The sequence below is a fragment of the Pseudomonas sp. ERMR1:02 genome (genome assembly GCF_002277815.1).
In the GTDB taxonomy this organism is placed as follows: domain Bacteria; phylum Pseudomonadota; class Gammaproteobacteria; order Pseudomonadales; family Pseudomonadaceae; genus Aquipseudomonas.
Window position 1 is genome coordinate 57,672 of record NZ_NKJI01000006.1, and the last position, 115,343, is coordinate 173,014.

A 115,343-nucleotide genomic window follows, 5' to 3' on the forward strand; every position below is an offset into this window, starting at 1 on the left:
GCAGCACGACGATCTGATTGAACACGCCGAACATCTTGCCTTCGTGCAGCATCACGCCGATTTCCGTGGCGCGGGCGACAGCGCCGTATTGCTCGTAGCGCACGTCGGCAAGGACCTTGCCGCTGTACTGATCGACATGCAGGGTGGCGTCGTTGCGCGGGTCATCGGCGAATACCGAAATGGTGAACACGCCAGTCGCGTCTTTCGGCAGGGTGATGCTGTAACCGGGTTCGACCTTGTTCTGCGTGGCGATGTTTTGTACATCTTGCAGGCCGATGGTCGGCGCGGCCGGGCCGGCTTGCGCACCACCGTGGGCCATGTGTTCGGCATGGTCGCCAGACATCGGCATCGGGGTGTTTTCCATCGCCCACGGCACGGTCTGGCGCGTGGCGCTGTTGAGGCTGCGCGCTTCAATGTCGGACTTCGGTACGTTGTCCCACATCGCTGCCGGAAAGACGTTCCACACGGCCGCGTATTGCTGGCCCCAGAAACCGGTCCAGGTCATGCCGCTGAGCAGCATGACCAGCAGCAGCGAGGCGCCCCAGAACCCGGTGACGGCATGTAAGTCGCGCCACAGTACCCGGCCGCGACTGCTCAAGCGTGGCCACAGAATGCCGGCAGCCTGGCCGCGCGGCCACCACAGGAACACCCCGGAAACCACCAGCACCACGCCCCAGCCGGCGGCCAGTTCTACCAGTCGGTCACCGACGGTGCCGATCATCAGTTCGCCGTGAATCGCACGTGCGATGGCTTGCAGGTTTTTCTTGGCGTCTTGCTCCCCGAGGATATCGCCGTGGTACGGGTCGACGAATACGTTCAACTCTTTGCCGCTGTCGAGCACAACAAACTCGGCGCTGCGTTCAGCGTTGACCGGTGGCAGGTACTGTTTGATGGTTCCTTGTGGATACGCGTCTTTCACGCGCTTGAGCAGGTCATCGGCGGGGATGCTGTGATGCCCGGCCGGGACGTTGAGCAGGCTGTTGTACATCAGCGAGTCGAGTTGCGGTTTGAACAGGTAAATGGTGCCGGTCAGGGCCAGCATCACCATGAATGGCGCTACGAACAATCCGGCATAGAAATGCCAGCGCCAGGCCAGGTTGTAGAAATTCACTTTGGGCTGATTCATCACGTGTGCTCCGCGTGCTTCGGATCTTTTAGTTATGGTGTGCGGGACTACACGATGATGGGCGGGGCGCGGGTGCGGGCACCGGGGAAAGTAGTTTGCCGGGCATGGCCCAGACGCGGGAACGGGGTAGTGAAGTTGCTGGCGTGCGGGGTGTCGAACCCGGTGAATGACACACCACCGGTGAGCGCAGGGCAATTGAACAACAGGCTGCAATAGCCGCATTTTTCCCAGATTGCATGATGTGCGGCTTGCGGCGGGCATTGTTCGGCGTCGGATTGCGCGCCATGCTCTGCATGGTCCATCGCCGGCATATCCATGGGCATGTCCATCGACATGTTCATCGACATGTTCATGGCCGCGCGCGAGTCCATCGGCATCGACTGAGAAATCAGTGGACCGATAAAGATCATCAACATGGCGAACAGGCTGATCCAGCTGCCGCGTGTCAGGTTCGATGGCTGACGACGCGATCCGGATGCCCTGGTGCCGAGCGGGCGCATGGGTGTTTTCAGCTCGGCCGCTTACTGGGCGTGCCCGTGCTTTTGCCCGTCTTCAGGCGCCTGCTTCTGCACCGCCACTTCGACCGTCACGTCACCGGACTTCTCGAAGTGCAGGGTCATCGGGAAGCGCTTGCCGTCGCTCAGCAGGCTACGGTCTTTCAGATTCAAGAGCATCACGTGGTAAGCCATCGGTGCAAACGTGACTTCGCCACCCGCGGGGATTTCCACGCTCGGTACGTGCTGCATTTTCATCATGTCGTTTTGCATTACGTGCTCGTGCAGTTGCGCTTCGCCTGAAATTGGCGACTCGACGCTGAGCAGTCGGTCGGCAGTTTTACCTTCGTTGTGAATCACGAAATAGGCAGCAACGTTCGGTGCATTGGGGGCAACTCTTGCGACCAGGGATGAGCGATTTCCAGCTCCCCGACCTTGTACTCGTGAGCATTGGCAAAGCAGGCAGGCAGCAGCAACGCAGCCACAACGATGAGTTTGTTCAGCATGATGGTTCTCCAGAACGATTCAAAACGCAGGTCAATTGCGAGAAGGAATCACACCAGAGGGGAAGCGCGGGGTTGAGGCTCGGCCATTGCTGGCGCGGTGTCGGCGTGTTGAGAGAGGTGGGAGGCAGGCTTCGATTGGCTTCGAACTGCGCGAAATACAGCTGTGGCACATGCCCGGGCAACGCCACCAGCGGTGCGGAGCCGGAACAGCACCAGCAATGCTGCATGTTGGAATGATCGTCGCTCTGCGAGGTTTTTTTCTCGATGCTACCCAGGGATATCGCGACCATTTTGGTGCCGCTGGACGAACAGAAACTGCCCCACAACAACTGTTCCGCAGGCGACTTCGACTGCGCCATCGCCCCGCTCATCGGCATGGCGAGCATGTTGAACAGCACTGCGAAGCAGGCTATCCAGGCAATTGCGAGCCGTTGTCGGGACATGAGACAGATCCATTGGGTGGGCGATCAGGCGCGGCTATTTAGCCTGATCAATGCCGATAAGTAAAAAAGCGGCGTGCGGTGTGGTGTCGCAGCGCCTGAGTTAATAGACGCAACATCCGGTGAGCCATTTCTGGCTCGCCGTTGTAAAAGAGTGTAGCGACTTCGATTCGTAATGCCTGGGCAAATGTTGGATCAGTTTGGATTCGTGCGCAGATGGTGTGTTTGACGTCTCTGAGCGCGAGACGAATGAAACGTCCGTCCCCCAAATCCTCCTCCTCACTGGCCTTGAGATAATTCCACATGTCGGAAGGTGTCAGTAGGTACTCAGCGATATCGAAACGAGTGAATTTTTCAGTCATTCGGTACTCCTGGCTCTACATTCGTGGGGCAAGTAAAAATAGAGACAAGGTTTGGCCGCGACTAGTCAGCTATTTTGGATGATGCTATGTGCAAGATCCGATAGTTACGTAGGACATTGCGCTTTTTTGTAGCAGCTGCCGAAGCCTGCGTCCGGCATGTAGGAGCGAGCTTGCTCGCGATGGTCGTTAACGATAACGCGGGGCTGCAGGGTAAACGCGGCGCTTTTGAGTACATCGCGAGCAAGCTCGCTCCTACATGCCGGACGCAGGCTTCGCCAGCTGCTACAGGTTATGTATCGGTCTCTGCTGACAGCGCTGCCAACAGGTCTGTCGCCGATTCAAACTCCCGCTCAACCCCCGGCAAAATCGGCCGCTTCAAAACCAGCACCGGCACCCCACGCTCGCGTGCCACTTCCAGCTTCGGTTCAGTCGCGGTGCTGCCGCTGTTCTTGCTGATTAGCACGTCGATCTGCCGACGCTCGAACAACTCGCGTTCATCGTCGATCAGGAACGGCCCACGCGCACCGATCACTTCGCAGCGCTCGTTGCCCGGATACACATCCAGTGCGCGCAAGGTCCAGAACTGGTCCGCAGGGATTTCGTCCAGGTGCTGCAAGGGCTCGCGGCCCAGTGTGAACAGCGGTCGCCGAAAGGGTTTCAGGGCTTCGATCAGCTCTGCCCAGTCGCTGACTTCGCGCCAGTCGTCCCCGGTCTGTGGCTGCCACGCCGGGCGTCGCAGCGCCCAGCAGGGAATCCCGCTCAATTGCGCGGCACCCGCAGCGTTCTGGCTGATTTTTGCCGCATAGGGATGGGTGGCATCCAGCAGCAGGTCAATCTGTTCATCGCGGATGAATTGCGCCAGGCCTTCGGCCCCGCCATAGCCGCCGACGCGAACCTGGCAGATCAGATCCGTTGGCACCCGACCGATGCCGGCCAGGCTGTAGATGTGTTCTGGACCAAGGGTTCGGGCGATGGCCAGAGCCTCGGTCACGCCACCCAGTAGCAAGATTCGCTTCATGGAAAAGCTCCGGCATGGCCAACAATCCCGCCCTGGCGGTCGATGGCAAATACTTCGACCTGAACCTGTGCCGGCACCACGCTGCGGGCAAAGTCCAGGGCGTGACGGCACACCGCGTCACCGAGGGCCACGCCAGCGGCGCTGGCCATGGCAAGAGCTTGCTGACTGGTGTTGGCTTCGCGGATGCCTTGTTGCAATAACGCATCGGCGCCCACCGCTGCGGCCCAGTCCGCGAGTTGCGGCAGGTCGATGCTCGAATGCCGACTGTGCAAGTCCATGTGCCCGGCCGCCAGTTTGCTGATCTTGCCGAAGCCGCCACAAATGCTGAGTTTATCCACCGGCACCTTGCGCAAATGTTTGAGCACCGCGCCGACGAAGTCACCCATTTCGATCAGGGCGATTTCCGGCAGGTTGTAGACCCGGCGCATGGTGTCTTCGCTGGCATTGCCGGTGCACGCGGCGATGTGCAGGTAACCGTTGGTTTTCGCCACGTCGATGCCTTGGTGGATCGAGGCAATATACGCCGCGCAGGAAAACGGCCGAACAATGCCGCTGGTGCCGAGGATCGACAGACCGCCGAGAATCCCCAAGCGCGGATTCATGGTTTTCAACGCCAGCGCCTCGCCGTTTTCGACGTTCACCGTTACTTCAAAACCGCCGCGATAGCCCAATTCGCCAGCGAGCCGGGTCAGGTGATCGGTGATCATTTTGCGCGGCACCGGGTTGATCGCCGGCTCACCGACACCCAGAACCAGGCCGGGGCGGGTGACTGTGCCGACACCGAGTCCGGCATTGAAACCAATGCCTGGCTCGGCGCGCAGTCGCACCTGGGAATAAAGCAGGGCACCGTGGGTGACGTCGGGATCGTCTCCGGCATCCTTGATCGTGCCGGCCTCGGCGCTGTCGTCCGTCAGCCGGCAGAACTCCAGGCGCATTTGTACCTGTTTGCCCTTGGGCAAGACGATTTCCACCGCGTCGGCCGTGTGGCCCGTGAGCAGCAGGCGAGCTGCCGCGAGGCTGGTCGCTGTGGCGCAACTGCCCGTGGTCAAGCCACTGCGTAGCGGCGCGGGTTGTTCGGCAGTTTCGTCACGCATCGAGAGGTTTCGTCATATCCAGAACGGTAATCGGCAATGCCTGGCGCCAAGTGTCGAAATCGCCCAGCGGTTGCGCCTGGGCGATATGAATGCGCGTCAGCTCCCCGCCGTGCTGTTCACGCCACGCCATCAGGGTCATTTCACTCTGCAGTGTGACCGCGTTGGCGATCAGTCGACCACCCGGTTTGAGGGCGTCCCAGCAGCTTTCCAGCACACCTTCGCGAGTGACGCCGCCACCGATGAAAATGGCGTCTGGACGTTCGAGCCCATCGAGGGCTTGTGGTGCACGGCCGCGAATCAGTTGCAGGCCGGGCACGCCGAGGGCATCGCGATTGTGTTCGATCAACTGCTGACGTCCGTCATCGGCCTCGATTGCCAGCGCCCGGCAACTCGGGTGGGCGCGCATCCATTCAATGCCGATCGAACCGCTGCCGGCGCCGACATCCCACAACAGTTCGCCGGGTACCGGTGCCAGGCGCGCGAGGGTGATCGCGCGCACGTCGCGCTTGGTCAGTTGGCCGTCATGTTTGAACGCCGAATCCGGCAGCCCGGCGAGGCGCGACAGGCGTGGCGTATTCGGTTCGGCGATGCATTCGATGGCGATCAGGTTCAAGTCGGCGATGGCGTAATCGGTCCAGTCGCTGGCGAGGCCGTCGATACGCCGCTCGGCTTCACCGCCCAGATGTTCCAACACGGTGAGGCGGCTTGGTCCGAATCCACGTTCACGCAACAGCGTGGCGATGGCGGCGGGGCTGCGACCGTCATTGCTCAACACCAGCAAGCGTACGCCGCTGAACAACTGGGCGCTGAGTGCCGCAACGGGGCGGGCAACCACCGACAGTGTGACCACATCCTGCAATGGCCAACCCATTCGGGCGGCGGCGAGCGAGCAAGAAGAAGGGGCGGGCAGAATCAGCATTTCATCACACGGCAATTGTCGGGCGAGACTGGCACCCACCCCGAAAAACATCGGATCACCGCTGGCCAGGACGCAGACAGGCTCGCCACGCCTGGCCAAAACTGGCTCAAGGGTAAAAGGACTGGGCCACAGTTGCCGGTCGCCACGGATGCAGACAGGCAACAAATCCAGCTGCCGTTGAGCGCCAATGATCCGTGTAGCGTTCAGCAAAGCGTGTCGGGCATTTTTGCCAAGCCCCTTGAAGCCTTCTTCTCCAATGCCTACCACTGTCAGCCAGGGGGTCATGCTGTTCCTCTTCTATCAATCCAGGCCATCACCGCTCCGATCTGTATCGGTCTGGCGGAAGCGCATCATAGCGCGCCGACAGTGATAGCAGCCCTTCAACGCGGCAGGGAATTTACCCTGTTCGTTCTTTACGCAGATTGAATCTCGTCATTCCGATCTCGAGCCTCTTTTTCTCGAGGAGCGCTCTTTTGTTTCGAGTGTGCGTTTATCCAGCTTGAGATAAGCCCGTTGCTGGATGATTTTGAGGTCTGATCTTCCGCGTCCAGGAACAGAAAATTGCTTTTTCTTGTCTGTGTCACCAACTCAAGATTGAAGACTGCTATTTCGAGAAAACCCTTTGAGTCGTACCGGGCAGGTATTACTTGGAAACGCTCTCCCAAAAGACTTTCTTCATCCAGCGAATGGAGCGCCGGTTTGTCAGGTTGAAGCACATCGAGCGTGTCAATCATGGCGTTCCCTTGTCGGGAGTCCCGCATGCGTTGGGCGCTTTGGATCAAAAACTCCGCAACGCTTTTCGAAATGTTGTAACGGGTGCGGGTAGTAACGGCATCTTCAAATACAGACCACCCCAGAAAATTCAGGGTGTTTACATATTCATGTAGCCACTTTGCCGAGTCGACGAAACGGCTGCAGATCATATCGGCGGACTTTGTGGCTAGCTGTGTGCAATGGGTAAGGTCGTCGTAATCCTGCGGAGAAATGTCGCCTATGCATGAAACAAGATTGTGGCCGGTCAAGATTCCATTCAACGTCTGTCTGTCCATATGTTGCTCCCTGGATATAGCTGTCTGGTGAGATGGGTTGTTTGATTACCTATAAAAAGTACAGCGGGCGGTGGGTGGTTTAAATAAGAGCGGTTTGGGGAATTGATTCTTGTTGTTAGTGTTTGTCGCGAAGTTGGCCTCAAGACACAGCGTCAGGATCCAGCGCTTTTCGTCGTCAACCCACCTGGACTTTTCATCCCGCCAGACAAAGCAGGCATAATGCTGCCCTTCATCTCCTGCCGGTCATCCTGTGAACTCTCGTCAGAAATCCAACCCTTTACGTCCATCGGCCTGTCCCGGGTTGTTGCGTATCGTCCAGGCGTTGGACGGCGGTATCTGTCGGATCAAACTCAATGGTGGTTCGATCCGCGCACAGCAGGCGGTAGCTGTGGCTGACGCAGCCGAGCGGTATGCCGGTGGGGTGATCGAGGCGACCAACCGCGCCAACCTGCAGATCCGCGGGATTGGCTGCGAACAGGCAACTTTGATCAACGGTCTGCTTGCTGCGGGGCTGGGGCCGAGTAATGCGGCAGGCGATGATGTGCGCAATCTGATGCTCAGCCCTGCCGCCGGCATCGATCGGCAAATGCTGTTCGACACCCGGCCGTTGGCTGAACAGATCCTTGCCACGGTGCAACGAAACGAACGTTTCCACGACCTCAGCGCCAAATTTGCCGTGCAGCTCGATGGCGGTGAAGCCTTGGCGATGCTTGAACATCCCCACGACCTGTGGCTCTCGGCCTTTGAGCGAGACGGCGAGCGGCGGTTGGCGTTTGGTCTGGCCGGGTGCCCCACGGACGCGGCCGCAGGCTCCGTCGCACTCGACGATGGCCTTGGCCTGGTGGTCGCGGTTCTTGATTTATTCCTTGAGCTGGCGCGTCCCGAGCAAACGCGGATGCGTCATTTGTTGGCTGAGCACTCAATCGAAGACTTTCTTCATCGCTTGGCCGAGCGTGCCGCCATCCAGGTCGCGACCGATTGGCGACGTAGCCCGGATTCGAGTGTTCTGCATATTGGCGCTCATCCCCAGGCCGAAGCAGGTCTTGTATACGTGGGTGCGGTGCCGCCGCTGGGACGGCTGAATCCAGCAATGCTGCGTGGCGCTGCACAGCTGGCGGACGAGTTCGGCGACGGGAGCCTGCGGTTCACACCTTGGCAAAGTCTGCTGCTGCCCAATATCCGCAACGAACACGGCGCTGAAGTCATTCGGCGTCTGGAACTGCTGGGATTGCTGTGCAGCACCGATCAGCCGTTGACCCGGATGATCGCCTGCACCGGTTCAAACGGCTGTGGCAAAAGCCTGGCCGAGACCAAGGGCGATGCCCGGCAATTGGCCGCACTGCTGCAACGTCACGGGCATGCGCTGAGTGTGCACCTGAGCGGTTGTCCGCGCTCCTGTGCCGCCGCGCATACCGCGCCGGCCACGTTGCTGGCCGTCGCACCCGGCCACTACGATCTATATTTTCGCGATGCAGCGCAGTCCGGTTTGGGCGCTCTGCACGCAAGTAATCTTACTATTGAAGCGGTCGCAGCCTTGCTCGACGCCCGCTCACGGAGCCCCCTCGATGCTTGATTACATCCGCGACGGTCAGGAGATCTATCGCAATTCCTTCGCGATCATTCGCGCCGAGGCCAACCTCGCGCGAATCCCGGCCGATCTGGAAAAACTCGCGGTGCGGGTGATTCATGCCTGCGGCATGGTCGACGCCATCGACGGTTTGCAGTTTTCCGAAGGCGCGGGCAAGGCCGGGCGCGATGCGCTGGCGGCCGGTGCGCCGATTTTGTGTGACGCGCGGATGGTCTCCGAAGGCGTGACCCGCGCACGGTTGCCGGCGAACAATCCGGTCATCTGCACTCTGCGCGATGAAAGCGTGCCGGAGCTTGCCCGCGAGCTGGGCAACACCCGCTCCGCCGCCGCACTGGAACTGTGGCGCCCACATCTGGAGGGCAGCGTAGTAGTGATCGGTAACGCGCCTACAGCGCTGTTCTATTTGCTGGAAATGCTCGACGCTGGCGCGCCGAAACCGGCGCTGATCCTCGGCTTCCCGGTGGGCTTCGTCGGCGCCGCCGAATCCAAGGCGATGCTCGCGGCGGACAGTCGTGGTGTGCCTTTCGTAATCATGCAAGGTCGCCTGGGCGGTAGCGCCATGGCAGCCGCCGCTGTCAATGCCCTCGCCACGGAGATCGAATGATGCAGCAACCTGGACGTTTGATCGGCCTTGGCGTCGGCCCCGGTGATCCGGAACTGATTACGGTCAAAGCGTTGCGCCTGTTGCGTGAATCGCCGGTGGTGGCGTACTTCGTCGCCAAGGGTAAAAAGGGCAATGCCTTCGGCATCATCGAGGCGCATTTGCAGGACGCACAGACCTTGCTGCCGCTGGTTTATCCGGTGACCACCGAAGCACTGCCGGCGCCGCTGTCCTATGAGCAAGTGATCAGTGATTTCTACGATGCCGCGGGTAAACAACTGGCCGTGCATCTGGACGCGGGTCGCGACGTGGCTGTGATCTGCGAAGGTGATCCGTTCTTCTACGGTTCCTATATGTATCTGCATGACCGGCTCGCAGAGCGCTATCAGGCCGAAGTCGTGCCGGGCGTGTGTTCGATGCTCGGTGGCGCTTCAGTACTCGGTGCGCCGCTGGTGTATCGCAACCAGAGCCTGTCGGTGCTTTCCGGTGTGTTGCCGCACGACGAGCTCAAGCGTCGCCTGGCCGATGCCGATGCTGCAGTGATCATGAAGCTGGGACGCAATTTTCCCAAGGTCCGCCAGGTGCTGGAGGAGCTCGGGTTGGCAGACCGGGCGCTTTATGTCGAGCGCGCGACCATGGCCAACCAGAAATCGTGCCGCTGGATCAGGTTGAGCCGATGTCCTCGCCGTATTTCTCGCTGATTATCGTTCCCGGTGAAAGGTGGCAAGGCTGATGACCCGTCCAGTTCCGGCAATTGTCATTCTCGGCAATGGCAGTCTCGCCACCGCACGCAATATTCAAAAGCTCTATCCCGGAGCGCTGATCCATGGGCTGGCCGAGCGGGTCGACGGCGCGGACTGTGTCTATCACGAGTTCGGTGCGACCCTGCGTGAGTTTTATCAGCAGGACACGCCGATCATTGCTCTGTGCGCCGCCGGGATCGTGATCCGGACCCTGGCGCCGCTGCTGCTGGAAAAGGTGCCGAGCCACCAGTGTTGGCCGTGGCTGAAGACGGCAGTGCGGTCGTGCCGTTGCTTGGGGGCTGAGCGGTGTGAACGTGATGGCGCGAGAGATTGCTGCGGGCTTGAACGTGGCGCCGGCCATTACCACCAGCGGTGAGCTGCGTTTTGGCACTTGCCTGCTCAATCCGCCCAGTGGCTATACCCTCGGTGATCTGGAGTTGGGCAAGCGGTTTGTCTCCGACTTGCTGGCCGGTGAAACGCTTCGCATCGAAGGCTCTGCACCGTGGCTGGCCCAGGCGCAGTTGCCTGAGGATGCTCAAGCGCGACTGGCGGTGCGTGTCAGCCATGTCGAACGTTTGCCTGCGGCCAACGAATTGCTGATCTATCCACGTAATGTGTTGGTGGCGGTCAGTGCCGGCGTCGCAGATTTGCCGAACGGTGTTCGCGAAGCTTTGCATCAGGCCGCAATCGCTTTGCAATCGGTGGCTTGTCTGTTGGCGGCTGATACCGATATGGCCAGCCCGGCGCTGCGCGAAGCCGCGCGTGAGTTGGGTGTGCCATTGCGATTTGCCAAGGCTGACGTGGGCATGGGTGAGTTGGCCCGCAACGCTATCGGGCAACCTGTCTCCATTCTTGGCGACAACTTCATTGCTATTGCAGTCGCCGAACAGCCACTGGACCCGTTGCATATCGGTCGACCCCGCGGACGCCTCGCAGTGGTGGGTCTGGGACCGGGTGCGGCCGAACTGATGGTACCAGCGGTGAAAGCCGAACTGGCTCGCGCCAATGATGTGCTGGGTTATGAAACCTACGTGCGCATGGCCGGACCGTTCCGCGACGATCAGGTGCTGCATTGCACCGACAATCGCGAAGAAATGCAGCGTGCACGCCATGCCTTCGAACTGGCGGCCCAAGGGCGGTCGGTGGTGGTGGTGTCGTCTGGCGATCCGGGCGTGTTTGCCATGGCTGCTGCCGTGCTCGAAGCGCTTCATGAGTCCACCGATGTTGCGTGGCACAGCGTTGATCTGGAAATCCTGCCGGGCGTCTCCGCTTCGCTGGCGACGGCTGCCCAGGCCGGTGCGCCGTTGGGTCATGACTTCTGCGTGCTATCGCTGTCGGACAACCTCAAGCCCTGGTCGATCATCGAGAAACGTCTGGATCTGGCGGCTCAAGCCGATCTGGCCCTGGCGTTCTACAATCCGATCTCGCGTTCACGTCCATGGCAACTTGGACAGGCGCTGGACATCGTTGCCCGTCATCGCGAGCCTCAGACACCGGTCGTGCTGGGAAGAGATATCGGTCGTCCAGGTCAAACTTTACGAGTGACTACGCTCGGTCAACTGAGTGTCGATCAAGTGGACATGCGGACAATGGTAATTATTGGGTCTTCGACGACACGTGTGATTCCTTGCCTGGATGGTCGTACATGGGTTTACACGCCCCGTAGCTATGGCGACAAACTCGCTCCCATATGATAGTTGGTTTTGTGTCTATTATCTAAATCGTGAAGCCAGGTCGCCAAAGTTGTTTGGTGATCTGGTAAGCGCGTGCTGATCTGAATTTATTTTGTGTTGCTCCGTGGTTAATGCGCATGCGCTGATCAGTAGTGGTCGGTTTTATACATATAATGTATTTGGTTGTGGTTGTTGGTGAAAGTAAGTTGAGTTAGGTTCGTGGTGTTCCGGGATGGAACGCTTGTTAGTCAATAAAGGAATATTCTGTATGGCTATTTTTGAAAGTTCGGTAAGTGTTTCTGAAAGTGTAGTTTTTGTTAAAGCGTGTGTGGAGAAACGCAAACGTGGGGTGGCTGCCAGGCCGCGCGCGCGGTCGCTGGTATCCACGGTGACATCCAATCCCACAAAGGAGCTGGATGCACTGGTACTGGGCAATAGTCTGATTGGTTACGGTGACAAGATAAGCATCGAAAACATGGCGATCATTGAAAACCTGATTACCATGTCGAAGTTGGAGGCCAATTACGAAGTGCCTGGCAATAAAGATCCCAAGGCTTGGTACCATGTATTTACCGAGTGCATGGAAGCACTTGGGTGTTTCGTGGCTGATAATGGTTATTCTAAGTACAGTGCTACTACGCTTAAGGTACAGATGGATAATGTCATGGTAGATATTATTCAGGCGGCAATCGAGGCGGCAAAAGCCGCGATTCCTGGCGCTACAGTACTCAGTGCGGTAACAAACTCTACACTGGATGCTTTGAAAAAAGAGCCTGAGGCGATCAACTTGCTGAATATTGAATCGAAAAATGCAGAAGGCGTGCGGTTGTCAACTATTCCCTGTGAACAGATGGCGAATGGAATTATTCTGATTGCGATAGCCGCAGTGGATCATCAGGGAGAGAGTAATGATGGCGGGCTACTGTTCGTTGACTGGAAAACTTCTTCACTCGACGTGTTCCATGGGAAGTCGTTCATTACTTTCAATCCTGCCCGTTACGCGGAAATAAAGTCGACTGTCGAAGAATATCTGGGCCCTCATCGTAAGGAAGTTCTGCTCAAACGCTTCAGTCGGCGCAAGTGACGGGGTAAGGTCAGAAATTTGTTATCTCTGACCTTCCATCGCAATGAGAAAGTCCCGATGACAGCAACAACGGCTAAGGAACCAGGTAGCCCTTGACCCCTGTAAAAATAATCTGTGCAGCCAGCGCACACACGAACAACCCCATCAACCGGCTGACAATCTGCAGCCCCTGATCGCCGAGAATACGCTCGATGCGGTTGGACAGATACAGCACCACGCCAACCGTGAAGCTGGCCAGGGCAATGCTGACGATGGCCATGAGCTTGTCATCCCAATGCGGCTGGCTCACGCCCATCACCAACAAGGCACCGATGGTGCCAGGGCCGACCGTCAACGGGATGGTCAGCGGGACGATGGTCACATCCTGCTGCACGTTGTCGGTCTGCACCGCCGACTTGCCCTGGGCCATGCCCAGTGCCGAGATGAACAGCACGCTGCCGGCACCAATACGGAACGCGTCCACGGTGATGCCGAAGACGCTGAAAATCACCCGGCCGAACAAGTACAGCAAAACACTGGAGACCAGCGTGGCGATCGCCACTTTCCAGGCCAGCCGACGTTGTTCCTTGCGCGAGTAGCCGCGGGTCAGACTGATGAAGCAGGACAACACGAAGAACGGGCTGTAGAGCACCAGCATCTTCAGGTAAACACTGAACAACACGTGGAGCATGGTGCAGGCTCACTGGCGAGGGAAGTCGAGGGGGAGTCTATCAGGCGTCGCGCAGTCTGTCGGCTCAGGACGTTGGTGTCGCCGTGCGGCTCTGCAGATCGCGCTGGGCAACCCAGTGTTCGATCAGTTCGCGCAGCTGCGAGAGCTCGACCGGTTTGGCCATGTGCCCGTCCATGCCGGCCTGACGCGCGCGTTCCTTATGCTCGGCGAGGATGTGTGCGGTAAGCGCGACCACGGGGGTACGGGTCCGCTGGTTGCCCACTTCCCAGGCGCGCAATTGCTGGGTGGCCGAGAAGCCGTCCAGGATCGGCATTTCACAGTCCATCAACACCAGGTCGTAACGCTGGGCCTTCATTGCCTGCAAGGCTTCTTCACCATTGCTGGCGGTGTCAGGTTGCAGATTGAGCTTGCCCAGCATGCCGCGGATAACCTTGGTCGAGATGCTGTTGTCTTCGGCCACCAGAATACGAAAATCGCTGGGCACCTTGATTGGCAGTGTCGGGCCGGAGGGTAGTTGTTGCATAACTGCGAGGCCCTTGTTGCGTTGGTTCAGCTCTTCGGCGAGGGTCGTTTTTAGGGTGTAACCGGCCACCGGTTTGGCGAGGATGCGTTTGATCCCCGAGTTGCGCGCGATGATTTTGCTCGGTGCATTGCTGATGCCCGTGAGCATGATCAGCAGGATGTCGTGGTTCAGGCTTGGGTCTTCCTTGATCTTGGCGGCCAGTTGCATCCCGGTCATGCCGGGCATGTTCTGGTCCACCAGGACCACATCGAAGTAGTCGCGCAAGTGTGCCTTGGTGCGCAGTAGCGCCAGTGCTTCCTTGCCGGATGCAACAGCGCTGACGTTCAGGCCCCAGGCGCTGCATTGTTGCACCAGCACCTTGCGACAGGTGTCGTTGTCATCCACCACCAATACCCGTGCACCTTGCAGCGGGCCATCGAGGTCGGAGGTCGGGTGTTCGAGCCGGTCAGGGTCCAGCGGCAACGTCAGCCATAGAGTGCTGCCCTGGTTGCTCCCGCTCTTGATGCCGAACTCGCCTTGCATCAAGCGAATCAGTTGACGGGCGATGACAAGCCCCAGATTGCCGCCCAGGCGGTTGGCCGAGAGAAAGTGCTTGCTGTGGAGCTCGGCGTGCATCAGCGCATCGCGCTCTTCGGCGTCCATGGGTTCACCGCTGTCCTGCACGGCGATGCGCAGGCGCGGTTTGGCACTGCGCTCGTCGAGCGCGACGACGATCAGGATCTCGCCTTCGTCGGTTTTCTTCAAAGCGTTTTCAAGCAGACTCAAGAGGGTCTGGCGCAGGCGTGTCGGATCACCACTTATGACTCGCGGAACTTGCGGCTGGATGAAACTGATCAGCTCGACGTTCTGTTGTTCGGCCTTGGCGCGGAAGATGTTCAGGCAGTCTTCGATCAACGCGTTGAGATCGAACTGCACATCATCGAGTTCGATCTGTCCGGATTCGAGCTTGGATATATCGAGGATTTCGTTGATCAGCGTCAGCAACTCGTTGCCGGCACTATGGATAGTCTGCACATAGTCGCGCTGCTTGACCGAGAGTGGCGTACCCAGCAACAGCTCGGTCATGCCCAGCACACCATTCATCGGGGTGCGGATCTCGTGGCTGATTTTCGCGAGGAATTCAGCCTTGGCGTTGATCTCCGCGTTGCTGGCCGCCAGGTCGCGGCTGATGCTGAAGCGATCTTCAGTGATGCGGCGCCCGCGCTCGCTCAGGGCGATGCTCATCAGCAGGCCGCTGATACAAATGAACGCCAGAAGGGTGGTGATCAGGCCATGAGGCTCGATCAGGGTCAGCCCGAGCAGCGCAGGCAGGATGATCAACGTACCAAGGTTGAACACCACCATGGCCGCCACGAACAGCCGTGCAGGGCGATAGCCTTTCTGCCAGTGATAGGCGCTGGCGAATAACATGGTCAGGCCCGCAAGGGCGACCAGGCCGTAAGTGATAATGTTCAGCGGTAGAGTGTTGACGAAAAGCAGTAACAGACCGCAGATCGTGATGAATAGAATTTCGGCCAGTATCAGCTTGTTCAGCGGGTGCGGGCCGAGGGGGGCGAAGAAACGATAGGCGAACATAAGGCCGCAGGGGGCTGTCAGTAACAAGGCGAGGTATGCCCCCGGCGCTTGCACGGCTTGCCAGTCCGGCAGCCAGGACCCCGCCAAATTCAGCAACAGCACAAGGCTGAGCCCCAACAAACCTTCGCAAGCCGCCAGCCAGGCACTGCTGCGCGAGCGGGTGTACGCATAGCGGATAAGGTTGTGCAGGATCAGCATGCCGATACAGCCCAACAACAGGCCATAGATCAGCGACTGGTTCTGACTGGCCGCGGCCATGACTGCCGATTGCAGGCTGATATAGGGCCGCAGCTGATGTTCGGAGACCAGTCGCAGGTATACATCAAGGGGCTTGTCGATTTGCGGCAACGGCAGCATGAAATCGCTGCTGGGCAGTGGCCGGTCAGCCAGGGACTGTTTGTTACCGGTACTCGACTGCTCTATCAGCTTGTCGCCGTCCAGCACATACATATTGAGTTGCAGCAGATCGGGTGCGAACACCCTCAGCAGCTGTTCATGCTTGCCGGGTGCGAGGCGAAAGCGTAGCCAGAGTGCGCCGTCGGGCTCGGCTGCCGTTACGCGTTCGAGATCGATAGGACTGAATTGGTTGGTGTAGCGGGAGGAACGGATGTCGCTCAGTTGCAGGTCGCCCTGTTCGTCGAGCAATACCGCTAAGCCACTGCCTTGCCCGGCCTGAGCCGGGAGCAAGCAGAGCAGGGTCAGCAGTGTGACGGTGAAGCCTATGGCAATCCTGAGCCAGCGCACGGCGAAATCCCTTCGTAGGTTGATGCCAGAATATAACTATGCGCGGCGCCGGAATAGTCAGGCAAGGGCCCAAGGCCCTTGCCCGGCCGAATGGGTAGCTTATTCCTGATTTTCGCCACGCTCGCGGGCAATGGCACGATAGCCAATGTCCTTGCGATAGAAACAGCCTTCCCAATCAATGTTGGCCGCCAGCTTGTATGCCTGCTGTTGAGCAGCATCGACGCTGGCGCCCATGGCAGTGGCGCAAAGTACCCGACCACCGGCCGTTACTACTTGACCTTCCTTGAGTGCAGTACCGGCGTGGAAAACTTTACCTTCCAGTGTCGCCGCTGCATCCAGGCCTTTGATGGCCGCGCCTTTGGCGTAGTCACCAGGATAGCCGCCGGCGGCCAGCACGATGCCGACGCTCGGACGTGGATCCCATTGTGCCTCGACCTTGTCCAGCGCCTGTGCCAGGGCCGCTTCGACCAGCAGCACCAGGCTCGACTGCAAACGCAGCATGACTGGCTGGGTCTCAGGGTCGCCGAAACGGCAGTTGAATTCGATAACTTTTGGGTTACCAGCCTTGTCAATCATCAGGCCCGCGTATAGGAAACCAGTGTAGACGTTACCTTCCTCGGCCATACCGCGAACCGTCGGCCAGATCACCAGGTCCATGACACGTTTGTGCACTTCATTGGTGACTACCGGAGCCGGGGAGTAGGCACCCATGCCACCGGTGTTCGGACCGGTGTCGCCGTCGCCGACGCGTTTGTGGTCCTGGCTGGTGGCCATCGGCAGTACGTTCTTGCCGTCGACCATGACGATGAAGCTGGCTTCTTCGCCGTCCAGAAACTCTTCGATCACGACGCGCGAACCGGCATCACCGAAGGCATTGCCCGCCAGCATGTCGCGCACGGCGTCTTCGGCTTCGGCCAGGGTCATGGCAACGATTACGCCTTTACCGGCGGCAAGGCCATCGGCCTTGATCACGATCGGCGCGCCTTTTACACGCAGGTAAGCCAGGGCCGGCTCGATCTCGGTAAAGTTCTGGTAGTCGGCGGTCGGGATCTTGTGGCGGGCGAGGAAGTCCTTGGTGAACGCTTTCGAGCCTTCCAGCTGAGCAGCACCAGCGGTTGGGCCGAAGCAATCCAGGCCACGGGAGCGGAACAGGTCAACGACGCCAGCGACCAGCGGCACTTCCGGGCCGACGATGGTCAGGGAAACGTTTTTCTCGGCGAAGTCTGCCAGTTGCTCGAGGGCCAGTACGTCGATATCGACGTTCTCGCACTTGGCTTCAATGGCGGTGCCGGCGTTGCCCGGTGCCACGAAAACTTTCTGCACGCGCGAATCCTGAGCCACTTTCCAGGCCAGGGCGTGTTCACGGCCACCGCTGCCAATGATCAAAACATTCATTTCAAAAACCTCGGATGACGCAAATTCTGGGAAGCATCGCGCTGGATGCTTTTGTAGGAGCTGGCTTGCCAGCGAAGGGGGCCCCTCGGTCTGTCTGACGGACCGCCTTCGCCGGCAAGCCGGCTCCTACAGTGGGCGTGTATCAATGACGGAAGTGGCGCATGCCAGTGAAGACCATGGCGATTCCGGCCTCGTCTGCCGCAGCAATCACTTCATTGTCACGCATCGAGCCACCAGGCTGGATCACTGCGGTGATGCCGGCCTTGGCCGCGTTGTCGATGCCGTCGCGGAACGGGAAGAATGCGTCGGACGCCATGACCGCGCCCTGTACCTGCAGGCCTGCGTGTTCAGCCTTGATCGCGGCAATACGTGCGGAATTCACGCGGCTCATCTGGCCCGCGCCGACACCGATGGTCTGGCGGTTCTTGGCGTAGACGATGGCGTTGGACTTCACGTACTTGGCGACTTTCCAAGCGAAGATCAGGTCGTGGATTTCCTGCTCGGTCGGTGCGCGCTTGGTAACGACCTTCAGGTCATCGGCGCCGATCATGCCGATATCGCGGCTCTGCACCAGCAAGCCACCGTTGACGCGTTTGTAGTCCCAGGCAGCGGCTCGATCCGCCGACCACTCGCCACAGGCCAGCAGGCGTACGTTGGCTTTTGCCGCCACGATGGCACGGGCTTCTTCGCTGACGCTTGGGGCGATGATCACTTCGACGAATTGACGCTCGACGATGGCCTTGGCGGTTTCAGCATCCAGTTCGCGGTTGAAGGCGATGATGCCGCCGAATGCGGATTCGGTATCGGTGGCGTAGGCCAGGTCGTAGGCCTTGCGGATACCGCCTTCGGCGTCCGGGCTCACGGCTACGCCGCACGGGTTGGCGTGCTTGACGATCACGCAGGCCGGTTTGACGAAGCTCTTCACACATTCCAGCGCGGCGTCGGTGTCGGCCACGTTGTTGTACGACAGTTCCTTGCCCTGCAGTTGGGTCGCGGTGGCGATGCCGACTTCGGCAGGCTTGGCCTCAACGTAGAACGCCGCGCTCTGGTGCGGGTTCTCGCCGTAGCGCATTTCCTGGGCCTTGATGAACTGGCTGTTGAAGGTGCGCGGGAATTCGCTGCGACCTTCGGTGCTGAGAGTGTCAGCGGCCTGGTTCACGGTGCCCATGTAGTTGGCGATCATGCCGTCGTAGGCAGCGGTGTGTTCGAACGCCTTGAGCATCAGGTCGAAACGCTGAGCGTAGGTCAGGCCGCCAGCCTTGAGGTTTTCCAGTACGTTGGTGTAATCGCTGGCATTAACCACGATAGCCACGTCTTTGTGGTTCTTGGCCGCGGAACGGACCATGGTCGGACCGCCGATATCGATGTTCTCGATCGCGGTCGGCAAGTCGCAGCCTGGTTTGTTGATGGTGGCTTCGAACGGGTAGAGGTTGACCGCTACCAGATCGATCGGCTTGATGCCGTGTTCGTTCATGATCGCGTCGTCGATACCGCGACGACCGAGAATCCCGCCGTGTATTTTCGGGTGCAGGGTTTTTACCCGGCCATCCATCATTTCCGCGAAACCGGTGTAATCAGCGACTTCCACTGCGGCAACGCCGTTGTCCTGCAGCAGCTTGAACGTCCCGCCGGTTGAAAGGATCTCGACGCCCAGGGCTTCAAGCTCTTTGGCAAATTCGAGGATCCCGGTCTTGTCGGAAACGCTGATCAAGGCGCGGCGGATCGGCAGGCGGGTAGTCTGGTCGGTCATCTCAATTTCCATCAAAAGCAAAGGAGTCAGCAAAAAAGGCGACCGGTTTTACGCGGACGCCTTTCTGGTTTGATTGAATGCTTACAACAAATCGTACTGCTTGAGTTTCTTGCGCAGCGTGCCCCGGTTCAGTCCGAGCATCTCGCTAGCCTTGGTCTGGTTGCCCTTGACGTAGTTCATCACGCACTCGAGCAGGGGAGCCTCGACTTCGGAGAGCACCAGGTTGTACACATCCGTGACGGCAGCGCCCTCAAGGTGGGCGAAATAATTGTGCAGCGCTTTCTCGACACTCCCGCGAAGGGTCTGACCTTCTTCGCTCGGAGTATTGAGGTGCTGTTTCAAATTCACGTTGTCGCTCACGGGTGTAGTTCCACTCACTAAAGTCTCGGTCATCATCGTCATGCGGCCACCCCCTCTCCGTCCCCTGTCAGGCTCTTATAACGTTCGGCGAAGAAGTCCTGAACGTTGGCGCATTGTGCTTCCGTATCTTCCAAACGATTGAAGTGGGCGCGAAACTCCCTGGCGCCCGGCAAGGTTGCGAGATACCAGCCCACATGCTTTCGAGCAATGCGTACGCCCATCACGTCTCCATAGAAGGCGTGCAGCGCAGCCAGATGCTCTAGCAGAATGTGTTCCACTTCGATCAGCCCTGGCGCCGGGAGCTTCTCGCCGGTACGCAGGAAATGGTCGATCTCACGAAAAATCCATGGCCGCCCCTGGGCAGCCCGGCCAATCAGCAGGCCGTCGGCACCGGTCGCGTCGAGCACGTAACGGGCCTTTTGCGGCGAGTCGATATCGCCGTTGGCAAAGACCGGCATCGACACCGCCTGCTTGATCGCGGCGATGGTGTCGTACTCGGCTTCACCGGTGTACAGGTCTGCACGGGTGCGGCCATGGACCGCCAACGCCGTAATGCCTGCCTGCTCGGCGATCTTTGCCACCGTCAAGCCATTCTTGTTGTCCCGGTCCCAGCCGGTACGGATCTTCAGGGTAACCGGCACATCGACCGCAGCCACGACGGCCTGCAGGATCTCGGTTACCAGTGCTTCATCCTTCAACAGTGCGGAACCTGCAGCCTTGTTGCAGACCTTCTTCGCCGGACAGCCCATGTTGATATCGATAATCTGTGCGCCCGACTCGACGTTGGCCCGGGCCGCATCCGCAAGCATCTGTGCGTCGCCACCGGCGATCTGTACCGAGCGTGGCTCGGGATCACCTTCGTGGATCATGCGCATCCGTGACTTGCGGGTGTTCCACAAACTCATGTCGCTGGTGACCATTTCCGAGACTACTAGCCCCGCGCCCAATCGCTTGCACAGCTGACGAAAGGGCTGGTCGGTGACGCCCGCCATAGGGGCGAGAATCAAGCCGTTGTGTAATGTGTATGGACCGATGCGTACCGCCGACATAGGGCTTCCCTGTTGTGGGGCCGGATCATGAGAGTTCGAAAAAGGGTTGGCATGATACCCGCTCTCGATGACTGGATAAAGGCTGAATTGAACAAAATCTGAACAGTTATTCTGTTATCGCCAGCGGTTTGGTCCGCGTGGGTGAAGTCAGAAAGCCGTCGTCAATTGGGGGTCAGTGAATCGTTTCACTCGGGCGAGTGGAAACTCAGGCTGTAGTTCACCGCTTTGGCGCCTGGGTCGAGAATGTCCAGTGCGATGTGGATCGGCGTTTGCGGAGGCATTTCCACCATGCCTTCGAGGTCGCCGTTGAGGTACTCGCCAGGCTTGAAGCGACGGCTGGCGATCAGATGGCCGTTGAGATCGGCAAAACGCAGCTCCAGCAGCGGGAAAGGCTGGGAGAAGGGCGCGCGGTTGTAGATGATCGCATCGACCACCAGTGCGCCGCTGAATTCCGGATGGCTGCGTACGACCAGGTTGCTGCTTTTGATTTTCGCGATGTCGACCTTGGATGGCACGATGCAACCGATTTGCGGGCACAGTTGCAGGAACCACGGGCGGTATTGGTCCTGGCGCGCCAGTTCGTCGAAGTGGTAGGCGACATATTGGCCGACGAGTGCGCCGGCGCCGAGCAGGATCAGCAGCAGCCAGAAGAATCGACGGCCCCAGGGAGAGCGGCGTTTTTGCCAATCCAGTTGCAGCGGATCATCGGTCAAGTCCGGCAGAACCTCGGCGCGAACCCCCGGTTCGCTGCGTTCGCGTCGTTTGCGAAGCGGTTCGATTGAGGGCAGGTCGTCGTCACTTTCATCGCTTGTCGTAGCTGACAGGCGTTCGTGATGTAGAGGGGCGTCCAGTGGGTCATGCAGACGAAGCTGCGGCGGCGGTTCGTCGTCCAGCTCCACTGGTTCCAGCGAGAGCGATGGTTCGGTGCGCGAGAGTATGCTGCCCGGTTCATTCACCGGTTCAGCGGTGTCTAGCGTTTCGAGAGCGTCGAGCGTATCGAGATCGTCAAGGTCGTTGACCGCTTGCGCGCGGTCGGCCGCTGATTCGCTGAACAGGCTGTTGGAAGTCCAGGGTTCTTCGTCGTTTTCGGCACTGTCGCGGCGCGCGCTGAGGGTGTCTTCGCGGTGCCGGCCGAACTCGGTGGTCGGCTGGATTTCCCGCTGTTCGAGCCGGGCGAGTTCTTCGTCGAGGTCGAGGCTGTCCAAGTCAAGTTCGGTAGCGGTCCATTGCTTTTGGCTGATGGCCCGGGGCGCCGCGGATGCTGGTTCTTCTACGATGGTTGGCGCGACAGGTGCGACGGGCTCTTTGCCAGCCTGCTCAAGCAGTTGCTTGGCAGCGTTGAATACCTGCAGGCATGAGCCACAGCGAACGACACCGCGAGCCACGCTCAACTGAGCATGGCTGACGCGGAAGCTGGTTTGACAATGCGGGCACTGGGTGACGAAGCTGTCGGTCATGCGGCGATCCGGTCTATGCAGACGTTCATTCTAGCGCCGACGGCCTGTGATGCGCACCCAGCCATCGCGATTGGCGATGGGGTCCAGGTCGAAGTCTTTGGCATAGGCGGCGGCGACTTCTTCACCTTGCTCGGCGAGGATGCCCGACAGTGCCAGGCGACCACCGGCCTTGACCAGGCCAGACAATTGTGGCGCGAGGGACACCAGCGGACCCGCGAGGATGTTGGCCAACAGCACGTCGGCCTGAACCTGCGGCAGGTCTTGCGGCAAATACAGTGGGAAGAGTTCTTCGGCAATATTGTTGCGTCCGGCGTTATCGCGAGAAGCTTCCAGCGCCTGCACGTCAATGTCGGTGCCCACGGCCTCTTTGGCGCCAAGCAGCAGGGCGGCAATCGCCAGAATCCCCGAGCCGCAGCCGAAGTCCAGCACGTTGCAGTCTTTCAGGTCCTGACCATCAAGCCATTCCAGGCACAGTGCGGTAGTCGGGTGGGTGCCGGTGCCGAACGCCAGGCCCGGGTCCAGCAGCAGGTTTACCGCATCAGGCTCGGGGGCAGCGTGCCAGCTCGGCACAATCCATAGGCGCTGGCCAAAACGCATCGGCTGGAAACCGTCCATCCAGCTGCGTTCCCAGTCCTGGTCTTCGATTACTTCGCTGTGATGCTCGGGCAGCGGGCTGCCGGTCAGCAGTTCCAGATGGGCCAGTACCGGGGCAGCCTCGGTGCCACCTTCGAACAGGGCCAGCAGGTGGGTGTGCGCCCACAGTGGCGTGGTGTTGAGTTCCGGCTCGAAGATCGGCTGATCCTCGGCGTCCATGAAGGTCACCGACACGGCGCCCACTTCAAGGAACGCGTCTTCGTAGGTTTCGGCTTGTTCTGGGCTGATGGCGAGACGGACTTGCAGCCAAGGCATGGCGGGCACCTTTGAAAAATATTGATTGCAGCCTAGCGGGCTGCGAGAAGCGCGTAAGTTTACGCGAGCGCGACGCAGAAGACGATAAGGCCTACACGTAGGAGCGAGGCTTGCCCGCGAAGAACGATCAATCGGTGAGTCTGACACGCCTCAGCGTCTGGTTCGCGGGCAAGCCTCGCTCCTACAGGGGGCGCAGACACAACAAAGCCGCCCGAAGGCGGCCTTGTTGATCTGCAGCGAAGCTTAGTGCTTCTCGGCAGCCAGCTTGTGCTCGAGGTAGTGAATGTTCACGCCCCCTTTGCAGAAGCCTTCATCGCGGGTCAGGTCGCGGTGCAGCGGGATGTTGGTCTTGATCCCGTCGACCACGATTTCGTCCAGCGCGTTGCGCATGCGCGCCATGGCTTCGTCACGGGTTGCGCCGTAGGTGATCAGCTTGCCGATCAACGAATCATAGTTCGGCGGAACGGCATAGCCACTGTACAGGTGCGAGTCGACGCGAACGCCGTTGCCGCCTGGAGCGTGGAAATGCTTGACCGTGCCAGGGCTTGGCATGAAGGTTTTCGGGTCTTCGGCGTTGATCCGGCATTCCAGTGCGTGACCGCGGATGACCACGTCATCCTGGGTGAACGACAGCTTGTTGCCGGCGGCGATGCTGAGCATCTCCTTGACGATGTCGATACCGGTGACCATTTCTGAAACCGGGTGTTCGACCTGAACGCGAGTGTTCATCTCGATGAAATAGAACGCACCGTTCTCGTACAGGAACTCGAAAGTCCCCGCGCCACGGTAGCCGATGTCGATGCACGCCTTGACGCAGCGGGCGAAGACTTCCTGGCGAGCCTTCTCGTCGATGCCCGGTGCTGGCGCTTCTTCGAGAACTTTCTGGTGGCGACGTTGCAGCGAGCAATCGCGGTCACCCAGGTGGATGGCATGGCCCTGGCCATCGGAAAGCACCTGAACTTCCACGTGACGTGGGTTGGTCAGGAATTTTTCCAGATAGACCATCGAGTTGCCGAACGCTGCGCCCGCTTCAGAGCGGGTCAGCTTCGCCGAGGAAATCAGGTCTTCTTCTTTATGCACGACGCGCATGCCGCGACCACCACCGCCGCCAGCGGCCTTGATGATCACCGGATAACCGACTTCACGACCGATGCGCAGAGCAGTTTCTTCGTCTTCCGGCAGCGGGCCATCGGAACCTGGAACAGTCGGTACGCCGGCGGCGATCATCGCGTGCTTGGCCGAAACCTTGTCGCCCATCAGGCGGATGGTTTCAGCTTTCGGGCCGATGAAGGCGAAGCCGGAGTTCTCGACTTGTTCGGCGAAGTCGGCGTTTTCCGCGAGGAAACCGTAGCCTGGGTGAATGGCGGTGGCGCCCGTCACTTCAGCTGCGGCGATGATTGCCGGGATGTGCAGGTAGGAGTGGGCGGCCGATGCCGGACCGATGCAGACGGATTCGTCTGCCAGGCCCAGGTGCATCAGTTCCTTGTCAGCCTTGGAATAAACGGCGACGGTCTTGATGCCCATCTCTTTGCAGGCGCGCAGAATCCGCAGTGCGATCTCACCGCGGTTGGCGATCAGAACTTTTTCCAACTTCGCAGTCATCAAAGGCTCTCCGCGGTTCAAACGATGGTGAACAGCGGTTGGTCGTACTCAACCGGCTGGCCGTCTTCGACGAGGATGGATTCGATCACACCGCTGGTTTCAGCTTCGATGTGGTTCATCATCTTCATCGCTTCAACGATGCACAGGGTGTCGCCTTTCTTCACGGTCTGGCCGACTTCAACGAAGGACGGTGAGGTTGGCGAAGATTTGCGATAGAACGTACCGACCATTGGCGAACGGGCAACGGTGCCGTTCAACACTGGGGCGGCCGGAGCAGCAGGGGCAGCGGCAGCAGCCGGAGCAGCAGCGGCAGGCGCGGCAACCGGAGCAGGCATTGGAGCCGGTGCGTAGTACTGCTGAGCCGGGGTTTTGCTATGACGGCTGATGCGTACGGACTCTTCGCCTTCCTTGATCTCGAGCTCGTCGATGCCGGACTCTTCCAGCAATTCGATCAGTTTCTTAACTTTACGGATATCCATGAATCATCAACTCCCAAGGGTCGGTCAGGGGCGTTTAACGCTTGTTGTTCAAGCTGTTGCCTGTATTTCAAGCTGCTCTAGGGCGGCCTCCAGGGCCAGTCGATAACCGCTGGCGCCAAGGCCGCAGATCACTCCCACCGCTACGTCGGAGAAGTAAGAGTGATGGCGGAAAGGTTCGCGTTTGTGCACGTTTGACAAATGCACTTCGATGAATGGGATGCTCACCGCCAGCAGCGCGTCACGTAATGCGACACTTGTATGTGTAAAAGCTGCTGGGTTGATCAGAATGAAGTCCACACCTTCGCTGCGAGCGGCGTGGATGCGGTCGATCAATTCGTACTCGGCATTGCTTTGCAGGTGCAGCAAATGGTGGCCGGCTTCACGGGCACGGCGTTCCAGGTCCTGGTTGATCTGCGCCAGTGTCGTGGCGCCATAGGTGCCCGGTTCACGGGTGCCAAGCATGTTCAGGTTGGGTCCGTGCAGAACCAGTAGCGTCGCCATCGGCTGTTCCCTTGTTTTAACGGTGTGCAATTGTCAGAACCCGGCGACTATGCCGCAAAGCCTTTGCGACTGTCCAGTTCTCTGCAATAGCCAGCACGATGCCCGATGTTTGCGCGAGATATGTGACCGCTTGATTAAATCCGGTCATTCGCTTTGGCGACACGTTCGGCGAAGTCCGTGGCATTGATCTCGCCGATCACCCGCACATCGGCGCGTTCGACCCCGTCCTTGCCGAAAAACATCAAGGCCGGAGGACCGAACAACTTGTAACGGTCCAGCAGCGTCCGTTGTTCGGCGTTGCTGGCGGTGATGTCGAAGCGAATCAGCCTATAGCCCTTGAGGCGTTCGACGACGGTGGCGTCGTTGAGGACTTCGTGTTCGATGACTTTACAGCTGATGCACCAGTCGGCGTACCAGTCGAGCAGCAGCGGTGTGCCGGACGAGTGCGCGTCGGCGAGTGCGCGATCGAGGGCTGCCGGGGTACTAACGGTTTGCCAAGCGCTGGTGTTGGACGGCGACTCACCGACGACTGTGCGTGACTGGCCAATCGGATTGAACGGATCGCTCTGGCCGCTGAAGCCGCCATACCAGCAGGCCAGTGCATAAAACAGCAGGAACATGCCGAGCAATTGGCCCAGGCGTTTTCTTGGCGGCTTATAGACGAACTCCAGCGCGCCCATGAACAAACCGACGCCGCCGGAGAGCAAACCAATGAGCAACAAAGTGATCTGGCCCGGCAATACCCGGCTGAGCAAACCGATCGCCAGCCCCAGCAACAACACGCCAATCGCATTCTTCATGTAGACCAGCCACGGTCCGCTTTTCGGCAACCACGCCGCGCCGCCCGTAGCCACCAGCAGCAGCGGGGTACCCATGCCGAGTCCGAGCATGAACAGTTTCAAGCCGCCGCCCAAGGCATCGCCACTGGCGCTGATATAAAGCAACGCTCCGGCCAGTGGCGCCGAAACGCAAGGCGAAACCAGCAGGCTGGAGACCACCCCAAGTACCGCGGCCCCCCATAGCGAACCGCCTTCGGTGCGTCCGGCAATGCGGTCCAGCCGACTGCTGATCGCATGAGGCAATTTGAGTTCGAACACACCGAACATCGCCAAAGCAAACACCGCAAAAAACATCGCGAACGGCACCAACACCCATGCCGATTGCAGGCGCGCCTGCAAATTGAGCTGTGCGCCGAACATCCCCATCAACGCTCCGAGCAGGGCGAAGCAGGCAGCCATCGGCAGTACGTAGGCCAGCGACAGATTGAAGCCGCGCAGGCCGCCGACCTGACCGCGCAATACCACGCCCGAAAGAATCGGCAGCATGGGCAGCACGCACGGCGTAAAGGTCAGACCCAGGCCCGCAAGGAAGAACAGCGCCAGTTCGCGCCAGCCCCAGTCATGACGTGTTGATGCGCCGTTGCCATTGATGCTCAAACGTTCCGTTTCGGGCGGATAGCACAGGCCTTTGTCCGCGCAACCCTGATAGGTCACGGCCAGAGTGAAGGTGCGTTGATCGGTGCGCGGTAGCTCTACGTCGAGAATGCCGTGGTAGACCTCGACATCGCCGAAGTACTCGTCGTGCTTCTGTTCACCTTTGGGCAATTGCGCGGGCCCGAGCGTGACATCGCTCGGGTCGGCGCGGAATTGAAAACGGTGGTGGTAGAGGTAATAACCCTCGGTGGCAACGAAGCGCAGTTTGATCGATTGCGGCGTGCTTTCCACCAGGCTCAACTGAAAGGCTTCGCGCACCGGCAGGAAGTCTGCGCTGTTATTGATCGAGCCCAGGGTCGAGCTGGGACGACTCTCCAGTAATCCGGCGGCGGTGGCCGGCAGGGCGAGCACTAAAAGCAGCAGGCAGAGCAAACGGCGCATGACGGTCTCGCGTATCGGAGTTGTGGGCATGATAGCGGACAGCAGCGCGAATTACCCCGTACCTGTAGGAGCGAGGCTTGCCCGCGTAGGCGTCAGGTCAGTCAACATTGATGTTGAATGTGCCGCCGTCTTCGCGGGCAAGCCTCGCTCCTACAGGTATCGGGATGATCTTTAGACGCGGAAGGCCTGGACGGCGGTATGCAGGCGTCCGCCCAGCACCAAAAGATTCTCCCCCTGCTCACGTCCTTGACCGATGCGCAGCAAGTTATCCCCACCCAATTGGTGAATCCGTTCGCTGTGATTGCGGATTTCGCTGACGGCACCGCTCTGCTGGGCGGTGACATCGGCAATGCGTACGGCTGTGTCGGAAATGGTCTGGATTGCCCCGACAATTTTATCCAGCGCGCCGTCGGCGGCCTGGGCCTGGTTGGCCGTAGCTTCGGCATGCTCGACCTGGGCGCGCATGCCTTCGACCGATTGTCGCGCCGCGGTTTGCAGGCCGGCGATCAAGGTCTGGATCTCGGCCGTGGCCCCGGCGGTGCGTTGGGCCAACGAGCGGACTTCTTCTGCCACCACGGCAAAACCGCGGCCCATTTCCCCGGCACGGGCGGCTTCAATGGCAGCGTTCAGCGCCAGCAGATTGGTCTGGTCGGCGATCGAACGGATCACTGTCAGCACGCCGCCGATGGTCGCGGACTCTTCGGCCAGGTGCTCGATCATCTGGGCGTTACCCTGTACTTCATCCACCAACGCATGCAAGCCAGTGAGGCTCTGGCCGATGACTTTCTGCCCGTGCTCCACCGCCAGCCCCGCATGGCGGCTGGCGTCGGCGGCCTGGCTGGCATCGCCGGCGACTTGCTGGATGGTCGCTTCCAGTTCGCCCAGGGAATCGCGGATCAGCGCCGTGTCACCGGCCTGATGTTCAGCGCCGCTGTGCAGGTCGTTGCTCAGCTCGGCCAGGGTTCGGCTGCTGCCGGCGACCTGCTCGGCGTTGAGGCGAATGGTCCCCACCAGGTCCACCAGGTAGGCACGCAAGCGGTTGAGCGAGGCTTCAATGTCATGCAATTCGCGGTTGGTCTTGCCCAGTTGGATGTCCTGGCTGAAGTCGCCCTCGGCCCAGGTCGAGAGCGCGGGTGCGAGATTGGTCAGCGTCCTGGCAAGGCGGCGTTGCAGGGTGTCGATGAGCAATGCGATCAGCAGAATCAGGCCGATCATCACTCCTTGCATCAGCCGGACTTCACCCTGGATCTGCCCGTGCTGGGCGCGCACAGCAGGCTCCAGGCCGGCAATTGCTTGTTGTACGTCAGTGATTTTCAGGTGGGTCGCGGTGCTGAGGTCAGCGCGTTTCTGGATCTGATCGCGGGTGCGGGCCAATTCCGCCGGGTAGCGGTTGAGCAAGCTGTTCAGCTCGCGTTTGAAATTGACCCCGGCGTCTTCGGCGACGGTTTTTTCGGCGTTTTCCAGGCCCATCATCGCGGCGAAATCATCGGTGTTCGATTCACCGCTGGCAGCCACGCCGAGCAATGGCAAGGCGTCCAGTTGTCCGGCCTGGGTGCGGATGTTGCTGACTTCGCGTTCGACATCGACGGCCAGTTCGCTACGACCGCTGCTGACCAGTTTGTCTCGGGCCAGCGACAGCTTGCCCAGATGCTGGGCGGCGGCGAGCAGCGGTGTCAGATAAGTCGTGTTGCCGCTGGCGTACTGGCTGAGCTGATCAAGGCTGGCGCCCAATTCGCGCTCGGCTTGCAGCAACAGGGCTTGCGGGTCGCCCGCGAGTTTGCCGGCGGCCAGCAAGTCGGTTTTGCTGAATTCGTTCAGGTTCGACAAGCTGGGGCGCAAGGTTTCAGCCAGCACCGGTGGCAACTCCCCGAGTTCCTTTTGCAGGTTGTCGATGGCCTGGCTGGCGCTGCTCAAGCGCAGGGCATCCCCGCTGGCGAGGTAATCCTCGATGTTGCGCGCCACTTCATTTTGAAACTGCTGGGACAAACCCAGGTAGCGCTCCATTAATAGATAGGGGCGCTCGAGGGCTTTTTGCGACCACCAGAGCGTGGCGCCTAGGGCCACGCATACGGCGACTAAAAGGAGGGTGTTGAGATTGGTCAGCAGCTTCAGGCGCATCGCGGGACTACCAACGGCAAAATGGTAAGTACCTGAAGTTATTGCGTTTCTGTTACAGGGTTATGACGGAAGGGTCGATCAAGATGAAAAAGTGGCACTTTGCTTTGACGGCCGCGCGGCTTGAACGCGGTTGCGCCCGGCGCCTTTGGCTCGATACAGCGCCTCGTCTGCCTGATTGGCCATTAACAGGCCGTCGGAGTCTTCGCCCAGTTCGACCACCCCGGCGCTGAAGGTGCACCACAGATCCTGCGGCTGGGCAGGGTAGTGAATTTCGGCAAAACGCTGACGGATTTCATCCAGTACGTTGTGGGCCGCTTCAAGGTCGGTGTCGGGCATGACGATGGCGAATTCTTCGCCGCCGTATCGGCCGATGAAATCGGTCTTGCGCAACCGCTGTTTGAGGAACAGCGCCAGGCTTTTGATCACCCGGTCGCCCATGGGGTGGCCGTGGCTGTCGTTGACCCGTTTGAAGTGATCGATGTCGAGCATGGCAAAGCTCAGCGGCTTGTTCTCGCGGCGGGCGCGGAACGAGCAGTCTTCGAGCAATTGCAGAATGTGGGTGTGGTTGTACAAACCCGTGAGGCTGTCGCGGACCATTCGCGCCTTCAGATTACGCGCCCTTGCCGCACGGTTGCGCACGGTGGTGATCAGGTGCCGGGGCTTGATCGGCTTGGTCAGGAAGTCGTCACCACCCTCGCTCATGGCGTCGAGCTGCTTGTCCAGATCGTCCTCGGCCGACAGGTAAATGATCGGCACGCTGACATAGCGGTCGTTGTGGCGGATCACTTTGGCCAGTTCCGTACCGGTGCAGGCCGGCATGTACATGTCGAGGATGATCAGGTCCGGTTGAAAATCCGCCAGCTCGGCCATCGCCTGGATCGGCTCGATCAAGGTCCGGGTCACGATCCCAGCGCTGTTGAGCAGGCGTTCGGTGTGCAAGGCCTGGGCACGGGAGTCATCGATGATCAGAACTTTATAAGGTTCGTACTGGGCGACGCAGGTCAGGACTTCGATTTTCTCCAGCAGGCTCGACGCTTCGAGGGTGCCGGTGAGGAACTCCTGGCCTCCGGCACGCACGGCGGCAAGGCGGGTCGGGGTGTCGGTTTCGTGCAAACTGAAGAACAGCAGCGGCAAGTGTTGATCGAGGCCTTCCTGGGCTTGCGCGGCCAGTTTCAGGCCTATGCCTGGGCCACTGAAGTCCACGTCCATGACAATCGCTGCCGGCAGGCGCTCAACCATGGAGGAGCGGAACGCCGACACGCTATCCAGGGACTGGGCACTGAGCCCGAAGAATTCCAGTTGCTTGGCCAGGCGCTCGGCACGGTCGTGATCCTGCAGCATCACGTAGATCGGCTTGCGCAGAGGCGGCAGGAGTGTTTGATCGAGCTGATCGCCATGTCGCAAACCGGTGCGTGACAGGCGCTGCATCAATCGGTTGAGGTCAGTGATCAGTCCACTGCTCAGGCGTCCGCGATTGGCGTCGACAGCCTCCAGCGACTGACCGATGTGGCGTGCCAGTTGAACGTGTTCCGGTTGTTCGAAGCGCTCGGCGAACCGCAGCAGGCGCAGGTTGGCCTCGCTCAGTTCCGACAGGTCGAGGGTGGACCACTCACTGCGTTGCAGGCGTTGCCATATCTCAAGTATCTGACGTGCCTGATGAATTACCCGCTGGGCAAAGTGATGCTTGAGGCGCTCGCGGCTGGGGTCTTCTGGCTCGGTCATATCCTGACTACTGGTTAGGGGGCGCGCTGAGGTCGACTGGTGGCTCTATGCTAGCACCTCTTTTCGATTGCATGAGTGTTGTGCGTCAATAATCTGCAAGGTGGAAGCATTCAGTTTATGACTGCATGGTCTTTAATTGGATGACTATTCTTAACAAGGTCCCATGAACCGGGGCTTTCAGGGTTTTGCCCACAGGGCATGTAGCGCCCTTCACCGGGATGATGAGCCTCGTTGTCGGATGGACTGTCGGCTTGAATGGACGAAGGAATTCTCGAGCGAAGGGGTAGGGGAATCCCTTAGGGGTTAATGCCAATCTGTAGCAGCAGGCTTCGCCAGCTGCTACAGAGAGCGTGTTGCCTGTGTGTTCTGTTTATACCTGTCGGCAGGCTAATTTCCGACATGAACCTAACGGCGGGTGCCGGGCCAAGGCACGTTGTTGTATGGTTGTGGTCGAACCGATGAACCCAAGAAATTGAAAGGATATCGCCATGCTGGACTGGAAGAACCGCGCCGGTAGCGCGCCTGAACGTGCCGCTGAACCGAAATCGGCTACCCGCAGTTACCTGGGTGGTCTGCTGTTCAGCCGGGCGCTGGCCACCTTGGTCGGCATCTACCTGCTGGTGACAATTGCCCTGGGCTGGTACTGGAGTGAGGAACCTGCACTGTTCCCGGTTCAGCAAAACGCCCAAATGGCTGCCGAGAAAGAAGGCAAGCAGATGGTGGTCGGCTACACCACCGTGGAAACCCTCAAGACTGTTGCCGGCACCTTGCTGACCAAGCCTGGAGGCTACATTTCCAACGACCGTTTTCCGCCGGGCCTATGGATGGACAACATGCCGAGCTGGGAATATGGCGTGCTGGTGCAGGTGCGCGATTTGAGCCGTGCGATGCGCAAAGATTTCGCCCGTTCGCAGTCGCAGTCCGCTGAAGACGCCGATCTGGCCAAGGCCGAACCGCGTTTCAACTTCGACAACAAGAGCTGGGTGCTGCCGTCCAGTGAGTCCGAATATCAGGAAGGCATCAATTCCCTGAGTCGCTATCAGGCGCGCCTGTCCGATCCGAACCAGAAGAGCGCACTGTTTTATGCCCGCGCCGACAACCTGAACAACTGGCTGGGTGACGTCGGGACTCGACTGGGTTCGCTGTCGCAACGACTGTCGGCCAGCGTTGGTCGGGTCAAGCTCAACACGGCGTTGAAGACTGAAGTCGTGGCGCCGGGTGTCGCGCCTCAGGTCGACGAAGAAATCGTCGAAACCCCATGGATGCAGATCGACAATGTGTTCTACGAGGCTCGCGGCCAGGCTTGGGCCTTGTCGCATTTGCTGCGTGCCATCGAAGTCGACTTCGCCGATGTGCTGGCCAAGAAGAACGCCACGGTCAGCGTGCGTCAGATCATTCGAGAGCTGGAAGCTTCGCAGGAACCGGTATGGAGCCCTATGATCCTCAATGGCAGCGGCTTCGGTGTGCTGGCCAACCACTCTCTGGTCATGGCCAACTATATTTCCAGGGCCAACGCGGCGGTGATCGATTTGCGTCAACTGCTGAATCAGGGCTGAGTCATGGTCGACAGTTCCATCGATAGTTTGCGCGAAGCCGCCCACCGGGCGGCGTCCGATGCCGAGCAAATTGCCTGGGTCGACGAGCAGGACAACCTGCTTGGCTCCCTGGTCCGCTCCGACCTGCGCGAGCGCGGGCTGATCGGGCGCGGCACCTACATTATGTTGTTCAACTCCGCCGGTGAGCTTTGCGTGCACCGCCGCACCCTGAGCAAGGCTATTTATCCGGGTTATTGGGACGTGGCGGCAGGCGGCATGGTGCTCGCCACTGAAACCTACGCCGAGTCGGCGGCCCGGGAGCTGGAAGAGGAGCTGGGTGTAAGTGGGGTGGAGTTGTCCGCCCATGACCACTTTTTCTTCGAGGACACCGGCAATCGACTCTGGTGTTCGGCATTTTCGGCGGTGTGGGACGGTCCGTTGATCCTGCAACCGGAAGAGGTGCTGGAAGCGCGCTTTTTACCGATCGAAGAAGTGCTGCGGGAAATCGACGAAAAGCCTTATTGCCCGGACTCTCTGGCAGCGTTGAAACGTTATCTGAAGGCTCGTGGGGAAGACGTCGCAAAAGAGCTATAAATTGGCGCCGATTGGCTCTTAGCAATCGGCGTTTTTGCCGTTACACTGCGCGACCTTTTCAAACTGTAACGGCATTGCTGTTGTTGTAGGAGCGAGCTCACTCGCGAAAAACGAATGGACGACACGTGCTGTCTGATGCCGCGCGTTATCGTTGACGTCCATCGCGAGCGAGCTCGCTCCTACAGTGAAATGTAGGGTTGTACCGTTTCAGTAGCGCTGCCCCTGCCTGAGTGGGGCTTCGCGGTCGATAGCACTGCCCAAGCGCTGCGACCAGTCTTTGTCCTCCCAAGAGGATTGCCGGTGGCCAAAAAAGCCGCATCCTTCGCCGCCCTTGGTGGCCTGGTATTTTCCACCGACGCAGGTCGTCATTGCCCGGAATGCAGTAAACCGGTGGACGCCTGTATCTGCAAACAGACCGTTATCCCGGTCGGCGACGGCATTGCTCGCGTGCGTCGCGAAAGCAAGGGCCGTGGCGGCAAGACGGTGACTACCATCACCGGCGTGCCATTGGCCGAGGACGCGCTCAAGGAACTGGCGACCACGTTGAAGAAACGCTGTGGTACCGGTGGAGCGTTGAAAGACGGGATCATTGAAATCCAGGGCGATCATGTCGAGCTACTCTTGGCCGAGTTGATCAAGCACGGTTTCAAAGCGAAGAAGTCCGGCGGCTAGCAGCCTCTGTGAAGACCACCTGCGGCTTGATCCAGTCCTGATTGCCTCAAGGCCTGGCGTCGTCACCATGGTTTTCACAGAGCCTGTTCATGACCGGTTTCTAAACTCGTTGCGGTCGGCGGGGTCTATCCCTCGTTGATGAACCGTCATTTTCATTCTTTAGACTGCGCCAGCCTGAATCCAGGCGACGCACTATGACTTCTTTATAGGGGACTTCGATGTCCGTACGACGCACACGCAAAGACGATGGCAGCCAATGGACAGTTGCGGACAGCCGCAGTGTTTACGGGATTCGCCATTGGGGGCCGGGTATTTCGCGATCAATGACGCCGGTCGCGTCGAAGTTCGTCCGAACGGTCCGAGCAGTCCGCCTATCGATCTGTTCGAGCAAGTCGACCAGCTGCGCAAGAGCGGCCTGTCGTTGCCGCTGTTGGTGCGTTTCCCGGATATTCTGCAAGACCGCGTGCGTCAGCTGACCGGCGCGTTCGATGCCAATATCGAGCGCCTGGAATACCAGAGCAAGTACACCGCGCTGTACCCGATCAAAGTTAACCAGCAGGAAGCGGTGATCGAAAACATCATTGCTACCCAGAACGTGTCCATCGGTCTGGAAGCCGGCTCCAAGCCGGAGCTGCTGGCGGTGCTGGCACTGGCGCCGAAGGGCGGCACCATCGTCTGCAACGGTTACAAGGACCGCGAGTTCATCCGTCTGGCGTTGATGGGCCAGAAGCTTGGCCACAACGTGTTCATCGTGATCGAGAAAGAGTCCGAAGTCGGCCTGGTGATCGAAGAAGCTGCCACGCTCAAGGTCAAGCCACAGATTGGTCTGCGAGTGCGCCTGTCGTCCCTGGCATCAAGCAAGTGGGCCGACACCGGCGGCGAGAAATCCAAGTTCGGTCTGTCTGCGGCGCAACTGCTGTCGGTGGTCGAGCGTTTCCGCACGGCGGGCCTGGATCAGGGCATTCGCCTGTTGCACTTCCATATGGGTTCGCAGATCGCCAACCTGGCGGACTACCAGCACGGCTTCAAGGAAGCGATCCGTTACTACGGCGAACTGCGCAACCTCGGTCTGCCGGTGGATCACATCGACGTCGGTGGCGGCCTGGGCGTGGACTACGACGGTACGCACTCGCGTAACGCCAGTTCGATCAACTACGACATGGACGATTACGCCGGTGTCGTGGTCGGGATGCTCAAGGAATTCTGCGACGCGCAGAGCCTGCCGCACCCTAACATTTTCTCCGAAAGCGGCCGTTCCCTGACTGCGCACCACGCGATGCTGGTGATTCAAGTGACCGACGTCGAGAAACACAACGACGACGTGCCGCAGATCGAGAACAAGGAAACGCTGCCGGAAACCGTGCAGTGGTTGGTGGATCTGCTGGGTCCGACTGATATCGAGATGGTCACTGAAACCTACTGGCGCGCCACGCACTATATGAGCGATATCGCCGCCCAGTATGCAGATGGCAAGCTGACCCTGTCCGAAAAAGCCCTGGCCGAGCAATGCTACTTCGCTGTATGCCGTCGCCTGCATAACTCGTTGAAGGCGCGTCAGCGTTCCCACCGTCAGGTGCTGGACGAACTCAACGACAAACTGGCCGACAAGTACATCTGCAACTTCTCGGTGTTCCAGAGCCTGCCGGACACCTGGGCCATCGATCAGGTACTGCCGATCATCCCGCTGCATCGCCTCGACGAAGAGCCGCTGCGCCGTGCGGTACTGCAGGACCTGACCTGTGACTCCGACGGCAAGATCAATCAATACGTCGACGAGCAGAGCATCGAAACCAGCCTGCCGGTGCATGCGCTGAACGAAGGCGAGGACTACCTGCTGGGTGTGTTCCTGGTCGGTGCCTATCAGGAAATCCTTGGCGACATGCACAACCTGTTCGGTGACACCGACTCGGTGAACATCTACCAGAACGCCGATGGCAGCGTGTACCACGCCGGTATCGAAACCCACGACACCATCGAAGACATGCTGCGTTACGTGCACTTGTCGCCTGAAGAACTGATGACCCACTATCGCGACAAGTGCGCCAATGCCCGCATCAGCGCTACTGAACGCACCCAGTTCCTCGACGCCCTGCGTCTGGGCCTGACCCGTTCGTCCTACCTGTCTTCCTGAGGTAGGTCACGCTCTCATCAGGTTGTCTGAAAATGTACCGCAAGCTGCGGAAATTTCAGATGACCTGGTGAGGCGATTCTCTTTTTTCAAGCGAAACGACCTACGTCTTCGGCTATTCAGGTCATTGGTCCTCTTTTCGCGTAGGTCATTTCCCAAGTTGTACTTCCCCTCTCTACTCGGCCATGTCTCTCGGCGAAAATCCCCGGCCGCCCCTCCTGTAGAGAATCGCCGATGTTCGATCCAGTCAACGAACCCGAATTTCGTCTGGACGTCGCAGGTCTGTCCGACGCCTTTGAGGTCCTGGCCTTTACCGGTAGAGAAGCAATCAGTGAGCCGTTCGTATTCGACGTCGATCTGCTGATCAATGACCCTGCACTCGACCTCGCCAGCCTGCTGTACCGCCCGGCTACCTTGCATTTTGGGCTGGTGGGAAACAGCGTCCACGGACAACTGCATAAACTGGTTCAGCGCGACCACGGTTCGACAATCAGGCTTTGCCATGTGCGTCTGGGGCCGAAGCTGGCATGCCTTGCCCAGCGTTTCAGCCAGCGCATCTTCAGCGCCCGCTCGGTGCCGCAAATCATTAGTCAGGTGCTCAAGGAGCACGGGATTGTCGGCCACGATCGGCGTTTCGAGCTGGGCGGTGATTATCCGCTGCGGGATTTCTGCACGCAGTACCGCGAATCGGATCTGCAATTTCTTCAACGCCTGTGTGCCCAGGAACGGCTTCACTACCACTTTGAGCCTCGGGCACGGGGGCACTGCGTGGTGTTCGCCGATGGGCAGGAGCATTTTCCTGTGGGCGAAACGGCGGTCTTCGAGGGCGAACAACCCTCGGTGCGTCGTTTCGAGCTTCGGCAATGCGCCGTCAGCGCGCAGCAAAGTGCGCAATTTCAAACGGATCTGGCGACATTGCGCAGCGGGCAATTGATGCCGCTGGCCGAGCATCCGGTGACCGAATGGAATCAGCTGTGGCTACTGACCCATGTCGAACATCAGGGCAGCCAGGATCCGCTCATCCCTTACAGCAATCAGGTGCGCGCGATGCACTGGTCAGCCCCGTTCGAGTCAGGCCATTGCGCGGTCAAGCCCAAAATGCACAGCCTTCAGCGGGCGTGGGTGGTGAACATTGACGAGTCTCAACCGGATCCGTCGCGACCGGTGGCCGTGCAGTTTGACTGGTCGTATGAGGGCGAAGGGGCGACGCCCAGCCACTGCTGGCTGCCATTGGCGCCGCAACTGCACGCTGCCATTGGCGCGCCGTTAAGCGAAGGTGCGCAGGTGGTGGTGAGTTTTATCGAAGGCGATCCGGATCAGCCGTTGATTACCGGGGTTCTTCACCTGCCACAGCCTGTTGAAGAGGCTGATACGAAGGACGCCACGTCCACCGATCGATATCCGCCTGAAGCTGTGCAGGATTGGTTGCGTTCGGGCGAGCCCTTACTGATGTTGTGTCTGTTGCCAGGTGGCGGCAGCTTCAATCATTGTGAGCAGGCGCTTTGCACTTGTCGGGCGGCCATGCGGTTTGGCCAGAGCGGTGCAGCATGACTGCCGTGCACGCGGTCGAGACGATGCCGCAATGGTTGTTGCTGGATGTCCCGGGCTCACCACAGGTGGGTGTGACGTTAAAGCACAGCTTTGACCAGGCCCGGAGATTCTGGCTGTTCGAAGGCACCGAATGGCATGCAATGCGCGAACAAGGGCCGCTGCTGATCAACCTGCGGACCTGCCCGATGCTGGCCGAGGTGTGCCAGCGCGATGCGCAGCACTGGCGTGGCTTGCTGCTGATCAGCGAGGCGTCTGCGTCGACATTGCTGGCGCACTTGCGGCGCATGCTCACGGTCAGTTTCGGTCTGCACCATCGGGCCTTGCTGAGTTACTACAACCCGCACACCGCCAGTTACTTTTTCGATGCCTGCGATGCCGGGGAGCTGAGTCGCTGGCTGGGGCCGATCAGCCAGTTGCGCTGGTTTGGCGGCACCTGGGCCGACCGGGCGTTCGGCAGCCAGGGATGGCAGAAGTTGTTCAATCCCGGGCTTGCCGTCGACCCTTTGGCTGTCGAAGAAAACCTTAGCACCCGGCAGCGGGAAAAACTGCAAACCTGTTTGCTGGAGCACCATACCTGGCGATGGTGCAAATCCAGCGGCACCGATTACTCCACGCAGTGGTCCCACCTTCAGGAAGGGCTGGCGCTGGGGTTCAGCGAGCGTGCGGTGCTCGATGGCTGGTTATGGCTACGCTTGCAGTACCCTGACGCCTTGCCTCAACTACCGCTGTCGGGCGCTACTCAGCAAGAGCGCCTCGATAGCCTGGGCAACCGTTGGCAGAACCAACAATCCTGAATGTGAGGTTAGACACCGATGGCAAGCAGGATTCGGCGGTTGATCAACGTAGCAATCGGCAGCGTGTTATTGGCGGTGATGGCCGCGTGTTCGCCGCTGAAAATACTCAATGCCCTGACTCCCGACGGGACGTTCGACAAGACCGAGGGGATTGCTTATGGCCGCGATCCTCGACAAAAGCTTGATGTGTATGTGCCGCGCCATCCCATGTTAAACGCTCCGGTGGTAGTTTTTTTCTACGGTGGCAGCTGGAACAGTGGTTCGCGTAGCGACTACAGCTTTGTTGGTGAGGCGCTGGCGTCCCGGGGGATCGTCGCGGTCCTGGCGGACTATCGGTTGTATCCGCAGGTGCGTTATCCGCTGTTTCTCCAGGATGCCGCCGGGGCAGTGGCCTGGACCCATGATCACATCCGGCAGTACGCCGGAAACCCGCAGCGCCTGTACCTGATGGGCCACAGTTCCGGGGCCTACAACGTTGCGATGCTGGCGCTGGACCCTGGGCTGTTGGGGGCGGTGGGCCTGTCGCCGCACAACCTCAGTGGGTGGATCGGTTTGGCCGGCCCTTATGATTTTCTGCCGATCAAAAATCCGGAAGTGCGCCCGGTGTTTTTCTGGCCAGACTCACCGCCTCAATCGCAACCGATCAATCACGTCAGTCGAGGCGCACCGCCGGCGTTGTTGATGGCATCAACGAACGATGACGTAGTCAACCCGACTCGCAACACGGGAGGTCTGGCACTCAAGCTGCGTGAGGTGGGGTGCCGGTACAGGACTTGTATTTCTCCCGCACCAGCCACGCCACGCTGGTGGCGGCATTGTCACGCCCCATGCGCAGTTGGGCGCCGGTGTTGGACGAGGTCACCTCGTTCGTCAGGGCAACCCCGACTCAGTGAGCTCGGGCGAACCAGCCGTCGTTGAGACGCAGACGCCAGGCGATGGCGCCAAGGGTCAGGCTGCGCAGCAACATGAACAGCAGGAAGGTTATCCACAGGCCATGGTTACCCAACCCTTGCAGGGCCCAACCGAACGGTACCAGCAAGGCCACCGTCAGCAGCATGCCGTTGCGCATTTCCCTGGCGCGGGTGGCGCCGATGAACAGTCCGTCAAGCAGGTAGCTCCAGACCGCAATCAGCGGCAGCGCGGCGAGGTAGGGCAGGTAGATGAACGCGGTGTCGCGTACGCTGGCAATGTTGGTCTGCATCTCGATGAACAGGTGCCCGGCAAACAGAAATAACACCGCAAAACCCAGGCTCGCCAGCAACGACCAGCCGCAGGCCACCACCAGGGAACGGCGCAGGGCATCACGGTCGCGAGCGCCGATGGCATGCCCGCACAGGGCCTCAACGGCGTGGGCCAGGCCATCGAGCGCATGGGCGGTCAGCAATAAGCCGTTGAGCAGCAAGGCGTTGGCGGCGACGGTGGCATCACCCAATCGCGCGCCTTGCACGGTGATCAGAAAAAACACCGATTGCAGGGCCAGGCTACGGATGAAGATGTCGCGGTTTACCGCCAGCAATGGCCGCCAGCTCTGCCACAGCCCCAACGCAGCCCACATGATGTGACCAGGGTAAGCACGCAGGGCCTGGCGGGTCATCAGTAGTCCGATCAAGGCGCCGGTCCATTCGGCGATCACCGAGGCCCTGGCTGCGCCGACCACGCCCCATTTCAGGCCGAGGACAAACCACAGGTTCAGGGCGATGTTGACCAGGTTGGTGCTCAGTAGAATCACCAGCGGTGCGCGGGCGTTTTGCGTGCCGAGGAACCAGCCGACCAGCGCGTAACTGGCCAGCGCCGCAGGCAGACCGAACAGTCGTATATTGAAGAATTCGCGGGTCATCTGGTCCAGTTCCGCCGACGGCTGCATGAAATGCAGTGCGACCCCGCTTAACGGTACGCCCACTGCACCCAGCACAATCGCCAGTCCCATGGCCAACAGCAGACCCTGCAATAGAATCTGCCGCAGCGCCGCGCCATCGCCACGCCCGGCGGCCTGAGCAGCAAACCCGGTGGAGCCCATGCGCAGAAAGCCCATGGCCCAAGCCAGAAAGGTATATAGGCTGGCCCCACCGCAACTGCGCCGAGTTGATGGGCATGGGGCAGGTGGCCGATGACGGTACTGTCGACCAGCGCCACCAATGGTACGGAAATGTTCGAAAGAATCATCGGCGCAGCCAGTGCCCAGACCCGACGGTGGGTAGGGCGGTCGCGCCAGTCGGCAATCAGGTTGGACATGCAGGCTCCTTGGGGGAGCGGGCATTGTAGCGACACATTTTGCAATCTGCCGCGATCCATTATGGGGAGGGCTCGCGAAGTGGCCTTCAGATATTTTCCCGCTTTTGAGAAAAACGCTCTTTTTTCTAACAAGGTTTCCGAATGTTTCCCACTTAACACCCAGAAGCGTCTGATATCGCTCGCATTCAACCTATAGAAAACTTCCAGTCCCGAGGACCAGGTCGGAGGCACACCCTCTTCCTGAGCGTCCCAATACAGACCAGGAAGGCCTGCCCATGTCTCTTTTTTTCGACCATAGCCACCACAAACTCCGGGTCCACGATCTCGACATCGATCTGGACGTTCTCGCTTTTCGCGGCGAAGAACACCTCAGCCAACCCTTCAGCTATTGCATCGAATTCACTTGCAGCGAACTCGACATCGCCGCCGATCAAGTGCTCAGCCACAGTGCCCGTTTCAGCCTTTACGCAGCCAAACAACTACCGGTGATAAAGGGCTTGCCGATCCCGGAAATCAAACCCCTACGCACCCTCCATGGCGTCATTACCGGTTTCAAGCGCCTGTCCGCTTCCATCGACGAAGCCCGCTACGAAATCACCCTGCAACCGCGCCTGGCGCTGCTCGGTCGCGGCCAGCAGTTTCGTATTTATCAGGACAAGTCCGTGCCGGAAATCGTTGAGCATATTCTGCGCAGCCGACATGATTTCGAAGGTCATCAGTTTCTCTTCAAGCTGGCGCGTGAATACCCTCGCCGCGAGCAAGTCATGCAATACGGCGAAAGTGACCTGACCTTCATCGCCCGGCTACTGGCCGAAGTCGGCATCTGGTATCGCTTCTCCAGCAACGAACGTCTGGCTGTGGATGTCGTGGAATTTCACGACGATCAACGCCATTACCAGTTCAACGTCCAACTGCCGTATCGCCCGCCCGCCGGCCTGAGCAGCGATCAGGATGGCGTATGGGCCCTGCAAACGAGCCATCAGGTGGTGGAACAGCACGTCAACATCCGCGCTTACCATCACCGTGACATCTACGCCTACCTGGACGGCGAGATCGACCAGACCCGCGGCGCCAAAGCCACCTACGGCGAGGCCTATCACTATGCCGAGCCCTACACCGTTCTCGGCGATCGCTATGCCCAGGATGAAGACCTGCAAAGCGAAAGCGGTCATTTCTACGCCCGGCTGCGCCACGAACGTTACCTCAACCACCAGACCCGGCTCAGCGGTACCAGCAGCAGCGCGACGCTGGCGCCGGGTCAAGTGCTCAAGATCACCGATGGCGCGCCCAAGGCCTTCGCCCTGGGCACCGTCATCACCCACCTGATTACCAGCGCTGCGCGGGATCGCAGCTTCGAGTGCAGCTTCCACGCAATCCCCTATTCGGAAACCGTGTGCTTCCGACCGCCTCTGCTGCCCAAGCCGAAAATGGCCGGCACCGTGCCCGCCCGGCTGACCAGCCCCGTCGCCAACTACCCCTACGCCGAACTCGACAGTGAAGGACGCTACCGGGTCAGCTTCATGTTCGACCGTGACACCTGGCAGCCAGGTGAGGAAAGCCTGTGGCTACGCCTGGCCCGGCCTTACGCTGGCGATACCTACGGCCTGCACCTGCCATTGATTCCAAGGACCGAAGTGGCAGTGGCCTTTGAACAGGGTGATCCGGACCGCCCCTACATCGCCCATGCGTTGCACGACAACGAGCATCCTGACCATGTGACCCTGGAAAACTACCGGCGCAATGTCCTGCGCACGCCAGCCAATAACAAGCTGCGGATGGAGGACGATCGTGGTCGTGAACACGTCAAACTCAGTACCGAGCACAGTGGTAAAAGTCAGCTCAACCTCGGGCATCTGGTTGATGCGAAGGATAAGAAGCGTGGTGAGGGTTTTGAACTGCGCACGGATGGTTGGGGGCGGTTCGGGGTGGAAAAGGTTTGTTCATTAGTGCCGATGAGCAGCCCAAAGCCCAGGGCCAGCAACTGAACATGAGCGCCGCCATCGATCAGTTGGAAAGTGCGCTGTCATTAGCTCGCTCCCTGGAGCTGGCCGCGCGTAACGGACAAGTGACGCCTGGAGACATCGCGAGCCAGGAACGCCTGAACGACGCCCTTAAGGGGTTGGCGCAACCGGGCGTGCTGCTCCACGCGCCGGCAGGTGTCGGCGTACTCAGCCCTAAAGCGGTGTGCGTTTCTTCAGGCACTGAAAGCGTGGGCATCATGGCCGCGCACAACGTCGACCTCAGCGCGGGGCACGATATCACCGGCACCGCAGAAGGCGGCGTCAGCCTGTTTGCGCAACAGCAGGACCTGCAGCTTAAGGCGGCCCACGGCAAGGTCGAACTGCATGCACTGAACAATCTTTTACATGCCCTAGCCAAGCACGACTTCAAGATCGAAAGCGTCGAGGGCCGCGTGGTCATCAGTGCTCGTGAAGAAATATTGCTCAAAGTGGGTGAGTCCTTTTTCAGTCTCACGGGCAGTAAGGCCGAGTTAGTCGTTCCACCCGGCGAAATTCTCCTCAAGGCCCTGCACGTGCGAAAGATGGGCGGGGTTGGCAGCGACACAGTGGGCACGCCACTGCCCTCGGGTTACTCCGCCGGTTACACCCTGCTGGATGAAATGGGGGAGCCGCTGCCGTTTGCCCGTTACCGAATCACCACTCAACAAGGTGAAGTGTTCAAAGGAGTGACTGACAAGGATGCGCAGACCATGAGTGTGCATACCTTGCTGCCGGCGAACTTGACGCTTGAGCGTACCAACGAAAAACCAGGGTCTGGTCCGGGACATTGGGTGACCGTTGATCATGATTATCAAGGCCTGCAAAACACCGCTCACATGGCAATCAATCGCCTTATGTCCATGGGGGATGAAGGCCGACTTTTTGGATCGGAAGGCAAGGACTACATGAACACCAAGCGCGACAAGGTTCAGATTTGGACGCGCTTGCCTGAAGACGCTGGTGAAGTTCTTGCGATGCAATCTGCGACTTATAACTACGGAGAAGAACGACGAATAACCCAAACATATCTAGAGGGGGATGATTCTTGGGCCACGGGTGGGAAGTCTTGGTATTGGCAGCCAGTAACGGCCGATGACGTATACGAAAAAGAGGGAGAAGGTAAATGAGGTCGGGATGGCTTTACATGTTTTGGGGTGGGATGGACTTATTTTACGTCGTCCGCTTCTGCTACCTCAATGTATCTCGTGGGAATGTTCCGCTGTATACGGACGTGCAGTCATTTATATTGTTAAGTTCAGAGCATGGAGTGGCGTCGCTTGTGTTTTTTCTGTTAGGCATTGTACTAAATGTCTCAATTGCTTTTTCAATGTTGTTGTTTTTTCTAAATTCACGCGCCGCACCCTATGTAGCCTATGCTCAAATTCCGCTCCGAATAATATTGACTATTCCCTCTTTGTCGTTTCTTTTTTGGGCTTCAAAAGTTACAGGCATGACATCCGCAACGCTGGTGCTTGGTCTTCTATTGCTTTCGGAAATCATAAAGTTTTGTACGATTTATTTTCGAGAAAGGCTGCGCTTGATTTAGTGGTGATCGCTACTGATTAAATATCTAATATTCAAGGACTGACATGAATAACACCCTACACCGTACGGATACATTGAATCCTTTTAAAACCGTTGCCATCGGGGATAAGCCCATCCTCCACTGGATCGAATTTCAATTATTGGACGAACAGGGCGAGCCCCTGGCAAACATGCCTTATCGGGCTGTGAACGAGGCCACTCGCACCGGCGTCGCTGAAGAATATGTTGGCATCAGCGATGCCCAAGGCGTGATCCGCATCGATGGCCTACATCCGTTGGCCATCACCCTGAAGATTGAGGCTGATCCGCTGGCCGAGCAACTGCAGACTCGTCGTCTACGTGCCGAACGGGCGGAACCACGCCGTCCCGCCATTGGTGACCGGACTCCGCTTTATGGTCCGCAACGCCCGGGGTTTTCGCCGATTGAGAAACAGGCGCTTGCGGTGGGGCATGGCTACCACTATTTGCGAATTGGTCAGTTGTGTGATGAGGAGCCAAAGTTCGCGCCGACTTCAGCAGATCCCGAGCAACTTTCGGCCTTTCATTTTCCGGATCCGGATTTCAGTGGTTTTACCGTTGGCGACGATCAACTGAATCGACGTCATGTGCTGGAAGTTTGTCCGTTCCGCGCCTGGTCGCTGGTGTTGCACCATCAGGCCGAATACAGCCTGGCCAATGCTTACAACCTGGGGTTGATGAGCATTCTGGCATACAGCAAACGGGCCCAAAAAGACCATGGGTCCCCCGAGGAGTTTTTTGAACAGCAATGCTTAGACCTGTCACGCACGCCAAGGGTGTGGGACGACGGCCAGAATTGGCCTTGTCTGGTCATCGATGTGCCTTTTAAGGATTGCTATGTAACGGTTAAACCATTGGACACCGCCAAGGCCGAGCCGCCAGAAGGAAACACCCAATTGTTTTACGCCATCAGCGCATCCCAGGTGCTGGTGGCGTGGCGTGGTACTGAAATGGATGGTCTGGCTGATCTGAGCACCGATCTGACCTTTCGTCCCGTAAGACCGGAGGTTGCTGCCGTATGTGAGCCCAAGGTGCCCTGTGCTGATCTGGTTCCGGCGGGCAGTGTACATCTGGGTTTTCGCGATGCGTTCGAGGTGGCTAGGAGGGTTTATTCAATAGATTTGGGTAAAGCAATTCCTGAAGCTATTGAAGGTAGAGGGTTGTTCATCTGCGGACACAGTCTCGGCGGTGCCCTCGGGCTGGTTCATGCGGTATCGCTGAAAGACAAGAACCCACTGCTGTACACCTATGGAATGCCGCGCACTTTTACCCTCAAGGCCGTGCAGTCTTTGAGCGGATTTCAGCACTTTCGACACGTCAACGATACTGACCTCGTACCCAGCGTTCCACCCGAGGCGGCGCTGGATAACTATCTGTACGACTTGTATGGCCCACTAGGCTCTACCTTGGGGTTTACTTGGTCGTTAGTCCAATTAACGGCAAGTTCGATATTCAAACACGGCGATCCTTACTGTCATCACGGCGAAATCGCCATGTTTTTCAAGGCTGAGCAGCACGTGCATGAGCGCGGCTCTGACTACCCTGCCTACCGCAACAAAGAGGGGCTCGGCGCGCCTTATCACAACAGCATTGCCTACCGATTGCAGGAAAAGGCCAAGTTGTACCTGGTACCCCATCTGGATCCGGAACACGACCAGCAAGCCGAGCAAGCTCATGAGCGCCTCTTTAAATCGTTGAATACTGAAAGTCGCAACAGGTTCTTCCCGCCCCATGGCAATCCGAAGGAAGGGCGCGTAGTCGGCCTCGGTCATCACTTCATGTCGAAATACCAACCGTTCATGTACAGCCAGTTGCTTGAGTCGATCACGCCCGAGCGTGAGCCCTTGCTGAAGTTGCAAAAGGAAAGACGCAAGTTCGAAGAGCAGATGAAAGCCCATTACGGAAGGATTCCAGAAGACGAGTTGTTTCGTAATCGCCTCTTCCTTGAATTGCATAGCCAGGTGGGCCATGCCCTGCGTGTTACGCAAGAGCTTGAGGGCGGTGTCGAGTCACTCCAGCGCTTCGACGCCGTGGCCGAACCCGACGCCTATTACCCGAAAACCTACGAATGAACGCGCTATTGCAGCCAAGGACGCGACCATGATCGCAAAGTTGCCCATTGCTTTACTCACTTTGTTATTCAGCCTGAGCGGTTGCGCCAAGGATTACAGCCTGGCCCCTCCCGCTGACAGCGAGCAGATCACCGTGACCGTGAAGCTGCCCAAGGAACTGAAAACCGAAACCATGTGGGTCATGTATCGCTCCACCACTTGCAAAAGCATTAGCTATGGGGCCAGTGGCCAGCGGCATGAGCTCGATGGTCATCATTCCGTCTATAAGGAGTTCCAGCGTCAGGGGGAAAGTGACCTATATCAAATCGAACTGCCAAAGGATGGGGGGGCGCGTGCAAATGGCATCTGGCCAATGTGACCTTCGGTGTCATCTATGGCGATACGGGGCGTTTTGGCGAGAACGTGGCTTCAGGTGGGGGTGGAGGTGTTGTAGTGATATTCGATCACAACAATTCGCCAAGAGGTGGAGCTGATACAGAAGTAGAAGGTGATTTGACTATAAAGAAAGAATATTACCCTTGGTGAGTGAGAACTTTCTGGGTGGTTATAAGAAATGGATCAGTCTGGCTGGAAGGGGTGATATCTACCTCAGCTATCAAGCATTAACCGCACGAAAGGTATATTTCGAGCCTGTCTTGTACTCTGACTATGTGGTTAGTTCAGAGGGTACAAAAGTACATAAGATAGGCAGTTTTGCTAAGTTCATCTACCCCGACGGCAGCGTCGTAGCTGACGGTAAATGGCGCCCCGACTTCCTGAAACTACAAACCATCCGCACCGGACGTCACCGCGATTGCTTCACCCCAGGGCGTTACGCGAACTGCCCAGACCGTCGCCCACAATTATTGCCCGATTGGCAACCCGAGCCCGACAACCCGGGTTACGGGCATTACGTCATCGTGGACGAGTGGGGCAATAAGCTAAGGGCGTTTTCCTATCGACTGGTTGGCCAGGACGGCCAGATTTTTCAGGGCAAGAGCGGTGCCAACGGGCGTACAAAACCATTGCCTGCCAGCGCACACCCGTTGCGCGAGATCCAGTTTCCCGTGGAGGTGTGGTGATGCCACGTACGCACATCTGGCGTTCGCCACATCGCACGCAAACGCGCTTTTCACCCAATCCAGAACAATGAATTTTTAGTGGCCCAAGGATGACAGCGTCATCCATTTCAAGGCCTGAAGAAAACACTTGCGTGCATTTCACGCGCAAGCAGCTGACCCATGGAGTTCAATATTTATGTCTCAAGGATTTGTTTTGTTGGGTGATAAAACCACCCACGGCGGAGAAGTGATTTCTGCGTCATCGACCACGTTTGTTCAGGGAAAGCCTGTGGCCTTGGTCGGCGACGAAGTCAGTTGCCCGATACCGGGGCATGGCGTGAATCCCATTGTCGAGGGCTGTGCAGACTGGTCCGAAAATGACCGAGCCATGGTGATCAATGGCTGTCGCAGTGAATGCGGTTGCCAGGTGATTTCCAGCGCCCCCGATTGCGCGGTGGTTTGAGCCATGGGTTGGGATCGTCGGGCAGCCGATGTGGGGCAAGCACCGGAGCCTGTTGTGTTGAGCCGATGGATGTTGGCGGCAGGGGTGGCATTGCTGGTGGGTGTGTTGCTTTTTTGGCTGCATGCCTCCGGTCAAGTACCGCTGTTGCAGGTGTTGAATATCTGGGCGTTGGCCGGCTCGCCGCTTCTCCTCTGGTTATTGATTTTCAGCGCACGTGCCTATGCCTACGGCGGGGCGTTGAGTCATCACCAGTTTCTGGAGGACGAGGCGCAAAACGCGCAGGAGTCTTGGCAAGACTGGGCGCGGCGCTCTGTTGCCGTGCATGCCTGTTGTGCATTGCTGCCGGATCAGGTGTCCGCTGCGGTGCTCGCTCGCGGCCGCACCGACTTGCCGCCTCGCACCGGCCAGGCGCGACGTATTTCAGTTTTGCCTTCTGCAGGCGACCGCACACAGGCCTCACTGCAATTGTTGGTTACGGCGGTGGCGACAGCCCTTCACGCCTTGCCGGCCACGCAGGAATTGCGGGTCACCCTGTTAAATGATGCCGGCGCCGGCCAATACGACGCATTGCGCGATGCATGGCAGCGGATCTGGGCTAGCGAAAAATTCAATCTTCAGCCAACGACGATCACGTTGACCGATCAAATGTCCCTTCAATGGATCGACGACGTGCTGAAAACGGGCAGCACCGCCTTTGAGCTGATTCTGGTGCTGCAAGTCAACGGCAAGGCGGCGTATTCCGATGGGTTGGCGGCGCTGCTGCTGTGTTCGGACCAACTCGCGTCGGCTTGCAAGCTGCCGGTATTGGCGGATTTGTTGCGCCCGATGCCGTTGGACGTCACCACGCTCCACAGCGAGCTACCGCTGTTGTTGCAAACCCAGACCAGCGCCCGACTGGCGACAGGACTGTTGGCCGATGGCGCGCACTGGCAGCCCACAATTAACGAAATTTTCGCCATCGGCCGCGCCCATGGCGCTGCGGTGAAGGTGGAGCAACAGTGGATTCAGGAACGGCTGTGCGGTCTGACGGGGCCATTCAGTCACTGGTTGATAGCAGCACTGGGCGTGGAAATGGTGCTGCATCAGCCACAACCGCTATTGCTGTTGGCTGAAGAACAATCACAGCACTGGATCAACACTGTGATCAAAAGGGAGTTGGCATGAAAAACCGGGGTAATGGATGGCAGCGTGGCGGCGCGATGGTTTGGATATTCGCGCTTTTGGTGGCGCTCGGATGGGTGATTTGGGTGTATGGCGATCAAATAGGGTTGGTGGAAAACCACCACAAGTTGTTCGCATTTTTATTGATCGTTGCCATCGCCATGGTGGGGCATTTGACCCCGCGATTGTTGATGTACCTCAAGCTGCAAAGTCATCGTGAGCAGGGACTGGCGAATAAGGTTTTTCCGCAGGCGGATACGAATCCAGTACTGACCAAAAAATCGAGTTTCTCGCTACCCAAAATGTTGGAGTATTTGCGCGAAAACCACGGCTACCTCTGGCGCCGAAAAATGCGTCTACTGCTGGTCGTCGGTGAACCAGAGCAGATCGAAGCCATTGCTCCCGGCCTGGCCGAACAGCAATGGCTGGCTGGCCACGATACCGTCCTCCTCTGGGGCGGCAGCGTACAACAACCACTGGATCAATCATGGCACACACGCTGGTACGGGCTGACCCGCTGGCGCCCGCTGGACGGCGTGGTCTGGGCGTTGAACAAACAGCAAAGCGCCGACATTGCGGCGATGGACGTCGGAGCACGTCACCTGAAAGAACTGGCGCTCAAGCTGCGCTGGCAGTTGCCGCTGCATCTGTGGCAGGTCTGCAACAGTCGTTGGTCGCAGGTCAAGCGCCAGACTCAGCCGGTCGGTTGTCTGTTGCCATCACCCGCGACGGCTCAGGCCCTGGAAACTTCACTGGATAGCCTGCTCGATCCCTTGCATCGCACCGGTTGGGGACAGATGCGCGACTCAATGAGCCATGACTTCCTGATGCGCCTGTCCCGCGATTTGCAGGTCGAGGGCAATGCCCGCTGGCGACAGGCATTGTCGCCGTTGTGGCGGGTGTTTGCCCGTGGTGTGTCGTTGCGCGGGTTGTGGTTTAGCTTGCCGTTGCGCGGTGGTAACGAACATTCAGGCAACTTTTGGTTAGTGGAGTCGGCTTGGGAAGGCGTGCTTGGTGACAAGGCTGTTCAGCATCGCCGTCTGGGCTGGGGCGCCCCGCGCATCGCTTATACCTTCACGCTCGGCCTGGCGTTGGTCTGGGGTGTTGGCCTGTTGTTGTCGTTCGCCAACAACCGGGAGCAGATCGGGCAGGTACAGACCGCGTTGACGGCGTTGCAGCAAGCGCAATCAGCCGACGAACAACTGCTGGCCTTCAACGAGGTCACGCGGGAAGTGGGACGTGCCGACTACCGCGCCGAACACGGCACACCCTGGTATCAGCGCTTCGGCCTGAACCGCAACGATCAACTGCTGGCGACGCTGTGGCCACACTACATCGAGGCCAACAACCGCCTGATGCGCGACCCGGCTGCGGCCCATCTGCAACAACAACTCACGGCACTACTCAAGCTGCCGCCGGACAGCCCCGAGCGCATCCAGCGCGCACCTGCGGCCTACGCGCAACTCAAGGCCTACCTGATGCTGGCCCGCCCGGAAAAGGCCGACGCCGTATTCCTCGCCCAAACCCTCGGCGAGACGCAACCGTTGCGCGCCGATACCTCGCCGGACCTCTGGAAATTGCTGTCGCCAACCCTGTGGCAGTTCTACGCCGAGCAGCTGGCGGCGCACCCGGACTGGCGCATCGAAACCGACAAACGTCTGGTGGCCCAGGTCCGCCAAGTGCTGCTCGGCCAGCTGGGCCAACGCAACGCCCAAGCCAGCCTCTACCAAAAAGTCCTCGACGACGCCGCCAATCATTACCCGGCCTTGAGCCTGCAGCAGATGGTCGGCGAGGCCGATGTGCAAGCGCTGTTTTCCAGCAAAAAGAGTGTCCCCGGCGTGTACACCCGCCAGGCCTGGGAAGGCCACGTGCGCCAGGCCATCGACGCCATCGCCGAGGCACGCCGCGAGGAAATCGACTGGGTGCTCAGCGATAACCAGACTCAGATCGCCGCCGAGCTGACCCCGGACCAACTCCGAAACCAGCTAACCGAACGTTATTTTCAGGACTACGCCAATGCCTGGCTGGACTTCCTCAACACTCTGCGCTGGCAACCGGTCGACAGCCTGGGCGAGGTGATCGATCAACTGGCGCTGATGAGCGACGTGCGCCAATCGCCGTTGATCGCGCTGATGAACACATTGGCGTATCAGGGTCAGGCCGGCGCACGCGGACAGGCGCTGGGCGATTCGCTGGTGAAATCCGCGCAGAAATTGATCGGCCAGGACAATGTGCCGATGATTGAGCAGCAAGCGCCGAGCCATCCGCTGGATGCCAGCTTCGGCCCGTTGCTGGCCTTGCTGGGCAATGAAAATGCCGAAGGCAAGGACGAGCGCCTCAGCCTGCACGCCTTCCTCAACCGCGTAACGCGAGTGCGCCTGAAACTCCAGCAAGTCAGCAACGCCCCAACCCCCAAGCCATGACCCAGGCCTTGGCGCAAAGCGTTTTCCAAGGCCAAAACGTCGACCTCACCGACACCCAATCCTACGGCAGCCTAGTCGCCGCCAGCCTTGGTGCGGAGTGGGATCGCGTCGGCCAGACCCTGTTCGTGCAGCCACTGGAACAAGCCTGGCAACGCGTGCTGCAACCCTCGGCCGCCGGTCTCAACGCTCAGTGGCAGCGCGCAATCGTCAACGAATGGCACGGCGCCTTCGCCGGCCGCTACCCGTTCGCCGTCACCGACAGCGACGCCTCGTTGCCAATGCTCGGGCAAATGATCCGCGCCGATTCCGGGCGCATCGAACAGTTCTTGCAACAGCAACTGGGCGGCGTCCTGCGCAAGGAAGGCAGTCGCTGGGTGGCCGATGCCCGCCATAGCCAGGGCCTGCGTTTCAACCCGCAGTTCCTCACCGCAATCAACCAGCTCAGCCATCTGGCCGACGTGCTCTACACCGACGGCGGTATGGGTATCAGCTTCGAGTTGCAGGGCAAAGCGGTGCGCGACGTGGTGGAAACCGTCTTCGTCCTCAACGGCCAGAAACATCACTACTTCAACCAGAAAGAAAGCTGGCAGCGCTTCAGCTGGCCCGGCTTCAGCAGCCATCCCGGCACCAGCCTGACCTGGACCAACGTGCGTGCCGGCGATCGTCTGTTCGGCGATTTCCAGGGCACCTGGGGCCTGATCCGCCTGCTGGAAAAAGCCCGGGTCACGCCGTTGACTGACAGCGGCAGCCACTACCGCGTGCAAGTGAAAGCGCCAGACGGTCTGGAGTTGACGTGGAACCTGCGCACGGAACTGGGGGCGGGGCCGTTGGCACTGCTCAAGTTGCGGGACTTCAAGTTGCCGACGCAGATTTTTCTGAACAGCGCTGCCTCGAAAACGAATCTGTAAGCGCCGGCTGCGCACTAACCACATTAAAAGGACGCTATTGATGAACAAGGACAATCTGACATTGCAGTATTTCGATGCCGAAATGCGCTACCTGATTGAGGCCGGCAAGGAGTTTGCCGAAGCCTTTCCCGATCGCGCGGCACAACTGAACCTGGATAAGTCCGGCGCTCGTGATCCCAGCGTGGAACAGCTGTTCGAAGGCTTTGCCTTCCTGATGGGACGGTTTCGAGAAAAGCTCGACGATGACTTGCCGGAGTTGACCGAAGGCCTTATCAACCTGCTGTGGCCGCAGTACCTGCGTACCATTCCATCATTGTCCATCGTCGAGCTGGCTCCCGATATCAGGCAGATGAAACGCAGCGAGCGGATCGCTGCGGGTTTTGAGGTGATGTCACAACCCATCGGCCCGCAACGCACCCGTTGCCGCTACACCACCACCGAGGGCGTGACGTTGCAGCCGCTGGAAGTGGAGGATGTGCAGCTTGCCCACGAACCGGACGGACGCTCGCTGCTGCGACTGCGTTTCGCCTGCGGCGCAAGGTGCGACTGGAACGAGATCGACCTATGCCGCCTGCCGCTGTACCTGAATGCCGACGCACCCCTGGCCAGCGCCTTGCATCATGCGCTGACGCTCAACACCGATGAGATGTATGTACGTTTGCCGGGCGATTCGCAGCGTCATCCATTGGAGGGTATTTCGCGCCCAAGGGCTTCGCCGATGAGGATCGCCTGTGGCCCACTGGCGACAGCGCGTACAACGACTATCAGTTGATGCTCGAATACTTCACCTTTCGTGAAAAATTCATGTTCGTTCACCTGCGCGGGTTGGAAAATCTGAAACTCACGCTAGGCATACCCTGGTTCGAAGTGGAGGTGATACTGCGCGAACCCTGGCCGCAAGCGTTCACTCTGAAAGCCGAGCACATTTGTCTGAACGCGGTGCCGGTGATCAACCGGTTCGCGCTGAACGCCAAGCCGCTGAGTCTGGATCCTTTGCAAACTGACTATCTGCTTCGCGGTTCGTGTTTGCAGGACGGTCATACTGAAATTTACTCAGTGGACCAGGTCAGCGCCTCGAAAAACACCGCAAGACACGACTATGTGCCCTTCAGCAGTTTCCGTCACAAGGGTGGCATGCTGCGCGACGAGGAGCCCGAGCGTTACTTCCATACGCGGATGAAACGCGGTGTCAACGGTCTGAATGACACTTGGTTGATCCTGGGAGGCGAGGGGTTCAAGGAAGATTTGCTGGTCGAAAATCAGAGCCTGTCATTGCGCATGACCGGTACGAACGGCCAGCTCCCGCGCAAGGCCCTGCAAAGCACATTGCTCGACACACTGGCGCAAACCTCCAAGACCGGTTTGCGCGTGCGCAATCTCTGCGCACCCACCTTGCCCTGCTACCCACCCAACCGTGACCGCTTCCATTGGCGCGTGCTGAGCCACCTGGGTTCAAATTTCCTGCCAATGCTCGACAATGCCCAAGTGCTGCGCGGTACCCTGTCGCTTTACGACTGGACCGGCAGTGAACTGAATGAACGCCGCCTCGCATCTATCATCGAAGTGAACCACTATCTGCTTGAGCGCTTCGAGAAAGGCTTTCTGCTACGCGGCGTGGACATCGAAGTCACCCTGGACACCAACGGCTTTTGCGGCGACGGCGACATCTGTCTGTTCGGCGAAATGCTCAACCGTTTTTTTGGCCTGTATGCCGATATTCATCTGTTCAACCAGCTCACGCTGATTATGCAGCCTGCGGGAAAGTGCCTGCGATGGAGCGAGAACCATAGTCAGCGTGTTCCCGGTTAAAGGCGGGTGGGAGCGGCGCACCGCCGCTCCCTGGGTCAGTGCATGATCCAGCTGAGCAACCACAACCCAGCACCAGCCAGATGATCCCCATGATGATCGACGCATTCATGAACGCGCGGATCGCCGACCACAGCAGTATCAGGCCAAGGATCAACGTGATGATGCTGATGATCGACGTGTCCATGCCCAGGGCGCGGGACAAGCCTTCGATAAAATTATTGCTGGCACGGCTCACCAGCTGGAACAGGCCGCTGAGGCCGTCAACGATGAACCGGATGACTGAGCCCAGCGCCTGACCGAGCCATTCGAAAAAACCTTCTACCTGCATGGAATGAGCGTCCTGATCAAAAAAGAGGCGTGGTTGCCGGAGTTGAGGCTTGGGCTGCCGACAACGGTACCAAGTTCCCTGTAGCCGGAATCGTTTGAGTATGGCGCAAGAACCTTGTAGCAGCTGGCGAAGGCTGCGTTCGGCTGCGAAGCAGTCGTCATTAATGAGCCCCATTCCAACCAACAGAACACATTGCCTGATTCTGCGACTGCTGCGCAGCCGAACGCAGGCTTCGCCAGCTGCTACATAGACCTTGCCTTGATTGAGGATCCCCCGAAGCTATACGCCTTCAGGAGAGCCCGATGAACCTTGTTGAACTGACCGAACGCCTGCACGCCATCCGTGACCGCAATGAGTGGCAGCCATTTCACAGCCCGAAAAACCTGGCCATGGCCGCGAGTGTCGAAATGGCCGAGCTGGTGGAGATTTTCCAGTGGCTGACCGAAGACCAGTCGCGGCAACTGCCAGCGGATAAACTGGCCCATGCCGGGCAGGAAATCGGCGATATCGTGCTCTATCTACTGTTGCTGTGCAGCGAGTTGGGCCTGGATATGAATGACGTGGTGCGCAGCAAACTGGCCGACAGCGAACGGAGGTTCAGCTGATGAGCGACCGTCATTTCGATCAACTGGCGACACGCTTCGCCCAAAAATCTACGGCGGAGCCAAAGGCGCGATTCGCCTGGCAGTACTGCAGGCCGACCTGGCCGAGATCTTGCCGGACCGACCGTTGCGGGTGCTGGATATCGGCGCCGGCCTTGGCCACATGTCGCTGTGGCTGGCCGAACGCGGGCATCAGGTGACATTGGCCGAGCCTGCCGAGCCCATGCTCGAAGGCGCCCGCCAGCGCTTTGCCGAGGCGGGGCAGACGGCAACGTTCATTCAGGCGCCGTGGCAGGAGCTGCTCGGTCAGCTCACCGAACCCTACGATCTGGTGCTGTGCCATGCCGTGCTGGAATGGCTGGCCGAACCGCATGCGATCCTGCCGGTATTGCATCAACTGACCAAGCCGGACGGATGGCTATCCCTGGCCTTCTACAACCGCGATGCGCTGATTTATCGCAACTTGCTCAAAGGCCACTTCCGCAAGATGCGCAAGAACGACATGGCCGGCGAAAAGCAGAGCCTGACCCCGCAACAGCCGCTTGATCCGCGGGAATTGGCGGCGCAACTTGAGGGGATGTGGCAGGTCGAAAGCCAGAGTGGGGTGCGGGTTTTCCACGATTACATGCCCGTGGAATTCCAGGCCCGCGCCGAACTGGTGGATTTGCTCGAAATGGAGCTGGCGCACCGCCGTCACCCAAGCTTTGCCGGACTTGGGCGTTACTTGCACTGGATCTGCCGGCCAGTCTGATCGGAGCGAAAAATGAAGAACCGTTCAGGGTTGTTGGTTATCTGTCTGGGTCTGGCTGCCTGCCAAGGCAGCAACCCGTATGTGGCGTCCTCCAATCCCATTCCACCTGCACCGCCGCAGGCGGCCAACACTTTCGATCACAGTGCCTACCCGGCGGCACCGCGCGACTACGGGCGCTATCGCAGCTGGGCCTGGCTCAACGGGCACCTGCCAACGGGGACCGTGTGGGCGGACTCGGCGCAGGTCGCCGAAGCGGTCAGCAATGCGCTCGATCAACGTGGCCTGCGCCCGCTGCATGACAATCGTCCGGCGGATCTGTTTGTCAGCGCCGATTTGCGTATGGAAACCCGCTTGCGCCAGGTTCAGGACGACTATGGTGCGTACGGCGGTTACGGTGGCTACAACCACTATGGACATGGTCCGGGTTACGGCATGTACGGCAGTGTGCCAATCGTGCGGACTTATGAGGAACAGGTGGTCGTGGTGCAGGTAGAAATGTTCGACGCGCAAAGCGGTCAGCCGGTATGGAGCGCCAGCGCTGAAACCAGCCATCGTGGTACACAGAGCGAGCAAACAGATGCCATACGCAAGGCTGTAGAAAAGGCGATGTCGGCGTATCCTCCCAGTTAGCTTCTGTTGTCAAGAAGCATTCAGGTTCATGTCTTCAATCGGAGAATCATCATGTTCCGCCGTTTCGCTTTACTGGCAGTGATCGCGCTGCTCAGTGCCTGCGCCGCCAACCAGGTCAATCATGACTTCGATGCCAGCCGTGACTTCGCGGCCTATCGCAGCTGGAGCTGGAAAGAACCCGCCTTGCAATATCGCCCCGATGACCCTCGTATCAAGAGCGACTTGACCGAACAGCGAGTGCGCGAGTCGGTGGCCGATCAACTGGATCAGCGTGGCCTGCGTCCGGCCGCGGCCGGTGCCAAAGGTGATTTGAATGTGCAGACCTACCTGATTGTCGAAGATCGCCAGCAACAGGTGACGACCAACTATGGCGGCGGCTGGGGTAATCCATGGAACGGCTACTGGGGCGCGCCGATGTACAACGAAACGCGCCTGGTTTCCTACAAGGTGGCAACCATCCAGATCGATCTGCTCGATGGCAAGGATGGCAAACTGGTGTGGCGCGGCAGTGACGAGCAGATGCTCAGCCGCACAACGAATCCCGCCGATCGCAGCAATGCGATACACGAAACGGTCACCCGGATATTGGCCAACTATCCCCCCACAGCTAAACACCACACGACCTGTAGGAGCGATGCTTGCTCGCGAAGACAGAGTGTCAGTCGACATTTGTACTGACTGAACGGACGCCTTCGCGAGCAAGCATCGCTCCTACGGACTGTCAGGCAACCGGCCGCCAATGCCCCACCATGTGTTCCAGATCCCCAGTACCGATCAATTGCAGATCTCCGCTCGAGCCCGCCGCGCTGGCCAGTAACGCCACCTCGCTGGGCAGGCGCACCGGTTTCTTGAATTGCACCGCGATCTCGATGTTCGCCGTCGGCAAATGATCTGCCAGCGCGGCCAGCGTGCGGGCCTTGTTCCATAACCCGTGGGCGATGGCCGAAGGAAAACCGAATAGTCTGGCGCTGGCCGCACTCAGGTGAATCGGGTTGTAGTCGCCAGAAACCCTGGCGTATTGCCGGCCGATGTCCGAGGGCGCTTTCCATTGAGCGACTTGCGTCAGTGCCAGCGTTGAAGCCAACACGTCTTCGACAGGCTCACCCTCAAGCTTGACCCCACGACAAAGCATCTGGCTCTGCGCCTCCCACAACGTCCCCAGCTGATCATCCAGCGTCGTCACCAAATCGAATGTCGCGCCCTTGGCATGGGGTTGCAGATTTGCACCTGCACGCTTGCTCGCACTCGATTGACCCCGCCCAAGGGGCGCAGCACGCGAATGCGATTGCTCAGGTGAATCAGCCCCAGCAGCGGGAACGGGAACTCTTTGGCCGTGAGCAATTGCATCTGCAATGCGAACGCGAGGATGTGTGGATAGGTGGGTGGCAGCAGGCTGTTGTCGGCGAAACCACACACTTTTCGATACGCCGCCAGACGTTCGGGATCGACCACGACCCAGCAGCGCAATCCCGAATCGGGCAAGGTGCTGCCAGTGATTTTTCGCCGCGTCGCAGCTTTCATATACAACGCCGGCAGGCCGGGTTCGCGGTTGAGTGTGTGCCAGTCGGTGATCATACCTAAGCCCCCAGAACACTTTGCCCGCAGACGCGCAAGGCCTGCCCGGTGAAGGCGCCGGTGCCCGGTTGCGCAAGCCACGCCACCGCTTCAGCCACGTCCTGCGGCAGGCCACCCTGGCCCAGCGAACTCATGCGTCGCCCGGCCTCGCGCAGGCCGAACGGAACGCGTGCGGTCATTTGGGTTTCGATAAAACCGGGGGCTACGGCGTTGATGCTGATGCCCCGTTCCTGCAGCAAAGGCGCCCAGGCTTGCGCCAGACCGATCAATCCGGCCTTGCTCGCCGCGTAATTGGTTTGCCCGCGATTGCCGGCGATGCCGCTGATCGATGCCAGCAGAATCACCCGGCCGTTGTCGCGCAACGTGCCGTTATCGAGCAGGGCTTTGGTCAGCACTTGCGGGGCGTTGAGGTTGACCGCGAGCACCGCGTCCCAGAAATCCGGGGTCATATTGGCCAGGGTTTTATCCCGGGTGATACCGGCGTTGTGCACCACGATATCGATGCCGTCGGGCAACTGTTCGACCAATTGCGTGGCGGCATCTTCGGCGCAAATATCCAGCGTGATGCTGCGCCCGCCGAGGCGTGCGGCGAGGGCTTCGAGATCGCTTTTGGCCGGTGGGACATCGAGCAGGATGACGTCGGCGCCGTCACGGGCCAGGGTTTCGGCAATGGAGGCGCCGATGCCTCGTGCCGCGCCGGTGACCAGTGCCTTGCGCCCGGCCAGCGGGCGCGTCCAGTCCGTGACCTGTGTGTCACAGGCATTCAGGCGAATCACTTGCCCGGAGACGAAAGCGCTTTTTGGCGAGAGGAAAAACCGCAGCGGGCCTTCGAGTTGATCTTCGGCGCCCACACCGACGTAGACCAGTTGCAAGGTGCCACCGCTGCGCAGTTCCTTGGCCAGCGAGCGGCTGAAACCTTCCAGGGCACGCTGCGCACTGGCAGCGAACGGGTCGCTCAAGGTCTGCGGATCACGGCCCAAAATCACCAGGTGCGCACAGTGATCGAGGTTCTTCATCAGCGGCTGGAAGAATTCGCGCAGCTGTTTGAGCTGGTCGGTCTGCAGCAGATCGCTGGCATCGAACACCACGGCTTTGAGTTTCGGGCCGTGGCCGGGAATCCAGGCCGTCGCCATCGAAGGGTCTGTGCCGTAGCTGAAGATCGCGTCGGTCAGGCGGTTGGCAAACGCACTGACTTTCTCCGCCAGCGGCCCGCCACCGATCAGCAATGCACCGTCGACCGGACGCAGCCGGCCCGCTTGCCAGCGTTCCAGGCGAACCGGCGAAGGCAGGCCCAAGGCCCCGACCAGACGATGACCGATGGATGAATTGGCGAATTCGATATAGCGGTCAGACATGGAACGCACTCCAGCAGCTGGGGTTCAAAGTGTGGACCATGAATGGCGATCAGTCGTTCGATCCACGGGATAAGGCCTACGCTCAGGTGATGGCAACGCAATCCCTGTAGGAGCGAAGCTTGCTCGCGAAGGTGTGTCAGTTGAAATGAATGTAGCTGACACACCGCCTTCGCGAGCAAGCTTCGCTCCTACGGGGATCGGTGATCACGTACTCATCAGGAGCTTTTCATGACTCAACTGCGCCGCGTCGCGATCATCGGTGGTAACCGGATTCCCTTCGCCCGTTCCAACGGGCCCTACGCCACCGCCAGCAACCAGGACATGCTCACTGCCGCGCTCGAAGGTTTGATCGAGCGCTACAACTTGCACGGCCTGCGTATCGGCGAAGTGGTCGCAGGGGCAGTGCTCAAGCTGTCGCGGGACATGAACCTGACCCGCGAGTGTGTGCTCGGTTCGCGGCTGTCGCCCTCGACGCCCGCCTATGACATTCAGCAAGCCTGCGGCACCGGGCTGGAAGCGGCATTGCTAGTGGCGAACAAGATTGCCCTGGGCCAGATCGAGTGCGGCATTGCCGGTGGCGTCGATACCACCTCCGATGCGCCGATCAGTGTCAGCGAGGGGCTGCGCAAAGTCCTGCTGCAAGCCAACCGCGCCAAGACCGCCGCCGACAAACTGAAAACTTTCCTGCAATTGCGCCCCCGACACCTGATCCCCGAGTTCCCGCGCAACGGTGAGCCGCGTACCGGTTTGTCCATGGGCCAGCATTGCGAGTTGATGGCGCAGACCTGGAGTATTTCCCGTGAAGCACAGGATCAACTGGCCCTGGAAAGCCATCAAAAAATGGCCGCGTCCTATGCCGAGGGTTGGCACAACGATTTGATGACGCCGTTTCTCGGCCTCAACCGCGACAACAACCTGCGCCCGGACCTGACTCTGGCAAAACTCGCTTCGCTGAAAACGGCGTTCGAAAAAAGTGCCAAGGGCACCCTGACCGCCGGTAACTCCACACCACTGACCGATGGCGCGTCGCTGGTGCTGCTGGGCAGTGAGGAATGGGCCAGAGAACGCGGCTTGCCAATTCTCGCCTACCTGCGCGACGGCGAGGCGGCGGCAGTGGATTTCGTCAACGGTGCCGAAGGATTGTTGATGGCGCCGGTGTATGCGGTGCCGCGATTGCTGGCGCGCAACGGCCTGACCCTGCAGGACTTCGACTACTACGAATCCACGAAGCCTTCGCCGCGCAAGTGCTGTGCACGCTGAAGGCCTGGGAGGATCCGGACTACTGCAAAAGCCGCCTCGGCCTCGATGCGCCGCTGGGCTCGATCGATCGCAGTCGACTCAACGTCAAAGGCAGTTCGCTGGCGGCGGGGCACCCGTTCGCCGCCACGGGCGGCCGTATTGTTGCCAATCTGGCGAAGCTACTGGATGCGGCCGGGAAGGGGCGGGGCCTTATCTCAATCTGCGCTGCGGGTGGGCAGGGTGTGACCGCCATCATTGAACGATGATGAATACCCGGTGTTGAATAGATTTGTAACATGGCTTAGCGTCGCCTCATGAGTCGTCCAGCAACATAAGGCCAGTCAATGCCGACTAACGGACAAACATCCCTCGAGCGAAGCATTCCACCCATTACAGCCCTGCCGCGCCCGCTGTACGCCCGTGTAGAGAGCCTCAATGCCGGTTCTTGGACAGCCTCCCATCGCCACGACTGGGTGCAGTTTTCGTACGCCATCAGCGGCGTTCTCGGCGTGCATACCGCCGAGGGCAGTTTCTTTGCGCCGCCGCAGTGGGGGATCTGGATTCCGGCGGATCTTGAACACCAGGTGGTGACGTCGATGCGTGCCGAGATGCGCAGTCTGTATGTGCGTCGCGAGGATTGTCAGTGGGCGGACGGCCGGTGCCGGGTGCTGGAAGTGACGCCGCTGGCGCGGGAGCTGATCAAGAGTTTTTGCCTGCTGCCCGCGGAGTATCCGCAGGGCGACAGTCAGGAAGCGCGATTGGTAGGAGTGTTGCTGGATCAGTTGGCGACGTTGCCGGAAGTCGGGTTCTCCCTGCCGTTGCCCCGCCATCAACGGTTGCTGGGGTTGTGCAACGAACTGATCGAAAACCCTGAGCGCAACGTGACCTTGCAGGAATGGGCAGAGCGTTTGGGCATGTCGGAAAAAACCCTTATGCGCCTGTTCCAGCGCGAAACCGGATTGAGCTTTCGTGGCTGGCGTCAGCGCATGCGGTTGTTGTCGTCGTTGAGTTTGCTGGAGGAGGGGGACAGCGTGACCAATGCCGCGCTGGCCTGTGGGTATGACTCGACTTCAGCGTTTATTGCGGCGTTCAAGGGGTTATTCGGATTTACCCCGGGAGAGTTGTTTCGGCAGTGATGGCCCCTTCGCGGGCAAGCCTCGCTCCTACGGAATGAGGCGTACCCTTGTAGGAGCGAGGCTTGCCCGCGAATGGCCTTGGATCAGGTACGGAACCGGCGCACCAACCCGTCCAGCTCATTCGACAACCCGGCCAGGCTCTGGGAATCCAGTCGCGCCGAGTTCGCCAGTTCCGCCACCAATTGCGCATCGCCATGGATCTGGCTGATGTGCCGGTTGATGTCTTCGGCCACTTGGTGCTGTTGCTCCGCCGCCGTGGCGATCTGGGTGTTCATGTCGCGGATCACGTCCACCGATTCGCGAATCTGCCCGAAACTGCTGCGCGCTTCACCGATGCGCGTCACCGATTGCTGCGACACTTCCAGGCTTGCATGCATCTGCTGCGTCACCTGGCTGGTGCGTTTGGCCAGATTGCCGAGCAGCCCGTCGATTTCCGCCGTGGAATCGGCCGTGCGCTTGGCCAGCGCCCGCACTTCGTCCGCCACCACCGCAAAACCACGACCTTGCTCACCGGCGCGCGCCGCTTCAATGGCCGCGTTCAGCGCCAGCAGGTTGGTTTGTTCGGCGATCGAGCGAATGGTGCCGAGGATTGACTGAATGTCATTGCTGTCGCGCTCCAGCTGTTGCATCGACTGGGCCGACTGTTCGATTTCCTGGCTCAGGCGATCCACGCTGCTCACAGCGGCATCGATCTGTTGCTGACCTTCGCGGGCCTGACGCTGGCCACTGTCGGCAGACTCGGCGGCCTGGCTGCACGAGCGCGCTACTTCGTTGGCGGTGGCGACCATTTCGTGGAACGCCGTGGACACCATGTCCACCGCTTCACGCTGGCGCCCGGCGGCTTCAGCCATGTCGCTGGATACCTGGGTCGAGCTTTTGGAGGTGGCCAGGATTTTGGTCGCGGCGCCGCCGATGTTCTGGATCAGGTTGCGGATCGCGGTCAGGAACTGGTTGAACCAGTTGGCCAGTTGCGCGGTTTCGTCGCTGCCACGGATTTGCAGGTTCTTGGTCAGGTCGCCTTCACCTTGGGCGATGCCTTCCAGGCCGTCGGCCACGCTGCGAATCGGACGTACGATGACGCTGGCGAAACTGGCGCCGACGATGGCGAAGACCACCGCCAGCACGGCTGCGATGATCGCGATCAACCAGGTCAGTTGCGTCGCAGTGTTCATCACGTCGTTTTGTTTGATCAGGCCGACGAAGGTCCAGCCCAGTTGCTCCGACGGCCAGACATTGGCCATGTAGCGTTCGCCGTTGAGTTCGACTTCGACCATGCCTTTGCCGGCCTTTGCCAGTTGTGCATAGCCTTCGCCGAGGCTGCTCAGGGCCTTGAAGTTGTGCTCCGGTTGCTTCGGATCGACCAGCACGGTGCCGGTGTTTTCCAGCAGCATCAGGTAGCCGGTTTCGCCGAGCTTGATCTGTTTGACGATTTCGGTGAGCTGCTTGAGTGTAACGTCGATGCTGACCACGCCACCGTTGGTGCCTAACTTGTTGTCGATGGTGCGCACGGTACTGACGTATGTCGCATCATCCTGGGCCCAATAGTAGGCTTCGGTGCGCAACGGCTTGCCCGGTTTGGCCTGGGCCGCCTTGTACCACGGGCGCTGGCGCGGGTCGTAATTGCTGAGCTTGGCATCGTCCGGCCACGACACATAACCACCGGCAGCGGTGCCGAGAATGGCATAGGCGTAGGACGGATGGCTGTTACCCAGGTCCTGCAGGAGGCCGAAGACTTTTTTGTCCATCTCGCCCTGAGGAATGCTTTCAGCGTTGGCACTCATGTAGGTCTTGAGGCTGTCGTCGGAGTTTTTGATCAGCGGTTGTTTGGCCAGGTACTCGACGTTCTGGCTGATGCCGTCGAAGAACAATTGCATGGCATTGCTGACCTGACGGATTTCGCGACCGCTGCTATCGACGAATTCGTCCTTGGCATCACTGCGCAAGTTCAGCACGACGAGGGTGGCGACCAGCACCACGGGCAAACAGGCGATTATTGCAAACGCCCAGGTCAACTTCTGTTTGATGTTCATCCGCGCTCCAGATTTTCTTGTAGGCCCACGCAGTGCAGATGACTCGCGGTTTATTGGCAGCCGTAAACGTTGTCTATCAACCCGTTTCCGTGAGTGCGGCATCGTTTTTGTCAGGGAAACGATTGTCGGACAAATCAGTTTGTCACTCAGGACTTCGGCTGTTGCCTGCGGAAATTGAGGGCTGTCGTGAAAAAACCCGCGAACGGTACGTCGGCACCCCCTCCCCCGATTGGATGGATTGCCGTATAACGAATGACTTTCGCGTGTTTGGTAATAAAGGACCCACAATAAAAGCTGATGAAGACTCCAAAACGCATTGAACCCCTGATCGAGGACGGTCTGGTCGACGAGGTGCTGCGCCCACTCATGAGTGGTAAAGAAGCAGCTGTTTACGTGGTGCGCTGCGGTAACCAGTTACGTTGCGCGAAGGTCTACAAGGAGGCGAACAAACGCAGTTTTCGTCAGGCGGCCGAGTATCAGGAAGGCCGCAAGGTGCGCAACAGCCGTCAGGCCCGGGCGATGGCCAAGGGCTCCAAGTTCGGCAAGAAAGAAACCGAAGACGCCTGGCAGAACGCCGAAGTAGCGGCACTGTTCCGTTTGGCTAATGCCGGTGTGCGGGTGCCAAAGCCTTACGACTTCCTCGAAGGCGTACTGCTGATGGAGCTGGTGGCAGACGAGTACGGTGATGCCGCGCCGCGTCTGAACGACGTGGTGCTGGAGCCGGACCAGGCACGCGAGTATCACGCGTTTCTGATTTCGCAGATCGTGCTGATGTTGTGTACCGGTCTGGTGCACGGTGACCTTTCCGAGTTCAACGTGCTGCTGACTCCGACCGGCCCGGTGATCATCGACCTGCCGCAAGCGGTGGACGCGGCGGGCAACAACCACGCGTTCAACATGCTGGAGCGGGACGTGGGCAACATGGCGTCCTACTTCGGGCGGTTTGCGCCGGAGTTGAAGAAGACCCGGTATGCCAAGGAAATGTGGGCCTTGTACGAGGCGGGTACGTTGCACCCGGCGAGCGTCCTGACCGGCGAGTTCGACGAACCCGAAGAGTTGGCCGATGTGGGCGGCATCATGCGCGAGATCGAGGCCGCACGCCTGGATGAAGAGCGCAAGCAAGCGGCCCGTGCTGCGGACGATGCGCCACCGGGCAAAACCGAAGAACCGCCTCCACCTTGGATGCAGTGATTGGTTGATCGAAAAAAAACCGGCTTCGGCCGGTTTTTTTGTGAATGCGGGTTCGATCAATGTTGCCTGACAGACCGCCATCGCGGGCAAGCCTCGCTCCTACAAGGATGACGCGTGCTCCTGTAGGAGCGAGGCTTGCCCGCGAAAGCGTCCGTTTATTCAACACTTATGTGTCATATACGCACCAATTCAGCACAACACCCCGACTCCAGATTCTTGAGAATCGGACAATCGGGCCGGTGATCGCCCTGACAATGCTCGACCAGATCCTGCAGCGTATCGCGCAATTGACCGAGTTCACGGATCTTCTGGTTCAGTTCTTCGATGTGCTGTCGGGCCAATGCCTTTACATCGGCGCTGGCACGCTGTCGGTCCTGCCAAAGCGTCAGCAGCTTGCCGACTTCTTCCAGGGAAAATCCCAAGTCCCGGGAGCGCTTGATGAACGCCAGGGTATGCAGGTCATCGTCGCCGTACACCCGGTAACCGCTGTCAGTACGATGGGCAGTCTTGAGCAAGCCGATGGACTCGTAATAACGGATCATCTTCGCACTCAGGCCGCTGTGGCGGGCCGCTTGGCCGATGTTCATCGGTTGTCCTCCATTTCCTCGGGTTTCCAGGTTTTCAACAGTAGCGCATTGCTCACCACGCTGACGCTCGACAACGCCATCGCCGCACCGGCCAGCACCGGGTTGAGGAAGCCGAAGGCCGCCAATGGAATGCCGATGAGGTTATAGACAAAGGCCCAGAACAGGTTTTGCCGGATCTTCGCGTAGGTCTTGCGGCTGATCTCCAGCGCCGCCGGCACCAGGCGCGGATCGCCGCGCATCAGAGTGATTCCGGCGGCGTGCATGGCCACGTCAGTACCGCCGCCCATGGCGATGCCAATATCGGCGGCCGCCAATGCCGGTGCATCGTTGATACCGTCACCAACCATTGCCACCACACCGTTTTTTTTCAGCGCAGCGACCTCGGCGGCTTTGTCCGCCGGTAGTACTTCGGCATGCACGTTGGTGATGCCCAAAGCATCGGCCACCACTTTGGCACTGCCACGATTGTCACCGGTCAGCAGGTGGCAGCTGATGTGGCGCGCGCTGAGTTGTTGCACGGCTTGCAGCGCGCCGGGCTTGAGGGTGTCACCGAAGGCGAACAGGCCTAATACTCGCGGCACGGGGCTTTGCTCGATCAGCCAGGACAGGGTCCGACCTTCGGTTTCCCACGCGATGGCCGAATCGGCCAGATCACCTGCGCTCAATCCGCTCTCTTCTAAAAGACGTCGATTGCCGAGAGCCAGCCGCCGGCCATTGAGACTACCGGCAATGCCTCGACCGGTCAGGGATTGGCTGTCAGTGACATCGGCCACAATCAAACTGCGTTCATTGCACGCGTCCAGCACAGCCTTGGCCAACGGATGCTCGCTACCGCGTTGCAGGGCACCGGCCAATTGCAGCAGGCTGGCATCGTCGCCGTCGATGGCACTCAAGTGTGCGATGCGCGGGGCGCCCGAGGTCAGCGTGCCAGTCTTGTCAAACACCACCGAACTGACTTCGTGTGCGCGTTCCAGCGCTTCGGCGTCCTTGATCAGAATCCCGTAACGCGCCGCCACCCCGGTGCCGGCCATGATCGCCGTCGGCGTGGCCAGCCCCAGCGCGCAAGGGCAAGCGATCACCAATACCGCGACAGCATTGATCAGCGCGGTTTCGAGGGGCGCGCCGTATAGCCACCAGCCAATCAAGGTCGCCAAAGCCAGCAGCAGGACTACCGGCACGAAGATCTGGCTGACTTTATCCACCAGTTTCTGGATCGGCGCTTTAGCCGCCTGAGCGTCTTCCACCAGACGAATAATCCGCGCCAGCACGGTTTCCGCGCCGAGCGCCTGAGTGCGAACCAGCAAGCGACCTTCGCCATTGATCGCGCCGCCGGTGACTTTATCGCCGGGTTGCTTGGGCACCGGCAGGCTTTCGCCACTGATTAACGCTTCGTCGGCATGGCTCTGGCCTTCGACCACTTCACCGTCCACCGGGAAGCGCTCACCGGGTTTGACCAGGACCAGATCATCAAGGCGCAGGCCGCTGATGGCGACGTCCTGCTCGCGGCCGTCAATCACCTGAATCGCCCGCTCCGGGCGCAGCGCTTCAAGGGCGCGGATGGCGCTGGCGGTCTGACGCTTGGCGCGGCTTTCCAAGTATTTGCCCAGCAACACCAAGGCGATGACCACCGCAGAAGCTTCGAAATACAAGTGCGGCATGCGCCCGGCGGCGGTGGCCCATTCGTAGACACTCAAGCCATACCCGGCGCTGGTGCCCAGGGCGACCAGCAAATCCATGTTGCCGGCACCGGCGCGCACGGCTTTCCACGCAGCGACGTAAAACCGTGCGCCGAAGATGAATTGCACCGGCGTGGCCAGTGCGAACTGCGCCCAGGCCGGGAGCATCCAGTGCACGCCGAACGGTTGCAGCAGCATCGGCAATACCAGCGGCAAGGCGAGGGCGATGGCCGCAATCAAGGCCCAGCGCTCACGGTGCAGGCGGGTCTGTTGGGTATCGGTGGGTGGATGATCGGCTTCCCAGACGCTGGCGGCGTAACCGGCCTTGGTCACAGCGGCGATCAAGGTTTGCGCATCGACCTGTCCGAGCAGTTCCAGATGCGCGCGTTCGTTGGCCAGATTCACGCTGACGCTCTTCACCCCCGGCACTTTGTTCAGCGCCCGTTCGACGCGGCCTACGCAGGAGGCGCAGGTCATGCCATCGATGCTCAGTTCCAGACTCTGCTGCGGCACGCTGTAACCGGCATTTTCCACGGCCTCCATCAAGGCCGGCAGGCTGCCGGTTGGCGCCTGAACCCGCGCCTGTTCAGTGGCCAGATTGACACTGACGGCACTGGCACCCAGGACTTTGCTCAAGGCACGCTCGACACGCCCGGCGCAACTGGCGCAGGTCATGCCGGCAATCGGCAGATCGAAAGTAGTGGATTCGGACATGGGGCACGCTCCCTGTAGAAGATGTCTACAGGATCAACCTTGCCATGCTGGCAAGGTCAAGCACCAATCTGCAAATTGTCGCAGTTCCCACAGGGTTTTGTGTTAGTAACCCAAGCCTGCGCGCTTGAGGTACATCCCTTCCTGCGTCATCGCGATCCGGTACTTTTGTACCTCCCCCGCGCGCAGCGTGATGTTCTGCGATCCCGGCGCCAGTATCCCCGGGTTGCAGCCCGGTGCCTGGCCCGGTAGCAGCTTGAGGCGCAGGGACACATTGCCCGGCGGCAAGTTGAACGAGGTGCTTTGCTCCGGGAACAGCCGCGCCGACAGCTGATCGTGGATGTACACGCCGATCTCGCAGTTCGTCGCGACTTCAAGCCGTTCACGGGAAATGATCAGCACGCCATAGTCTTCCCCGGCGGCATGGGCCGAAGGCATCGCGGCGAAAAGGCTGAGGAAGCCAAACAGGCTGAAAGCTGACCAGCGCATGGCTGAATCTCCCGAGATCGAGTCATTGATGGACGCAGCTTGGCCGAGCGCAGCACCGATTGCCAGCCCGGCAGATCACTGCAGAACTTGACCTTGCCATGGTGGCAAGCTCGACACTGCTCGCAACCTCACTCGAAAGCCTCATTATTCGGAAGCCTCATTTAAGGAGCCATCCCATGCAAGTGTTCAATGTTGAAGGCATGTCCTGCGGTCACTGCGTCAAGGCCATCACTCAAGCTGTGCAGGCCAAAGACCCGGCGGCCAGTGTGCGCGTCGATCTGGGGGCGAAAGAAGTCGGCATCGAGTCGGTGTTGAGCGCCGACCAGGTGATCGCGCTGATCAGCGAAGAAGGCTACGGCGTGAAGCTGGCCTGACCTTTTTAATAGTTAGCGAGCTATCGGAATGTTCAAGGCGTCCATGCGCGGCTAGACTGTCGGGCTGCCGACCTCTGTCCAACTGGATGCCTGATGAACTTACGTATTATTCTCATTCTCGGTGCCTTGAGCGCTTTCGGTCCGCTGGCGATCGATTTTTATTTGCCAGCGTTCCCGGCCATGGCGCTGGCCTTCGGCACCGACGAAAAACACGTTCAGTTGACCCTGGCGGCGTATTTCCTCGGCTTGTCCATCGGTCAACTGGCTTACGGACCGGTGGCGGATCGTTTCGGTCGACGCATTCCGTTGCTGACCGGTGTCGGGCTGTTTACCGCGGCTTCGTTGGCGTGCGCTTATGCGCCAAACCTTCAATGGTTGATCGCTGCACGATTTATCCAGGCGCTGGGTGGCTGTGCAGGGATGGTGATTTCCCGGGCGGTAGTCAGCGACAAATGCGATGCGGTGGGGTCGGCAAAAGTCTTTTCGCAATTGATGCTGGTGATGGGACTGGCGCCGATTCTCGCGCCGATGCTTGGCGGCTTGCTGGTCAACACCACCGGTTGGCAGTCGATCTTTCTGGTGCTGACCGGTTTCAGCGCATTGGCGGGATTGGCCGTTGCCCTCGGCCTGCCGGAAAGCTTGCCGGCTCATGTGCCACGTCAGCCGTTGTCCGGGGCGCTGCGTCAGTACGGTAGGTTGCTCGCGGACCCGGTATACCTCGGCCATGCCTTGACCGGCGGTATCGCCATTGCCGGCATGTTTGCCTACATCGCCGGATCGCCATTCGTCTTCATCAAGCTCTATGGCGTTGCGGCCGAGCATTTCGGCTGGTTTTTCGGCACTAATGCCGCCGGCTTCATTCTGGTGGCGCAGCTCAACGCGCGGCTGCTGGCCAAGCGCGGGCCGGCGTTCCTGCTGGCGCGTGCAGTATGGGTTTACCTCGGTGCTGGTCTGACCCTGCTTGCCGTGAGTGCATTGCACACTACTCAACTGTGGCCGCTGCTGATTCCGCTGTTCGTTTGTATCGCCAGTCTCGGTTGCATCCTTCCCAATGCCTCGGCCTGCGCCATGAACGGGCAGGGCGCTCGCGCCGGCAGTGCTTCGGCGTTGCTTGGTTGCCTGCAATTCAGTGTGGCGGCCGGCGCCACGGCGCTGGTGGGCGTTTTGCACGACGGCAGCGCCATGCCGATGGCCATGGTCATCAGCCTGTGCGGGATTCTGGTGGTGAGCGCAGCGATGCTCACCCGGCGTTTGCAAAATGCCCGGGCACTGGTGCAAGCCCAGGTCTGAGGACGGACTCAGCCAACAGCACGCTGCTGACGGTCGGGAATCTGATGGGGCGCGTGCAGGCGCGCTTCAAGAGTATTGGTGAAGGCTCGAGCTTCGGCTTCACTGCGGAAAGTCACCGCATGTTGGTCAAGACGGACCTGCCACTGGGATTTTGCCAATTCTTTTATCAGGATCTTCATTACTGACCTCCTCAAGTAAAAGAGTGTCTCGCAGAGATTTCGATTGTAGTCCTGAATACGATCACCATTGTGACATGGGTCAACCTTCGGACTGACGGCAAAAATCGCCGCCGTAGCCGCAATACAAACTTGTAGGAGCTGGCTTGCCAGCGAAGACGGCAGCCCAGTCAACAATGACGGCGCCTGACCCACCGCCTTCGCCAGCAAGCCGGCTCCTACAGGCTTAAAACCCTTCCAGCACGATCTTGCCCTTGGATTTTCCGCTTTCCAACAGGGCATGCGCACGACGCAGATTGGCGGCATTAATGGTGCCGAAGTGCTCGCCGACCGTGGTTTTCAACGTCCCAGCGTCGATCAACTGTGCCACGCGGTTGAGCAGTTTGTGCTGTTCGATCATGTCCGCGGTTTCGAACAGCGAGCGGGTGTACATGAACTCCCAGTGCAAGGACAGGCTCTTGCGCTTGAGCTTGGTCACGTCCAGGGCTTTCGGGTCATCGATCAGTGCCAGTTTGCCTTGCGGCGCCAGCGCCTCGACCAATTGATCCAGGTGATGATCGGTCTGGGTCAGGCTGGCGACGTGAGACACCTGATGGATGCCCGCGCGCTTGAGTTCTTCACTCAGCGGCTGGCTGTGATCGATCACCCTATCGGCGCCCAGGTCCTTCACCCAGCTCTGGGTTTGCGCACGCGAAGCAGTGCCGATGACCTTCAGAGCGGTGAGCTGTTTCGCCAACTGCGTAAGAATCGAGCCAACACCGCCGGCGGCACCGACGATCAGCAGGCTCTGGCCTTCATCGGTCTTACCTTCACGTACTTGCAGACGTTCGAAAAGCAATTCCCACGCGGTGATCGCGGTCAACGGCAGGGCGGCGGCTTCGGCGAAACCCAGGGTTTTCGGCATGTGGCCGACGATCCGCTCATCCACCACATGCAGTTCGCTGTTGCCACCGGCGCGGGCGATGGAACCGGCGTAGTACACCTTGTCGCCGGCCCTGAACAGCGTCACTTCACGGCCGACTGCTTTGACGACACCGGCCACATCCCAGCCCAGCACTTTTGCTGCGCCACCTTCAGGCTGGACATTCTGGCGGACCTTGGTGTCCACCGGGTTGACCGAAATGGCTTTGACCTCCACCAGCAAGTCCCGAGGCCCGGCGACGGGCGCCGGCAGTTCGATGTCTTGCAGGGATTTTTCGTCGCTGATCGGCAGGGATGCGTAATAGGCGATGGCTTTCATGAGGGCTCCAGACAGTAATAAAGCAGAGATGTCGATGGGGCAGATGATTGGCTATTTCTCCTGAAGATAAAACCCGCTAAAAGAGCAGTCTCTTTCAATGTTTTTTTGATAATTGGAGCTTGCGATGCTGCGTTTCGATGACTTGCAGCTGTTCGTTCGGGCGGCGGACCTGGGCAGTCTGTCGGCGGCGGCGCGGGGCATGGACATGTCGGCGGCGGTGGCCAGTGCCGCATTGAAACGCATCGAACAGCAGCTCGGCGCACGCTTGCTCGCCCGTTCGACCCGCAGCCTGCGCCTGACCGCCGAAGGCGAAGGTTTCCTTGAATATGCCCGGACGGCCCTGAGCAACCTCGACGAGGGCCGGCGTTTATTGGCCAGTAGCCAGGATCAGGTCAGCGGCGTGTTGCAGTTGTCGGCACCGTCGGACTTCGGTCGTAACTTGCTGCTGCCCTGGCTGGACGAGTTTCAACGCGAGCACCCCAAGCTCACCGTGCGCTTGTTGCTCGGTGACCGTATCGCTGATCTGTTCCGGCAACCGGTGGACATCGCCCTACGCTACGGGGAGCCCGAGGACTCCAGTCTTGTGGCGTTGCCCATTGCCCCGCAGAACCGGCGCGTGCTCTGCGCGGCACCGAGTTACCTGACACGGCATGGCGAACCGCGGCAACTGGAGCAATTGGCTCAGCACAATTGCCTTCTGTTCATGCTCGGAAGCCGGGTCCACGATCACTGGAGTTTCCACGACGGCAAACGCGAGGTCGGCCTGACCGTCAGCGGTGATCGTTTCAGTGACGATGCCGATGTCGTGCGGCTGTGGGCCGTGGCGGGCGCCGGGATCGCCTACAAGTCCTGGCTCGATGTGGCCGGCGATGTGCTCGCTGGTCGACTGAAAGTGTTGATGCCGGAACTGCTCTGCGAGAGCGCACCGCTGAATTTGTTGTGCGCCCATCGCGCACAATTGAGTAAGCCGGTGAACCTGTTGCGGGAAATGCTTGCCAGCCGATGCGCCCTGTTGAGCAGTCATTTTCCGGGGATCTCGGGAATCGATCCTTAGTCGCATGAAAAAAGCGAAATTTCCCGCAGGAACTATCAGCTTCAACGGTTTGCGGAGGACAGGAACCGGTGATCCGCACGCCTATACTAGCGCTCGCCTCATGTACGCGCCGTCAATCGCAGTAGCGAAGCCACGCGGGATTCATCCTTGTCCCATGCCTCATCGCCAGACCTCTTCAAGCGTTGCCCGAAGATGGCTGAGGTGGACGATGGCTTTGCACGGTTTATGGCGGTTTCTTCGTCTTGGCCGACGGCACGTTTCTGGTCAAGATATCTCTGAGCAGTAGACGAAACGATTCAACAGGGAGTGAATTCATGGAACATGCACCTTGCATCAGCCAGATAGCCACGTTACTGGCTGACCCAAAGCGCAGCGCAATAATGTGGGCCTTGATGGACGGCTCGGCGCGGCAAGCCGAAGATCTGGCCCTGTTGGCCGGTCTGTCCCCGTCTTCGGCCTGCGCCCACCTCGGACGCTTGTCCGCCGGTGGTCTGTTGAAAGTCGAGACCCGGGGACGCAAGCGCTTCTTCCGCCTGGCCGCCCCCGAAGTCGGTGCCGCGATCGAAGCACTGGCAAGTGCTACGTTGGCCAGCATGCCCCAGGAAATTCCTGATATTTTCAAACACACCGCGCCCCTTGCTAAACCTCAGGCCAGGCAATCGTCCTTGTTGCGTGCCCGGCTTTGCGACGACCATCTGGGAGGTACGCTGGCCGCGGACCTGTACCAGCGTTTGCTGGATGCGGGCTGGATCGAACAGTTCGATCGGCGGGTCACGATTACACTCAAGGGCTCTACCGAGTTGGCGGCGCGAGGTGTATTCATCCAGGCGCTGGCCCATCGCAATGGCAAGTCTGCGTGTGCGTGTCCTGACTGGAGCGAAAGACGCCCGCACATGGGCGGGTCACTGGGTGCGGCGTTGTTGCAGTTGTTCATGCAGTCCGGCTGGTTGAGCCTGCCCAGCGATTCGCGGGCCTTGCACGTTACCGCTGCCGGTCAGCGTGAAATCCTCCGGTTCGCCAAGGAAACCGAGCTGGAAATGGCGCTCTAGGAGCGAAGCTTGCTCGCGATGGAGTCTTGATCGTTCCCACGCTCCGCGTGGGAATGCAGCCCGGGACGCTCCGCGTCCCACAAGCGGACGCAGAGCGTCCGTAGAGGCATTCCCACGCAGAGCATGGGAACGATCAGTGGTTGAGGCGAGGCTTACGGTTTGACCAGTCGCGCATCCAGGCTGTTCTGTGCCAGTCGCTTGGCCTGGTCCTGGGTCATCCCCAGATCGGTATACAGCGCATGGAAGTTCTCGGTGACATAACCGCCGAAGTACGCCGGGTCATCAGAGTTTACGGTCACTTTCACGCCACGTTCGAGCATGTCGAGAATGTTGTGCTGCGACATGTGATCGAACACGCAGAGCTTGGTGTTGGACAGCGGGCACACGGTCAGCGGGATCTGCTCGTCGATGATGCGCTGCATCAAACGCTCATCTTCAATGGCGCGTACGCCATGGTCGATGCGCTGGATTTTCAGCAAGTCGAGGGCTTCCCAGATGTACTCCGGCGGGCCTTCTTCACCCGCGTGGGCGACGGTCAGGAAGCCTTCACCGCGCGCGCGGTCGAACACGCGCTGGAACTTGCTCGGCGGGTGACCCATCTCGGAGCTGTCCAGCCCAACGGCGACAAAGGCCTCGCGGAACGGCAGCGCCTGGTCGAGGGTTTTCTCGGCTTGCTCTTCGCTCAGGTGGCGCAAGAAGCTCAGGATCAGACCGCTGGTGATACCCAGTTGCTGCTCACCGTCCTTTAATGCGGCGGCGATACCGTTGAGCACCACCTCGAACGAGATGCCTCGGTCGGTGTGGGTTTGCGGGTCGAAGAACGGTTCGGTGTGAATCACATTCTGTTCTTTACAGCGCAGCAGGTAGGCCCAGGTCAGGTCGTAGAAATCCTGGGAAGTGCGCAGCACGTCGGCGCCCTGGTAATACAGGTCGAGGAATTCTTGCAGGTTATTGAAAGCGTAAGCCTTGCGCAGGGTTTCGACATCACTCCACGGCAGGGCGATCTTGTTGCGTTCGGCCAGGGCGAACAGCAACTCGGGCTCCAGCGAACCCTCCAGGTGCAAGTGCAGTTCTGCCTTGGGCAGTGCGTTCAGCCAGTCGTACATATTCTTTTCTCATCAGGTGCAGATGGCGGGCATTCTACAGGTGCTTGCAGAAACAATTGGCAAAACCTGACCGAAAGGTTCATTACACCGCTTCCTGTTCCCGTCGATAAGCGTAGGTAGCCGCGAAGCGTGAGAGCAGGAATTCGGCGCAAGTGGTTGTCGGATATTTCGCCGGATGCCGTTTGTCCTGACAACCGGGCAGGCATTCGATGCGGGTGTCGGGGTGCGGCTCGGCGAAGAACGGCATGGAATAGCGATCTACTCCCAGCGGACTGATCACCCGGTGCGGCGTCGACAGATAACGATCATTGCTCCAGCGCGCCATCATGTCGCCGAGATTGACCACGAATGTGCCTTCGATCGGTGGGGCATCGATCCATTCCCCTTTGACGTTCCTGACTTGCAAGCCACCGGCCGAATCCTGGTAGAGCAGGGTGATGCAGCCGTAGTCCGTATGGGTGCCGGCGCCTTGTTGCTCGACGGAACTGGCGGTATGGCGCGGGGGGTAATGAATCATCCGCAGCACGCTGACTGGCTCAATGAAACGCGAATCGAAAAAGTCGCGTCCGATGCCCAGTGCCAGGGTCATCGCCCGCAACAGCGTTTGCGCGAGCGCCTGCATATCGATGTAGTGCTGCTCCATCAACGCTTCCCATCCCGGCATCGTCGGATGGCGGTTGGGGCCGCGCAAGGGTTTTTCCGCAAGCACGTCGGGATGGTCGGCCGGCAGGTGCAGGCCCATGTCAAAGGTTTCTTTCAGGTCACTGGGTTTGCTCGGGTCGAGCTGCTCGGTGGCAATCGCGCCGTAACCGCGATGGTGGCGGGTCTGGGTGATGTCGATCTTGAGCTTCTCGGCGGCAGACTGGGCGAAAAAACGCTTGGCGCTGTCGAGCACCGCGTCGATGCGCGCGGCGGAAATCGGATGGCCCTTGATGTAGAAAAAGCCCCACTCGCGGCAGGCGTGGTCAATTTGTGTGGCGACGGTTTGCCAGGCGTGTGCGTCTTCGCCGTAGAGCGGGGTGATGTCGATGACGGGGAGCTGGTCCATGTTGAGCTATCTCGGTAATGATCGTTCCCACGCTCCGCGTGGGAATGCAGCCCGGGACGCTCCGCGTCCCTAAAGCGGACGCAGAGCGTCCATTGAGGCATTCCCACGCAGAGCGTGGGAACGATCAGAAAAGGGGGATTACTTCGGTATCTCGGCCTTCATGCCTTCCACGTAGTAATTCATCGATGCCAGTTGCGCATTCGTCGCGCTCACGCCCGCCGGAATTTTCTCGACCCCGGCCTGATCCTTGATCGGCCCGGTGAACGGATGCAGTGCACCGCTCTTGATATCGGCGATGATCTGCTCGGCTTCGGCTTTCACCGGCGCAGGCACTAGATCGCTGATCGGCAATTCAACCGTGCCTTCCTTCAAACCACCCCAGTAGTCCTCGGATTTCCAGCTGTGGTCAATAACGCTTTGGGTCGCCTGAAGATAGTGCGGCGCCCAGTCATTGACGATGGAAGTCAGCACCGCTTTGGGCCCAAAGTGCGCCATGTCCGAAGCGTAGCCCACGGCATACACACCGCGACGTTCGGCGGCCTGGATCGGTGCCGGGCTGTCGGTGTGCTGGAACACCACGTCCACGCCCTGGTCGATCAGCGCGTTCGCGGCGTCGGCTTCCTTGCCCGGATCGAACCAGGAGTTGACCCACACCACTTTGATCTCGGTGCCGGGGTTGTACTTGTTCAGGGCCAGTTGAATGGCATTGATGTCGCGGATCACTTCCGGGATCGGAAACGAGGCGACGTAGCCGATTTTTTTGCTCTTGGTCATCTTCGCCGCGAGAAAACCGCCGACGTAACGGCCCTCGTAGGTGCGTGCCAGATAGGTGCCAAGATTCTTGTCCTGCTTGTAGCCGGTGGCGTGTTCGAAGGTCACATTGGGAAATTGTTTGGCAACTTTGAGCGTGGGGTTCATATAGCCGAAGGACGTGGTGAAAATCAGGTCGTACTTGTCCTTGGCCATGTTGCGGATCACCCGCTCGGCGTCGGCACCTTCGGCGACGTTTTCCACGTAGTTGGTGGTGATCTGCGCGCCGAGTTTTTCCGCCAGCGCCTTGCGCCCCTGTTCATGCTGATACGTCCAGCCGTGGTCTCCGATCGGACCGATATAGACGAAGCCGACTTTCAGCGGGTCGGCGGCGCTGGCGGTCAGGCTGGCGCTCAGACCGATGGCCGCCGTAATGGCGCAAAGCAGCTTCTTCAATGGACGTTTGTGCATGAATTCGAACTCCATGTTGTTGTGAGGTTGGCAGGGTCAATGCAAATTGCTGACCAACAGGACAACAATGTCGAAACCGCGTGATGGCCTTCGCGGGCAAGCCTCGCTCCTACAAGAGCGAGCCAATCCTGTAGGAGCGAGGCTTGCCCGCGAAGAGGCCCGCAAGGCCAACAAAGTGCAAATGCCAAATGGGATGCCATCCACTGGTGCGCTAAGGTCTAACGAAACGTTAGCGCCGCGCCGCAGTCAGTCGCTTATCCGCTCCTCCACGGCAAAAGGCCCGCCATGCTCACGATTCTCAAGCAAGAAACCTTTCTGCTGCTGGCCCTGATCGCCGCCATTGTTGCGTTCCCGCTGGAACATTGGTTGCTGCACAACGGGAAGAGCGTCGCGCTGAGCGGCGGATTGGTGCTGATCGCGTTCATCGTTGCCGCTTCCATGCGCGTCGCCCATCAGGCCGAACTTCTGGCGGAAAAAGTCGGGGACCCTTACGGCACGATGATCCTGACCCTGGCCGCGGTGCTGGTGGAAGTGGTGATACTGGCGATCATGATGAGCAATGAAGCCTCCGCGACCCTGGTACGTGACACGATCTATTCGGCGGTGATGCTCGACATCAACGGGATCCTCGGCCTGGCGGCGTTGATGGGCGGGCTCAAGCATGGCGAACAGTCCTACAACGATGACTCGGCGCGCAGTTACAGCGTGATGATCCTCACCGCCATGGGTGTGTCGATGGTGGTGCCAGAGTTCATTCCCGAAGCCCACTGGAAGCTCTATTCGATGTTCACCATCGGCGCGATGGTGGTGCTATACGCCTTGTTCCTGCGCATGCAGGTCGGTCCGCACAGCTACTTCTTCAGCTACAGCTATCCGGACAAGCGGCGCAAGAAAGAACCGCAGGAAGTGGAGCCGGCACCGGTCAGCCTGACACTGTCCATCGCCATTCTGGTGTTCGGCGTGGTGGTGATTGGCGCATTGGCCGAGGTGATGTCCAAGACCCTTGATCTGGGGCTGGAAGGAACAGGTGCACCGCCAGTGATCACGGCGATCCTGGTGGCGGCGATCTCCGCGGCGCCAGAGATTTTGACCGCGTTGCGTGCGGCGCTGGCCAACCGCATGCAGTCGGTGGTTAACATCGCCTTGGGCGCATCGCTGTCGACGGTGATTCTGACGGTGCCGGTGATGGAAGCGATGGCACTCTACACCGGCCAGCCGTTCAGAATGGCCATGACCCCGGTGCAGACCGTGATGATCTTCATCACCCTGATCGTCAGCGCGATCAATCTCAACGATGGCGAAACTAATGCCATCGAGGGCATGACTCACTTTGTGTTGTTTGCGACATTCATCATGTTGTCGTTGTTGGGCATGTAGTTGATGGGTGATCGTTCCCACGCTCTGCGTGGGAATGCCTCAATGGACGCTCTGCGTCCGCTTTGGGACGCGGAGCGTCCCGGGCTGCATTCCCACGCAGAGCGTGGGAACGATCAGTTCCTCAGGTGCCCGCGATCAACTGTCGAGCCGCCTGGCTGTGATCCGCAATCAACCCCTTCAGATCCAGCCCTTCAACCTGCCCATCGATCACCCGCCACTTGCCGCCGACCATCACCCGGTCCGCCCGGTCCGCGCCGCACAGCAGGAGCGCCGACACCGGGTCATGGCTGCCTGAGAAGCGCAGCTCATCCAGTTTGAACAGCGCCAGGTCAGCTTGCTTGCCCACGGCCAGTTCACCGATATCGCTGCGACCGAGCAACTGCGCCGAGCCTTTTGTAGCCCAGCCCAGAACGCGTTCCGGGGTGATCTTCTCGGCGCCATAACGCAGGCGCTGGATGTACAGCGCCTGACGCGCTTCGAGAATCATGTTCGACGCGTCGTTGGAGGCCGAGCCGTCCACGCCTAGGCCCAGCGGCGCACCGGCGTCGGTCAGCTCGATGCTAGGGCAAATGCCGGAAGCCAGGCGCATGTTCGAACTAGGGCAATGGCAGATGCCGGTGCCGGCGGCGCCGAGGCGGGTGATTTCATCCGGGTTGAAGTGGATGCCGTGGGCCAGCCAGGTACGTGGCCCGAGCCAGCCTACGCTGTCCAGATAATCCACGGTACGCAGGCCGAAGCGTTGCAGGCAGAAGTCTTCTTCGTCGAGGGTTTCCGCCAGGTGCGTGTGCAGGCGCACATCGAGTTTGTTCGCCAGTTCAGCGCTGGCGGACATGATTTCCGGGGTGACGGAGAACGGCGAGCAGGGCGCCAGGGCGATCTGGATTTGCGCACCGTCGCCACGTTCGTGGTACTCGGCGATCAGACGCTGACTGTCGTCGAGAATCACCTGGCCTTCCTGCACGGTTTGCTGCGGTGGCAGCCCGCCGTCCTTTTCACCGAGACTCATGGAGCCGCGAGTCAACATGGCGCGCATGCCCAGTTCGCGAACGGTCTCGACTTGCACGTCGATCGCATTTTCCAGGCCTTGTGGAAACAGGTAATGGTGGTCGGCGGCAGTGGTGCAGCCGGACAGCAGCAACTCGGCCAGCGCTACTTTGCTGGCGAGGGCGAGTTTTTCAGGGGTCAGGCGTGCCCAGACCGGGTACAGGGTTTTCAGCCACGGGAACAATGGCTCATTCACCACCGGGGCCCAAGCGCGGGTCAGGGTTTGATAGAAATGGTGATGGGTGTTGATCAGCCCCGGCAGGATCACATGCTCGCGGGCGTCGAAGACTTCATTGCAAGGTGTGGAAGGCTGCTGGCCCAGGCCGAGCACCTCGACGATCACACCGTCTTGCAGCACCAGACCGCCACGGGCATCGAGGCCGTTAGCCGTGAAAGTGGCGAGGGGATTTTTTAACCAGGTACGGGTCGCAGGCATGTTGGCCGGCTCCTCTGAAAGTTGGGTTCAGGGTTGCCAGCTCAGTGTTGCCCTGTCTGCTGATCCAGGGTCGCCGGGGAGGCGAGGTGCGAAGTGTCGAACAAAAGTACATCGCGGGGCAAGCCCGGCCCGACCAGACGACGCGAAACCCCTGTAGCTGGCAAGCCAGCTCCTACAGAGGGGGCGATGGTGTTTACCAGGGAATGGTTTCACCCCGGTAATTCACAAAATGATGCCCACCCTTGCCGACATACGCATTCACCTGATCAACCAGTCCGCGGGTGCTGGTCTGCACATCGATATCGGCGCCTTCACCGCCCATGTCAGTTTTCACCCAACCAGGGTGCAGCGACAGCACGGTGAGTTTCTGATCGGAAAATTGTTCGTTCAGCTGCGTGACGAAACTGTTGGTCATGGAGTTCAGCGCGGCTTTGCTGGCCTTGTACAACGCCAATTCCGGGGCGTCCGGCATGGTCACGCTGCCGAGCACCGAACTCATGAACGCCAGCACGCCAGTCTGCGGACGAATCTGCCTGACAAAGCGCTGGGCCAGGTTGATCGGCGCTACGGCATTGGTGAAAAACAACTGTCCGACTTCGGCCAATGTTGCGCCGCCTGGCGTCTGCACGTCCGGCCCTTGACCCCGGCATTGACGAACAGCAGGTCGAACACTTCGCCTTTGAGTTGCTGGTTCAAGGCGATCACCGCTTGCTGATCGTCCATGTCGAGTTTCTCGATCCGCACCTTGCCCAGGGCCTGCAAGGCTTCGGCATTTTGCGGATTGCGCACGGTGGCGGTGACTTGCCAGCCATCGGCCAGCAGGGTCTTTACAAGGCCGAGGCCCAGCCCCCGGGAGGCACCGATGATGAGTGCGGTTTTTGCCTTGGACATGAGTGGCTTCCTTGATGAATGAGGATCGTGGAGTCAGTAGACCGCGTTGGCCAGGACTATGCTGCAACGCCTGGCGCCAGGCGTCGAGTCCATTGTTGTCTGTTCGGACGCCTTCGCGGGCAAGCCTCGCTCCTACAGGTTTTGGGGCGTACCACAATGGTCTGTACGGCTGAAACCCCGTAGGAGCGAGGCTTGCCCGCGAAGGGGCCCTAATGACTAACGCTAACGCCCAGCCTGCCACGGCTGCCCCAACGACACCGGCGCGTACAGCCGCGTGCGTAACGCATCGCGCGACAACAACACCAACACCCCAATGGTCGCGACATACGGCAGCATCGCCAGCAGACTCGACGGAATCGCCAGCCCCAACCCCTGCGCCACCAGATGCAGGATGCTGGCGAGCCCGAACAGGTACGCGCCGAGCAACAAGCGCCACACTCGCCAACTGGCGAACACCACCAGCGCAAGGGCGATCCAGCCGCGACCGGCGCTCATGTTTTCCGCCCACATCGGTGTGTAGGCCAGGGACAAGTAGGCTCCGGCCAATCCCGCCATCGCTCCGCCGAACAGCACCGCCAATGCCCGTATGCCCAACACTGGCAGGCCCATGGCACTGGCCGCGTCCGGGTTTTCGCCGACCGCCTGAACGATCAGCCCGACACGGCTTTTAAGAATCACCCACGCCACCAGCGCAAACAGTGCGAACGACAAATACACCAGCAAATCCTGAGCAAACAGCATCCGCCCGATCAGCGGAATTTCACTCAAATACGGGATCGCCACCGGCTCGAAACCCGCCAGCGGTTTACCGACCCACGCCGCCCCGACAAAAGTCGAAAGACCTACGCCGAAAATCGTTAACGCCAACCCGGTGGCCACCTGATTCGCGTTGAACACCAGCGCCACCAACGCGAACAGCGAGGACAACAGCATCCCGGCAAGCATCGCCAGCAGTACGCCGAGCCACAGGTTGCCGGTGCTGAACGCGACGATAAAACCGATTACCGCGCCAAACAGCATCATTCCTTCCTGGCCCAGATTGAGCACGCCGCTTTTCTCGCAGATCAGTTCACCCAGCGCCACCAGCAGCAAGGGCGTGCCGCAGCGGACCATGGCGTAGAAAATATTGCTCAGCAGATCAATATCCATCACAGCGCTCCTGCCTTTACGGCGTTGGCGGGTGCGCGGCGGGTCCAGCGCAGGTTCAACCGCGGGCGATAGAGAATCAGCACATCACTGGCCAGCAGGAAAAACAGCATCATTCCCTGGAACAACTGGGTGATGGCTTGCGGCAGATTCAGGCTCATCTGTGCGCTTTCCCCACCGATGTACAGCAGCGCCATCAACAGGCTGGAAAACAGAATGCCGATCGGATTCAACCGCCCGAGAAATGCGACCGTGATCGCCGCGTAGCCGTAGCCCGGCGAGACCTGCGGCACCAATTGGCCGATTGGCCCGGTGACTTCACAGACCCCGGCCAGTCCCGCCAACCCGCCACTGATCAACAGCGCGAGCCAGATCAGGCGCTTCTCGCGGAAACCGACGAACCCGGCCGCGCGCTTGTCCAGCCCGAGCACTTTGATCTGGAACCCTATGAAGCTCTTCTGCAACAACACCCACACCGCCACCAAGGCGAGCAGGGCGAAATACACGCCGAAGTGGGCGCGTCCGTCCTCCATCAACAACGGCAACCGGCTGGCATCGCCGAACATCGCCGACTGCGGAAAGTTGAACCCGTCCGGGTCCTTTAGTGGCCCGTGCACACAAAACAGCAGCAGGTTCAGGGCGATGTAATTGAGCATGATGCTGGTGAGGATCTCGTTGGCGTTGAAGCGCGTGCGCAACCAGGCGGTCAGCCCGGCCCACGCGGCACCGGCCAGGGTGCCGGTGATCAGGATCAGCACCAGCGCCCAGCGGCTTTGCATGTCGATGATGTTCACCGCCAGCGCGCTGCCGGCCAACGCGCCGAGCAGCAGTTGACCTTCGGCGCCGATGTTCCAGATCCGCGCCTGGTACGCCACTGCCAGGCCTAGCGCGCAGAGCAGAATCGGCAACGCTTTGACCAACAGTTCGCTGACGCCATACAAATCGCTGACCGGGGCGATCAGCAACGTATGCAGGGTCAGTAGTGGATCGTGGCCAAGTGCGATAAACAGCAGAGAGCCACAACCCAGGGTCAGGGCAGCCGCCAGCAGCGGCGAGCACCACAGCATCAGGCGCGATTGCTGGCCACGGGGTTCAAGAGAAAGCAGCATGTGAGACTCCGTTACTGCGTTGCGGATGCGGGTGATTCAGGGGCGTCGAATCGACCGGCCATCCAGCCGCCGACATCGATCAGACGGGTGTCGACCGTGGCCCTGAGTGGCGACAGCCGTCCGCCGCACAAGGCACCGAGTCGATCGCTGATCTGGAACAGTTCGTCGAGGTCTTCGGAGATCACCAGGATCGCCGCGCCAGCATCGCGCAAGGCAATCAGCGCCCGGTGAATGGTTGCAGCGGCACCGACATCCACGCCCCAGGTCGGGTGCGCGGCCACCAGTAGTTTCGGCTGCTGAAGGATTTCCCGGCCGAGAATGAATTTCTGCAAGTTGCCGCCGGACAGGCTATGGGCCGCGGTTTGGCTGTCAGGAGGCTTGACCCCGAAGCGATGGATGATGTCTTCGGCCAGTGCTATGACTTTGCTGCGTTGCACCATCCCGTTGCTCACCAGTCCTTGTTGAAATGCAGTCAGCAGAGCGTTGTCCGCCAGGCTCAGTTCCGGCACTGCGCCATGGCCCAGCCGTTCGGCAGGCACGAATGCCAGTCCATGCCGACGTCGAACATCCGGATGCAAATGCGCGACCGGCTCACTGCCGAAACTGATCGTTGCGCTTTCATCGCGAACCAACCGCTGTTCGCCGCTGAGCAAGGCCAGCAATTCATCCTGGCCATTGCCCGCCACCCCGGCGATGCCGACGATTTCGCCGCTGCGCACTTCAAGATCAATGTCTTTGAGCGAACAGCCAAACGGATCCGGGTTGCGCCAGGACAGTCCCTTCACCTGCAAAAAGGCCTCGGCACCCGTCACTTTCGGATAGTCGGTGATCAGCTGCGCCGCTTCGCCGACCATCAACCGCGCCATTTGCTGATCCGAGCACTCGGCGGGCATGCAACGTCCGGCCACCCGGCCGCCGCGCAGCACGGTCGCGCTGTGGCACAGGGCGCGGACTTCGCCGAGTTTGTGGCTGATAAACAGAATGCTGCAGCCTTCGGCAGCGAGTCGGCGCAGGGTGAGGAACAATTCGTCGGCCTCCTGTGGGGTCAGCACCGAGGTCGGTTCGTCGAGGATCAGCAGGCGGATGTCCTGCATCAGGCAGCGAATGATTTCGACCCGTTGCCGCTCGCCGATAGACAGGCTGTGGACAAGTCGCTGCGGTTCCAGCGCCATGCCATAACGCTGCGACACTTCCCGAATCTTCGGTTCAATTTGGTTCGGCGTGCCCGCCGCGGCGCCCATGGCCAAGGCGATGTTCTGCGCCACGCTTAAGGTTTCGAACAGCGAGAAATGCTGGAACACCATGCCGATCCCGAGACCGCGAGCCTGGGCCGGGTTGCGCATCGTCACGCGCTGACCTTGCCAGAACAGCTCCCCGGCATCGGCATGGACGACGCCATAGATGATCTTCATCAGTGTGCTTTTGCCTGCACCGTTTTCGCCAAGAAGGGCATGAATTTCACCAGGCGCGATGCTCAGGTCGATGGCATCGTTGGCCAGGCAGCCGGGATAGCGTTTGGTGATTCTGCGCAGTTGCAGTCGGGGCGTTTTATCGGGAATCGGCACGGAGTTGGGCATGACAGGCTCAAGGCGATTGGACTTATACCTGTGGATAAAGCAATTTCCTGGCCATTGAGTCAGGAAAGCTTGAAAGTCATGTAACCCAAGGTGTTGAGTCCGGGGCTTCGCTCCAGTTTGGCTTCCCAACCGGCACTACTTGGGGGCATAGCGGCTAAGTAAGCTCTATTTTTGCCCTCTATTTATTGGTCAAAAAATGAGCAGTTGAGCGCGAGCCATGTCAGGCATGGTGCCGCGACAGGAATGAACGGGTTATCCACAGATTGCTCCACAGTATTTGTGCGCAAGCGCAAAGGTCGGGCATAAGCGGAGGTCGGCTATCTACTAAAGGTGATAAACCATTCTAAGTGACTGTTTTCATGCGGATTTTGTATTGTTGATGGCAGTTTGGACGAAAAGTGAACAAAGCCCGCAAAGCCCCATGACAGAAGGGTTACAGCGGTATGTGCTCAGGTTATCCACAGCCGGGTGCACAGCAGATGTGGGCAACTGTTGGGGGCACCGATATTCGGAACTGCCCCAAAAGATTGCAGCCTCAGCGCTGCAACAAAATGCGCCCACGGCTCAAATCGGCGAGCTGACTTTGCAGCCTGTTTATCTGCCCTTCACCAACAGCCAATTGGAGTTCCACGCCATTGGCCGTGAAATCCTCTTGAACAACCAGCCCACCGAGTTCCGCGACCCGCAGTTTCACCAAAGCCAGTTCACTGAACGAGCAGGCACATCGCAGTGGCACCCGACTGATCAGCTCGATCTTCATTGCTGCTTGCAGACATTTGTTGGCGCCTCCGCCATAGGCCCGGGCGAGTCCGCCGGTGCCCAGTTGAATGCCGCCATACCAGCGAATCACCAGCACCGCGACCTGATCGCAATCTTGCGCGTCGATCGCCGCCAGAATTGGCCGGCCAGCGGTTCCGCCTGGCTCGCCGTCATCGGTGCTGCGATATTGATCGCCGAGCTTCCACGCCCAGCAATTGTGCGTGGCGTTCAGGTCGCTGTGTAGTTCGATGAAGGCTTGGGCTTCAGCGGGGCTGCCGATCGGCGCGGCGAAGGTAATGAAGCGGCTTTTGCGAATCTCTTCGCGGTATTCGCAAAAGCCGCTGAGGGTAAAAGGCATAAGAGTCTTAAATGGTTGGCTTCAGGCCGCAGCCTTTGAGAATGATGCGGATCAGGTTGTTGCCAGCGTCTTCCATATCCTGCTTGGTCAACTTGCTGCGTCCGCTGACACGGCAAATCTGGGTGGCGAAGTCGGCGTAGTGCTGAGTGCTGCCCCACAACAGGAAAATCAGATTAACCGGATCGACCGGGTCCATTTTGCCGGCATCGATCCACGCCTGGAATACCGCAGCCCGGCCTTGGAACCAGGTGCGGTAGTCCTGATTGAAATACTCGGTCAGGCATTCACCCCCGCTGATCACCTCCATGGCGAAGATCCGCGAGGCTTGCGGTTGGCGCCGGGAAAACTCCATTTTGGCGCGGATGTAGCGGGTCAAGGCTTCGGCCGGATCATCTTCGGCAGTCAACGTGTTGAAGGTGCTGTCCCACAACTGAAGGATGTTGCTCAACACCGCCACGTACAAACCGAGCTTATTGGTGAAGTAGTAGTGCAGATTCGCCTTCGGCAACCCTGCGTTTTGGGCGATGGTGTTCATGCTGGTGCCTTTGAACCCATGACGGGCGAACTCGTCTTCGGCGGCTTTGATGATGGTCTCTTCGTTCTTCTGACGAATTCGGCTGGCAGGCTTGCCGCCATGAGCTGGGACTTCAAAGGTCATAGGCACTTCCGATCAGGTGGGTGGGGGCGGCTGAAGCGTTGATAGCGCACCCATAGGCTACAGACAAGTCCTGATACGATAAAACCATGTACATCTAAATCCCTGTGGGAGCGGGCTTGCTCGCGAAGGCGGCGTGCCAGCTGCATTAATATCGACTGATCCGCCCTCTTCGCGAGCAAGCCCGCTCCCACAGTTTTATTATCGCGTCGCGGCCAGGCTCTCCAGAAAACTCTCCAGCACCAAATGAGGCCGGCGTCCCTTGCGTGTAACAGAGGCGAGGCTCAGGTCATAGAAGCGTGCGGTGGGTTTCAGTGCGCGCAATCGGCCCTGTTGCACCCAGAGGCTGGCGTAATGGTCGGGCAGATAACCGATGTAGCGCCCGGTCAGAATCAGGAACGCCATGCCTTCACGGTCCGACGCACTGGCAGTGCAATTGAGTGCCTGGTAATGGGCCTGAATTTCCGCGGGCAAACGGAAGGTCGGGGCGATGGCGTCCTGACTGTTGAGGCGCTCATCGTCCAGTTGCTTGTCATCGACATAAAAAAGGGGATGGCCAACCGCGCAATACAACAGTGAGCGTTCGCTGTAGAGCGGTTGATATTCCAGCCCGGACAGTGCGCTTGCCTGCGGCACCACACCGACATGCAAACGACCATCCAGTACACCTTGCTCCACTTCGTTGGGTGCGATCATGCGGATCTGAATCTGCACGTCCGGCCCGCGTTCCTTCAATTGCGCCAGGGCATGGGTGATGCGCATGTGGGGCAGGGTGACCAGGTTATCGGTCAGGCCGATGGTCAGTTCACCGCGCAAGTGTTGGTGCAGGCCATTCACCTCAGTGCGGAAACTTTCCAGCGCACTTAATAGCTGCAACGCCGATTGATAAACCTCGCGGCCTTCCTCGGTCAGGGAAAATCCGGCACGACCTCGCTGGCAGAGGCGCAATCCGAGGCGCTGCTCTAGATCGCTCATCTGTTGACTGATAGCCGAGCGACCAATGCCAAGCACGCTTTCGGCTGCCGAGAAACCACCGCATTCGACGACGCTGCGAAAGATCCGCAACAGGCGTATGTCGAAGTCGCTAACTTGCGCCAGTGGATCGGGGCGGCGGCTGCTCATGCTGGGTACTCTAAAGTTTAGTGAGTGGCTGACTGAAGGTTACAAAAGTTGGATTTCACCGACTTTATCTCCGTGGCAATTTAGCTGCAACAAAGGTTTTCAATCCCTACGCCGCTTATTGCTTTGCGAGGTTTCGCCAATGAATTTGCCTGAAAACGCCCCGACTTCTCTGGCTAGCCAGCTCAAGCTCGACGCGCACTGGATGCCTTACACCGCCAACCGTAACTTCCAGCGCGATCCGCGCCTGATCGTGGGTGCCGAAGGCAGCTGGCTGATCGACGACAAGGGCCGCAAAGTCTATGACTCGCTGTCCGGTCTGTGGACCTGCGGCGCCGGGCACACCCGTAAGGAAATTCAAGAGGCGGTGGCCAAGCAACTGGGCACCCTCGATTACTCGCCAGGCTTCCAGTACGGTCATCCGCTGTCGTTCCAGCTGGCTGAAAAAATCACCGACCTGACTCCGGGCAACCTGAACCACGTGTTCTTCACCGACTCCGGCTCCGAGTGCGCCGACACTGCGGTGAAAATGGTGCGTGCCTACTGGCGCCTGAAAGGCCAGTCGACCAAGACCAAAATGATCGGTCGTGCCCGTGGCTATCACGGTGTGAACATCGCCGGCACCAGCCTCGGCGGCGTCAACGGTAACCGCAAACTGTTCGGCCAGGCGATGATGGATGTCGATCACCTGCCGCACACTTTGCTGGCGAGCAATGCTTACTCCCGCGGCATGCCGGAGCAGGGCGGTATCGCCCTCGCCGATGAACTGCTGAAGCTGATCGAGCTGCACGATGCCTCGAACATCGCAGCAGTGTTCGTTGAGCCATTGGCCGGTTCCGCTGGCGTACTGGTTCCGCCACAGGGTTACCTCAAGCGTCTGCGCGAGATCTGCGATCAGCACAACATCCTGCTGGTGTTCGACGAAGTGATTACCGGTTTCGGCCGTACCGGCAAAATGTTCGGTGCCGACACCTTCGGCGTGACCCCGGACTTGATGTGCATCGCCAAGCAAGTCACCAACGGCGCGATCCCAATGGGCGCGGTGATTGCCAGCTCCGAGATCTACCAGACCTTCATGAACCAGGCGACGCCTGAATACGCAGTGGAATTCCCCCACGGCTACACCTATTCCGCCCACCCGGTGGCTTGCGCCGCGGGCCTGGCAGCACTCGACCTGCTGCAAAAGGAAAACCTGGTGCAAAGCGTGGCCGAAGTCGCACCGCATTTCGAAAACGCGCTGCACGGCCTCAAGGGCACGAAAAACATCATCGACATCCGCAACTATGGCCTGGCCGGTGCGATCCAGATCGCGCCACGTGACGGCGATGCCATCGTGCGTCCGTTCGAAGCCGGCATGGCGCTGTGGAAAGCCGGGTTCTACGTGCGCTTCGGCGGCGACACCCTGCAGTTCGGCCCAACCTTCAACAGCAAGCCGCAAGACCTTGATCGTTTGTTCGATGCGGTTGGCGAAGTGCTGAGCAAGATCGACTGATTTCTCCTTCTATATACCGATAAACAACGGGCGCGCCTGATCGGGCGCGCCTGTGGGCAACTTTTCAGGAGCTTCCATGAGCGTTATTCCGCATTTGATCAATGGTGAGCTGGTGACCGAAACTGGTCGTAGCACCGACGTATTCAACCCGTCCACCGGTCAGGCGATCCACAAGCTGCCATTGGCGAGCCGCGAAACCATTCAACAAGCGATCGACGCGGGGAAGGCAGCATTCCCTGCCTGGCGCAACACGCCACCGGCCAAACGTGCCCAGGTGATGTTTCGCTTCAAGCAACTGTTGGAACAGAACGAAGCGCGTATTGCCCAACTGATCAGCGAAGAACATGGCAAGACCCTGGAAGACGCCGCCGGTGAATTGAAGCGTGGTATCGAGAACGTTGAGTTTGCTTGCGCGGCACCGGAGATTCTCAAAGGCGAATACAGCCGTAACGTCGGCCCGAACATCGACGCGTGGTCGGACTTCCAACCGCTGGGTGTAGTGGCCGGTATTACCCCGTTCAACTTCCCGGCGATGGTGCCGCTGTGGATGTACCCACTGGCGATCGTCTGCGGCAACTGCTTCATCCTCAAGCCATCCGAGCGTGACCCGAGCTCGACGCTGCTGATCGCGCAATTGCTGCTGGAAGCCGGCCTGCCGAAAGGTGTGCTGAGCGTGGTGCATGGTGACAAGGTAGCAGTGGACGCGCTGATCGAAGCGCCAGAAGTCAAAGCGCTGAGCTTCGTAGGTTCGACGCCGATTGCCGAGTACATCTACGCCGAAGGCACTAAGCGCGGAAAACGCGTCCAGGCACTGGGCGGGGCGAAGAACCATGCGGTGCTGATGCCGGATGCGGATCTGGATAACGCCGTCAGCGCATTGATGGGTGCTGCTTACGGTTCCTGCGGCGAGCGCTGCATGGCGATCTCGGTCGCTGTCTGCGTGGGTGACCAGGTTGCCGATGCATTGGTGGCCAAACTGACGCCGCAGATCAAGGCATTGAAAATCGGTGCAGGCACTTCGTGCGGTCTGGACATGGGGCCTCTGGTCACCGGTCAGGCGCGCGACAAGGTCAGTGGTTATGTTGAAGACGGCGTGGCCGCGGGTGCCACGCTGGTAGTGGACGGTCGTGGGTTGAGCGTAGCCGGTCATGAAAACGGCTTCTTCCTCGGTGGCTGCCTGTTCGACAACGTCACCCCAGAGATGCGCATCTATAAAGAAGAGATCTTCGGGCCGGTGCTGTGTGTCGTCCGGGTCAACAGCCTGGAAGAGGCAATGCAGCTGATCAACGATCACGAGTATGGCAACGGCACTTGCATCTTCACCCGTGACGGGGAAGCGGCGCGGTTGTTCTGCGATGAGATCGAAGTCGGTATGGTTGGCGTTAACGTTCCGTTGCCGGTTCCAGTGGCTTACCACAGCTTCGGCGGCTGGAAGCGCTCGCTGTTTGGTGACCTGCATGCTTACGGCCCGGATGGCGTGCGTTTCTACACTCGCCGCAAGGCCATCACCCAACGCTGGCCGCAGCGCGCGAGCCATGAGGCTTCGCAGTTCGCGTTCCCTAGCTTGTAAGTAGAAGGGTAGAAAGGCCGGCTCCTTCTGTTATAGGGGGCCGGCCTTTTGCGTTTCTGGGGCTTTTCGACCTATATGAAAGTTTTATGAAAATAGGTGTTGACGGCAGATTCTGGAGGCCTATAATTCGCCCCACTTCCGGCGCAGTCGAAACGGAAAACTCCTTGGTAAACAATGAGTTACGCAGTTTTCGGCAGTGAGTTGCTTCAGGTCATCGAAGCCGAAAGGAAGTTGAAAAAGAGGTGTTGACAGCAGCGAGTAACGCTGTAGAATTCGCCTCCCGCTGACGAGAGATCGAAAGCGCAAGTGGTTGAAGTTGTTAAGGAAATCCTTGAAAACTTTTGAAATAATCACTTGACAGCAACAGAGGCTGCTGTAGAATGCGCGCCTCGGTTGAGATGAAAGATCTTAACCAACCGCTCTTTAACAACTGAATCAAGCAATTCGTGTGGGTGCTTGTGGTATCAGACTGCTAGTCAACAGATTATCAGCATCACAAGTTACTCCGCGAGAAATCAAAGATGTAACCAACGATTGCTGAGCCAAGTTTAGGGTTTTCTCAAAACCCAAAGATGTTTGAACTGAAGAGTTTGATCATGGCTCAGATTGAACGCTGGCGGCAGGCCTAACACATGCAAGTCGAGCGGATGAGGAGAGCTTGCTCTCTGATTCAGCGGCGGACGGGTGAGTAATGCCTAGGAATCTGCCTGGTAGTGGGGGACAACGTCTCGAAAGGGACGCTAATACCGCATACGTCCTACGGGAGAAAGCAGGGGACCTTCGGGCCTTGCGCTATCAGATGAGCCTAGGTCGGATTAGCTAGTTGGTGAGGTAATGGCTCACCAAGGCGACGATCCGTAACTGGTCTGAGAGGATGATCAGTCACACTGGAACTGAGACACGGTCCAGACTCCTACGGGAGGCAGCAGTGGGGAATATTGGACAATGGGCGAAAGCCTGATCCAGCCATGCCGCGTGTGTGAAGAAGGTCTTCGGATTGTAAAGCACTTTAAGTTGGGAGGAAGGGTTGTAGATTAATACTCTGCAATTTTGACGTTACCGACAGAATAAGCACCGGCTAACTCTGTGCCAGCAGCCGCGGTAATACAGAGGGTGCAAGCGTTAATCGGAATTACTGGGCGTAAAGCGCGCGTAGGTGGTTTGTTAAGTTGGATGTGAAAGCCCCGGGCTCAACCTGGGAACTGCATTCAAAACTGACAAGCTAGAGTATGGTAGAGGGTGGTGGAATTTCCTGTGTAGCGGTGAAATGCGTAGATATAGGAAGGAACACCAGTGGCGAAGGCGACCACCTGGACTGATACTGACACTGAGGTGCGAAAGCGTGGGGAGCAAACAGGATTAGATACCCTGGTAGTCCACGCCGTAAACGATGTCAACTAGCCGTTGGGAGCCTTGAGCTCTTAGTGGCGCAGCTAACGCATTAAGTTGACCGCCTGGGGAGTACGGCCGCAAGGTTAAAACTCAAATGAATTGACGGGGGCCCGCACAAGCGGTGGAGCATGTGGTTTAATTCGAAGCAACGCGAAGAACCTTACCAGGCCTTGACATCCAATGAACTTTCCAGAGATGGATTGGTGCCTTCGGGAACATTGAGACAGGTGCTGCATGGCTGTCGTCAGCTCGTGTCGTGAGATGTTGGGTTAAGTCCCGTAACGAGCGCAACCCTTGTCCTTAGTTACCAGCACGTAATGGTGGGCACTCTAAGGAGACTGCCGGTGACAAACCGGAGGAAGGTGGGGATGACGTCAAGTCATCATGGCCCTTACGGCCTGGGCTACACACGTGCTACAATGGTCGGTACAGAGGGTTGCCAAGCCGCGAGGTGGAGCTAATCCCACAAAACCGATCGTAGTCCGGATCGCAGTCTGCAACTCGACTGCGTGAAGTCGGAATCGCTAGTAATCGCGAATCAGAATGTCGCGGTGAATACGTTCCCGGGCCTTGTACACACCGCCCGTCACACCATGGGAGTGGGTTGCACCAGAAGTAGCTAGTCTAACCTTCGGGAGGACGGTTACCACGGTGTGATTCATGACTGGGGTGAAGTCGTAACAAGGTAGCCGTAGGGGAACCTGCGGCTGGATCACCTCCTTAATCGACGACTCAGCTGCACCATGAGCTCCCACACGAATTGCTTGATTCATTGAAGAAGACGATAAGAAGCAGCCCTAACGGGTTGTAGCTTAATTGGTTAGAGCGCACCCCATGCTTTGTGGTAAAGAGCAGGGTGAGGTCGGCCTTGTAGCTCGAAATTGGGTCTGTAGCTCAGTTGGTTAGAGCGCACCCCTGATAAGGGTGAGGTCGGCAGTTCGAATCTGCCCAGACCCACCAATTTTGTGTGGGAACCTGTAGAAATACGGGGCCATAGCTCAGCTGGGAGAGCGCCTGCCTTGCACGCAGGAGGTCAACGGTTCGATCCCGTTTGGCTCCACCACTACTGCTTCTGTTGTAAGAGCTTAGAAATGAGCATTCCACCGAGACGGTGATGAATGTTGATTTCTAGTCTTTGGCTAGATCGTTCTTTAAAAATTTGGGTATGTGATAGAAAGATAGACTGAACGTTACTTTCACTGGTAACGGATCAGGCTAAGGTAAAATTTGTGAGTTGCTCTTAGAGCAATGCGAATTTTCGGCGAATGTCGTCTTCACAGTATAACCAGATTGCTTGGGGTTATATGGTCAAGTGAAGAAGCGCATACGGTGGATGCCTTGGCAGTCAGAGGCGATGAAAGACGTGGTAGCCTGCGAAAAGCTTCGGGGAGTCGGCAAACAGACTGTGATCCGGAGATGTCTGAATGGGGGAACCCAGCCATCATAAGATGGTTATCTTAAGCTGAATACATAGGCTTAAGAGGCGAACCAGGGGAACTGAAACATCTAAGTACCCTGAGGAAAAGAAATCAACCGAGATTCCCTTAGTAGTGGCGAGCGAACGGGGACCAGCCCTTAAGTGGCTTTGAGATTAGCGGAACGCTCTGGAAAGTGCGGCCATAGTGGGTGATAGCCCTGTACGCGAAAATCTCTTGGTCATGAAATCGAGTAGGACGGAGCACGAGAAACTTTGTCTGAATATGGGGGGACCATCCTCCAAGGCTAAATACTACTGACTGACCGATAGTGAACTAGTACCGTGAGGGAAAGGCGAAAAGAACCCCGGAGAGGGGAGTGAAATAGATCCTGAAACCGTATGCGTACAAGCAGTGGGAGCCCACTTTGTTGGGTGACTGCGTACCTTTTGTATAATGGGTCAGCGACTTATTTTCAGTGGCGAGCTTAACCGAATAGGGGAGGCGTAGCGAAAGCGAGTCTTAATAGGGCGTCTAGTCGCTGGGAATAGACCCGAAACCGGGCGATCTATCCATGGGCAGGTTGAAGGTTGGGTAACACTAACTGGAGGACCGAACCGACTACCGTTGAAAAGTTAGCGGATGACCTGTGGATCGGAGTGAAAGGCTAATCAAGCTCGGAGATAGCTGGTTCTCCTCGAAAGCTATTTAGGTAGCGCCTCATGTATCACTGTAGGGGGTAGAGCACTGTTTCGGCTAGGGGGTCATCCCGACTTACCAAACCGATGCAAACTCCGAATACCTACAAGTGCCGAGCATGGGAGACACACGGCGGGTGCTAACGTCCGTCGTGAAAAGGGAAACAACCCAGACCGTCAGCTAAGGTCCCAAAGTTATGGTTAAGTGGGAAACGATGTGGGAAGGCTTAGACAGCTAGGAGGTTGGCTTAGAAGCAGCCACCCTTTAAAGAAAGCGTAATAGCTCACTAGTCGAGTCGGCCTGCGCGGAAGATGTAACGGGGCTCAAACCATACACCGAAGCTACGGGTATCACTTAGGTGATGCGGTAGAGGAGCGTTCTGTAAGCCTGTGAAGGTGAGTTGAGAAGCTTGCTGGAGGTATCAGAAGTGCGAATGCTGACATGAGTAACGACAATGGGTGTGAAAAACACCCACGCCGAAAGACCAAGGTTTCCTGCGCAACGTTAATCGACGCAGGGTTAGTCGGTCCCTAAGGCGAGGCTGAAAAGCGTAGTCGATGGAAAACAGGTTAATATTCCTGTACTTCTGGTTATTGCGATGGAGGGACGGAGAAGGCTAGGCCAGCTTGGCGTTGGTTGTCCAAGTTTAAGGTGGTAGGCTGAGATCTTAGGTAAATCCGGGATCTTAAGGCCGAGAGCTGATGACGAGTTACCCTTTGGGTGACGAAGTGGTTGATGCCATGCTTCCAAGAAAAGCTTCTAAGCTTCAGGTAACCAGGAACCGTACCCCAAACCGACACAGGTGGTTGGGTAGAGAATACCAAGGCGCTTGAGAGAACTCGGGTGAAGGAACTAGGCAAAATGGCACCGTAACTTCGGGAGAAGGTGCGCCGGTGAGGGTGAAGCACTTGCTGCGTAAGCCCACGCCGGTCGAAGATACCAGGCCGCTGCGACTGTTTATTAAAAACACAGCACTCTGCAAACACGAAAGTGGACGTATAGGGTGTGACGCCTGCCCGGTGCCGGAAGGTTAATTGATGGGGTTAGCTAACGCGAAGCTCTTGATCGAAGCCCCGGTAAACGGCGGCCGTAACTATAACGGTCCTAAGGTAGCGAAATTCCTTGTCGGGTAAGTTCCGACCTGCACGAATGGCGTAACGATGGCGGCGCTGTCTCCACCCGAGACTCAGTGAAATTGAAATCGCTGTGAAGATGCAGTGTATCCGCGGCTAGACGGAAAGACCCCGTGAACCTTTACTATAGCTTTGCACTGGACTTTGAATTTGCTTGTGTAGGATAGGTGGGAGGCTTTGAAGCGTGGACGCCAGTTCGCGTGGAGCCAACCTTGAAATACCACCCTGGCAACTTTGAGGTTCTAACTCAGGTCCGTTATCCGGATCGAGGACAGTGTATGGTGGGTAGTTTGACTGGGGCGGTCTCCTCCTAAAGAGTAACGGAGGAGTACGAAGGTGCGCTCAGACCGGTCGGAAATCGGTCGTAGAGTATAAAGGCAAAAGCGCGCTTGACTGCGAGACAGACACGTCGAGCAGGTACGAAAGTAGGTCTTAGTGATCCGGTGGTTCTGTATGGAAGGGCCATCGCTCAACGGATAAAAGGTACTCCGGGGATAACAGGCTGATACCGCCCAAGAGTTCATATCGACGGCGGTGTTTGGCACCTCGATGTCGGCTCATCACATCCTGGGGCTGAAGCCGGTCCCAAGGGTATGGCTGTTCGCCATTTAAAGTGGTACGCGAGCTGGGTTTAGAACGTCGTGAGACAGTTCGGTCCCTATCTGCCGTGGACGTTTGAGATTTGAGAGGGGCTGCTCCTAGTACGAGAGGACCGGAGTGGACGAACCTCTGGTGTTCCGGTTGTCACGCCAGTGGCATTGCCGGGTAGCTATGTTCGGAATAGATAACCGCTGAAAGCATCTAAGCGGGAAACTAGCCTCAAGATGAGATCTCACTGGGACCTTGAGTCCCCTGAAGGGCCGTCGAAGACTACGACGTTGATAGGTCGGGTGTGTAAGCGCTGTGAGGCGTTGAGCTAACCGATACTAATTGCCCGTGAGGCTTGACCATATAACACCCAAGCAATTTGCGTCGAAAGGCCAGATTGCGGTGTGTGAAGACGCAATGAACCGAAAGTTCGCACAACACACAAATCTATTACATACCCAATTTGCTGAAGCGTCGAAAGACGGTTCGGTACCCGAATTTCTTGACGACCATAGAGCATTGGAACCACCTGATCCCATCCCGAACTCAGCAGTGAAACGATGCATCGCCGATGGTAGTGTGGGGTTTCCCCATGTGAGAGTAGGTCATCGTCAAGATTAAATTCCGAAACCCCTATCTGCGTATGCAGGTAGGGGTTTTGTTTTGTCCGCAGGAAAGTGGCACGCAGCAATACCGGACGGATCCCCCGCTGTCACAGTCTCCCGACAATGCTAAGGTTCGACCCTAGCATTAGTATTTTCCAAGGAAGCCTTTATGCCGGACGCGACGTCCCTCAATGCTGGTTTTATGGTGGTTCACGGCAACCGCCTGGACGAGTTGCGCAGCCTGGTGGTTAGCTGGATGCGGCGTTACCCGCTGGCTCCCCTGGAGAATGAGATAGCTCTGGTGCAGAGCAACGGCATTGCACAATGGCTGAAACTGGCCCTGGCCGAAGACGCTGAAGATGATGACATGGGAGGCTGCGGAATCGCCGCTGCCATCGACGTGCAGTTGCCTGGTAGCTTCATGTGGCAGCTCTATCGCATGGTCTTGGGGCGTAACGAAATTCCAGTCAAGTCGTTGCTCGATAAAGCTCCTCTGACTTGGCGCCTGATGCGCCTGCTCCCACAATTGATCAATCAACCGCACTTCGAACCCCTTCAGCGTTTTCTTACCAATGACACCGATTTGCGCAAGCGCTATCAGTTAGCCGAGCGGTTGGCCGATTTGTTCGACCAATATCAGGTGTACCGGGCAGACTGGCTCGAAGACTGGGCGGAAGGTCGTCATCAGTTACGCAACGGCAGAGGCGAAGTTAAAGCGCTGCCCCCGGCCAATTGCTGGCAGGCTGAGTTATGGCGTGCATTGTTACTGGATGTCGGTGAAGAGGGCATGGCGCAGAGCCGTGCCGGCGTCCATCAGCGGTTTATCGAACGCATCAACAGCCTCGATGCAGCACCCGAGGGACTACCCTCCCGAGTGATTGTTTTCGGGATTTCCTCTCTGCCTGCTCAAGCCTTGGAAGCCTTGGCCGGGTTGGCTCGATTCAGTCAGGTGTTGCTGTGCGTACATAACCCCTGTCGTCACCACTGGGCGGACATCGTCGCCGATAAGGACCTGTTGCGGCATCAATATAAACGCCAGGCACGCAAGAGCGGCACACCGGTTGTCCTTGATCCACAAACCCTGCATCAGCATGCCCACCCTTTACTTGCGGCATGGGGCAAGCAGGGGCGCGACTACATCAATCTGCTCGATAGCTACGACGATCCGAACAGCTATCGCTCAGCGTTTCGCGACGGTCGCATCGATTTGTTCAGCGACAGCTTGCCACTGAACACGCTCAATCAGTTGCAGGATGACATCCTTGAATTGCGTCCATTGAACGAGACTCGTGAACGCTGGCCAGCCGTAGATCTGAAGAAGGATGAGTCGATCCGTTTTCACATCGCTCACAGCGCCCAACGCGAAGTCGAGATCCTTCACGATCAGTTGCTCGCGCGTTTCAGCGCCGATCAACACCTGCGTCCGCGCGATGTGATTGTGATGGTCCCGGACATCGACAGCTATGCGCCGCATATTCGCGCAGTGTTTGGTCAACTCGATCGTCACGACCCGCGCTTCATCCCCTTCACGCTTGCCGACCAAGGGCAGCGCGGTCGCGATCCGTTACTGATCGCGGTCGAGCATCTGCTCAAGCTGCCTGACAGTCGTTTCCCTGTCAGCGAGATCCTCGATTTGCTGGACGTCCCGGCGTTACGCGCGCGCTTCGGCGTAGAGGAGCGCGACCTGCCAACCCTGCATCGCTGGATCGAAGGCGCAGGCATCCGCTGGGGTATGAATGCCGAGCAACGTGCGGGTCTCGGTTTGCCGCAGGCACTGGAGCAAAACAGTTGGCGTTTTGGTCTGCGACGCATGTTGCTTGGTTATGCCGTTGGCAGTGCCAGTGCCTGTGGCGGTATCGAACCCTACGACGAGATAGGTGGTCTGGATGCCGCGCTCATAGGCCCGCTGGTTGCTTTGCTGGATGCGTTGGAAATTGCCCATCAGGAGCTCACGCAGCCGGCATCGCCCCAACAATGGAGCGTGCGCTTGCAGGCATTGGTGTCGTTGTTCTTCCAGGCCAGTAACGAGCATGACGACTTCTTGTTGACTCAACTGGAAGAGTTGCGGGAAACCTGGCTCGAGAATTGTGAATCGGTAGGTTTGCAAGACGAATTGCCGCTGACCGTAGTCCGTGAAGCCTGGCTCGCCGGGCTCGATCAGGGGCGTTTGTCCCAACGCTTTCTCGCTGGGGCGGTGAACTTCTGCACCTTGATGCCAATGCGAGCCATCCCCTTCAAGCTGGTGTGCTTGCTGGGAATGAACGATGGTGACTACCCGCGAGCGCAACCGCCGCTGGACTTCGACCTCATGGGCAGTGACTACCGCCCGGGCGATCGATCGCGACGAGAAGATGACCGCTACTTGCTGCTGGAGGCTCTGCTCTCGGCGCGTGATCAGCTCTATATAAGCTGGGTCGGCCGCAGCATTCGCGACAACAGTGAACGACCTGCGTCGGTACTGATCGGCCAGCTCCGTGATCATCTGGCCAGTGGCTGGCGATTGAGCGATGCCGACGAAGACTTGCTTGAAGCCATCACTCAGGAACACCCGCTACAACCCTTCAGCGCCCGTTACTTCCATGAAGGCGATGACCTTTTCAGCTTCGCCAATGAGTGGCAGGTGCTTCATCAGGTTACAGAACAAGCGGCTGATATCCGAATCCTTGATCCCCACGTTCAGGAAGAACCGTTGAGTCTCGGTCAACTCCAGGATTTCCTGCGCAACCCGGTGCGGCACTTCTTCAGTCAGCGTTTGAAGGTGTTTTTCGAGGCTGCCGAAATGCCTTTGGCGGATGAGGAGCCCTTCGTACTCGACGCGTTGCAACGCTACAGCCTCAGCGACAGTTTGCTTGAAGCCGCACTGAATGAGTTGGATGACAGCGCCAAGGCGCTCGAGACGCAGGCCCGGCGCCTGCAAAACAGTGGGCTGCTACCCCTGGCAGGATTCGGCGAATGCCTTCAGCGCGAACTGATCGAGCCGTTGCCGGATCTGCTGCAGCGCTATCAGCAGCTTCCGGCTCTGTGGCCAACGCCACTGACCAGTGCGCTACCGGTAAATCTGGAGTTGCATGACCTGCGTCTTGAAGGCTGGCTCAGTGGCCTGCATCAACGTGCTGATGGTGGTTTGCTGTCCATCACCACAATCCCTAACAGCATCGGTTCGATCAAGTCGCGCAAATGGCATCGCCTGACGCGACCCTGGGTCAATCATCTGGTCGCTTGCGCCAGCAGTCTGACGATGACAACGGCTTTGGTGGCCAGTGACGACAGTCTGTTGCTCGCTCCAATGGAGGCGGATACAGCTCGACGGATTCTGGGTGACCTGTTGCTGGCCTGGCAATCGGGCATGCGCCAACCCCTGCCGATCGCGGTCAAGACTGCCTTCGCCTGGTTGGGTCAAACCGACGCAGTCAAAGCAGAAGCCGCTGCTCGCAAGGCGTATGAAGGCGATGGCTTGACCACTGACGGTGAGCGACGCGAAAGCGTGGCGCTGGCTCGCCAATTTGCCGATTACGATGCTTTGCTCGCCGACGAGACATTCGTCGATTGGTGCAACGCTCTGTACCGACCATTACTTGAAGCCCCCTGGCGTTCGATGTCCAGCGAGGAGGCGCGCCCATGACCAGCAAAACACCTTTGGCTCTGGCGTTTCCGCTGCGCGGCAGTCAACTGATCGAAGCCAGCGCCGGGACCGGCAAGACCTTCACCATTTCGGCACTCTACCTGCGACTGGTCCTCGGCCATGGCGGGGAAACCAGTGGCTTCGGGCGCGAGTTGTTGCCTCCGCAAATCCTTGTGGTGACCTTTACCGATGCCGCCACCAAAGAGCTACGCGAACGTATTCGCACCCGTCTGGCTGAAGCCGCCCGTTTTTTCCGCGATGAAACTCCCGCACCTGACGGCCTGATCGCCGAACTGCGTGAACAGTACTTGCCCGAGCAGTGGGCCGGCTGCGCTAACCGTCTGGACATCGCCGCCCAATGGATGGACGAAGCGGCCGTTTCCACGATCCACAGTTGGTGCCAGCGCATGTTGCGCGAACACGCCTTCGACAGTGGCAGCCTGTTTACCCAAACCCTGGAAACCGATCACAGCGATTTGCTCGGTGAAGTCCTGCGCGACTACTGGCGGTTGTTTTGCTATCCGATGCAGGGCGATGCGCTGAACTGGGTGCGTAACAATTGGGGTGGGCCGGCGGCATTGTTGCCGCGCGTTCGCGGACTGTTCGCCAGCGAACGGGACAACGTTGAAGGTAAAGAGCCTGTCGAGCTGATCACGGAATGTTTGCAGGAACGGCGGGCTGTGTTATTGGAACTCAAGATGCCCTGGCGTCAGTGGGCGGATGAGTTGCTCGCCATCTGTCATGAGGGTGTCGCCAGCAAGAGTGTCGACGGTCGCAAGATGCAGGCGCGTTACTTCGAGCCCTGGTTCGAGAAAATCAAAGCCTGGGCCGAGGACGAAGCCCTTGAGCAACTGGACATCGGAACCGGCTTCACGCGCCTGACCCCCGACGGCATGGCTGAAGCCTGGAAGCAGGGCGAAGTCCCCAATCATCCGGGCCTGGGCGCAATGCCCGGCCTGAAAGCCTGTCTTGACGGCTTGCCGACGCCCGATGCTGCTGTTCTGCAACACGCCGCCCGTTGGGTGGGTGCACGCTTCGAGGAAGAAAAGCGTCGCCGTGCGGAAATGGGTTTCGATGACATGCTGTTACGCCTCGATGCGGCCTTGCAAGCCGATGGCGGCGAACGCCTGGCAACCTTGATCCGCGAGCAATTTCCGATAGCGCTGATCGATGAATTCCAGGATACCGACCCGGTGCAGTACCGGATCTTCGAGACCATCTACCGCATCGAGGATAACAATCCTGAAAGCGGCCTGTTCCTGATCGGTGATCCGAAACAGGCGATCTATGCCTTCCGCGGTGCCGACATCTACACCTACCTTCGCGCCCGACAGGCTACCGCTGGACGTCTGCACACCCTTGGCACCAACTTCCGTTCGAGTCATGGCATGGTCGGTGCCGTAAACCATGTCTTTAACCGCGCCGAGACTCGCGAAACTGGACGCGGTGCCTTCCTGTTCCGTGAAAGCAATGGCAATAACCCGGTACCGTTTTCGTCCGTCGAGTCCCAGGGCCGCAAAGAAGTTCTGCACATCGAAAATCAGGTCGTGCCCGCGCTGAACATCTGGCATTTGTCTGCCGAGCAGCCCTTGTCCGGTGCTGTGTATCGACAACAACTTGCCGCCGCTTGTGCCGGTGAAATCACCGCATTGCTCAACGGTGGGCAACAAGGCCATGCAGGGTTCGTGCAGGACGGCAAGGACTTCAGAGGCCTGCTACCTGCGGATATCGCGATCCTGGTTCGCGATGGCAAGGAAGCACAGGCCGTGCGTGCCGAGCTCTCTGCTCGCGGTGTGCGTAGCGTTTATCTGTCGGACAAGGATTCGGTGTTCGCCGCCCAGGAAGCTCACGATGTGCTGACCTGGCTCAAAGCCTGCGCCGAGCCGGATGTCGAGCGACCACTGCGGGCAGCATTGGCCTGCATCACGCTGAACCTGTCGTTGGCAGAGCTGGAGCGGCTCAATCAGGACGAACTGGCCTGGGAAGCACGGGTCATGCAGTTCCGCAGATATCGCGAGATCTGGCGCAAGCAGGGCGTGTTACCCATGTTGCGATGCTTGCTGCATGACTTCCAGCTGCCCCAGACATTGATTGCACGTAGCGATGGCGAGCGGGTGTTGACCAACCTTTTGCACCTGTGCGAGTTGCTGCAACAGGCGGCTGCCGAACTGGATGGCGAGCAGGCCCTGATCCGCCATTTGTCCGAGCATCTGGCGCTGTCCGGCCAGGCCGGCGAAGAGCAGATTTTGCGCCTGGAGAGTGATGAACAACTGGTCAAGGTCGTGACCATTCACAAGTCAAAAGGATTGGAGTATCCGTTGGTGTTCTTGCCGTTCATTTGCTCGGCGAAACCGGTGGATGGCAGCCGGTTGCCGTTGCATTACCACGACGCCACGGGCAAGGCCCAAGTGACCTTGAACCCGACCGCCGAGTTGATTGCCCTGGCCGATGATGAGCGATTGGCGGAAGACTTGCGCTTGCTCTATGTGGCGCTGACCCGCGCGCAGCATGCCTGTTGGCTGGGTGTGACGGACCTCAAGCGCGGCAATACCAACAGCTCGGTGTTGCACCTGTCGGCGCTGGGTTATCTGCTGGGCGGCGGCGCTGCCTTGACCGAATCGCCGGGTTTGAAGCGTTGGCTTGAAGACTTGCAGCAGGATTGCCCAGCACTGGGTTACAGCAAAATGCCTGAAGCCACCGCTGAGCATTACCATCCGCCGCAGAACGAAGCGGCGTTGCGCGCGCCGTTGATTCCGAAACGCAAGGCCAGCGAAAACTGGTGGATCGCTTCATACAGCGCCTTGCGCCTGAGCGACATTCTGAGCATTGGCAGTGATGAGGCGCCGGAAAGTCCGCAGGCCCAGAAACTCTTCGACGACGAACGTCTCGATCCGCAGGCACCTCGGGAAATGGCCGCTGGCGGCGCCGATATCCATCGATTCCCCCGTGGCCCGAATCCGGGCACCTTTCTCCATGGCTTGCTTGAGTGGTCCGGCGATGAAGGCTTTACCACCACGCCGCAAGCCGTGGAAGACGCCATCGCCCGTCGCTGCAATCGCCGTGGCTGGGAAGGCTGGATCACCACGCTGAGTGACTGGCTGCAGCATCTGCTCAAATCACCGATGCCTGTGGGGACGGGCAAGCGCCGGTGATTCTCGAGCGGCTGACCCAATACCAGGTCGAAATGGAGTTCTGGTTCGCCAGCCATAAGGTCGATGTGCTCAAGCTCGATGCGCTGGTGCGTCAACATACGCACAACGGCGTGGCCCGGGTGGCCGCCGAGCCGGTATTGCTCAACGGCATGTTCAAGGGTTTTATCGACCTGACGTTCGAACACAACGGCCGCTACTACGTCGCTGACTACAAATCCAACTGGCTCGGCGTTGATGATTCGGCCTACACCGAGCATGCCATGGAGCAGTCGATCCTCGACAACCGATACGACCTGCAATACGTGTTGTACCTCCTGGCCTTGCATCGCCAACTCAAGGCCCGGCTGGCCGATTACGACTACGACCGGCATGTCGGTGGTGCGTTGTATCTGTTCCTGCGAGGCACGCGCGCGCCCAGCCAGGGTGTGTATTTTGCCCGTCCGCCCAGAGAGCTGATCGAGCGACTGGACCGACTGTTTCAGGGTAAAGCAGAACCGAAGGCCGAACCGGCATGGGAACAGGGAGTATTGCTATGAGCCGCACCTTCGCCGATTTGCTGCCCACCTCGCTGGTAGCCGACAGCCTGGCGGATCTCGCTCCATTGAGCAGCGCTGACGATTTGCTGCTGTTGCTTACGCGCTGGGTCGAACGTGGCTGGCTGCGTGCGCTGGACAAAGCCTTCGTTGCTTTCCTTCACGAACTGGCACCGGACGATGACCCATTGGTGTTGCTGGCGGCGGCGTTGACCAGTCATCAACTGGGCCACGGGCATGTTTGCCTGGATCTGTTCGAGACGTTGAAAGAACCAGACTTCGCCCTGTCGCTGCCTCCGGAAGGCGATCTGCACAGTGGCGCGATGTTGCTGCCATCACAGTTGCTGGAAGCCTTGGACGGCGCCCATTGGTGCAAGGTGCTGGCTGCCGGCAGCCTGGTCGCATTGGCGGCCGACGGGCGTGAAGCGGTGCAGCAGCGGCCATTGGTGTTGTCGGGCAAACGCCTGTACTTGCGCCGCTACTGGGCGTACGAGCGGCGTATCGACAACTCGCTGCGTCGACGTCTGGCAGACCATGAAGTCACGCCAAGTGACTTGCCACAGCGCCTGAGCGGTTTGTTCGGTGCGGCCAGGCCCGGTGAAGTCATTGACTGGCAGAAACTCGCCTGTGCCCTCGCGACCCGCGGTGCTTTCAGTATCGTCACCGGTGGTCCGGGCACCGGCAAAACCACCACAGTCGTGCGCTTGTTGGCCCTGCTGCAGGCGCCAGCGGTGGAAGCTGGCAAGCCGCTGCGCATTCGTCTGGCCGCACCGACCGGCAAAGCTGCGGCGCGGTTGACCGAATCCATCAGCCAGCAAGTTCGTACGCTGAAAGTCACAGAAGACATACGCAACAAAATCCCGTCGGATGTCACCACCGTTCACCGCCTGCTCGGCAGCCGTCCCGGCACGCGACATTTCCGTCACCATGCGGGCAATCGCTTGCCGCTGGATGTGCTGGTGGTGGACGAAGCCTCGATGATTGACCTGGAAATGATGGCCAACTTGCTTGATGCGCTGCCGCCCCATGCTCGTCTGGTGTTGCTTGGAGACAAGGACCAGTTGGCATCGGTAGAGGCCGGTGCGGTACTTGGCGATTTGTGTCGCGACGCCGAGGCCGGCTGGTACAGCCCGCAGACACGTCAGTGGCTGGAGTCGGTCAGTGGCGAAAGCCTGGAGACCAGTGGCTTGCAGGAAGACACCCAGGGCACTCATCCACTGGCCCAGCAAGTGGTGATGCTGCGCCACTCGCGACGGTTCGGCGAAGGCAGTGGAATTGGCCAGTTGGCCCGTTGGGTCAACCAGCAGCAGCCCGAAGAAGCGCGCAAGTTGCTGTCGACTCGAAGCCACGACGATGTGTTTTGCCTGTCCCTCAAGAGTGAACAGGATCGGGCGCTGGAGCGTTTGCTGCTTGAGGGGCATGGCGAGGGGCCGCAGGGCTATCGGCATTATTTGGCACTGCTGCGCACTCAACGACCAGCGCTCGACACTCCACTGGATGATGCGCGCTGGATGGATTGGGCTCGACAAGTCTTGCAGGCCTTCGATGCCTTCCAGTTGTTGTGCGCGGTCCGCAAAGGGCCGTGGGGTGTCGAGGGGCTGAACCAGCGAGTGACCGAAGCGTTGCTCAAGGCCCGGCTGATCGACAGCGATCAGCAGTGGTATGAAGGCCGGCCAGTCCTGATGACGCGCAATGATTACGGCCTGGGCTTGATGAACGGCGATATCGGCATCGCGCTCAAACTTCCCGAGCGTGATGGACCTGAAGCCGGCAAGCAGGTGCTTCGCGTGGCATTCCCGCGCAATGACGGGCAGGGCGGGGTGCGATTCGTTCTACCGAGCAGGCTCAATGATGTCGAAACCGTTTACGCCATGACAGTGCATAAATCCCAGGGGTCGGAATTTGCCCATACCGCGCTGATCCTGCCCGATGCCCTGAATCCGGTGCTGACCAAGGAACTGATCTATACCGGGATTACCCGGGCCAAGGACTGGTTCACCTTGATCGAACCGCGTACCGGCGTATTTGAAGAGGCAGTGAGGCGCAAGGTCAAACGCTTGAGCGGGTTGATGCTGGAATTGAAAGAGGGCGTGGATACGTCGGATTGACGGTCGCGATCGTGGTGAACGCCGATTAATCGGCGAACAGCATTTCGCGACTTGCGCCCATCAACAAACCTTGATTCTGCTCAGTCACGCTGCGGATGTAATCCCACAACAGGGTGATCCGCTTGAGCTTGCGCAGGTCCTCGCGGCAGTACATCCAGAACTGCCGGGTGATATTGATCTCCTCCGGCAACACCGGCAGCAAACGTGGGTCCTGCGCCGCGAGGAAGCAGGGCAGGATTGCCAGCGATCGCCCTTGCTGCGCCGCCACGAACTGCGCGATCACGCTGGTACTGCGCAAGTTGGCGCTGGCGCCGGGCAATACGTTGGCCAGGTACAGTAGCTCCGAGCTGAACGCCAGGTCGTCGACATAACTGATGAATGAATGTTTAGCCAGATCTGCCGGGCGGCGGATGGCCGGGTGTTTGTCCAGGTAATCCTGGGTCGCGTACAACTGGAGACGGTAGTCCGTCAGCTTGCAGCAAACGTAGGGGCCATGCTCCGGGCGTTCCAGGGCGATGACGATGTCCGCTTCGCGCTTGGACAGGCTGATGAAGTGCGGCAGTGGCAGGATGTCCACCGAGATTGCCGGATAAGCGTCGACGAAGTGGCTTAGCTGCGGGGTGATGAAGAAGCTGCCGAAACCTTCGGTGCAGCCCATGCGCACATGACCGGACAGCGCCACGCCGGAGCCCGAAACCTGCTCGCAGGCCATGTGTAGCGTGCTTTCGATCGACTCGGCATAACCCAGCAGGCGCTGGCCTTCAGCGGTCAGGACAAAGCCGCTGGTCCGGGATTTCTCGAACAATAGCGTGCCCAATGACGCTTCCAGCGAGCTGATACGTCGCGACACGGTGGTGTAGTCGACCGCCAGGCGCTTGGCGGCGGTGCTGGCCTTGCGGGTTCGGGCCACCTCGAGGAAAAACTTGAGGTCATCCCAGTTCAACGAGCCTAACGACGTGATGTTTTTTTGCATGTTGGACCGGCTTTTATGTGCGTTCTTATCAGAAGTTTGCACATCTATACTCCAAAAACAGCCCGACAACCAATTCGCGGCACACGTCTCAACTCAAGGCGACTTTCTCGCCTTGGCTCCCCCGATAGCTCTCTGAATAAGAACAACGTCCAGGAGACCCACCATGAACGCATCGCTTACGCCTAACGAAACGACCGTGCAAAAGGTCAAGCTGTTGATCAACGGCGAGTGGGTCGAGTCCAAGACCACCGAATGGCACGACATCGTCAACCCGGCGACCCAGCAAGTGCTGGCCAAAGTGCCATTCGCGACCGCTGAAGAAGTCGACGCGGCGATCAGCGCAGCCCATCGCGCCTTCCAGACCTGGAAGCTGACCCCGATCGGCGCGCGGATGCGCATCATGCTCAAGCTCCAGGCGCTGATTCGCGAACACTCCAAGCGTATCGCCGCAGTCCTGAGCGCCGAGCAGGGCAAAACCATTGCCGACGCTGAAGGTGACATTTTCCGTGGCCTGGAAGTGGTCGAGCACGCTTGCTCCATCGGCTCCCTGCAAATGGGCGAGTTCGCTGAAAACGTCGCAGGCGGTGTCGACACCTACACCCTGCGTCAGCCTATCGGCGTATGCGCCGGCATCACGCCATTCAACTTCCCGGCGATGATTCCGCTGTGGATGTTCCCGATGGCCATCGCCTGCGGCAACACCTTCGTACTCAAACCGTCCGAACAGGACCCGATGTCGACCATGCTGTTGGTGGAACTGGCTATCGAAGCCGGTATCCCGGCCGGTGTACTGAACGTCGTGCACGGCGGCAAGGACGTGGTGGACGGGCTTTGCACCCACAAAGACATCAAGGCTGTTTCCTTCGTCGGCTCGACCGCAGTCGGAACTCACGTCTACGACCTGGCTGGCAAACACGGTAAACGCGTGCAGTCGATGATGGGCGCGAAAAACCACGCAGTGGTGCTGCCCGATGCCAATCGCGAGCAAGCGCTGAATGCACTAGTGGGCGCCGGTTTCGGCGCGGCCGGGCAGCGCTGCATGGCCACGTCTGTGGTGGTGCTGGTGGGTGCGGCCAAGCAATGGCTGCCAGATATGAAGGCGCTGGCGCAGAAGCTTAAGGTCAATGCCGGCAGTGAGCCAGGTACTGATGTCGGTCCGGTCATTTCGAAAAAGGCCAAGGCGCGGATTCTCGAACTGATCGAGAGCGGCATCAAGGAAGGCGCCAAGCTGGAACTGGACGGTCGCGAGATCACGGTTCCCGGTTACGAGAAGGGCAACTTTGTCGGCCCGACCTTGTTCTCCGGCGTGACCACCGACATGCAGATCTACACCCAGGAAATCTTCGGCCCTGTGCTGGTGGTGCTGGAAGTCGCCACTCTTGATGAGGCGATTGCCCTGGTCAACGCCAACCCGTTCGGCAACGGCACAGGCCTGTTCACCCAGAGCGGTGCGGCGGCGCGTAAATTCCAGACCGAAATCGACGTCGGCCAGGTCGGTATCAACATCCCGATTCCGGTGCCGGTGCCGTTCTTCAGCTTCACCGGTTCCCGCGGTTCGAAACTCGGCGACCTCGGCCCGTATGGCAAGCAAGTGGTGCAGTTCTACACTCAGACCAAGACTGTCACCAGTCGCTGGTTCGATGATGACAGCGTCAATGACGGCGTAAACACCACCATCAACTTGCGTTAAGGAGCCGGGTATGAAAATCGCTTTTATCGGTCTCGGCAACATGGGCGCGCCGATGGCGCGCAACCTGATCAAGGCCGGTCACTCGCTGAATCTGGTCGACTTGAACAAAACCGTGCTGGCAGAGCTGGAGCAACTGGGCGGCAGCATCAGTGCCTCGGCCCGTGAAGCGGCACAGGGCGCGGAACTGGTGATCACCATGCTGCCGGCTGCTGTGCATGTGCGCAGCGTCTGGCTCGGTGAAGACGGCGTGCTCGCCGGTATCGGTAAAGGTGTGCCGGCAGTGGATTGCAGCACCATCGATCCGCAAACCGCCCGTGACGTTGCCGCCGCTGCGGCCAAACAGGGTGTGGCCATGGCCGATGCACCGGTTTCCGGCGGCACTGGCGGTGCGACGGCCGGGACACTGACCTTCATGGTTGGCGCCACGGCGGAACTGTTCGCCACCCTGCAACCGGTGCTGGCGCAGATGGGCCGCAATATCGTGCATTGCGGCGAAGTCGGCACCGGGCAAATCGCCAAGATCTGCAACAACCTGCTGCTGGGGATTTCCATGGTCGGCGTCAGCGAAGCCATGGCGCTGGGCGATGCCCTGGGCATCGACACCAAGGTGCTGGCTGGCATCATCAACAGCTCGACCGGGCGTTGCTGGAGTTCGGAGATGTACAACCCGTGGCCCGGCATCGTCGAAACGGCGCCGGCCTCGCGCGGTTATACCGGTGGTTTCGGTGCCGAATTGATGCTCAAGGATCTGGGACTGGCCACTGAAGCGGCGCGACAGGCGCACCAACCGGTAGTACTCGGCGCGGTGGCCCAGCAGTTGTATCAGGCGATGAGCCTGCGCGGGGAAGGGGGCAACGACTTCTCTGCGATCATCAACAGCTACCGCAAACCGCAATAAAACCTGTAGGAGCGAGCCTGCTCGCGATGGTCGTAAACGATAACGCGGGGAGTCTGTTTCCCGCGTTGCTTTCGAGTTTTTCGCGAGCGAGCTCGCTCCTACAGGAGTGGCACATACGCATCGACATTTACCGGGAAATCACATCAGGTGATCTCCCGGTTTTTTTGTATCAGGCAAAAACGAAATACTTGCGCACGGTTTCCACTACTTCCCAGGTGCCTTTCATCCCAGGCTCGATGACGAAAATGTCACCGGCACGCAGGTGAATCGGCTCCTTTCCTTCTGGCGTGATGATGCAGTACCCCTCGCGGAAATCGCAGTATTCCCACTTCACATATTCCACATACCACTTGCCCGGTGTGCAGATCCAGGTGCCCATGATCTTGCTGCCGTCTTCGCTGGTGTAGGCGTTGAGGTTGACGGTGTGCGGGTCGCCTTCGAGTTTTTCCCATTTGCAGGCGTCGAGTACAGGCAGCGGATGGGTGTCGCGAAGAACGGTAATCGGTGCGGTCATGATGACTCCGGGCGTTGGGGGAGAGCTGAAGACGCACCCTATCGGGCTTGGCCCGGTATCAGTTGTCTGTGCTCGACACTGAGGTATCCATAAACGCAGTAGCCACGGCCTGCTCGCGCAAGGCGGGTGGATAAAATCGGCCGCCATCCTCGTTGAAATTTCCTGTTGATAAACTCGCGTTTGCTGGCAGTTTTTGCGAAAGCGTCAGGTGTTGTTAGATGATTTTGCAAGAATCTTCACGGGCATCGCTCGTATCATTCATCTCGGAAAAGTCCGAGAACGTTGCAATGAATAAAACAATGTCGTGGTGGGACATCAGCCCGCCCTTGAGTGCCGCCACACCGACCTGGCCGGGGGATACGCCGTTCCAGGAAGAACGCGTCTGGACTTTCGGGCCCGAGTGCCCGGTGAATGTCGGGCGCATCACTTTGTCACCTCACACGGGTGCCCACGTTGATGCACCGCTGCATTACAGCGCTGATGGCATGGCCATTGGTGATGTGTCGCTGGATATCTACATCGGGCCTTGTCGTGTCTTGCATTGCCTGGACAGCGGTCGGCTGGTGCAGCCGGAGCAACTGGCAGGCCGATTGGCAAACCTGCCCGAGCGCGTTCTGCTACGCACCTATCGTCAAGCGCCACTCAGTACCTGGGACCCCGACTTTACAGCGGTCGCCAAAGAAACCGTCGACCTGCTGGCCAGTCTTGGCGTGCGCTTGATCGGCATCGACACGCCATCGCTGGACCCGCAACAATCCAAGACCATGGATTCACACAACGCGGTGGCCCGTCACGGCATGGCCATCCTTGAAGGCATCGTTCTGGATGAAGTCCCGGAAGGGGATTATGAGTTGATCGCGCTGCCGCTGCGCTTTGCCCATCTCGACGCTAGCCCAGTGAGGGCTATTTTACGACCACTGACTTTGCCGCAACGCGAGGAGATTGCCCAATGAGCCAATGCCCTTACTCATCCGCCAACGCTACAGAAGAATGGCATAACGCTGAACTGAATTTTTCCGATTCCATGAGTTACGGCGACTACCTGGACCTGGGGCGCATTCTCAGTGCCCAGCACCCCTTGTCACCGGACCACAACGAGATGCTGTTCATCATTCAGCACCAGACGTCCGAGCTGTGGATGAAGCTGATGTTGCACGAGCTCAAGGCCGCCCGCGAACATGTGCGCCTCGGTGAATTGCCGCCGGCTTTCAAGATGCTGGCGCGAGTCTCGCGCATCTTTGATCAGCTGGTGCATGCCTGGACAGTGCTGGCCACCATGACGCCCACCGAGTACCACTCGATACGGCCATTTCTGGGGCAATCATCGGGTTTCCAGTCTTTTCAGTACCGGGAAATCGAGTTCATTCTGGGCAACAAAAGCGCAACCCTGCTGCGGCCCCACGCCCATCGCCCGGAGCTGCTGCAGGAGCTAGAGAAGTCGCTGGCAACCCCTTCGCTGTATGACGAATCGATTCGCTTGCTCGCCAATGCCGGCCTGAAGATTGACCCGCAACGCTTCGAACGTGACCCGGCCCGCCCGACTGAGCATGACAGCTCGGTCGAAGCCGCCTGGCGTGAGGTCTACACCGACCCGTCGCGGTATTGGGACCTTTATCAACTGGCGGAAAAATTCATCGACCTCGAAGACTCGTTCCGCCAATGGCGCTTCCGGCATGTCACCACGGTAGAGCGGATCATCGGCTTTCAACCGGGAACCGGTGGCACTGATGGGGTAGGTTATCTGCGCAAAATGCTCGATACCGTGCTGTTCCCCGAGTTATGGCGGCTACGTTCGACGCTCTGAAAACGCACATGAAAACGCCCCGGCATTCATTGAATGCCGGGGCGTTTTTTTTGCGTGGTTATTGCGCCACGGGCAAGTCGCGATGCTTTGCGATACGCATCCGATAGAACAGGTAGATGACCGATATCCACACCGGAATGGCAAATACCGAGGCGCGTATCCCCGGAATCATCCACATGACGATGATGATCATGGCCATGAACGCCAGGCACAGATAGTTGCTGAAGGGAAACCAGAACGACTTGAAGCCCGGCACGATGCCGCGTTGGCCCATGGCCTTGCGAAACTTGATATGGGTCAAGCTGATCATCGCCCAGTTGATCATCAGCGAGGCGACCACCAGTGCGAACAGCAGCTCAAGCGCTTCATGCGGGGCCAGGTAGTTGACCAGCACAGACAACATCGTGATCAACGCCGAGACGCCCAGTGCCAGCAAGGGCACACCCTGTTTGTTCAGCTGCATCAGTGCCTTGGGTGCATCGCCTTGTTCGGCCAGACCGTAGAGCATGCGGCTGTTGCAGTAGACGCCGCTGTTGTAGACCGACAGCGCGGCGGTGAGCACCACGAAATTGAGGATTTGCGCCGCGGTGTCGCTGCCGATCAAGGCGAAAATCTGCACGAACGGGCTGCCGCTGTAGGCATCGCCGGAAGCGCCCAGTGTCTGCAACAGTTGGTCCCAGGGGTACAGCGACAGCAGCACGGTGAGTGCGCCGACGTAGAAAATCAACACCCGGTAAACCACCTGGTTGATGGCCTTGGGAATGACCTTCCTCGGCTCGCTGGCTTCAGCGGCCGTGATGCCGACCAGTTCCAGGCCGCCGAAGGAGAACATGATAAACGCCATCGCCATCAGCAGACCGCTGTAGCCGTTGGGGAAGAACCCGCCGTGGTCCCACAGGTTGCTCACCGATGCTTGCGGGCCGCCAGTGCCGCTGACCAGCATGTAGCAACCCAGGGCAATCATGCCAATGATCGCCACGACCTTGATGATCGCGAACCAGAACTCCATCTCGCCAAAGACTTTGACGTTCAGTGTGTTGATCAGGTTGACCAGCACGAAGAACACCGCCGCGCTGACCCAGGTCGGTACTTCCGGCCACCAGAACTGCACGTACTTGCCGACGGCTGTCAGCTCGGCCATGCCCACCAGCACATACAGCACCCAGTAGTTCCAGCCCGACAGGAAACCGGCAAAGCCGCCCCAGTAATTGTGGGCAAAATGACTGAAGGAGCCGGCGACCGGTTCCTCGACAATCATCTCGCCCAACTGGCGCATGATCAGGAAGGCAATGAAACCGGCGATTGCGTAGCCGAGGATCATCGAAGGTCCGGCAGACTTGAGCACCCCGGCCGACCCCAAAAACAACCCTGTACCAATCGCGCCACCCAAGGCGATGAGTTGAATATGCCTGTTTTTCAACCCCCGCTTGAGTGTTCCCTGTTGCAAGATTTCGTCCGCCATGGCGTTCCCTTTTGATTGTTGTTGTCAGGCCTGAATTGAGGGGTCAGATATTACTCTCAGTGAACTTTTCGTAATACAGGTGCACGTTCTCCAGTGTTTGGTCCTGCAACCAGCTCTTGATCGATTCGACCATCGGCGGTGGCCCGCAGACGTACATATCGGCCTCGCCATCGCGCAGTTCACTGGTATTGAAGTGCTCGGCTATGTAGCCGCGTTTTCCCGTCCATTGCGGCGACGGATCGCTGACCACTTCGGTGTAGCGAAAGTCCGGGATGCGTTCGGCATAGGCGTCGATGCGGTCGCGTTCGCACAGGTCGGCAGCGTCCCGCACGCCGTAATACAAATGCACCGGTTGCCCGCAGCCGCGTTCGGCCAGTTCGTCGAGCATCCCCAGTAATGCCGAAAGTCCGGTACCGCCCGCCACCAGAATCAGCGGTTTGGCAACATGGCGCAGATAGAAGGCGCCCAACGGTGCTTCCAATACGATTTCGTCGCCGACCTGACAGCGTTCACGGATGTAGTTGCTCATGACCCCGTCGGGCAGCAGGCGAATCAGGAACTGCAACTGATTGCTGCTGCTCGGCCGGTTGGCGAACGAGTAGGAACGCATGCTTTGCGTACCGGGAATCAGCAGTCGTGCGTATTGCCCCGGCAGGTAATCCAGAGCTTGGGTTGCAGTGCCGAGGTCCAGATGCAAAATCGCCGTGCTGGCCGAAATCTGCCGCACATCAGTGACCGTCGCACTGAGTCGGTCAGGGCCGCTGGCGTTGCACAGACTGGAGGCGAAGTCGAAATAAAACGCCGCGTCCGACTTCACCCGGGTTTGGCAGGTGAGCATTTTGCGCTGCTGCAGGTCCAGGCTGGAGAGGGCTTCCTCATCGACATAGTCCTGACTGTAGTCGCCGGATTCGCAGCGCCCCTGGCAGGTTCCGCAGACACCTTCGCGGCAATCCAGGGGAATATTGATGCCGTTGCGTAGGGCGGCGTCGAGCAGGATTTCGTTAGGTTTTACGGGAAAGAACAGCGTTTTGCCGTCGGCAAAGCTGAACGCTACTTTGTGATTCATGCCTCGGTCTCCATGGATTCAGAGGTGGTAAAAGTCGAGTACCGAGTTGATGGTGTCGTTGAGCAGCAACACATGCTTGCGGCTGATCAGCCAGCTGTCAGCGTGGGGCTTGAGTCGATAAGTCGCGCGGCCATAAAACTGCTCGGAGGTGGCCAGGCGATAGAACAGCGTGTGCCAGTTCAGGCGCACCTCCAGTTCTCCGTTTTCGAGTTCGCCGATGCGCACGTTGTTGATCAAGTGCAAGGTGCGCGGCATCGGGGTCGAGGACGCAGATTTGCCCGTGCGCAGGCGGAACACGCGGTCCTCCAGGCCTGAACGATTGGGGTAATAGATCAGCGACATTTCGCGTTTGGGGTCACGGGTGTAAACGTGCTCGGAGTCCCATTGCGGCAGATGGAACTCACTTTGCTCGTCGAACAGCTTGATATAGGCGTCCCAATCCTGGGCGTCGCACAGTTCGGATTTGCGATAGAAAAACTGTTCGATCTGGTACTGCAATTGCGCATTCATCATTGCACCTCACGCAGTTTCAGGGATTTCGCATCCAGGCCATCGAGCAGGAATTTCTGCCAGTTGCTGTGCTGGTTGACGTAAAGCCCTTCGTGGGTGAACTCAGTGCCGGTCATGGCCGGGACAATACCGATCGACTCGCTGTTTGGCGTGGCGCCGGTGGCCCATTGATGACTGCCGCGGGAAATATCGCTCCAGCGTTCCAGGCGCGCCTGAAAACCACGCTGGGCCTCACGGAATTCCACCAGGTCATCCGGTGTGCCCAGGCCCGAAACGTTGAAGAAATCCTCGAACTGGCGAATGCGGTTTTCGCGGTCGGCATCCGATTCGTTTTTAACGCCCAGACACTGGCTGATGATCTCGGTCTTGTTCCACGCCACCGGGCGGATGATGCGCAGTTGCGAGCTGATCTGATCGA

75 protein-coding genes, 2 tRNA genes, 3 rRNA genes and 17 pseudogenes (2 of these 97 cut by a window edge) are annotated in these 115,343 nt (G+C 59.1%); 46 read left to right on the forward strand and 51 right to left on the reverse strand.

The window, feature by feature from the left end:
* The 9 genes and pseudogenes from CES87_RS13100 to CES87_RS13140 all read right to left on the reverse strand — a co-directional run.
* Nucleotides 1-1,126: the 5' portion of a PepSY domain-containing protein gene (locus CES87_RS13100; RefSeq protein ID WP_128606438.1), read on the reverse strand. 254 nt of this gene lie to the left of the window's left edge; only the first 1,126 of its 1,380 coding nucleotides appear in the window; the start codon lies at nt 1,124-1,126; the stop codon falls past the left edge of the window.
* Nucleotides 1,127-1,173: 47 nt separating this feature from the next.
* Entirely contained in the window at nt 1,174-1,626 is a 453-nt protein-coding gene (locus CES87_RS13105) for a DUF2946 domain-containing protein (protein ID WP_128606439.1), read from the reverse strand.
* A gap of 21 nt (nt 1,627-1,647) precedes the next feature.
* Nucleotides 1,648-2,126: pseudogene (locus CES87_RS13110) on the reverse strand (copper chaperone PCu(A)C).
* Between the two features lie 48 nt (nt 2,127-2,174).
* Nucleotides 2,175-2,569: pseudogene (locus CES87_RS13115) on the reverse strand (DUF2946 domain-containing protein).
* A gap of 47 nt (nt 2,570-2,616) precedes the next feature.
* Nucleotides 2,617-2,928 (reverse strand): DNA-binding protein, encoded by a 312-nt coding sequence (locus tag CES87_RS13120; protein WP_128606441.1) that lies wholly within the window; start codon nt 2,926-2,928, stop codon nt 2,617-2,619.
* Nucleotides 2,929-3,217: 289 nt separating this feature from the next.
* Nucleotides 3,218-3,946 (reverse strand): cobalt-precorrin-6A reductase, encoded by a 729-nt coding sequence (locus CES87_RS13125; RefSeq protein ID WP_128606442.1) that lies wholly within the window; start codon nt 3,944-3,946, stop codon nt 3,218-3,220.
* Entirely contained in the window at nt 3,943-5,040 is a 1,098-nt protein-coding gene (locus CES87_RS13130) for a cobalt-precorrin-5B (C(1))-methyltransferase (RefSeq protein WP_128606443.1), read from the reverse strand. The genes CES87_RS13125 and CES87_RS13130 overlap by 4 nt, the downstream gene beginning before the upstream one ends.
* Entirely contained in the window at nt 5,033-6,244 is a 1,212-nt protein-coding gene (gene cbiE / locus CES87_RS13135; protein ID WP_128606444.1) for a precorrin-6y C5,15-methyltransferase (decarboxylating) subunit CbiE, read from the reverse strand. The genes CES87_RS13130 and cbiE overlap by 8 nt, the downstream gene beginning before the upstream one ends.
* 128 nt (nt 6,245-6,372) lie before the next feature.
* Complete coding sequence (locus tag CES87_RS13140) at nt 6,373-7,008, reverse strand: hypothetical protein (RefSeq protein WP_256590895.1); 636 nt, start codon at nt 7,006-7,008, stop codon at nt 6,373-6,375.
* A gap of 250 nt (nt 7,009-7,258) precedes the next feature.
* On the opposite strand from CES87_RS13140, the gene cobG reads away from it, so the two are divergent.
* From cobG to CES87_RS13165, 5 genes and pseudogenes are all read left to right on the forward strand, one after another.
* A complete protein-coding gene (gene cobG, locus CES87_RS13145; protein ID WP_128606445.1) occupies nt 7,259-8,581 on the forward strand; it encodes a precorrin-3B synthase in 1,323 nt (440 codons plus the stop codon).
* Nucleotides 8,574-9,200 carry a precorrin-8X methylmutase gene (locus CES87_RS13150; RefSeq protein ID WP_128606446.1) on the forward strand — a complete coding sequence of 209 codons (627 nt, stop codon included), beginning with the start codon at nt 8,574-8,576 and terminating at the stop codon, nt 9,198-9,200. Before cobG ends, CES87_RS13150 begins: the two co-directional genes overlap by 8 nt.
* A pseudogene (locus CES87_RS13155) lies at nt 9,200-9,930 on the forward strand (precorrin-2 C(20)-methyltransferase). Before CES87_RS13150 ends, CES87_RS13155 begins: the two are co-directional and overlap by 1 nt.
* Nucleotides 9,930-11,634, forward strand: a pseudogene (gene cobJ / locus CES87_RS13160) (precorrin-3B C(17)-methyltransferase). Before CES87_RS13155 ends, cobJ begins: the two co-directional pseudogenes overlap by 1 nt.
* A gap of 247 nt (nt 11,635-11,881) precedes the next feature.
* Entirely contained in the window at nt 11,882-12,697 is an 816-nt protein-coding gene (locus CES87_RS13165) for a hypothetical protein (protein WP_256590896.1), read from the forward strand.
* Between the two features lie 73 nt (nt 12,698-12,770).
* On the opposite strand, the gene CES87_RS13170 is transcribed toward CES87_RS13165, so the two are convergent.
* The 14 genes from CES87_RS13170 to gcbA form a co-directional block, all read right to left on the reverse strand.
* On the reverse strand, nt 12,771-13,367 hold the full coding sequence (locus tag CES87_RS13170) for a MarC family protein (protein WP_128606447.1): 597 nt from the start codon (nt 13,365-13,367) through the stop codon (nt 12,771-12,773).
* A gap of 64 nt (nt 13,368-13,431) precedes the next feature.
* Entirely contained in the window at nt 13,432-16,209 is a 2,778-nt protein-coding gene (locus CES87_RS13175) for a hybrid sensor histidine kinase/response regulator (RefSeq protein WP_128606448.1), read from the reverse strand.
* Nucleotides 16,210-16,308: 99 nt separating this feature from the next.
* Nucleotides 16,309-17,604 carry a phosphoribosylamine--glycine ligase gene (purD, locus tag CES87_RS13180; RefSeq protein WP_128606449.1) on the reverse strand — a complete coding sequence of 432 codons (1,296 nt, stop codon included), beginning with the start codon at nt 17,602-17,604 and terminating at the stop codon, nt 16,309-16,311.
* Between the two features lie 142 nt (nt 17,605-17,746).
* Nucleotides 17,747-19,354 carry a bifunctional phosphoribosylaminoimidazolecarboxamide formyltransferase/IMP cyclohydrolase gene (purH, locus tag CES87_RS13185; RefSeq protein ID WP_128606450.1) on the reverse strand — a complete coding sequence of 536 codons (1,608 nt, stop codon included), beginning with the start codon at nt 19,352-19,354 and terminating at the stop codon, nt 17,747-17,749.
* An 81-nt stretch (nt 19,355-19,435) separates the two neighbouring features.
* Nucleotides 19,436-19,756: a DNA-binding transcriptional regulator Fis gene (fis, locus tag CES87_RS13190; protein ID WP_015093301.1), complete on the reverse strand. Its 321-nt coding sequence runs from the start codon at nt 19,754-19,756 to the stop codon at nt 19,436-19,438.
* Nucleotides 19,753-20,763, reverse strand: coding sequence for a tRNA dihydrouridine synthase DusB (gene dusB, locus CES87_RS13195; RefSeq protein ID WP_128606451.1), 1,011 nt, complete (start codon nt 20,761-20,763; stop codon nt 19,753-19,755). Before dusB ends, fis begins: the two co-directional genes overlap by 4 nt.
* Before the next feature lie 185 nt (nt 20,764-20,948).
* Nucleotides 20,949-22,220 (reverse strand): DUF3426 domain-containing protein, encoded by a 1,272-nt coding sequence (locus CES87_RS13200; protein ID WP_128606452.1) that lies wholly within the window; start codon nt 22,218-22,220, stop codon nt 20,949-20,951.
* Between the two features lie 30 nt (nt 22,221-22,250).
* Nucleotides 22,251-23,129 (reverse strand): 50S ribosomal protein L11 methyltransferase, encoded by an 879-nt coding sequence (gene prmA, locus CES87_RS13205; RefSeq protein ID WP_128606453.1) that lies wholly within the window; start codon nt 23,127-23,129, stop codon nt 22,251-22,253.
* Nucleotides 23,130-23,372: 243 nt separating this feature from the next.
* Complete coding sequence (gene accC / locus CES87_RS13215; RefSeq protein WP_128606454.1) at nt 23,373-24,731, reverse strand: acetyl-CoA carboxylase biotin carboxylase subunit; 1,359 nt, start codon at nt 24,729-24,731, stop codon at nt 23,373-23,375.
* A 17-nt stretch (nt 24,732-24,748) separates the two neighbouring features.
* Nucleotides 24,749-25,210, reverse strand: coding sequence for an acetyl-CoA carboxylase biotin carboxyl carrier protein (accB, locus tag CES87_RS13220; RefSeq protein ID WP_128606455.1), 462 nt, complete (start codon nt 25,208-25,210; stop codon nt 24,749-24,751).
* Nucleotides 25,211-25,258: 48 nt separating this feature from the next.
* Nucleotides 25,259-25,711, reverse strand: a complete 453-nt coding sequence (gene aroQ / locus CES87_RS13225; protein WP_128606456.1) for a type II 3-dehydroquinate dehydratase — start codon at nt 25,709-25,711, stop codon at nt 25,259-25,261.
* Between the two features lie 134 nt (nt 25,712-25,845).
* A complete protein-coding gene (locus tag CES87_RS13230; RefSeq protein ID WP_128606457.1) occupies nt 25,846-27,585 on the reverse strand; it encodes a protein-disulfide reductase DsbD in 1,740 nt (579 codons plus the stop codon).
* A gap of 171 nt (nt 27,586-27,756) precedes the next feature.
* The gene (locus CES87_RS13235; RefSeq protein ID WP_128606458.1) at nt 27,757-29,703 is read right to left on the reverse strand and encodes a methyl-accepting chemotaxis protein; all 1,947 of its coding nucleotides are present in this window, start codon (nt 29,701-29,703) and stop codon (nt 27,757-27,759) included.
* A gap of 78 nt (nt 29,704-29,781) precedes the next feature.
* Complete coding sequence (gcbA, locus tag CES87_RS13240; RefSeq protein ID WP_128606459.1) at nt 29,782-31,425, reverse strand: diguanylate cyclase GcbA; 1,644 nt, start codon at nt 31,423-31,425, stop codon at nt 29,782-29,784.
* Nucleotides 31,426-31,913: 488 nt separating this feature from the next.
* Between gcbA and CES87_RS13245 the strand changes: the two genes are divergently transcribed.
* From CES87_RS13245 to CES87_RS13275, 7 genes and pseudogenes are all read left to right on the forward strand, one after another.
* On the forward strand, nt 31,914-32,981 hold the full coding sequence (locus tag CES87_RS13245) for a DUF2333 family protein (protein ID WP_128606460.1): 1,068 nt from the start codon (nt 31,914-31,916) through the stop codon (nt 32,979-32,981).
* Between the two features lie 3 nt (nt 32,982-32,984).
* On the forward strand, nt 32,985-33,554 hold the full coding sequence (locus tag CES87_RS13250; RefSeq protein WP_128606461.1) for an NUDIX hydrolase: 570 nt from the start codon (nt 32,985-32,987) through the stop codon (nt 33,552-33,554).
* Nucleotides 33,555-33,854: 300 nt separating this feature from the next.
* The gene (locus CES87_RS13255) at nt 33,855-34,226 is read left to right on the forward strand and encodes a translation initiation factor Sui1 (RefSeq protein WP_128606462.1); all 372 of its coding nucleotides are present in this window, start codon (nt 33,855-33,857) and stop codon (nt 34,224-34,226) included.
* A gap of 218 nt (nt 34,227-34,444) precedes the next feature.
* Nucleotides 34,445-36,357, forward strand: a pseudogene (gene speA, locus CES87_RS13260) (arginine decarboxylase).
* Nucleotides 36,358-36,588: 231 nt separating this feature from the next.
* On the forward strand, nt 36,589-37,905 hold the full coding sequence (locus tag CES87_RS13265; RefSeq protein WP_128606463.1) for a type VI secretion system Vgr family protein: 1,317 nt from the start codon (nt 36,589-36,591) through the stop codon (nt 37,903-37,905).
* Nucleotides 37,902-38,699: a DUF4123 domain-containing protein gene (locus tag CES87_RS13270; RefSeq protein WP_128606464.1), complete on the forward strand. Its 798-nt coding sequence runs from the start codon at nt 37,902-37,904 to the stop codon at nt 38,697-38,699. Before CES87_RS13265 ends, CES87_RS13270 begins: the two co-directional genes overlap by 4 nt.
* Before the next feature lie 18 nt (nt 38,700-38,717).
* Nucleotides 38,718-39,592 (forward strand): annotated as a pseudogene (locus CES87_RS13275) (alpha/beta hydrolase).
* Here CES87_RS13275 and CES87_RS13280 read toward each other — a convergent pair.
* Nucleotides 39,586-40,931, reverse strand: a pseudogene (locus tag CES87_RS13280) (MATE family efflux transporter). The pseudogenes CES87_RS13275 and CES87_RS13280 overlap by 7 nt on opposite strands.
* A 275-nt stretch (nt 40,932-41,206) precedes the next feature.
* On the opposite strand from CES87_RS13280, the pseudogene CES87_RS13285 reads away from it, so the two are divergent.
* The 8 genes and pseudogenes from CES87_RS13285 to tssF form a co-directional block, all read left to right on the forward strand.
* Nucleotides 41,207-43,467: pseudogene (locus tag CES87_RS13285) on the forward strand (type VI secretion system Vgr family protein); the annotation flags it as partial.
* A gap of 1,053 nt (nt 43,468-44,520) precedes the next feature.
* Complete coding sequence (locus CES87_RS13290; RefSeq protein WP_128606465.1) at nt 44,521-46,566, forward strand: lipase family protein; 2,046 nt, start codon at nt 44,521-44,523, stop codon at nt 46,564-46,566.
* 28 nt (nt 46,567-46,594) lie between these two features.
* Nucleotides 46,595-46,924, forward strand: a complete 330-nt coding sequence (locus CES87_RS33095; protein ID WP_256590905.1) for a hypothetical protein — start codon at nt 46,595-46,597, stop codon at nt 46,922-46,924.
* A gap of 163 nt (nt 46,925-47,087) precedes the next feature.
* Nucleotides 47,088-47,627, forward strand: a complete 540-nt coding sequence (locus tag CES87_RS33100; RefSeq protein ID WP_256590907.1) for a hypothetical protein — start codon at nt 47,088-47,090, stop codon at nt 47,625-47,627.
* A 196-nt stretch (nt 47,628-47,823) separates the two neighbouring features.
* On the forward strand, nt 47,824-48,069 hold the full coding sequence (locus tag CES87_RS13300) for a PAAR domain-containing protein (RefSeq protein ID WP_256590908.1): 246 nt from the start codon (nt 47,824-47,826) through the stop codon (nt 48,067-48,069).
* A gap of 3 nt (nt 48,070-48,072) precedes the next feature.
* Nucleotides 48,073-49,233 (forward strand): hypothetical protein, encoded by a 1,161-nt coding sequence (locus tag CES87_RS13305; protein WP_256590909.1) that lies wholly within the window; start codon nt 48,073-48,075, stop codon nt 49,231-49,233.
* 299 nt (nt 49,234-49,532) lie between these two features.
* Nucleotides 49,533-52,561, forward strand: a pseudogene (locus CES87_RS13310) (ImcF-related family protein).
* 40 nt (nt 52,562-52,601) lie between these two features.
* Nucleotides 52,602-54,370 (forward strand): annotated as a pseudogene (gene tssF, locus CES87_RS13315) (type VI secretion system baseplate subunit TssF).
* 35 nt (nt 54,371-54,405) lie between these two features.
* Here the strand turns inward: tssF and CES87_RS13320 are convergent.
* A pseudogene (locus CES87_RS13320) lies at nt 54,406-54,698 on the reverse strand (hypothetical protein).
* Nucleotides 54,699-55,000: 302 nt separating this feature from the next.
* On the opposite strand from CES87_RS13320, the gene CES87_RS13325 reads away from it, so the two are divergent.
* The 4 genes and pseudogenes from CES87_RS13325 (at nt 55,001) to CES87_RS13340 (ending at nt 57,359) form a co-directional block, all read left to right on the forward strand.
* Entirely contained in the window at nt 55,001-55,303 is a 303-nt protein-coding gene (locus tag CES87_RS13325; RefSeq protein ID WP_128606467.1) for a MazG-like family protein, read from the forward strand.
* A pseudogene (locus CES87_RS13330) lies at nt 55,303-56,051 on the forward strand (methyltransferase domain-containing protein). Before CES87_RS13325 ends, CES87_RS13330 begins: the two are co-directional and overlap by 1 nt.
* Nucleotides 56,052-56,063: 12 nt before the next feature.
* A complete protein-coding gene (locus tag CES87_RS13335) occupies nt 56,064-56,681 on the forward strand; it encodes a DUF4136 domain-containing protein (protein WP_128606468.1) in 618 nt (205 codons plus the stop codon).
* Nucleotides 56,682-56,732: 51 nt separating this feature from the next.
* Nucleotides 56,733-57,359 carry a DUF4136 domain-containing protein gene (locus CES87_RS13340; RefSeq protein ID WP_256590910.1) on the forward strand — a complete coding sequence of 209 codons (627 nt, stop codon included), beginning with the start codon at nt 56,733-56,735 and terminating at the stop codon, nt 57,357-57,359.
* A gap of 43 nt (nt 57,360-57,402) precedes the next feature.
* Here CES87_RS13340 and CES87_RS13345 read toward each other — a convergent pair.
* A pseudogene (locus CES87_RS13345) lies at nt 57,403-58,256 on the reverse strand (MaoC family dehydratase).
* A gap of 2 nt (nt 58,257-58,258) precedes the next feature.
* Nucleotides 58,259-59,611, reverse strand: a complete 1,353-nt coding sequence (locus CES87_RS13350; RefSeq protein ID WP_128606469.1) for a 3-oxoacyl-ACP reductase — start codon at nt 59,609-59,611, stop codon at nt 58,259-58,261.
* A 228-nt stretch (nt 59,612-59,839) separates the two neighbouring features.
* Here CES87_RS13350 and CES87_RS13355 point away from each other — a divergent pair.
* Both CES87_RS13355 and CES87_RS13360 read left to right on the forward strand, forming a co-directional pair.
* A pseudogene (locus CES87_RS13355) lies at nt 59,840-61,116 on the forward strand (acetyl-CoA C-acetyltransferase).
* Nucleotides 61,117-61,194: 78 nt separating this feature from the next.
* Complete coding sequence (locus tag CES87_RS13360; protein WP_128606470.1) at nt 61,195-61,986, forward strand: helix-turn-helix transcriptional regulator; 792 nt, start codon at nt 61,195-61,197, stop codon at nt 61,984-61,986.
* An 83-nt stretch (nt 61,987-62,069) separates the two neighbouring features.
* On the opposite strand, the gene CES87_RS34285 is transcribed toward CES87_RS13360, so the two are convergent.
* Nucleotides 62,070-62,837, reverse strand: a complete 768-nt coding sequence (locus tag CES87_RS34285) for a methyl-accepting chemotaxis protein (RefSeq protein ID WP_371858212.1) — start codon at nt 62,835-62,837, stop codon at nt 62,070-62,072.
* 90 nt (nt 62,838-62,927) lie between these two features.
* Nucleotides 62,928-64,118, reverse strand: a pseudogene (locus CES87_RS34290) (cache domain-containing protein); the annotation flags it as partial.
* Between the two features lie 195 nt (nt 64,119-64,313).
* Here CES87_RS34290 and CES87_RS13370 point away from each other — a divergent pair.
* Nucleotides 64,314-65,207: a PA4780 family RIO1-like protein kinase gene (locus CES87_RS13370; RefSeq protein ID WP_128606472.1), complete on the forward strand. Its 894-nt coding sequence runs from the start codon at nt 64,314-64,316 to the stop codon at nt 65,205-65,207.
* A gap of 173 nt (nt 65,208-65,380) precedes the next feature.
* On the opposite strand, the gene cueR is transcribed toward CES87_RS13370, so the two are convergent.
* From cueR to CES87_RS13385, 3 genes are all read right to left on the reverse strand, one after another.
* Complete coding sequence (gene cueR, locus CES87_RS13375; protein ID WP_128606473.1) at nt 65,381-65,794, reverse strand: Cu(I)-responsive transcriptional regulator; 414 nt, start codon at nt 65,792-65,794, stop codon at nt 65,381-65,383.
* Nucleotides 65,791-68,184 carry a heavy metal translocating P-type ATPase gene (locus tag CES87_RS13380; RefSeq protein ID WP_128606474.1) on the reverse strand — a complete coding sequence of 798 codons (2,394 nt, stop codon included), beginning with the start codon at nt 68,182-68,184 and terminating at the stop codon, nt 65,791-65,793. Before CES87_RS13380 ends, cueR begins: the two co-directional genes overlap by 4 nt.
* A 102-nt stretch (nt 68,185-68,286) precedes the next feature.
* Nucleotides 68,287-68,670, reverse strand: a complete 384-nt coding sequence (locus CES87_RS13385) for a hypothetical protein (protein WP_128606475.1) — start codon at nt 68,668-68,670, stop codon at nt 68,287-68,289.
* A 176-nt stretch (nt 68,671-68,846) separates the two neighbouring features.
* On the opposite strand from CES87_RS13385, the gene CES87_RS13390 reads away from it, so the two are divergent.
* Both CES87_RS13390 and CES87_RS13395 read left to right on the forward strand, forming a co-directional pair.
* Entirely contained in the window at nt 68,847-69,044 is a 198-nt protein-coding gene (locus tag CES87_RS13390) for a heavy-metal-associated domain-containing protein (RefSeq protein ID WP_128606476.1), read from the forward strand.
* A 93-nt stretch (nt 69,045-69,137) separates the two neighbouring features.
* Nucleotides 69,138-70,334, forward strand: coding sequence for a multidrug effflux MFS transporter (locus CES87_RS13395; RefSeq protein WP_128606477.1), 1,197 nt, complete (start codon nt 69,138-69,140; stop codon nt 70,332-70,334).
* 8 nt (nt 70,335-70,342) lie between these two features.
* Here CES87_RS13395 and CES87_RS13400 read toward each other — a convergent pair whose 3' ends face one another.
* The gene (locus CES87_RS13400; RefSeq protein ID WP_128606478.1) at nt 70,343-70,720 is read right to left on the reverse strand and encodes a hypothetical protein; all 378 of its coding nucleotides are present in this window, start codon (nt 70,718-70,720) and stop codon (nt 70,343-70,345) included.
* A 16-nt stretch (nt 70,721-70,736) separates the two neighbouring features.
* Nucleotides 70,737-71,750 carry a zinc-binding alcohol dehydrogenase family protein gene (locus tag CES87_RS13405; RefSeq protein WP_128606479.1) on the reverse strand — a complete coding sequence of 338 codons (1,014 nt, stop codon included), beginning with the start codon at nt 71,748-71,750 and terminating at the stop codon, nt 70,737-70,739.
* Nucleotides 71,751-71,874: 124 nt separating this feature from the next.
* Here CES87_RS13405 and CES87_RS13410 point away from each other — a divergent pair, with 124 nt between their 5' ends.
* Both CES87_RS13410 and CES87_RS13415 read left to right on the forward strand, forming a co-directional pair.
* A complete protein-coding gene (locus CES87_RS13410) occupies nt 71,875-72,804 on the forward strand; it encodes a LysR family transcriptional regulator (protein WP_128606480.1) in 930 nt (309 codons plus the stop codon).
* 314 nt (nt 72,805-73,118) lie between these two features.
* Nucleotides 73,119-73,853 (forward strand): helix-turn-helix transcriptional regulator, encoded by a 735-nt coding sequence (locus tag CES87_RS13415; protein WP_128606481.1) that lies wholly within the window; start codon nt 73,119-73,121, stop codon nt 73,851-73,853.
* A 152-nt stretch (nt 73,854-74,005) separates the two neighbouring features.
* Here CES87_RS13415 and CES87_RS13420 read toward each other — a convergent pair whose 3' ends face one another.
* From CES87_RS13420 to CES87_RS13430, 3 genes are all read right to left on the reverse strand, one after another.
* Nucleotides 74,006-74,959 (reverse strand): adenosine deaminase, encoded by a 954-nt coding sequence (locus CES87_RS13420; protein WP_128606482.1) that lies wholly within the window; start codon nt 74,957-74,959, stop codon nt 74,006-74,008.
* An 82-nt stretch (nt 74,960-75,041) separates the two neighbouring features.
* Nucleotides 75,042-76,007: a 2-oxoglutarate and iron-dependent oxygenase domain-containing protein gene (locus CES87_RS13425; RefSeq protein WP_128606483.1), complete on the reverse strand. Its 966-nt coding sequence runs from the start codon at nt 76,005-76,007 to the stop codon at nt 75,042-75,044.
* A 138-nt stretch (nt 76,008-76,145) separates the two neighbouring features.
* Nucleotides 76,146-77,228 carry a BMP family ABC transporter substrate-binding protein gene (locus CES87_RS13430; RefSeq protein ID WP_128606484.1) on the reverse strand — a complete coding sequence of 361 codons (1,083 nt, stop codon included), beginning with the start codon at nt 77,226-77,228 and terminating at the stop codon, nt 76,146-76,148.
* Nucleotides 77,229-77,513: 285 nt separating this feature from the next.
* Between CES87_RS13430 and CES87_RS13435 the strand changes: the two genes are divergently transcribed.
* Nucleotides 77,514-78,605, forward strand: a complete 1,092-nt coding sequence (locus tag CES87_RS13435) for a calcium:proton antiporter (RefSeq protein ID WP_128606485.1) — start codon at nt 77,514-77,516, stop codon at nt 78,603-78,605.
* Between the two features lie 121 nt (nt 78,606-78,726).
* Here the strand turns inward: CES87_RS13435 and CES87_RS13440 are convergent, their stop codons facing one another.
* From CES87_RS13440 to CES87_RS13475, 8 genes and pseudogenes are all read right to left on the reverse strand, one after another.
* Nucleotides 78,727-80,085 carry an 8-oxoguanine deaminase gene (locus CES87_RS13440; RefSeq protein ID WP_128606486.1) on the reverse strand — a complete coding sequence of 453 codons (1,359 nt, stop codon included), beginning with the start codon at nt 80,083-80,085 and terminating at the stop codon, nt 78,727-78,729.
* 193 nt (nt 80,086-80,278) lie between these two features.
* Nucleotides 80,279-80,976, reverse strand: a pseudogene (locus CES87_RS13445) (SDR family oxidoreductase).
* Between the two features lie 222 nt (nt 80,977-81,198).
* Nucleotides 81,199-82,125 (reverse strand): ABC transporter permease, encoded by a 927-nt coding sequence (locus CES87_RS13450; RefSeq protein WP_128606487.1) that lies wholly within the window; start codon nt 82,123-82,125, stop codon nt 81,199-81,201.
* Entirely contained in the window at nt 82,125-83,231 is a 1,107-nt protein-coding gene (locus CES87_RS13455) for an ABC transporter permease (protein WP_128606488.1), read from the reverse strand. Before CES87_RS13455 ends, CES87_RS13450 begins: the two co-directional genes overlap by 1 nt.
* Before the next feature lie 11 nt (nt 83,232-83,242).
* A complete protein-coding gene (locus tag CES87_RS13460; RefSeq protein WP_128606489.1) occupies nt 83,243-84,808 on the reverse strand; it encodes an ABC transporter ATP-binding protein in 1,566 nt (521 codons plus the stop codon).
* A 535-nt stretch (nt 84,809-85,343) separates the two neighbouring features.
* Nucleotides 85,344-85,925, reverse strand: a complete 582-nt coding sequence (locus CES87_RS13465) for a YigZ family protein (protein ID WP_128606490.1) — start codon at nt 85,923-85,925, stop codon at nt 85,344-85,346.
* A 7-nt stretch (nt 85,926-85,932) separates the two neighbouring features.
* Nucleotides 85,933-86,583 carry a TetR/AcrR family transcriptional regulator gene (locus CES87_RS13470; RefSeq protein ID WP_128606491.1) on the reverse strand — a complete coding sequence of 217 codons (651 nt, stop codon included), beginning with the start codon at nt 86,581-86,583 and terminating at the stop codon, nt 85,933-85,935.
* Nucleotides 86,584-86,781: 198 nt separating this feature from the next.
* Complete coding sequence (locus CES87_RS13475; protein WP_064679855.1) at nt 86,782-87,702, reverse strand: LysR family transcriptional regulator; 921 nt, start codon at nt 87,700-87,702, stop codon at nt 86,782-86,784.
* Between the two features lie 139 nt (nt 87,703-87,841).
* Between CES87_RS13475 and CES87_RS13480 the strand changes: the two genes are divergently transcribed.
* From CES87_RS13480 to recD, 10 genes and pseudogenes are all read left to right on the forward strand, one after another.
* Entirely contained in the window at nt 87,842-89,191 is a 1,350-nt protein-coding gene (locus CES87_RS13480) for an aspartate aminotransferase family protein (protein ID WP_128606492.1), read from the forward strand.
* 76 nt (nt 89,192-89,267) lie between these two features.
* Entirely contained in the window at nt 89,268-90,761 is a 1,494-nt protein-coding gene (locus CES87_RS13485; RefSeq protein WP_128606493.1) for a CoA-acylating methylmalonate-semialdehyde dehydrogenase, read from the forward strand.
* A 578-nt stretch (nt 90,762-91,339) separates the two neighbouring features.
* Nucleotides 91,340-92,876 (forward strand): 16S ribosomal RNA (locus CES87_RS13495).
* 160 nt (nt 92,877-93,036) lie between these two features.
* Nucleotides 93,037-93,113 (forward strand) — tRNA-Ile (locus CES87_RS13500).
* Nucleotides 93,114-93,140: 27 nt separating this feature from the next.
* Nucleotides 93,141-93,216 (forward strand) — tRNA-Ala (locus CES87_RS13505).
* Between the two features lie 243 nt (nt 93,217-93,459).
* A 23S ribosomal RNA gene (locus CES87_RS13510) occupies nt 93,460-96,351 on the forward strand.
* A gap of 138 nt (nt 96,352-96,489) precedes the next feature.
* Nucleotides 96,490-96,605: ribosomal RNA gene (gene rrf, locus CES87_RS13515) — 5S ribosomal RNA — on the forward strand.
* Together the 16S, 23S and 5S rRNA genes with 2 tRNA genes alongside form the textbook arrangement of a ribosomal RNA operon.
* Before the next feature lie 157 nt (nt 96,606-96,762).
* Complete coding sequence (gene recC, locus CES87_RS13520; protein ID WP_128606494.1) at nt 96,763-100,215, forward strand: exodeoxyribonuclease V subunit gamma; 3,453 nt, start codon at nt 96,763-96,765, stop codon at nt 100,213-100,215.
* Nucleotides 100,212-103,903: pseudogene (gene recB / locus CES87_RS13525) on the forward strand (exodeoxyribonuclease V subunit beta). The gene recC and the pseudogene recB overlap by 4 nt, the downstream one beginning before the upstream one ends.
* Nucleotides 103,900-106,008 (forward strand): exodeoxyribonuclease V subunit alpha, encoded by a 2,109-nt coding sequence (recD, locus tag CES87_RS13530; RefSeq protein WP_128606495.1) that lies wholly within the window; start codon nt 103,900-103,902, stop codon nt 106,006-106,008. Before recB ends, recD begins: the two are co-directional and overlap by 4 nt.
* 25 nt (nt 106,009-106,033) lie before the next feature.
* On the opposite strand, the gene CES87_RS13535 is transcribed toward recD, so the two are convergent.
* A complete protein-coding gene (locus CES87_RS13535) occupies nt 106,034-106,981 on the reverse strand; it encodes a LysR family transcriptional regulator (protein WP_128606496.1) in 948 nt (315 codons plus the stop codon).
* 163 nt (nt 106,982-107,144) lie between these two features.
* Between CES87_RS13535 and CES87_RS13540 the strand changes: the two genes are divergently transcribed.
* Together CES87_RS13540 and mmsB are read left to right on the forward strand one after the other, a co-directional pair.
* Nucleotides 107,145-108,671 carry a CoA-acylating methylmalonate-semialdehyde dehydrogenase gene (locus CES87_RS13540; protein WP_128606497.1) on the forward strand — a complete coding sequence of 509 codons (1,527 nt, stop codon included), beginning with the start codon at nt 107,145-107,147 and terminating at the stop codon, nt 108,669-108,671.
* 10 nt (nt 108,672-108,681) lie between these two features.
* Entirely contained in the window at nt 108,682-109,569 is an 888-nt protein-coding gene (mmsB, locus tag CES87_RS13545) for a 3-hydroxyisobutyrate dehydrogenase (RefSeq protein ID WP_128606498.1), read from the forward strand.
* A gap of 169 nt (nt 109,570-109,738) precedes the next feature.
* Here the strand turns inward: mmsB and CES87_RS13555 are convergent, their stop codons facing one another.
* Nucleotides 109,739-110,083, reverse strand: coding sequence for a cupin domain-containing protein (locus tag CES87_RS13555; RefSeq protein WP_007946320.1), 345 nt, complete (start codon nt 110,081-110,083; stop codon nt 109,739-109,741).
* A gap of 287 nt (nt 110,084-110,370) precedes the next feature.
* Here CES87_RS13555 and kynB point away from each other — a divergent pair, with 287 nt between their 5' ends.
* Complete coding sequence (kynB, locus tag CES87_RS13560) at nt 110,371-111,036, forward strand: arylformamidase (RefSeq protein WP_128606500.1); 666 nt, start codon at nt 110,371-110,373, stop codon at nt 111,034-111,036.
* Complete coding sequence (kynA, locus tag CES87_RS13565) at nt 111,033-111,887, forward strand: tryptophan 2,3-dioxygenase (RefSeq protein ID WP_128606501.1); 855 nt, start codon at nt 111,033-111,035, stop codon at nt 111,885-111,887. Before kynB ends, kynA begins: the two co-directional genes overlap by 4 nt.
* A 58-nt stretch (nt 111,888-111,945) precedes the next feature.
* Here the strand turns inward: kynA and CES87_RS13570 are convergent, their stop codons facing one another.
* The 4 genes in view from CES87_RS13570 to antA are tightly spaced (at most 43 nt apart) and all read right to left on the reverse strand, a layout consistent with a single transcriptional unit that may run on beyond the window.
* Entirely contained in the window at nt 111,946-113,349 is a 1,404-nt protein-coding gene (locus CES87_RS13570; RefSeq protein ID WP_128606502.1) for an amino acid permease, read from the reverse strand.
* A 43-nt stretch (nt 113,350-113,392) separates the two neighbouring features.
* Complete coding sequence (gene antC, locus CES87_RS13575) at nt 113,393-114,415, reverse strand: anthranilate 1,2-dioxygenase electron transfer component AntC (RefSeq protein WP_128606503.1); 1,023 nt, start codon at nt 114,413-114,415, stop codon at nt 113,393-113,395.
* 18 nt (nt 114,416-114,433) lie between these two features.
* Nucleotides 114,434-114,925 carry an anthranilate 1,2-dioxygenase small subunit gene (gene antB, locus CES87_RS13580; protein WP_128606504.1) on the reverse strand — a complete coding sequence of 164 codons (492 nt, stop codon included), beginning with the start codon at nt 114,923-114,925 and terminating at the stop codon, nt 114,434-114,436.
* A protein-coding gene (antA, locus tag CES87_RS13585; protein WP_128606505.1) for an anthranilate 1,2-dioxygenase large subunit crosses the window boundary here: on the reverse strand, nt 114,925-115,343 show its 3' portion. The gene runs 973 nt beyond the window's last position; only the last 419 of its 1,392 coding nucleotides appear in the window; its start codon lies beyond the right edge, outside the window; it ends in the stop codon at nt 114,925-114,927. Before antA ends, antB begins: the two co-directional genes overlap by 1 nt.

Bases quoted from the DNA above. Each gene is read 5' to 3' on its own strand.
- CES87_RS13105 (WP_128606439.1), bottom strand. From the start codon at position 1,626: ATGCGCCCGCTCGGCACCAGGGCATCCGGATCGCGTCGTCAGCCATCG.
- CES87_RS13120 (WP_128606441.1), bottom strand. From the start codon at position 2,928: ATGACTGAAAAATTCACTCGTTTCGATATCGCTGAGTACCTACTGACA.
- CES87_RS13125 (WP_128606442.1), bottom strand. From the start codon at position 3,946: ATGAAGCGAATCTTGCTACTGGGTGGCGTGACCGAGGCTCTGGCCATC.
- CES87_RS13130 (WP_128606443.1), bottom strand. From the start codon at position 5,040: ATGCGTGACGAAACTGCCGAACAACCCGCGCCGCTACGCAGTGGCTTG.
- cbiE (WP_128606444.1), bottom strand. From the start codon at position 6,244: ATGACCCCCTGGCTGACAGTGGTAGGCATTGGAGAAGAAGGCTTCAAG.
- CES87_RS13140 (WP_256590895.1), bottom strand. From the start codon at position 7,008: ATGGACAGACAGACGTTGAATGGAATCTTGACCGGCCACAATCTTGTT.
- CES87_RS13150 (WP_128606446.1), top strand. From the start codon at position 8,574: ATGCTTGATTACATCCGCGACGGTCAGGAGATCTATCGCAATTCCTTC.
- CES87_RS13165 (WP_256590896.1), top strand. From the start codon at position 11,882: ATGGCTATTTTTGAAAGTTCGGTAAGTGTTTCTGAAAGTGTAGTTTTT.
- CES87_RS13170 (WP_128606447.1), bottom strand. From the start codon at position 13,367: ATGCTCCACGTGTTGTTCAGTGTTTACCTGAAGATGCTGGTGCTCTAC.
- purD (WP_128606449.1), bottom strand. From the start codon at position 17,604: ATGAATGTTTTGATCATTGGCAGCGGTGGCCGTGAACACGCCCTGGCC.
- purH (WP_128606450.1), bottom strand. From the start codon at position 19,354: ATGACCGACCAGACTACCCGCCTGCCGATCCGCCGCGCCTTGATCAGC.
- fis (WP_015093301.1), bottom strand. From the start codon at position 19,756: ATGACGATGATGACCGAGACTTTAGTGAGTGGAACTACACCCGTGAGC.
- dusB (WP_128606451.1), bottom strand. From the start codon at position 20,763: ATGTCGGCGGTACGCATCGGTCCATACACATTACACAACGGCTTGATT.
- CES87_RS13200 (WP_128606452.1), bottom strand. From the start codon at position 22,220: ATGACCGACAGCTTCGTCACCCAGTGCCCGCATTGTCAAACCAGCTTC.
- prmA (WP_128606453.1), bottom strand. From the start codon at position 23,129: ATGCCTTGGCTGCAAGTCCGTCTCGCCATCAGCCCAGAACAAGCCGAA.
- accC (WP_128606454.1), bottom strand. From the start codon at position 24,731: ATGACTGCGAAGTTGGAAAAAGTTCTGATCGCCAACCGCGGTGAGATC.
- accB (WP_128606455.1), bottom strand. From the start codon at position 25,210: ATGGATATCCGTAAAGTTAAGAAACTGATCGAATTGCTGGAAGAGTCC.
- aroQ (WP_128606456.1), bottom strand. From the start codon at position 25,711: ATGGCGACGCTACTGGTTCTGCACGGACCCAACCTGAACATGCTTGGC.
- CES87_RS13230 (WP_128606457.1), bottom strand. From the start codon at position 27,585: ATGCGCCGTTTGCTCTGCCTGCTGCTTTTAGTGCTCGCCCTGCCGGCC.
- CES87_RS13235 (WP_128606458.1), bottom strand. From the start codon at position 29,703: ATGCGCCTGAAGCTGCTGACCAATCTCAACACCCTCCTTTTAGTCGCC.
- gcbA (WP_128606459.1), bottom strand. From the start codon at position 31,425: ATGACCGAGCCAGAAGACCCCAGCCGCGAGCGCCTCAAGCATCACTTT.
- CES87_RS13245 (WP_128606460.1), top strand. From the start codon at position 31,914: ATGCTGGACTGGAAGAACCGCGCCGGTAGCGCGCCTGAACGTGCCGCT.
- CES87_RS13250 (WP_128606461.1), top strand. From the start codon at position 32,985: ATGGTCGACAGTTCCATCGATAGTTTGCGCGAAGCCGCCCACCGGGCG.
- CES87_RS13265 (WP_128606463.1), top strand. From the start codon at position 36,589: ATGTTCGATCCAGTCAACGAACCCGAATTTCGTCTGGACGTCGCAGGT.
- CES87_RS13270 (WP_128606464.1), top strand. From the start codon at position 37,902: ATGACTGCCGTGCACGCGGTCGAGACGATGCCGCAATGGTTGTTGCTG.
- CES87_RS13290 (WP_128606465.1), top strand. From the start codon at position 44,521: ATGAATAACACCCTACACCGTACGGATACATTGAATCCTTTTAAAACC.
- CES87_RS33095 (WP_256590905.1), top strand. From the start codon at position 46,595: ATGATCGCAAAGTTGCCCATTGCTTTACTCACTTTGTTATTCAGCCTG.
- CES87_RS13305 (WP_256590909.1), top strand. From the start codon at position 48,073: ATGGGTTGGGATCGTCGGGCAGCCGATGTGGGGCAAGCACCGGAGCCT.
- CES87_RS13325 (WP_128606467.1), top strand. From the start codon at position 55,001: ATGAACCTTGTTGAACTGACCGAACGCCTGCACGCCATCCGTGACCGC.
- CES87_RS13335 (WP_128606468.1), top strand. From the start codon at position 56,064: ATGAAGAACCGTTCAGGGTTGTTGGTTATCTGTCTGGGTCTGGCTGCC.
- CES87_RS13340 (WP_256590910.1), top strand. From the start codon at position 56,733: ATGTTCCGCCGTTTCGCTTTACTGGCAGTGATCGCGCTGCTCAGTGCC.
- CES87_RS13350 (WP_128606469.1), bottom strand. From the start codon at position 59,611: ATGTCTGACCGCTATATCGAATTCGCCAATTCATCCATCGGTCATCGT.
- CES87_RS13360 (WP_128606470.1), top strand. From the start codon at position 61,195: ATGCCGACTAACGGACAAACATCCCTCGAGCGAAGCATTCCACCCATT.
- CES87_RS34285 (WP_371858212.1), bottom strand. From the start codon at position 62,837: ATGGCTGAAGCCGCCGGGCGCCAGCGTGAAGCGGTGGACATGGTGTCC.
- CES87_RS13370 (WP_128606472.1), top strand. From the start codon at position 64,314: ATGAAGACTCCAAAACGCATTGAACCCCTGATCGAGGACGGTCTGGTC.
- cueR (WP_128606473.1), bottom strand. From the start codon at position 65,794: ATGAACATCGGCCAAGCGGCCCGCCACAGCGGCCTGAGTGCGAAGATG.
- CES87_RS13380 (WP_128606474.1), bottom strand. From the start codon at position 68,184: ATGTCCGAATCCACTACTTTCGATCTGCCGATTGCCGGCATGACCTGC.
- CES87_RS13385 (WP_128606475.1), bottom strand. From the start codon at position 68,670: ATGCGCTGGTCAGCTTTCAGCCTGTTTGGCTTCCTCAGCCTTTTCGCC.
- CES87_RS13390 (WP_128606476.1), top strand. From the start codon at position 68,847: ATGCAAGTGTTCAATGTTGAAGGCATGTCCTGCGGTCACTGCGTCAAG.
- CES87_RS13395 (WP_128606477.1), top strand. From the start codon at position 69,138: ATGAACTTACGTATTATTCTCATTCTCGGTGCCTTGAGCGCTTTCGGT.
- CES87_RS13405 (WP_128606479.1), bottom strand. From the start codon at position 71,750: ATGAAAGCCATCGCCTATTACGCATCCCTGCCGATCAGCGACGAAAAA.
- CES87_RS13410 (WP_128606480.1), top strand. From the start codon at position 71,875: ATGCTGCGTTTCGATGACTTGCAGCTGTTCGTTCGGGCGGCGGACCTG.
- CES87_RS13415 (WP_128606481.1), top strand. From the start codon at position 73,119: ATGGAACATGCACCTTGCATCAGCCAGATAGCCACGTTACTGGCTGAC.
- CES87_RS13420 (WP_128606482.1), bottom strand. From the start codon at position 74,959: ATGTACGACTGGCTGAACGCACTGCCCAAGGCAGAACTGCACTTGCAC.
- CES87_RS13425 (WP_128606483.1), bottom strand. From the start codon at position 76,007: ATGGACCAGCTCCCCGTCATCGACATCACCCCGCTCTACGGCGAAGAC.
- CES87_RS13430 (WP_128606484.1), bottom strand. From the start codon at position 77,228: ATGCACAAACGTCCATTGAAGAAGCTGCTTTGCGCCATTACGGCGGCC.
- CES87_RS13435 (WP_128606485.1), top strand. From the start codon at position 77,514: ATGCTCACGATTCTCAAGCAAGAAACCTTTCTGCTGCTGGCCCTGATC.
- CES87_RS13440 (WP_128606486.1), bottom strand. From the start codon at position 80,085: ATGCCTGCGACCCGTACCTGGTTAAAAAATCCCCTCGCCACTTTCACG.
- CES87_RS13450 (WP_128606487.1), bottom strand. From the start codon at position 82,125: ATGGATATTGATCTGCTGAGCAATATTTTCTACGCCATGGTCCGCTGC.
- CES87_RS13455 (WP_128606488.1), bottom strand. From the start codon at position 83,231: ATGCTGCTTTCTCTTGAACCCCGTGGCCAGCAATCGCGCCTGATGCTG.
- CES87_RS13460 (WP_128606489.1), bottom strand. From the start codon at position 84,808: ATGCCCAACTCCGTGCCGATTCCCGATAAAACGCCCCGACTGCAACTG.
- CES87_RS13465 (WP_128606490.1), bottom strand. From the start codon at position 85,925: ATGCCTTTTACCCTCAGCGGCTTTTGCGAATACCGCGAAGAGATTCGC.
- CES87_RS13470 (WP_128606491.1), bottom strand. From the start codon at position 86,583: ATGACCTTTGAAGTCCCAGCTCATGGCGGCAAGCCTGCCAGCCGAATT.
- CES87_RS13475 (WP_064679855.1), bottom strand. From the start codon at position 87,702: ATGAGCAGCCGCCGCCCCGATCCACTGGCGCAAGTTAGCGACTTCGAC.
- CES87_RS13480 (WP_128606492.1), top strand. From the start codon at position 87,842: ATGAATTTGCCTGAAAACGCCCCGACTTCTCTGGCTAGCCAGCTCAAG.
- CES87_RS13485 (WP_128606493.1), top strand. From the start codon at position 89,268: ATGAGCGTTATTCCGCATTTGATCAATGGTGAGCTGGTGACCGAAACT.
- recC (WP_128606494.1), top strand. From the start codon at position 96,763: ATGCCGGACGCGACGTCCCTCAATGCTGGTTTTATGGTGGTTCACGGC.
- recD (WP_128606495.1), top strand. From the start codon at position 103,900: ATGAGCCGCACCTTCGCCGATTTGCTGCCCACCTCGCTGGTAGCCGAC.
- CES87_RS13535 (WP_128606496.1), bottom strand. From the start codon at position 106,981: ATGCAAAAAAACATCACGTCGTTAGGCTCGTTGAACTGGGATGACCTC.
- CES87_RS13540 (WP_128606497.1), top strand. From the start codon at position 107,145: ATGAACGCATCGCTTACGCCTAACGAAACGACCGTGCAAAAGGTCAAG.
- mmsB (WP_128606498.1), top strand. From the start codon at position 108,682: ATGAAAATCGCTTTTATCGGTCTCGGCAACATGGGCGCGCCGATGGCG.
- CES87_RS13555 (WP_007946320.1), bottom strand. From the start codon at position 110,083: ATGACCGCACCGATTACCGTTCTTCGCGACACCCATCCGCTGCCTGTA.
- kynB (WP_128606500.1), top strand. From the start codon at position 110,371: ATGAATAAAACAATGTCGTGGTGGGACATCAGCCCGCCCTTGAGTGCC.
- kynA (WP_128606501.1), top strand. From the start codon at position 111,033: ATGAGCCAATGCCCTTACTCATCCGCCAACGCTACAGAAGAATGGCAT.
- CES87_RS13570 (WP_128606502.1), bottom strand. From the start codon at position 113,349: ATGGCGGACGAAATCTTGCAACAGGGAACACTCAAGCGGGGGTTGAAA.
- antC (WP_128606503.1), bottom strand. From the start codon at position 114,415: ATGAATCACAAAGTAGCGTTCAGCTTTGCCGACGGCAAAACGCTGTTC.
- antB (WP_128606504.1), bottom strand. From the start codon at position 114,925: ATGAATGCGCAATTGCAGTACCAGATCGAACAGTTTTTCTATCGCAAA.